Here is a 114813-nt window from a genome sequence, read left to right as displayed (position 1 = left end):
CCGTACTGCATGGTGTCGTCCGGCATCGGCTCCGGCGCGTACACCGGGGACTGCTGGGGCTGCGGGGGCGCGGCGGCGAACTCCTGGGCCTGTTCGGGTCCGTATCCCGCGTCGTACTCCAGGTCCGAGACCTCGAGGGTCGGGTCCTGGGCGGCGAGCCCCTTCGTCTTGCGGCGGCGGCTCGCGCCGGGGCTGCCGCCGATGGCCCAGCCCGTGGAGAAGCCCCGGCGGAACGAGAGCGTCACATAGGTCTGGCCGACGGCGAAGGTGGCCGCGCCGATCCCGATGACCCAGATCGACGGCAGCAGCACTCCGAGGACCACGCCGATGAATCCGACGAACGCGAGCAGCCGCCAGCGAAGCCGTGCCTTGTACTGCAGCAGGACCTCGCCGAGCAGCCACAGCGCGACGATTCCGAACGCGATGTAGAGGACCGTCCAGCCCATGTACGCCCCTCTCCTACGGCCCGCGCGCCCCGTTCGGGCACGGCCGCGGCCTGAGTGTCAGGCCTGCTGTAGGTCGTGCAGGCCCAGATTCTCGTAGATTTCCAGCGTCGCCGTGGAGTTGTTCATCGTAATGAAGTGCAGACCGGGCACTCCTTCGGACAGCAGCCGCGCGCTGAACTCCGTCGCGAACTCGATGCCAATGGAGCGTACAGCCGCCGGATCGTCTTTGGCTGTGAGGATCCGCTCTTTCACGTCCTGCGGGAAGGCGGCGTTGCTGAGCTCCGCGAACCGGGTCAGCTGCTTGACGCTGGTCAGCGGCATGACCTCGGGGATGACCGGGGTCTCGCAGCCGGCGGCCACGACCCGGTCGCGCAGGCGCAGATAGGCCTCCGGGTCGAAGAACATCTGCGTGATCGCGTAGTCGGCACCCGCGCGGCACTTGTCCACGAAGTACCGGATGTCGCTGTCCCAGTCGGCGGAGCGCGGATGCATCTCGGGGAACGCCGCGACGCCGACACAGAAGTCGCCGGACTCCTTGATCAGGCGGACCAGGTCGGCGGCGTAGGTCAGTCCCTGCGGGTGCGGGACCCACTCGCCCATGGGGTCGCCCGGCGGGTCACCGCGGACCGCGAGGATGTTCCGGATCCCGGCGTCGGCGTACTGGCCGATGATGTTGCGCAGTTCGGCGATGGAGTGGCTGACCGCGGTGAGGTGGGCGACGGGGGTGAGCGTCGTGTCGGCGACGACCCGCTGGGCCTCCTTCACCGTGCCCGCGCGGGTGGAGCCGCCCGCGCCGTAGGTGACGGAGATGAAGTCGGGCGCGACCGCCTCGATCCGGCGCAGCGAGTCCCACAGGCTCCGCTCGCCCTTCTCGGATTTCGGCGCGAAGAACTCGAATGAGAACGTGGTCTTGCCGGTCGCGAGCATGTCGCGCACGGTGCGTGCGCGATCCATCCTGGTGGAAGCAGTGCCTAGGGCCATACCCGCAGGTTAGTCAGCGGGGTGGTGGCACCCCAACCACGGCCGGGACATTTGCCCGCTATGACCGTTTGTTGTCCACCCTTCGGACACCCGTGCACCCCAAAGCAGTCACAACCTCGCTATTGCGCCGCTTCGATCAAGCCGCTTCTTGGCTGCGCCGCTTTTCGCTTCTCCGCTTTCGGTTACGCCGCTTCACGCAGGCGCTTGGCGAAGTACGCCGCCGCTGCTGCCGGATCGTCCGCTTCCGTGAGGGCGCGGACGACGACGACACGGCGCGCGCCCGCCTCGAGGACGTCGTCCAGGCGGTCCGCGTCGATCCCGCCGATCGCGAACCAGGGCCGGTCGGTGCCGAGTCCGGCGGTGTACCGCACCAGGTCGAGTCCGGGGGCGTGCCGGCCCGGCTTGGTGGGGGTGGGCCAGCAGGGGCCCGTGCAGAAGTAGTCCACGCCTTCCTGGACGGCGGCGGCCGCCGCCTCGGACTCGGCGTGGGTGGAGCGGCCGATGAGGACTTCACGGCCCAGAACGGCGCGGGCCGCGGGCACGGGCAGATCGCCCTGGCCGAGGTGGAGGACGTCGGCGCCGATGGCGTGGGCGACATCCGCCCGGTCGTTCACCGCGAGCAGCTTGCCGTGCCGCTTGCAGGCGTCGGCGAACACCTCGAGGTGCTCCAGCTCCTCACCGGCCTCCATGCCCTTGTCGCGCAGCTGCACGATGTCGACGCCGCCCGCGAGCACCGCGTCGAGAAACTCGGGCAGGTCGCCCTGGCGCTTGCGCGCGTCGGTGCACAGATAGAGCCGGGCGTCGGCCAGCAGGGCGCGCGGTGCGCGGTCCGTCGCAGGCATGGAGCGATCCCCCCGTTTGTCGGTGGCGTACGGGCCGGGGCTTGCGGGGCCCCGGTCCGTACGCCGTCGGTTGTCGGCCGGACGACGGGCGTCCGGTGTCAGGTCAGACGGCGAGCGCCTGGGCTCGGCGCTTCACTTCCGTGCCGCGATTCTCGCTCAGGGCCTGCGCCGGGGTGCCGGGCAGGGTCGGGTCGGAGGTGAAGAGCCACTCGAGCATCTCTTCGTCGGAGAAGCCGTCGTCCCGCAGGAGCGTCAAGGTGCCGCTGAGGCCCTTGACGATCTTCTCGCCGTCGATGAAGGCGGCGGGCACATGCAGCGCCCTGTTCTCACCGCGGCGCACGGCGATCAGCTGGCCTTCCTTGACGAGCTGTCGCACGCGCGTCACCTCGACGCCGAACCGTTCGGCGATCTCGGGGAGGTTGAGCCAGGCGGGGACGAGAGCATCGATCTTTGCGTCAATCTCGGTCACAAGGACAAGCGTGCCATCCCGGACTGACAGTCGGTACCCGGCGCTCCCCCGCCGCGGGGTGACATACCCGGCAGAATGCGACGATCGCGCACGTCAGGGCGTGATTCGGCGGTACGGAGGGCGGTGCTGTCGGCGGTACGGAACGCAGTGACGTGCACCTGCCGTCAGCGGTACGGGCCCGCCGTCGGGCCTTCGCGGCCTCGGCGCTTTCCCGCCGTCAGCTCCTCGCCGCAGCTCCTCGCCGCCGCCAGCTCCCCGCCGACTTCAGGCCCTCGCCCCCGTCAGGTCTTCGCCGACTTCAGCGGGACCGCCGGGTCCGCCACCCGCTCGGGGTCGAGCCGCGTCGCGGACTCGATCAGCCGCCGTCCCTGCGCGAGGTCCCGCGGCCGCCCCACCGCGAGCAGCGCCACCAGTGCGCCGTCCCGGAGCCAGCACACCGACCAGGCGGGGGTGGCCGGGTCGCCGCGCCAGATCACGGTGTCCGCGGCCGAGTGGTGGCCGGCGTACTGCACGAAGCGCCCGAACTGCTCGGACCAGAAGTAGGGCACGGGGTCGTACGCCGTCGGCTCCTCGCCGATGATGTTGGCCGCCACCGCGCGGGGCCCCTGCAGGGCGTTGTCCCAGTGGTGGACGAGAAGGCGCTGCCCATAGCGCTCCGAGGGGAAGGAGGCGCAGTCGCCGACCGCGTAGACGTCGGGCGCAGAGGTGCGCAGGCTCCGGTCCGCGACGACAGCGCCGTCCGGGCCCGTCTCGATGCCCGAGCCGTCGAGCCAGCGCGTCGCGGGGCGGGCGCCGATACCGACCACGACGGCGCCCGCGGGCAGCCGGGTGCCGTCGTCGAGCACCACGGCACCGGGTTCGATCCGCTGCACGCGCGCGTGGGTACGGAGTTCCGCCCCCGAGTCCGCGTACCACTGCGCCATGGGTGCGGCGACCTCGGCGGGCAGTGCCCCGGCGAGAGGCCGACCCGCGGCCTCCACGACGGTGACCGCACAGCCCGCCTCGCGCGCGGCGGTGGCGAACTCGGCGCCGATCCAGCCGGCCCCGACGACCACGATGTCGTGCTGTTCGGCGAGCACGGGCCGCAGGCGTTCCGCGTCGTCCAGGGTGCGCAGCAGGTGCACGCCGGGGACCCCTTCGGCACCCGGCAGGTGCAGGGGTTCGGCGCCGGTGGCGAGCACCAGGACGTCGTAGCCGACCGGCCCCCGCGCGATGTCGAGTTCATGCGCTTCCGGGCGCAGCCCCGTGACCTCTTCGCCCAGGCGCAGGTGTACGCCGAGCTGCTCGAAGTCGACGTCGAACGCGGACCCTTCGGCCTTGCCGAGCAGCACGGCCTTGGACAGCGGCGGCCTGTCGTAGGGCTGGTGCGGTTCGGCGCCGATGAGGGTGACCGCGCCCGTGAAGCCCTGCTCCCGCAGCGCCACGGCGGTCTGCACCCCGGCCATTCCCGCGCCGACGATGACGACGCGCTGCTCTTGCTGCCTCTGCTCGCTCACCCGGTCACCATAAGCACGTGACGATCTGTCAGGTACTGGTCCTGGTGAAGATCGCGTAGTGATGTGCTGCACAGTGCCGTCGGCGTCCGGCACGTGAGCGCGGTCCGTACGCCGGACAGGGCACCCCGGCGGCTCCCTTCAAGTGATCAGGGGCCAAGGGCTAGGGTGGCCGACGTAGACCACTCGCGGGAGCCCGGAAGCACCGGGCTGAGAGGGAGGCTCAGCGCCTCCGACCGTACGAACCTGATCCGGGTCATGCCGGCGAAGGGAGGGGCTGGAAGCCCATGCATCCACGCACACCACCGAGGTCCGACGCGGGCGCACCGGTCGTCGCGAGCACACCGGACATCGCGAGCACACCGGACGTCGCGGGCGCACCGGACGTACTCGTGCTCGGCGGCGGCATCATCGGCCTGGTCACGGCCTGGCGGGCGGCGCAGCGCGGCCTGTCCACCGCGGTCGTCGACCCCGAGCCGGGCGGCGGCGCCGCGCAGGTCGCCGCGGGCATGCTCGCCGCCGTCACCGAACTGCACTACGGCGAGCAGGGCCTGCTCGCCCTCAACCTCGCCTCCGCGCGGCGTTATCCGGAGTTCGCCGCTGAGCTCGAAGAGGCGACCGGCCAGGAACTCGGCTACCGCGCGTGCGGCACCCTGGCCGTCGCCCTGGACGCCGACGACCGCGCCCACCTTCGTGAACTGCACGCCCTGCAAAGCCAGTCGGGGCTCGCGTCCGAGTGGCTGTCCGGGCGCGAGTGCCGCCGCCTGGAGCCGATGCTCGCCCCCGGCGTACGCGGCGGCCTGCGCGTCGACGGCGACCACCAGGTCGACCCGCGGCGCCTGGCCAGGGCCCTGGTGACGGCGTGCGAGCGGGCCGGCGTGGTCTTCCACCGGACCTGGGCCGACCGCCTCAGGGTGGCGCGTGACCGGGCCCGCGGCGCCGTGCTGCGCGACGGCACCGAGCTCAGCGCCGGGCAGGTCGTTCTGGCCGCCGGCAGCCTCAGCGGCGAGCTCGCCGGGGTCCCCGCCGACGTCATACCGCCGGTGCGCCCCGTCAAGGGCCAGGTCCTGCGCCTGACCGTGCCGAAGGCGTACGCGCCGTTCCTGAGCCGGACCGTGCGGGCCGTGGTCCGCGGCAGCCATGTGTACCTGGTGCCGCGCGAGAACGGCGAGCTGGTCGTCGGGGCCACCAGCGAGGAGCTCGGCTGGGACACCACGGTCACCGCGGGCGGCGTCTACGAGCTGCTGCGGGACGCCCATGAGCTGGTGCCCGGGATCACCGAACTTCCGCTCACCGAGACCCGGGCGGGTCTGCGCCCCGGCTCCCCCGACAACGCCCCCCTGCTCGGGCCGACCAGGCTGCCGGGCCTGCATCTGGCCACCGGCCACTACCGCAACGGCGTGCTGCTCACCCCGATCACCGGCGACGCGATGGCGCACGCCCTGACCAGCGGTGAACTCCCGGAGGACGCCCGCCCGTTCACGCCGAAGCGCTTCAGCGTCCTCGAGGAGCAGCCCGTATGAGCACCGCAGCCACCGCTTCCGTGTCCCTGTCCGTCAACGGCGAGCCCCGCTCCCTCGCGGCCGGCACCACACTCGACGCTCTAGTGGCGGGTTTCAGTACCGCCCCCTCTGGAGTGGCCGCCGCCGTCAACGAAACCGTCGTCCCGCGCGGTGAGTGGCCGCGCACAGCGCTGCGTGACGGGGACCGTGTCGAGATCCTCACCGCCGTCCAAGGAGGCTGACCCCATGGCAGACGACCCTCTGGTCATCGGCGGTACGTCCTACTCGTCCCGCCTGATCATGGGCACCGGAGGCGCACCCAGCCTCGATGTCCTGGAGCGCTCCCTTGCCACGTCCGGCACCGAGCTCACCACGGTCGCGATGCGCCGGCTCGACCCGGGTGTGAAGGGCTCGGTGCTCTCCGTCCTGAGCAAGCTCGGCATCGAGGTGCTGCCCAACACCGCGGGCTGCTTCACCGCGGGCGAGGCCGTACTGACCGCCCGCCTCGCGCGCGAAGCGCTGGGTACCGACCTGATCAAGGTGGAGGTCATCGCCGACGAGCGCACCCTCCTGCCCGATCCGATCGAGACCCTGGAGGCCGCCGAGACGCTGGTCGACGACGGTTTCACGGTCCTTCCGTACACCAATGACGACCCGGTGCTCGCGCGGAAGCTGGAGGACGCGGGCTGTGCGGCGATCATGCCGCTCGGCTCCCCCATCGGCTCGGGCCTCGGCATCCGCAATCCGCACAACTTCCAGCTGATCGTGGAGCACGCGCGCGTGCCGGTGATTCTGGACGCGGGTGCGGGCACGGCGTCCGATGTGTCGCTCGCCATGGAGCTGGGGTGCTCGGCGGTGATGCTGGCCTCGGCGGTGACGCGGGCGCAGGAGCCGGTGCTCATGGCGGAGGCGATGCGGCACGCGGTCGAGGCGGGCCGTCTCGCCCACCGGGCGGGACGCATCCCGCGCCGGCACTTCGCGGAGGCGTCCTCGCCCACCGAGGGCATGGCACGGCTCGACCCGGAGCGCCCGGCCTTCTGACCGGGCGGCCGGGCGGTTGGGCGGCCGGGCGGTTGGGCGGGACCACAACCAACGAGCAGCCGCACGCCCGCCCCGCACCGGCCACAAGAACCCATACCGACCGGCGGAACCCGGGGTCACAGCTCTGCTGCAGTCCGGCCCCGGATTCCCCCGGACGGTAAGGGCTGTCCGTGGTCGCTCGTAGACTCTCCGCGTGGACACGACCCTTCAGGACCCGCTCGTCGGGCAGGTGCTCGACGGCCGCTATCGCATCGACGCACGCGTAGCGGTCGGCGGGATGGCCACGGTCTACCGGGCCGTGGACACCCGCCTCGACCGCGTGCTCGCGCTCAAGGTGATGCACCCGACGCTGGCGGCGGACGTCTCGTTCGTGGAGCGCTTCATCCGCGAGGCCAAGTCGGTCGCCCGCCTCTCGCACCCCAATGTGGTCGGGGTCTACGACCAGGGTGCCGACGGCGCGTATGTCTATCTCGCGATGGAGTACGTCGCGGGGTGCACCCTGCGCGACGTTCTGAGAGAGCGCGGGGCGCTGCAGCCGCGGGCCGCACTCGACATCCTGGAGCCGGTCCTGGCCGCGCTCGGCGCCGCCCACCGCGCGGGATTCGTGCACCGCGACATGAAGCCGGAGAACGTCCTCATAGGGGACGACGGCCGGGTCAAGGTCGCCGACTTCGGTCTCGTACGCGCGGTGGACACCGTCACCAACACCACGGGCGCCGTCCTCGGCACCGTCTCCTACCTGGCGCCCGAGCAGATCGAGCACGGCACGGCGGACCCCCGGGTCGACGTGTACGCGTGCGGTGTCGTCCTGTACGAGATGCTGACCGGCGCCAAGCCGCACACCGGCGAGTCCCCCGCGCAGGTCCTCTACCGCCATCTGCACGAGGACGTACCGCCGCCGTCGGCCCTGGTCCCCGGCCTGCCCGTGGACCTCGACGAGCTGACCGCCGCCGCCACCGCCCGCACCCCCGAGGTGCGCCCGCACGACGCGGTGGCGCTGCTGTCCCAGACCCGCCAGGCCCGTGCCGCCCTGACCGACGAGCAGCTGGACGCCGTACCACCGGGAGCCAGGGCCCAGGAACACGACAACGGCAACGACCGCACCAGCGTCATACCGCGGGCGTCGGGCAGCGTGCCGCACCCGCTCCCCGCCGAGCAGCTGGAGCTGCCCGGGACCGCCGCCGCGGACGAGCAGCAGCTCAACCGCACCAGCCGTCTGGAGATGCCGCCGCAGGCGCCCACGCAGTCATCCGTCGGGGGCCCGGGGAACCGGCGCCGGCCGAGCCGAGGCGTGCTGGCGCTGATCGTCGCGCTGCTCACCCTCTGTGTGGGCGTGGGCGTCTGGTACATCAACTCCGGCCAGTTCACCCAGGTACCACCGCTGCTCACCAAGACGGAGGCGGAGGCCCGCAAGTCACTGTCCGACGCCGGCCTCGACGTACGCGACGTCAAGCGGGAGTACAGCACCTCCGACAAGCGCGGCACCGTCATGGGCAGCACCCCGAAGTCGGGCAGCCGCATCCGGGACAACGGCAAGGTGAGGCTCATCATCTCGCTCGGCCCGCGCATCGTCGCCGTACCCGACCTGAAGAACACCCCGCTGGAGAAGGCCAAGAACGACCTGCGCGAGCGCAGTCTCGAACCGGGCATGGTGACAAGGCAGTTCAGCGAAGAGGTGCCGAAGAACTCGGTGATCAGCACTGAGCCGCCGGTCGGCAGCAAGCTCAAGCCCGGCTCGGCGATAGCGCTCACGGTCAGCAAGGGCAGCCCGGTGGAACTCCCGGACGTGGTCGGCGATTCGGTCGACGACGCCCGCTCCGAGCTCCAGGAGGCGGGTCTGCAGGTCGAGATCGCACCCGAGCGGGTCTTCTCCGAGGAGGACAAGGGCACCGTCGCCGTGCAGCGGCCGGGCGAGGGCGCCCAGCTGGCCGAGGGCGACAAGGTCACGCTGACGGTCTCCAAGGGCCAGGACATGGTCGAAGTCCCGGACGTCGAGGGCCTCAAGACGGCCGAGGCCAAGGAGAAGCTGCAGGCCAAGGGGTTCAAGGTCAGTGTGCAGAAGTGGTTCCTCGGCGACACGGTCTGGGACCAGTCGGTGAGCGGCGGCGACGAGGCCCCCAGGGGCAGCGAGATCACGATCCGGGTGCGCTGACCCTCCGCCCGGCGTCGGGCGACGGCCACGGGCCACGGACACCGGCCACGGTCCACCGGCAACAGATACCGGCCACGGGTACGGACGAGGCGGGCGGACCGCCGTCCGGGCCGCGTCCGGCGCATGAAACCCTGGACGGGTGAGCAGCAAGAGAACCCGCAACCCCGTCGGCGGCCATGTCCCCGTGGCCGGCGGTCTGGCCTCCGTCGGTCTGTCCTACGCACGTGAGATGGGCGCCGAGACCGTCCAGGTCTTCGTCGCCAACCCGCGCGGCTGGGCCACGCCCGTCGGCAACCCGAAGCAGGACGAGGCGTTCCGCGCGGCCTGCGCCGACGAGGGCATCCCGGCGTACATCCACGCCCCGTATCTGATCAACTTCGGCTCCCACACCGAGGCGACCGTGGAGAAGTCGGTCGTCTCGCTGCGCCACTCGCTGCGCCGGGGCCGGGAGATCGGCGCGCTCGGCGTGGTGGTGCACACCGGGTCCGCGACCGGCGGCCGGGACCGGTCGGTCGCCCTGAAGCAGGTACGCGAGTACATGCTGCCGCTGCTCGAAGAGCTGACGCACGAGGACGACCCGTATCTGCTCCTGGAGTCGACAGCCGGGCAGGGCTCCTCGCTCTGCTCGCGCACCTGGGACTTCGGCCCGTACTTCGAGGCCCTGGACGCCCACCCCAAGCTGGGTGTCTGCCTGGACACCTGCCATATCTTCGCGGCGGGCCACGATCTGGGCGGGCCCGGCGGCATGAAGCAGACGCTCGATCTGCTCGTGGACACCGTCGGCGAGGGCCGGCTCAAGCTGATCCATGCCAATGACTCGAAGGATGTGGTGGGCGCCCACAAGGACCGGCACGCCAACATCGGCGCCGGCCATATCGGCGAGGCCCCCTTCGGCGAGCTCTTCACCCACCCCGCGACCGAGGGCGTCCCCCTGGTGATCGAGACACCGGGCGGCAAGGAGGGCCACGCCGCGGATGTGGCCCGGCTGCAGAGGCTCAGGGACACCGGGTCCCTCTGAGGGACCTCCAGGGGACCTTCAGGAGACTTCAGCGAGTTCACAGAGAGGGAACGGGGTCGCGCAGAGCGCTTGAGGAATACCCCCTGGGGGTATACGGTTCTTGTCATCGGCAGGAGCCGTTACCGGACTTTGGGGGTCACTCATGGAGCACGGCACGCACACCGGGCACGGACAGCACACCGAGCACGGGAACCACGAGCACCACCAGCATCACGGCCACGAAGGCCATGAGAACCACCAAGAACACGCAGGCCACTCGAACCACACAGACCACAAGGAACACGCAGGCCACGGCCACCACCACAATCACGGAGGCGGCGGCAAGGTCAGCTGGCGCATGGCGGCACAGGCCACGCTGCACTGCCTCACCGGGTGCGCCATCGGCGAGGTCCTGGGCATGGTGATCGGCACGGCCCTCGGCTGGGGAAACGTCCAGACGATGGCGCTCGCGATCCTGCTCGCGTTCTTCTTCGGCTACGCCCTGACGCTGCGCGGCATCCTCAAGGCAGGCGTCGACTTCAAGACCGCGTTCCGGGTCGCCCTGGCCGCCGACACCCTGTCGATCGCCGTGATGGAGCTGATCGACAACGGCGTGATCGCGCTGTGGCCCGGCGGCATGGACGCACATCTCTCGGACCCGAAGTTCTGGTGGATCCTTGCGATCGCACTCTTCGCCGCCTTCCTGATCACCACCCCGGTCAACAAGTGGATGATCGGCCGCGGCAAGGGCCACGCGGTGGTGCACCAGTACCACTGACACCGGCCCGCGGGACGGGCGTCACGACCATGGCCCGGAGGCTGCTACAGCTCCGGGCCGTCGCCCGGCTCCTCCTGGTAGGAATAGCGCTGCTCACGCCAGGGGTCGCCGATGTTGTGATAGCCGCGCTCCTCCCAGAAGCCACGGCGGTCGGCGGTCATGTACTCGATGCCGCGGACCCACTTGGGGCCCTTCCAGGCGTACAGATGAGGCACCACGAGCCGTAGCGGGAAGCCGTGTTCGGCGGTGAGCGGTTCGGCGTCCCGGTGCGTCGCGAAGATCGCCTTCTCGGAGGCGAAGTCGTCGAGCCGCAGATTCGAGCTGAAGCCGTACTCGGCCCAGACCATCACGTGCGTGACATCGTCCGCGGGCGGCGCGAGCTCGAGGAGGGTGCGGGCGAGCACCCCGCCCCATTCGGCGCCGAGCATCGAGAATTTGGTGACGCAGTGCAGATCGGCGACGACCGTGGCGTAGGGAAGTGCCGCGAACTCCTCGTGCGTCCAGCAGTGCTTGTCGCCGTCGGCGGTGGCGCCGAAAACCCTGAACTCCCAGCGTTCCGGGCGGAACTTGGGGACCGGGCCGTAATGGGTGACGGGCCAGCCCCGCTGCAGCCGCTGTCCCGGAGGAAGCTCCGACTGCTCCATTTCGCGGCTTTCCGGCTGACCCATGCCTCCATGATGACAGCCCGCGACGTGTGGACGTGACCAGGTCTGCACCGATTCGGGCAACTCCTACTAAGCGTGCACTTACTGGACGCTCTTCTGGCACCGGTGCAAGGATGCGCGCACCTGCCCCCGATACATACTTGGAAGGAGCCTCTGCGATGCAGGGCGACCCCGAGGTCATCGAATTCCTCAATGAGCAGCTGACCGCCGAGCTCACGGCGATCAACCAGTACTTCCTGCACGCGAAGATGCAGGAGAACTTCGGCTGGCCCAAGCTCGCCAAGTACACGCGGTCCGAGTCGATCGACGAGATGAAGCACGCGGAAGTGCTCACCGACCGCATCCTCTTCCTCGAAGGGCTGCCCAACTACCAGCGCCTGTTCCATGTACGGGTCGGGCAGACGGTCACCGAGATGTTCCAGGCCGACCGGCAGATCGAGGTCGAGGCGATCGACCGGCTCAAGCGCGGGGTGGAGGTCATGCGCGCCAAGGGCGACATCACCTCGGCCAATATCTTCGAGTCGATCCTCGAGGACGAAGAGCACCACATCGACTATCTCGACACCCAGCTCGAGCTGATCGAGAAGCTCGGTGAGCCGCTCTACATCGCCCAGCTGATCGAGCAGCCGGAAAGTTAGACCGGGCAGTCAGGCCAGCAGTCGGACCGCGCCGTTCAGGCGGCTTCGCCCAGGTCGGCTTCGTTCAGCTCTGCGAGTTCCGCCGCCGACGCGAGGGCGGGCTCACCCTGGTCGATCAGCTCACGGCGGGGGCAGGAGCCCCGGCCGAGCAGGGCCTGGATACGGCGTACGCACGAGCCGCAGTCGGTGCCGGCCTTGCAGGCGGACGCTATCTGGCGGGGGGTGCAGGCACCGTCCGCCGCGTGCTTCTTGACCTGCTCTTCGGTGACTCCGAAGCAGTTGCAGACGAACACGCGGCTCACCTCCCCGGTGGATTCGCTGTCGGGATCGATAGATGGCGCCGTCCCGATTAATCGGTGAGGCTAACCTAACCTTACCCGCCGAGGTGCGCACACAAAAGAAGCGTGGGGCGCGGATCAGATGTGATCCGCGCCCCACGCTGCTGTGTCAAAAGGGACAGAATTACTGGTCCCGGTACATCTCCGCCACCAGGAACGCCAGGTCGAGCGACTGGCTGCGGTTGAGGCGCGGGTCGCAGGCCGTCTCGTAGCGCTGGTGCAGATCGTCGACGAAGATCTCGTCGCCGCCGCCCACGCACTCGGTGACATCGTCACCGGTGAGCTCGACGTGGATACCGCCCGGGTGCGTGCCGAGCGCCTTGTGCACCTCGAAGAAGCCCTTGACCTCGTCGAGCACATCGTCGAAGCGCCGGGTCTTGTGGCCCGACGCGGCCTCGTAGGTGTTGCCGTGCATCGGGTCGGTGATCCAGGCGACCTGGGCGCCGGACGCGGTGACCTTCTCGACCAGGGTCGGCAGCTTGTCGCGGATCTTGTCCGCGCCCATCCGCACGATGAAGGTCAGCCGGCCGGGCTCACGGTCCGGGTCGAGGCGCTCGATGTACTGCAGCGCCTCCTCCGGGGTGGTCGTCGGGCCCAGCTTGATGCCGATCGGGTTGCGGATCTGCGAGGCGAACTCGATGTGCGCGTGGTCGAGCTGACGGGTGCGCTCACCGATCCAGACCATGTGGCCCGAGACGTCGTACAGATTGCCGGTGCGCGAGTCGGTGCGGGTCAGCGCCGTCTCGTAGTCGAGAAGCAGCGCCTCGTGGGAGGCGTAGAACTCGACGGTCCGGAACTCGGCCGGGTCCGTGCCGCAGGCGCGCATGAACTTCAGCGCGTTGTCGATCTCGCGGGCGAGCTGTTCGTAGCGCTGGCCCGACGGGGACGACTTCACGAAGTCCTGGTTCCAGGCGTGCACCTGGTGCAGGTCGGCGTAACCACCGGTGGTGAAGGCGCGCACCAGGTTCAGCGTCGAGGCGGAGGCCTGGTACATCCGCTTCAGGCGCTCGGGGTCCGGGATCCGGGCCTCTTCGGTGAACTCGAAGCCGTTCACGGAGTCGCCGCGATAGGTCGGCAGCGTGACGCCGTCACGGGTCTCGGTGGGCTTGGAGCGCGGCTTGGAGTACTGGCCCGCGATCCGGCCGACCTTCACGACCGGCACCGAGGCGGCGTACGTGAGCACGGCGCCCATCTGGAGCAGGGTCTTGAGCTTGTTGCGGATGTGGTCGGCCGATACGCCGTCGAAGGCCTCGGCGCAGTCGCCGCCCTGGAGCAGGAACGCCTCTCCCTTGGCGACGGACGCAAGGCGGGCGCGCAGCTGGTCGCACTCGCCTGCGAAGACGAGCGGCGGATACGACTCGAGGTCCGCGATCACATCGCGCAGAGCCTCGGCATCGGGGTACTCGGGCTGCTGCGCCGCGGGCAGGTCTCGCCAGGTGTTGCCACCGTCAGCGGTGGTCTTAGCGTTCACGGTCACCTCGACAACATTACGGGGTCATGCCGACTGCCCATCCCCCGGCCCACTACGTGAGACGGCCGTCCCGGCGTCCCTGGCGCGCTCCCCGGCGCTCGGTGCGGCCAGTGCCAGGCGGCGGTGGGTGCGGCGCAGCATGGTGCGGGCCATGAAGGGATGCGCCCTGCGGACCACGCCCCAATAAGGGCGGCTGCGCAGGGTCGCGGCCGCCACGGCGGTGCTGAGTGTGAGGTATCGCTCGTCGACGAGGATCGAGGCGCGGGCGGTCAGGCCCGCCGTGTTCACGTCCAGGAGCAGCTCCCCGTCCTCGCGGGCGAGCACGGGAAAGGCGTCGCGCAGGATCCCGGTCCAGGCCGCCGGGTCGCGCGGCAGGCCCGGCTGCAGCTCCATGCGGTACGCGTCCGTGTAGCCGGGGCGGTCGACGGCCGCGCGCAGCAGCCGGGCCCGCTCCGGGACGGCGACCGTCTCCGGTCTGGCCCACAGCAGGCGGCGGAGCAGCCGCACCCGGGCCGACCGGCGCACCGGCCTGGCGGGGCCGCCGGTCGTCACACGCTCGATGTTGTCGAACAGCTCCTCGATGATCGTGTCGTGCACGGGCCGCACGACAAGCAGCCATGTGAGACGGCCGCCGGCCCCGAACTCCCTCTCCAGGACGTGCCGGACACGGCACCGGTCCGCGCCCAGCGGCTCGACCGTCAGTTCGTGGAAGCCGTCCCAGGGCGGGGCGCCGTCGAAGCGGACGCGGCGGCCTTCGCCAACCGCGCGGCACTGATCGAGGCGGCCCTCGACCGCTGGGCCGAGGTGCGCACGGAAGGCACCATCGCCGAGGTCGAGGCGGAGCCCGACCCCGAGGCCCGGATCCGGCGGCTCCTGACGGTGGCCTTCGCGTCCGCCGCGTCCGACCCCCTGGAGGTCTCGCTGCTCGCCACCGCCGGCCACCCCCCAGGTCGCGGCGGCCCTGCGGCGCGTGACCGGGCGCCGGGTGGCCTATCTGGCCCGGCTCTTCGCCGCGGCCGGCTTCCCCGACGAGGAGGCGCACCGGCGCGGACTGCTCGCGTACACCGTCTGCTTGGGGCACAGTCAGCTCGCGCACGCGGTGCCGTCGGCGCTGCCCGATGAGGCGGAGCGCGGCCACTATCCGGACAGAACGCTGGACGCACTCCTCATGCGCTAGGGTCACGGCATGTTCGCGCACACGACCCGTAACTGGTGGTGGACCGCTCACCCGGCGGCCCACTGACTGCGCGTACACCGATTCGCGAAGGCCGCCCGAGGGGCGGCCTTCAGTGTTTTCCGGGCCGTTCCCTCCTCTCGCCAGGAAGGAACCTCCGATGCCCGCACAGTCCGCGAAGCCCGCACAGCAGTTGATCCGTCGGCTCCTCGACTCCGACACCCCCTTCGCCCTGCTCCGCCGCCGTACGCCCGGTCATGACGAGAACACCGTCGAGGTGCTGCTCGGACCGGTGCAGGAGGCCGAGCGGCTCCGCGATATCCCGGACCGGGAGCTTCCGGTCCTGGCCCTCGTACCGTTCCGGCAGATCAGGGAGCGGGGCTTCGACGTCCGCGACGACGGCACCCCGCTGTCGGTCCTGGCCGCCGATGAGGTCTGCACACTGCCCCTCGACGAGGTCATGGAAGCGCTGCCCGCGCATCAAGTGGCCGTCCAGGACGGGGCTTTCGACATCGACGACGAGGCGTACGCGGACATCGTCGAGCGGGTGATCCGGGACGAGATCGGGCAGGGCGAGGGCGCCAACTTCGTGATCCGGCGGAACTTCGAGGGCACGGTCCCGGGGTTCTCACGGGCGGACGCGCTCGCCCTGTTCCGCCGGCTGCTCGCGGGTGAGCGGGGCGCGTACTGGACGTATGTCGTGCACACCGGGGAGCGCACACTCGTCGGGGCCAGTCCTGAAGTGCATGTGCGCATGAACGGCGGGACGGTCGTGATGAACCCGATCAGCGGGACCTACCGCTACCCCGCCGAAGGCCCCACGCCCGAGCACCTCCTCGACTTCCTCGCGGACGGCAAGGAGATCTCCGAGCTCTCCATGGTGGTCGACGAGGAGCTCAAGATGATGTGCACCGTCGGTGACATGGGCGGTGTCGTGGTCGGCCCGCGCCTGAAGGAGATGTCCCATCTCGCCCACACCGAGTACGAGTTGCGCGGCAAGTCTTCCCTCGATGTGCGCGAGGTCCTGAAGGAGACCATGTTCGCGGCGACGGTCACCGGCTCCCCCGTGCAGAACGCCTGCCGGGTCATCGAGCGGTACGAGCCGGGCGGGCGCGGCTACTACGCGGGCGCCCTCGCCCTCATCGGCCCGGCCGCCGGTGACGGTGGCCGGGAAGGAGCCGTCGGCGCCCGGACCCTGGACTCGCCGATCCTGATCCGTACCGCCGACATCGACGCCGCAGGCCGGCTGCGGGTATCGGTCGGCGCGACCCTGGTGCGCGACTCGGACCCGGTGAGCGAGGTCGCCGAGACCCATGCCAAGGCCGCCGGGGTGCTGGCCGCCCTGGGGGTGCGTCCGGGACGGCCGCGCGGGCAGGACGTACGGCCGAAGCTGGCGGACGATCCGCGGGTGCGTGAGGCGCTGGACTCGCGGCGCGCCTCGCTTGCGCCGTTCTGGCTGCGGATGCAGGAGCGGTCACAGACGCTGTCCGGGCACGCCCTGGTGATCGACGGCGAGGACACCTTCACGGCGATGCTCGCGCATCTGCTGCGGTCATCGGGCCTGGAGGTGAGCGTGCGGCGCTACGACGAGCCGGGGCTGCGGGAAGCGGCCCTGCGCCACGAGGGCCCGATCGTCCTCGGCCCCGGCCCCGGCGACCCGTCGGACACCGCCGACCCCAAGATGCGGACGCTGCGCTCGCTCGCCGCCGCCCTCGTACGCGAGCACCGGCACGGCCTGCTCGGAGTCTGTCTGGGGCATGAACTCCTCGCCGTCGAGCTGGGGTTGGAGACCGTACGGAAGCAGATTCCGTACCAGGGCGCACAGACCCGGATCGAGCTGTTCGGGCGGCCCGAGGTGGTGGGCTTCTACAACAGCTTCGTGGCGCACTGCGACGACGAGGCGGAGGCGGAGCTCGCGGCGCACTCGGTGGAGGTCTCCCGCGACGCGGCGACGGGCGAAGTGCATGCGCTGCGCGGGCCCGGGTTCGCGGGGGTGCAGTTCCACCCGGAGTCGGTGCTCACGCTGCGCGGCACCCGGATCGTCGCGGAACTCCTGGGTCAGCTGACCTTGGGCTCCGCGGGGACGAGGACGTTCTCGCTGCGGCGGCCCTCCGTGTAGTCCTGGACGTTCTTGACGGTCGTCTCGATGATCTGGCCCACCGCGTCCACCGTGTAGTACGCCTGGTGGGAGGTGACCAGGACGTTCGGGAAGGTCATCAGGCGGGCCAGGGTGTCGTCCTGGACGCCCTGGATCGACTTGTCGAGGAAGAAGAGCCCGGCCTCGGCCTCGTAGACATCGAGGCCGACGCCGGCGAATCTGCCCCGGCGGAGCTCGCCGACCAGGGCCTCCGTGTCGATCAGGGCGCCCCGGCTGGAGTTCACCAGGATCGCCTCGTCCTTCATGACCGCAAGCGCCTCGGCGTTGATGATGTGCTTCGTCTCGGGGAACAGCGGGACGTGCAGGCTGACCAGGTCGGATTCGGCGAAGAGCTGGTCCTTCTCGACGTACTTCATGCCGAGCTCCACGCACGCGGGGTTCTGCGCCACGTCCCAGCCGAGCAGGTTCATACCGAAGCCATGGGCGATCCGGGTGAACGCCTCACCGATCTTGCCGGTGCCCAGGACGCCCACGGTGCGGCCGCGCATGTCCCGGCCCATCAGCCCGTCGAGGCGGAAGTCGAAGTCCCGGGTCCGGTTGGAGGCGCGCACGATCCGGCGGTTGACCGCCATCGCGAGGGTCCAGGCGAACTCGGCCACCGAGTAGGGCGAGTAGTACGAGACCCGGGCCACGGTGAGGCCGAGGCGCTCGGCGACCAGCAGGTCGATGTTGTTGAAGCCGGTGGAGCGCTGCGCGATCATCTGCGTCCCGCCCGCGGCGAGAGTCTGCAGGACGCGATTGTCCAGGCTGGCGTTGACGCTGGTGGAGATGATCTCGTAGCCCGCCGCGATGGGGGCGGTGTCCTCGGTCAGGAACACATCGAGACAGCGGACGTCGTGGAGTCCCGCGAAGGCCTTCTCGATCAGCGGCTTCTCGTCGGCCTGCACACCGAATGCCAGGATTTCCACGACTTCTCCCGTTCCGCTGGTCAAGGGGCCGAGCAAAGAGCTCTGGGCCGCATTTCGCGCAAACACGAACATCGCGAATATACGACCCAGAGCCCGGGGCTGCCGCTCGGCGGACGGGCCGACGGACGGTCCGGCGGACGGGTGCGGCGGACCGCTGCCCGCGGCTCAGCCGAAGAAGACGCCGACCTCCTCGTACAGCTTCGGATCGACCGTCTTCAGCTTCGCCGTGGCCTCGCCGATCGGGACCCGCACGATGTCGGTGCCGCGCAGGGCGACCATCTTGCCGAAGTCGCCGTCGCGTACCGCCTCGATCGCGTGCAGTCCGAAGCGGGTGGCCAGCCAGCGGTCGAAGGCGGAGGGAGTGCCGCCGCGCTGGACGTGGCCGAGGACCGTGGTGCGGGCCTCCTTGCCGGTGCGCTGCTCGATCTCCTTGGCCAGCCACTCGCCGACGCCCGAAAGACGCACATGCCCGAAGGAGTCCAGGGAGCCGTCCTTGAGGATCATCTCGCCGTCCTTGGGCATCGCCCCCTCGGAGACGACCACGATCGGCGCGTACGAGGCCTTGAAGCGCGAGGTCACCCAGGCGCAGACCTGGTCGACGTCGAAGCGCTGCTCGGGAATCAGGATGACGTTGGCGCCGCCCGCGAGGCCCGAGTGCAGGGCGATCCAGCCGGCGTGCCGGCCCATGACCTCGACGACGAGCACCCGCATATGGGACTCGGCGGTGGTGTGCAGACGGTCGATGGCCTCGGTGGCGATCCCCACGGCGGTGTCGAAGCCGAAGGTGTAGTCGGTGGCCGAGAGGTCGTTGTCGATGGTCTTGGGCACGCCGACGCAGGGGATGCCGTACTCGTCGGACATCCGCGCCGCGACGCCGAGGGTGTCCTCGCCGCCGATCGCGATCAGCGCCTCGATGTCGTGCTTGGCGAGGTTCTCCTTGATCCGCCGGACGCCGTTCTCCTCCTTGAAGGGGTTGGTGCGCGAGGAGCCGAGAATGGTCCCCCCGCGGGGCAGGATGCCGCGCACCGCCGGGATGTCGAGCTGGACGGTGTCGCCCTCGATGGGACCGCGCCAGCCGTCCCGGAAGCCCAGGAAGTCATACGCGTACTCCTGGACGCCCTTGCGGACGATGCCCCGGATGACCGCATTGAGCCCGGGGCAGTCGCCGCCTCCGGTCAGTACTCCGACCCGCATGGAATGTGTCCCTTCGCCTCAGTGACCTGATGCGGGTCACGCTAATGGTGATCCAGGTCACTTCGGGACGGGGTGAAGCGTCAATTCCGGTGAAATCAAGGGGAGTTGATCATGCGCGTTCACTCATTCGAGGGCTTTGCCGCCGACCGCACGCACCGGTCACTCCTCGTCGAGGCCCCGCTCGATCGCGTACCGCACCAGCTCCACGCGGTTGTGCAGCTGCAGCTTGCCCAGGGTGTTCTGGACATGGTTCTGCACGGTGCGGTGCGAGATCACCAGGCGCTCGGCGATCTGCTTGTAGCTCAGGCCTTTGGCGACCAGGCGCAGGACCTCCGTCTCACGGTCGGTGAGCTGCGGGGCCTTGGGCTCGTCCGGCTCGGTGGGCAGCGGCTCCGACGCCAGGCGGCGGTACTCACCGAGGACGAGGCCGGCGAGGCCGGGCGTGAACACCGGGTCACCGACGGCGGTACGGCGCACGGCGTCGAGCAGCTCCTCCGTGGACGCCGACTTCAGGAGATAGCCGGTGGCGCCGGACTTGACCGCCTCCAGCACATCGGCGTGCTCACCGCTCGCCGACAGGACCAGGACCCGCAGCTTCGGGTTGGCGCCGACCAGTTCCTTGCATACCTGCACGCCGGGCTTGGCCGGGAGATTGAGGTCCAGGACCAGGACGTCGGGACCCGCGGCCTTGGCGCGGCGCACCGCCTGCTCGCCGTCACCGGCGGTGGCGACCACGTCGAGACCCGCCTCGGTGAGGTCGCGGGCGACGGCGTCCCGCCACATCGGGTGGTCGTCGACGACCATCACCTTGATCGGACCGCCGTTCTCCCCGGCCCCGGCCTGCTCCGCCCCCTCGGCCTTCCCGGCGTTCCCGGTCTTCCCGGTCTTCCCGGTCTTCTGGTCCTTCTCCGTGTGCCGCTCGCTCATCGACTCGCCTTCCCCCGTGGGACTTTCAGCTCTACTTCCGTGCCCTGCCCTGGGACCGAGATCAGCTCGGCTGTGCCCCCGATGTCCCGCAGCCGGCCGCGGATCGACAGGGCCACCCCGAGGCGCCCTTCCCCCTCGGCCTGCGCGAGCCTGCCCTCCGGGATGCCCGGGCCGTCGTCCCTGACCGTCACGATCACCTCGTCCGGCCAGTCCTCGACCAGGATCCAGGCCCGGGCGTCGTCTCCCGCATGCCGCCGCACATTGTCCAGGGCGGCACTGACAGCGGCGGCCAGTTCCTTCGCCGCCGGGGCCGGGAGCATGACCGGGGCGCCGGGTTCCGAGAACGTCACGCGGGCGCCGGCGTGCAGCGCGAGCAGCGCCCGAAGATCCTGCGGGCCGGGCGTGCCGGGCTCGTCCGGCTCCTCGACCTCGCGGACCACGGCGCCCTGCGCGACGTCCTCCGATGCGCGGGACGCCGGCACCAGGCCGCCCGCCACCAGGGTGCGCAGGGCGACCTCCTGCTCGCCCGCGAGACGGCCGAGGTCCGCGGCCTCGCCGCCGAGCGCGGTGCCGCGCCGCTGCACCATCGCGAGCACCTGGAGCACGCTGTCGTGGATGTCACGGGCCAGGCGCTCGCGCTCACGCGTCGCCGCCTCGATCTCCAGGGCGCGGGCCAGGGTGCGCTCCGAGGCACGGGCGACCTCGACGACGTATCCGATGGCGATGGAGGCGACCCAGACGAGCAGGACGTTGTGCAGGGTGTCCGTGCTGGGGGTCTGGCGCTGGATGATGTTGGCGACGGCCACCAGGGACGAGGCCACCGCGGCCCAGCGCCAGCCGCCCTTGAGCGCGAAGGCGAGCACGGCGCCGGCGGCCCATATGCTCGGCAGCGTCGGGCCGTCGCCGTGATCGGGGTCGGAGAGCGGGGTCAGCAGGATGCCCGTGAGCGCGACGGTCAGGTCGGCGGTGAGGAAGCGCTTGGTACAGCTCTCGGCGTTGGAGACGCGGGAGAGCGTGACCACGGTCCACACGGCGAGGAAGCCGAGGTAGGCGACGGCGATCCAGGCACGGTCGTAGTCCTCCCGCGCGTGCACGAAACGCGCCACCGCGTAGACCATCGTCAGGACGCGGTATCCGGCCAGAGCGCGCCACAGGGGCAGTTCGACCGACATCCGCATGACACGCTCGCGCTTGGCCATGTCCTCCCCCACCCTCGCGTACGGGCCCGCCCCGGCCCCGGCCCCCTGCCCCCTGCCCCGCACACGGCGTGACCGGGCCGGGCGAAGTCCTGGCGGCGCGCCCCGGAATCTACGCCTAGGCGGCCTTGTCCCGCCCGGTCTTCCCCCGCGGGGCCCCCTGCCCGGCCTTCTCCTGCTCCGCCTTCTTCTTTTCCTGCTCGGCCTTCTTCTCCTGCTCGGCCTTCTTCTCCAGCTCGGCCTTCTTCTTCGCCGCGTCCGCGATCTGCCGCTTCGCCGCGGTCGCGTAGATGTCGACGTACTCCTGGCCGGAGAGCTTCATGATTTCGTACATGACCTCGTCGGTCACCGAACGCAGGATGAAGCGGTCGCCCTCCATGCCCTGGTAGCGGCTGAAGTCCAGCGGCTTGCCGATCCGGATGCCGGGGCGCATCAGCTTCGGCACGACCTTGCCGGGCGGCTGGATCTTCTCCGTGTCGATCATCGCGACCGGGATCACCGGGGCGCCGGTGGCGAGCGCCACGCGCGCGAGGCCGCCGGGCTTGCCGCGGTAGAGACGGCCGTCGGGCGAACGGGTGCCCTCCGGGTAGATACCGAAGAGCTCACCGCGCTCGATGACGTCGATACCGCTCTTGATGGCGGCCTCACCCGCGCCGCGGGCACCCGAGCGGTCAACGGGCAGCTGCCCGACGCCCTTGAAGAAGGCCGCCGTCAGCTTGCCCTTCACCCCCGGAGAGGTGAAGTACTCGGCCTTGGCGATGAAGGTGACCTTCCGGTCCAGGACCGCGGGCAGGAAGAAGGAGTCCGAGAAGGACAGATGATTGCTCGCGAGGATCGCCGGCCCCTCGTCGGGAATGTTCTCGAGGCCCTCCACCCAGGGCCTGAACACGGTCTTCAGACTCCCGCCGACGGTGAGCTTCATTACGCCGTAGATCAACGCGTACGCCTTTCGTTTCTGTCGAACAGACCTTAACCCGTCACCGGCCGGCCCTCCTTCCGGGACGGCCCTGGTCGGTGCCCGTCCGGTCGCGTACCGTGAACGCATCCTCCCGTTCGATCCCCATGGCCCCCATGAACCATGGACCTCATGAAGGAGACCGAAGGTGCCGGTCCTCCCCGGAGCCGAGCCGTTCCGCCACGAGGGCGGAGAGGTCGGCGTCCTGCTCTGCCACGGTTTCACCGGATCCCCGCAGTCGCTGCGCCCCTGGGCGGAGTATCTGGCCAAGAACGGTCTGACGGTCTCCCTGCCCCTGCTGCCCGGACACGGCACCCGCTGGCAGGACATGGCCCTGACCGGCTGGCAGGACTGGTACGCGGAGGTGGACCGCGAGCTGCACGACCTGCGGGCGCGCTGCTCCCAGGTCTTTGTGTTCGGGCTCTCCATGGGCGGCGCGCTCACCCTGCGCCTCGCCGCCAAGCACGGCGACGCGATCGCGGGCCTGGTCCTGGTCAACCCGGCGAACAAGGTCCACGGCCTGGCCGCCCACGCCCTGCCCGTCGCCCGCCACTTCGTGCGCACCACCAAGGGCATCGCCAGTGATATCGCCATGGACGGCGGCGAGGAGATCGGGTACGACCGGGTGCCGCTGCACGCCGCGCACTCGCTGCGCCGGTTCTTCCGCCTGGTCGACGCCGAGCTGCCGCAGGTGACCCAGCCGATCGTGCTTCTGCACAGCCCTCAGGACCATGTCGTGCCGCCGGCCGACTCGGCCCGCATCCTCAGCCGCGTCTCGTCCACGGATGTCACGGAGATTCTGCTGGAACAGAGTTACCACGTGGCGACGTTGGACTATGACGCGGACCGGATCTTCGAGGAGAGCCTCGCCTTCCTCGGCCGGCTCGCCCCCAGTGTCGACGACAGCAAAGAGGGGACGGCCACCGGTGGCTGAGCACGGTGCGGAGCGCGACGGCAGTCGCGAGGAGGACGAGGGCCGCCCGCTCGACGAAGACGCGGCCTGGGCGGCGATCGTCGCCGGGTACGGCGAGGAGCCCGCGGATCCGCCGGGCGCCAAGCCGTTCAAGTCGGTCGAGGATCTCGCCGGCCTCGTGGCGGAGGCCAATCAGTCGGAGCCCGCCCCGAAGCAGGGGCCGGAGTCCTCGTCGTCCGGGACCGGCCGGGACGCCGGTTCGGACCCTGCCGGGGATTCGGGCGCGGACACGGGCTCGGACCCGGACGCGGGCTCCGGACCGGGCGCGGACTCCGGTGCCGGTGCCGGTAAAGCAGGCGGCTCCATCACCTTCGCGCCCGGCGTCGGCCCGCGGGACTACACACCGTCGGAGGCCTCCGACGCGGACGACGAGGGCCATTTCGTACCGCCGGAGCCGCCCCCGCTGCCCGAGGCCGATGCCACGGCCAAGTTCGCCTGGCTCGCGGTCATCGGCGGCCCCGTGCTGCTGCTGCTCGCCGTCCTGCTCGGCTGGGACATGACGTGGTGGCTGACCACCCTCGGCATCGGCGGCTTCATCGGCGGCTTCGCCACGCTCGTACTGCGGATGCGGGGCGATGACGAGGAGGACGACGACCCGGGGCGCGGCGCGGTCGTCTGACCACTGCGGGCCCCACACTCACATCAAGACACTCACATCAAGGTCAAGTCCCCCTATCCTGACCCGAGTTCCAGCAGCCGCAGAACCAACGGCCGCACTGGAGCGTCACATGTAATCAGTGACAACATCGTCATCTGTCAGCAGTGACACCATCGGGGCGAATGGGGGACGGGTCCGGCATGCACAGCTCTCACGACGACCGGGACGACGGGCTCGGCGGCAGGCTCGGCGGCGGGCTCGGCAACGGATTCGGCGGCATCGAGCCGCTGTCGCCCACCGATCCGCCCCGCGTGGGCCCCTACCAGCTACTCGGCCGCCTCGGCGCCGGCGGCATGGGCCGGGTCTATCTGGCCAGGTCCGAGGGCGGCCGGACGGTGGCCGTGAAGGTGGTGCACGAAGAGCACACCTCGGACCGGCAGTTCCGGGCCCGCTTCCGCCGCGAGGTCGAGGCGGCACGGAGCGTCGGCGGGCGGTTCACGGCACCCGTGCTCGACGCCGACCCGCAGGCCGAGCGGCCCTGGGTGGCCACCGGTTATGTGCCGGGGCCCTCGCTCGAACAGGTCGTCAGGGAGTACGGCCCGCTGCCCGCCGCCTCGGTGCACGCGCTCGCCGACGGAATGCTGCGGGCGCTGCAGGGCATCCACGGGGCCGGGATCGTGCACCGCGACCTCAAGCCGTCCAATGTGATGCTCACGGTCGAGGGGCCCAAGGTCATCGACTTCGGGATCGCGCGTGCCGTGCAGACCTCCATCGAGTCGCTGCTCACCAGCACGGGCATGGTGGTCGGCTCACCCGGTTTCATGGCGCCCGAGCAGATCCGGGGCGAGGAGACCGGCCCGAAAGCCGATGTCTTCGCGCTCGGCTGCATGCTCGTGTACGCGGCGACGGGGCGCCTGGCGTTCGGCCACGGGGCGAGCAACCAGCACGCGCTGATGTACCGGATCGTCGAGGACGAGCCCGACCTCGACCGGATCGAGGACACGGCGCTGCGCGCGCTGATCGCCCGCTGCCTGACGAAGGGCGTCACCGAACGCCCGGACGTGGACGCGCTGTTGGCGGACCCCGGGCGGCCGGCCACGGCGGCTCGGGGGTCATCGGCGTCCTGGCTGCCGGGCGAACTCGTGGCCCATCTCGCACAGCACACGGCACGGCTCCTCGACGCGGAGGCGCCTCTTGCGGCTGCGAGTACGGGAATGGGTACGGGTACGGGGACCCCGGAGCCGGGCGCCCCCGGCGAAGCCGAGGAGGATCCCCAGCCGGAGCCCGCACCCGACGCGGCAGCGGACACCGGAGCCGAAGCGGCAGGCCCAGAAGCAGACGCAGGCACAGACGCAGACGCAGACGAGGCCGCCCCCACCCCGTCCGACCCCGCCACCTTCCGCCTCCGCCGTGCGCCCTCCGCCTCCGAGGCACCGGCGCCGAAGCAGTCCGCGGCGACCGGCACCGACCGGCCCGGCACCGACCGGCGCGGCCATCGCCGTACCCCTTGGATCATCGCGGCAGCCGCGCTCGCCGTCCTGGCCACTTCCGGCACCGTGTATCTCTTCATCGAGCGCGACCGGGACACCCAGGGCGCCGACAGCAACCGCAGCGCGCCCCCCGCCTCGAGCAACTCCCCCTCGTCCCCGGCCCCTTCGAAGTCCGAGGACGCCGACGCGAAGGGCAAGGACGAGGACAAGGGCAAGGGCAAGGAAGACGGCAAGGGCAAGGACAGCGGCGGGGACAAGGGCGACGCGGCGGCGGCCGGCGCGGGCGGTGGTGACGGCGACCCCACCGGCGCGGCGGACGACCAGCCCGCCGAAGGCTCCGACGGCAGTCAGACCTCGGGCGGCGGCTCGGGTTCGGGCGGCGGCGACAGCGGAGGCAGTGGCGGCGGCGAGGCCCCGGCCAACAGCGTTCCCTCGTACTTCCTCGGCAGCTGGGCGAACGATTCGCCCTACGGCGGTCCGACCCGGATCACGGTGCAGCGGGCCACCGCGGGCCAGCAGGCCGTCACGTTCTACGGCACCACGGGCGCACCGGGCCAGAACTGTGTGAACGTGGCCAGGCTGATCTCCGTGCAGAACGGCGGCAGCCGCCTGAATCTCGACACCGCCACGGTGGACAAGTCCCGCTCCAACTCCGCGTGCGGGGAAATGAAGCCCTCCTACCTCGACACCGACGAGCCGTCCGGCATGAGGTTCTACAAGGACAAGGCCTTCACCCAGGAGAACCAGGCCTGGACGTTCCACCGCGCCTGACCGGATCCAACTGACCGAAAACAGCCATCAGTTGTACGACTAATCGCGCCGCCGCGTGGGCCGTACGAGGGATGGGTAGCGCTGGTCCGGAAGCGATCACTGCCGATCGCCGGACCGTTACCCGCACCTGCTCCTCGTACACGAAAGGCGCGCCGCGCATGGGACAGCCCTTCACCCTCCCCGACTTCTACGTTCCGTATCCGGCCCGGCTCAACGTCCATGTGGAGGCGGCCCGTTCGCACACCAAGCAGTGGGCGCGCCGGATGGGGATGCTGGAGGGGTCGGGGGTCTGGGAGGAGCGTGATCTCGACGCGCACGACTACGCACTGCTGTGCGCGTACACCCACCCCGACTGCGACGCCGAGGCGCTGTCCCTCGTCACCGACTGGTATGTGTGGGTCTTCTTCTTCGACGACCACTTCCTGGAGCTGTTCAAGCGCACCCAGGACCGCGAGGGCGCCAAGGCCTATCTGGACCGGCTCCCCGCCTTCATGCCGAGGGACCCGGCCGCGGGCTTCCCGGAACCGCGGACCCCGGTCGAGGCGGGTCTCGCCGATCTGTGGGCGCGCACGGTGCCGAGCATGTCGGAGGGCTGGCGGAGCCGGTTCGCGGAGGCCACCGAGAACCTTCTGAACGAGTCCCTGTGGGAGCTGTCCAACATCAACGAGGGGCGGATCGCCAACCCCGTCGAGTACATCGAGATGCGCCGCAAGGTCGGCGGCGCCCCCTGGTCGGCCGGCCTCGTCGAGTACGCCGCGCACGCCGAACTCCCGGAATCCGTGGCGGAGTCCAGGCCGCTGCGGGTCCTGCGCGACGCGTTCTCCGACGCCGTACATCTGCGCAACGACCTCTTCTCGTACCAGCGCGAGGTCGAGGACGAGGGCGAGAACAGCAATGGCGTGCTCGTCATGGAGAAGTTCCTCGGCTGTACGACACAGGAGGCGGCGGACTCCGTCAACGATCTGCTGACCTCCCGGCTGCAGCAGTTCGAGAACACCGCCCTGACCGAGGTCGGCCCGCTGTGCGCCGAGAAGGGGCTCGACGCGGCCGCGGCCGCCGCGGTCGCGGCATACGCGAAGGGACTGCAGGACTGGCAGTCCGGCGGCCACGAGTGGCATATGCGCTCCAGCCGCTATATGAACGAGGGCGCCACGGACGCTCAGCAGGTGGGCTTCTCGGCGAACGGCTTCTCGGTCCCCGAGGCGGGCATCCGGTTCACCCCGCGCGCCGAGGCCGCACGCCTTCGCAGCCATACGCACCGGCCGCACCAGCACGTCGGCCCGTCGCTGCTGCCGGACTTCGACATGCCGTTCCCGACGACACTGAGCCCGCATCTGCCGGGCGCCCGGCTGCGCTGCGTGGAGTGGGGCCGTCGGATGGGGATGCTCCAGGCACAGCCCGGTCAGCCGCTCTCCGACATCTGGGACGAACGGCGCCTGAAGGGCTTTGACTTCCCGCTGTGCGCGGCCGGCCTCGACCCGGACGCGACCCCGGACGAACTCGACCTCTCCTCGCAGTGGCTGACCTGGGGAACCTACGGGGACGATCTCTTCCCGGCGCTCTACGGCCGCGGCCGTGACCTCGCGGGGGCCCGGGCCGCCAACGACCGGCTCTCGCTCTTCATGCCCCTCGACGGCAGCTCGGCACCGGAGCCCGCCAATGCCCTGGAGCGCGGTCTCGGCGATCTGTGGACCCGCACGGCGGGCCCGATGACCGAGCGGAACCGGGCCGTCTTCCGCAAGGCCGTCGAGGACATGACCGCCAGCTGGCTGTGGGAGCTGGCCAACCAGACGCAGCACCGCATCCCCGACCCGGTCGACTACATCGAGATGCGCCGCCTCACCTTCGGCGCCGACATGACCCTGCGCCTGTGCCGCATCCGCAGCGGCGACAAGGTGCCCGACGAGGTCTACCGCAGCGGTCCGATCCGCTCCCTGGAGAACTCGGCGGTCGACTACGCGACGCTCCTCAACGACCTGTTCTCGTACCAGAAGGAGATCGAGTACGAGGGCGAGGTGCACAACGGCGTTCTCGTCGTGCAGAACTTCTTCGGCGTGGACTATCCGGCCGCGGTGGGCATCGTGGACGACCTGATGAGGTCCCGGATGCGGCAGTTCCAGCATGTCGTACGCCATGAACTGCCGGTGCTCTACGACGACTTGGGCCTCGACGACGCCACCCGCGCCGTACTCGGCGAGTACGTCCAGGAGCTGCGGGACTGGATGTCCGCCATCCTCACCTGGCACCGCGAGTGCCGGCGCTACCGCGAGGAGGACCTCACGGCGGGCACCGGCGGCGCGCCCTGGCGGCTGAGCGGCCCGACGGGCATCGGCACATCGGCGGCGCGCGTCACCCAGCTGCTCGCGGGCTGACGGGCACCCTGAGGGCGGCCAGGACGGGAAGGTGGTCCGTGGCCGCCCTCAGATCGGCCTCGCTCACACCCGCGTGCCCCAACGGGACGCCGCAGCCCAGGACTTCGATCCCGGAGGTGGCGAAGACCGCGTCGATGCGCTGATACGGGTTGTCCGGTACGGAGGTGTTCTCGCCGCCCCACGGCTTGGCCGCCCAGCAGTCGCGCAGCTCGGCGGCCAGACGCCGGAAGGTACGCCCCGTGGGCCGGTCGTTGAGGTCGCCGCCCGCGACGGCGTGCTCGGTGCCGAGGGCCGCGAGCCGGTCGAGGAGCATACCGCCCTGCTCGTAGCGCTCGTCGGCCTGCAGGCTCAGATGGCAGCTGAGGACGCCGAGCCGGGCGCCGCCGAAGCGGACGACCGCGGTCGCGAAGCCGCGCCGGTGCAGCCCGGGGGTCAGGGGAAGCAGGATGTCCTCGGTGCGTTCGACGGTGGCGCGCAGCGAGCACAGGAGCGCGGGCCCCGCCGCGCTGCCGCCACCGGAGAGGATCACCAGTCCTGAGGCGGCGGCGAGCCTGGCCAGCTTCTTGCGCCAGCGGAAGAAGCGCGGCGCCTCCTGGATCAGGACGAGATCGGGGGCGCAGGCGGCGATCACCCGGGCGAGGGCGTCGGTGTCGTCGCGCATGGAGCGGATGTTGTAGCTGAGGACCCGGATGACGGCCGAACCGTCCGGCTCTGTACGGGAGTTGGGAAGGGCGGTCATGGGGATCAAGGTACGGGAAACGCCCGCCGCTTCCGTGGAAGCGACGGGCGCCCGGTACGTCGGCCGTGGCCGCGGCCTGCTGCCGCTACATCACCGGGTCGGGCTGGCGCGCCAGGTCGGCGGCGCCGACAAGACCCGCCTTGTTGCCCAGCTGGGCGGCGATGACCTCGGCCACGGGCCGCCAGTTGCTGCCCACGAGCCAGCGCTTGTAGGACTTGCGGATCGGGTCGAGGACCAGCTCGCCCTCGTCCGAGAGGCCGCCGCCAATGATGAACGCCGACGGGTCGAAGAGCGACGCCAGGTCGGCGAGACCGGCACCGGCCCAGCGGGCCAGCTCGCGGTAGGAGTCCACGGCGACCGGGTCGCCCTGGCGCGCGGCCATCGAGATGTGCTTGCCCTCGATGCCGTCGGGGGTGCCGTCACCGAGGGAGAGCAGCAGCTCGGCGTTCTCCGGGGTGGCGTTGGCGCGCTGCTTGGCGTAGCGCACGAGGGCCCGCCCCGAGGCGTACTGCTCCCAGCAGCCCTGGCTGCCGCAGCCGCACAGGAGGCCGTCCGGGACCATCCGGATATGGCCGAACTCGGCGGCCACGCCGAAGTGTCCGCGGCGCAGCTTGTTGCCGATGATGATGCCGCCGCCGAGGCCGGTGCCGAGCGTGATGCAGATGACGTTGCGGTGGCCCTTGCCGCCGCCGAACCGGTACTCGCCCCAGGCGGCCGCGTTGGCGTCGTTCTCGACGACGACCGGCAGCTTGACCCGCTCCTCGACCTTGTCCTTCAACGGCTCCTGCCGCCAGTCGATGTTCGGTGCGAAGTACACCGTCGAGCGCTGCCGGTTGACGTATCCGGCGGCGCCGATGCCCACGCCGACGATCTCGTGTCCGGCCCGGGCGCCCTCGACGGCCGAGGCGATCGCGTCCACGATGGCCCCGGGCGTGCTGGGAGTCGGCACCTTGAAGGTGGAGAGGATATGCCCCTCTTCGTCGACCACGCCGGCCGCGATCTTCGTACCGCCGATGTCGACGCCGATGGTGAGTCCCATGTGTCCCTCAGTTTTCGGTTCGAGCCCCGCTAGGGGCCACCGTACCCGAGGGTGGCCTCAGTCCAGGTCGATGTGCTCGCCGCTGCCGGAACCCTCGTCCTTCGCACTGTCCGCGTCCTTGCTCCAGCGACGCTCGTGGCCCGCTACGGCGGAGCGGTAGGCGGCGAGCAGTTCGGAGCCGGCGGCCGCGAGGTGGTCGAACACCTCGGGGTTGCGCTCGATGACCGGCTCCACCGCGGCCTTGGCCTGGTTCACCAGTTGGTTCACGGCGCCCTGGGCGGCCATGCCGGCGATCGGGGCCTGCAGGGTGGAGAGCTTGTCGGCGACGGCGTCGACCAGTTTCCGCAGCTCTTCGGCGGCCGAGCCGGGCGGCGTCCCGTACTGGGCACGGCGTCGGGCCTGCTCGGCCGCGAGATCCTCGGCGCACGCCTGCTCCCAAGCGTCGGCGTCGGGTGAGGTGCGCTCGGTGTCGCTCATGGCGGGCTCCCGCGGCAGTTCTGGCAGTGCTGACGGTACGCAGCTTCGTACTGTCGACGTTACCCGAACGGCGGTATGCGGTTCACCGTGTGCGCGGCCACAGCTCGGGGTCGGGAGCGAAGCGGATCCGCAGCTCTCCTTCGGTCAGGCCCGCGCCCGCGACGGTGCAGCGCCGCAGCACGGACGGCAGCGCCACGATGCGCCGGAACGGGCCCGCGGTGACGACGAGTTCATCGCCGCGGCGGATCAGGCCGAGCCGGTCGCGGTCGGCGCCGGGCAGCGGGATGTGCCACACCAGGAAGCCGTCGTCGGCGAGCCGGTCCTCGACGGGCCAGGCGACCGGGCGGGCCTCCTCCGCGGGCGCGGGCAGGGCGAGGGCGGCCAGGTCGTCGGCGCCGCGCGGGTCACGCCCGAGGTGTGCGGCTTCGTGGACCCCGGGCACGCAGTCGTCGCGCCATTCGGCGAGCGTCTTCTGCTGCTGGGCGACGAGGGCGGCCGCCCAGGGGTCGGCGGTGTCCTGCGGCAACACCCGGTTCGCCACGAGCAGTTCGACGCCCAGGCCGTGCAGGGCCAGACCGGTGGTGGCGGTGCGCAGGGCGTCGGCGCCCGCGGGCCCCGGCTCGGCGACCAGGCGTACCGCGGTGGTGTCCGCCTCGATCACCGCTTGCACCGCGGCCAGGTGCTCGTCCCAGTGCGCGGCCGTCTCGAACAGCCACTGTGCGGGCATCGGCACGCCCGCGAGCTGCGCCAGCATGGGTCGCAGGGCGCGGGCCGCCTGCCGCTCGGGCGGCAGAAGGCGGCGCACATAGCGGCGCAGCTGGGCGGGGAGCGCGAGCAGATCGATGGCCTGCGGGGCCGGCGGCAGATCGACGACGAGCAGGTCGTACGCGCCGTGCGCGCCGCCAGCCGCGTCCCTGAGCGCCTTGAGCAGCGCCAGCTCGTCGGCCCCCGGCAGCGCGGTGAGCTCCTCGCCCTCCAGGCGCTGGGCACCGAAGAGGTCGAGGGCGGCGCCCGCGCGGTCCTGGAGGGCGAGCAGCTCGTGCCGGAAGTGGGCGGCGCCGTCCACGCGGTGCGTGGTCAGGCCGGGAAGGCCGGTGTCCCCGAGCACCGGGCTCAGGGTGTCCTCGCGGTCGGCGCTCAGCAGCAGTGTCCGCTGTCCCGCGCGGGCGGCGGTCAGCGCGGTGGCCGCGGCCGCGGTGGTCCGGCCGCAGCCGCCGGGGCCGGTGACGAGGAGGGTGCGCATGGGGTGCAACGGTACGTCAGGGACGTGGTGCACCCCGTGCGGGGGACGGCCCCGGGAGCCGGAACTCCGCAGACAGGGCGGCCTCAGGAGCCGGAACCCGGCAGGCCGGACGGCCTCAGGAGCCGGACTCCGCGCCCGCCGGAGCCGACAGCGGCCACCTGACCATCCTGTCCTCGCTCGCACGGCAGCTGATGGACGCCGAGCTCACGGGCGCACTGCGCGCGGTGGACGACAGGGAGCGGGCGGCGCCGCTGATCCCCGGGGGGGGGCGCGGAGTCCGGGGCGGAAGCGGAGTCCGGGGCGGCCTCAGGAGCCGGACTCGACCCGCTTCTTCAGACCCGCCAGCGCCCGGTCGGTGATGACCTTCTCCGCCTTGCGCTTGATCATCCCGAGCATGGGGATCTTGACGTCGACGGTCAGCTTGTACGTGACTTCGGTGCCCTTGCCCGCGGGGCGAAGGGTGTAGGAGCCGTCGAGTGCCCGCAGCATCTGGGACTTGACGAGGGTCCAGCTGACCTCGTTGTCGCCGGTCCAGGTGTACGCCAGGGTCTGGTCATCCTTGATCGCGCCCGCGTCCATGACCAGGCGGACCTGCTCGGCGCGCCCCTGTGCGTCGGTGGCCAGGACCTCGGCCTCCTTGACCTCACCGGTCCAGTCCGGGTAGCGGGCGAAGTCGGCGATCACCCCCATGACGTCGGCCGGCGCCGCCTCGATCTCAATGCTCGAGCTGGTGTGTTCCGCCATCGCCGTGGCTCCTCCAGTGCGGGTCCCGTCGGGGGGGGTGTTCACGGACGTACGCATGCGACATCCGCCGCCGTGAAGGCTACCGCGCCACCGGAGGTCACCACTCCAGGGCCCAAGGCCTGCCGCTGCCGGCAAAGTGCCCGACGTTCACGCACTCCGTGGCGCCGATCCGCATCCGCTGCACCAGCGGCTGGTGCACATGGCCGAAAAGGGCGTACCGGGGGCGGGTACGCCGGATCGCGTCCAGGAGGGCGCGGCTGCCGCGCTCGAAGCGGCGGGCCACGGTGTCGTAGACCAGCTCCGGGACCTCCGGCGGGATGTGGGTGCACAGGACGTCGACCTCGCCTATCGCCTCGATCTTTGCGGCGTACTCCTCGTCGCTGATTTCGTACGGGGTGTTCATCGGGGTCTTCAGGCCGCCGCCGACGAAGCCGAAGACCCGGCCGCCGATCTCCACCCGCTGGGCGTCGAGGACGGTGGTGCCGGGCCCCGCGTACTCCCCCCACAGGGTCGGCATGTCGACATTGCCGTAGGTGGCGTACGTCGGCGTGGGGAAGGCCGCGAAGAGCTCGGCGTACTGCTTGCGTACGGCCTGCTCGATCGCCGAGGCGCGGTCCAGGTCGAGTCCGGCCCACAGGCTCCTGCCGAAGTCGCGCGCCTCGTCGTAGCGCCGGGCGGTGCGCAGCTCGACCAGGCGCGAGGCGTTGTGCGCGCCGAAGAGGTCCGGGAAGATACCGCGCGAGTGGTCGGCGTAGTCGAGGAAGAGGATGAGGTCGCCCAGGCAGACCAGGGCGTCGGCGCCGTCTCCCGCTCGGGCGAGGTCCTCGACGTTGCCGTGCACGTCACTCACCACATGAACCCGCATACCTCGCATGTCGATCACCCTAGGACTCCGCGCGGCAAGTCGGTAGAGCCCGCTGGACCTGCGGTTACTTCCGAGTCGCCCAAAGCGTGGATTACTGTGCGGCAAGGAACGCCATGACGTGTGACGCAGCGAACATCTGGCCCGACCCCCCTATCGAAAAAGCAGTACCGGTGGGTAACGTCCGGGCAGTCCAGTCGTGCTCGACACAGCGACAATCAGCCATGACCGGCAGAAACGTCGAGCACCTGCCCGATCTTGGACCGCACCGTCGCATCACACGATGTCGTGGCGCCGGCGCCCTATGAGGAGCAGCAGTCTTGCGCGAGTTCAGCCTTCCGGCCCTGTACGAGGTCCCAGCGGACGGCAATCTGACCGACATCGTCCGCCGTAACGCCGCGCAGCATCCGGATGTGGCCGTCATCGGCCGCAAGGTGAACGGCACTTGGCAGGACGTCTCGGCCAAGGACTTCCTCGCCGAGGTGCACGCCGCCGCGAAGGGCCTGATCGCCTCCGGCGTCCGCCCCGGCGACCGGATCGGCCTGATGTCCCGCACCCGCTACGAGTGGACGCTCCTCGACTTCGCGATCTGGAGCGCCGGCGCGGTCACCGTCCCGGTGTACGAGACCAGCTCCCCCGAGCAGGTCCAGTGGATCCTCGGCGACTCGGGCGCGGTGGCCTGCCTGGTCGAGCTGGACGCCCACGCGGCGGCCGTCGACTCGGTGCGCGACCGGCTGCCGGCGCTCGAGAACGTCTGGCAGATCGAGGCGGGCGGCATCGAGGAGCTGCACCGCGCGGGCGCAGGCATCGACGACGAGACGGTCGAGGAGCGCAGCTCGCTCGCCAAGGCCGACGACCCGGCCACCATCGTCTACACCTCGGGCACCACGGGCCGCCCCAAGGGCTGTGTCCTGAGCCACCGGAGCTTCTTCGCGGAGTGCGGCAACATCGTGGAGCGCCTGCGCCCGCTGTTCCGCACCGGCGAGTGTTCGGTCCTGCTCTTCCTGCCGCTCGCCCATGTCTTCGGGCGTCTGGTGCAGGTCGCCCCGATGATGGCGCCGATCAAGCTGGGCCACGTACCGGACATCAAGAACCTCACCGATGAACTGGCCTCCTTCCGGCCGACGTTGATCCTCGGTGTGCCGCGGGTCTTCGAGAAGGTCTACAACTCCGCGCGGGCCAAGGCGCAGGCGGACGGCAAGGGCAAGATCTTCGACAAGGCCGCGGACACGGCGATCGCGTACAGCCGTGCGCTCGACAGCCCGTCGGGGCCCGGCCTCGGTCTGAAGCTCAAGTACAAGACGTTCGACAAGCTGGTCTACAGCAAGCTGCGTGCGGTGCTCGGCGGCCGCGGCGAGTACGCGATCTCCGGCGGCGCCCCGCTCGGCGAGCGGCTCGGGCACTTCTTCCGCGGCATCGGCTTCACGGTCCTCGAGGGCTACGGCCTGACCGAGTCCTGTGCGGCCACCGCGTTCAACCCCTGGGACCGCCAGAAGATCGGCACGGTCGGCCAGCCGCTGCCCGGCTCGGTCGTGCGGATCGCGGACGACGGCGAGGTGCTGCTGCACGGCGAGCACCTGTTCAAGGAGTACTGGAACAACCCGGGCGCCACCGAAGAGGCCCTGGCCGACGGCTGGTTCCACACCGGCGACATCGGCACCCTCGACGAGGACGGCTATCTCGCGATCACCGGCCGCAAGAAGGAGATCATCGTCACTGCCGGCGGCAAGAACGTCGCCCCCGCGGTGATCGAGGACCGTATCCGCTCACACGCTCTGGTCGCCGAGTGCATGGTCGTCGGCGACGGCCGGCCGTTCGTCGGCGCCCTGATCACCCTGGACGAGGAGTTCATCGGCCGCTGGGCCGAGGAGCACGGCAAGTCCGCGAAGACCGCGGCCGATCTGCGCGACGACCCGGAGCTGCTCGCGGCGATCCAGCGGGCGGTGGACGACGGGAACGCGGCCGTGTCCAAGGCCGAGTCGGTCCGCAAATTCCGCATCCTGGCCTCGCAGTTCACGGAGGAGTCGGGTCATCTGACGCCGTCCCTGAAGCTGAAGCGGAATGTCGTGGCGAAGGATTACGCGGACGAGGTCGAGGCGATCTACCGGGGTTAGGTTTCCCCTGCCGAGGGGCTGGGCCGGAACCCGCGCACCGCTTCAGGGCTCCGCCCCGGCCCTCTGCCCCGCTCCTCGACCTCCGGAGGAGCTGACGCCGGAGGAGCTGACGCCGGAGGGCTGACGCCGGAGGAGCTGACGTCAGGAAGGCTGATCTCGGCTACAGCAGCGCCTTCAGCTCCTCCGCCAGCAGATCCCACCGCCACTTCTCCTCGACCCACTCACGCCCCCGCTCCCCCATCCGCCGCCGCAGGGCGGGGTCCTGGAGGAGCGTGACGATGCGCTCGGCGGACTCCTCGGGGGCGCCGCCGCGTACGACCCAGCCGGTCTCACCGTCGAGGACGGCATCGGGCGCACCGCCCGAGTCCCCCGCCACCACGGGCAGTCCGGTCGCCGAGGCCTCCAGGTAGACGATGCCGAGGCCCTCCACGTCGAGGCCGCCGCGGCGCGTCCGGCAGGGCATGGCGAAGACATCGCCGGCGCCGTAGTGGGCGGGCAGTTCCTCCCAGGGCACGGAGCCGGTGAAACGCACCGAGTCGGCGACCCCGGTCTCGGCGGCGAGCTTGCGCAGATCGTTCTCGTACGGCCCGCCGCCCACAATCAGGAGCACCGCGTCCGGCACCTTCGCGAGGATCCGCGGCAACGCCAGGATCAGGGTGTCCTGGCCCTTGCGCGGCACGAGCCGTGAGACACAGACGACGACCGGCCGCTCGCTGAGCCCGAGCCGGGCGCGGACCCTGTCACCGCCCGAGCCCGGGTGGAAGGTCTTCTCGTCGACGCCGGGCGGGAGTTGGACCATCCGGGCGGCGGCCCCCGCGCTCAGGGCCCGTGCGATCCGCGAGCGGGTGTACTCGCCGAGATAGGTGATCGTGTCCGTGGACTCGCCGATCCTGCCCAGGAGTTGGCGGGCCGCGGGCAGCTGGGCCCAGCCCGCCTCGTGGCCGTGCGTGGTCGCGACCAGGCGCTGGGCTCCGGCCCTGCGCAGCGCGGGTGCCATCAGGCCGAGCGGCGCGGCCGCCCCGAACCACACCGACGTACAGCCGTGTTCGCGCAGCAGACCGGCCGCGCGGCGGGTGACGCGCGGGGTCGGCAGGAGCATGGTCGTGCGGTCGCGTACGACGGTGAAAGGCTGCTCGGCGTCGAAGGCCGCGGTGGCCTCTGCGCCCTCGCGGCCGCGCTTCCAGGTGGAGGCGTAGACGACAAGCCGGTCCGGGTCCAGGCGCAGCGCCATGTTGTGCAGGAAGGCCTGGATGCCGCCGGGGCGCGGCGGGAAGTCGTTGGTGACGATCAGGGTCTTGTCCATCGCCGCCGACAGTACCGAACGGCCGCGCCTCACGCCCCGGCCGATGCCCGCCCGGCATCATGACACCCCCAAGCGCGGACGAACACGTACGAGGTACACATGGCGGGCGCAAGCGCCACAAGGCTCCCCCTACGGCTCCCTGCCGACGCCCGGCTCCTGGGACTCTGGCTCCTCACCCGGACCTTGCTCCTGCTCTGTGTCTTCAAGGTGTTCACGGTGCCGGGGCCCGATGTCACCAGCGATGTCTCGGTGATCTACCAGGGCTGGTACGAGATTCTGCGCACAGGCACCTTCCCGCTCGACGACGTGACCTGGCAGTACCCGCCGGCGGCCGCGCTCGCCGTGCTCTCGCCCGGACTGCTGCCGTTCCTCGACTACCCGTCGGCGTTCTTCGTCCTGGCCTTCGGGTGCGACGCCGTGGTGGCCGCCCTGCTCCGGTACGCGGGCGGCCGTCCCGGCAAGCGGCGTACGGGCGCCTGGGTGTGGACCGTGGGCGTACCGCTGCTCGGGCCCACCGCCTATGCGCGCTACGACCTCCTTGTGACCGCTGTGGCGGTGGTGGCGCTGCTCGCGGGGGCGCGGCACGCGCGCGTGCTGGGCGTTCTCGCCGGGTTCGGGGCGCTGCTCAAGGTGTGGCCGGTGCTGCTGCTCATCGGTACGCCGCGCGGGCGTGCCACCCGGCGGGCCTGGACGGCGGCGGCCGGTACGGCGTTCGGGCTGCTGCTCGCCTTCGCGGCGGCGATGCCGGGGGCGCTCGCCTTCCTGGACTTCCAGCGCAACCGGGGCACGGAGGTCGAGTCGCTCGGCGCGCTCGTCTTCCATCTCGCCCGCCCCTTCGGCTGGCAGGGCTGGATGCAGCTCAACTACGGCTCGGTGGAGTTCCTCGGCCCGTATGTGCCGCTGGTGAGCACGGTCTCGCAGGCCCTGACGGCGCTGGCCTTCGGCTGGCTCCTGGTGTGGCGGCTGCGGGCGCGTGCGTGGGCACCGAGCACACCGGGCGATGCGGCGTTCGCCGCAGTGCTGCTCTTCACCACCACGAGCCGGGTGATCAGCCCGCAGTATCTGCTGTGGCTCGTGGGGCTCGCGGCGGTGTGCCTGACGTACCGGACGGGGCGGATGCACCGGCCCGCGCGCCTCGTCCTGATCGCCACGGGAGTCACCTTCCTCGAGTTCCCCCTCTGGTTCTCGCACGTGGCGGCGAGCGACCCGCTCGGCGTGACCCTGCTGCTCGTCCGCAACGGCCTCCTGGTCGCCGCGACCCTGACCGCCTGCCGCACCCTGTGGCGGCAGACGGTGACCGAGCCACGTCTGCGCGAACACCCGGTCCCGATTCAGCCGGCCCGCGACAGGGAGCTGCTGGGCTCCTGAACGCCCGGGACGCTCCGCTTCATCAGCAGCCCGACGACCCCGCACTGCACCCCCATGGCGAGAGCCATCGCCAGACAGATCCCAGGCAGCCCGAGCCCCGACAGGCCGAGGGCGAGCGGCAGTTGGAGCAGGACGCCGAGCACCGTGACCCGCAGCAGCACCCGTGCCCCGCCGCTGCCCTCGAAGACCCCGCCGAGCGCGATACAGCACGCCATCAGGAGCAGATACGGCCCGGTGCAGCGCAGGAAGAGCGCCCCGTCGGCGGCCACCGCGGGCCCGGCTCCGAAGGCCCGCATGATCCACTCGGCGCCCGCCGCGAGCACCGCAACGGCCACCGCCCCCGCCGCGGCCGCCACGAACACGGCCTGCCGGCCGATGGACCGCCGCGCGTCGTGCCCGGCCCCCATGGTGTGCGCGGTGTGGATCGCGGCGGCCTGGCGCACCGCGTAGAAGGCCATGGTGGCGACGTACATGGCCTTGGTGGCGATGGCGTACGCGGCGACGGAGCTGGTCCCGAGCCGCGCCACGACCCCGACGAGGGCCAGCGAACCCGCCATCCGCACGGTGAAGTCGGCGGACATCGGAAGGCCGGTGACGAAGGCCCGCCGCAGCGCACACGGCGTCCCATGCGACCCGCCACGCGACGTCCCGGGCGCGCCCCCGCCTCCGTACAGCCCTGCCCGGCGCAGCGCCATGAACCCGCAGGCGAGGGCCACCGACCGGCCGGCCACGGTGGCGACGGCGGCGCCGCGTACCCCGTAGGCCTCGATCAGCAGCGGGTCGAGAACCAGGATCAGCCCGTTGGCCAGGAACGCGAGGCGCATGGGTGTACGGGTGTCGCCCGCGCCCTTGAGTACGCCGTCGAGCTGCACCTGGGCGAAGAAGACGGCGATACCCGGCAGCGAGATCGCGAAGTAGCCCGCGGCCAGCATGACTTCGGGCCCGGCGCCGCCGAGCACCAGGCGGGCGAGCGGCTCCCGCAGCAGGAAGCCGCCGACGGCGACCATGGGAGCGATCACTGCGTAGAGCGCCCAGCCGCCGCGTATCGCGGCCCGCACGGCCCCCGCGTCGCCCGCACCGCGCGCCCGGGCGACCAGGATGGTCGTCCCCGAGCCGGCGATGAGCGCGACGCCGAGAAGCAGGTTCTCGACGTTGCCCGCGACGGCGACCGCGGCCACGGCGGGCCCGCCGAGCCGGGCCACCCAGACCAAGTTGACGATCCCGGCCGCGACGGAGGCGAGCAGTTCACCGTAGACGGACCGGGCGAGCGTGCAGATCCGTCTGCGGTGGCCGTCACTTGCCTGCACGGATTCTCTTCCCCTCATCATCCCCACCCTCGATTCGAGGTACCTCGATGAGAGGTAACATGCAGTACGACACCGGCTCTGCGCAAGGCCGGGCCGACCGCGAACGGAGACGCATGCTGGAGCTGCCGATCCTGGGATTCCTCTGCGAAGAGCCGTTGCACGGCTATGAGTTGAAGGAGCGCATCAAGGCACTGAGCGGCCACGTCCGGCCGGTCAGCGACGGCGCCCTCTATCCCGCCATCACCCGCCTGGTGAACGCGGGCAAGCTGGAACAGCGCAGCGAACCCGGCGCGGGGGCCGCCCAGCGCCGGGTCCTCTCGCTCACCGACGCGGGCCGGGCCGCGCTCCTGGAGCGTCTGCGCCACCCCAAGGACGTGGAGATCACCGACCAGCAGCGGTTCAACACGGTGCTCGCGTTCCTGCGCCATCTCCCCGACGCCGCAGACCGGGCAGCCGTGCTCCGGCGCCGCCTGGACTTCCTCACCACGCCTGCCGGGTTCTTCTACCGCGACGGCCGCCCCGTGCGCGCCGAGGACGAGGACGATCCGTTCCGGCGCGGCATGCTGCTCGTGGCCAGGGCCACGGCGACGGCCGAGAAGAAGTGGCTGGCGGAAACAATCGCGTCCCTGGAGGCCCGGCCCGGCACGCCCTCCGAGTAACCCAGCCCCTCAGCCCAACTCCGCCCGCACATACTCCCGCCACTGCCGCGTGAAGTCGTCCGGGGTCGTGTGGAGGATGTTGTTCAGGGCGTCCGCCTCGGCGCCGGGGCGCTTTTTGTGGGCGCCCACCGATTTGTAGAAGTCGATCAGCTTGGCCTCGCCCCAGGTTTCGGCGATCATCCGGCAGGCCAGCCAGCCGCCTTCGTAGGCCTGGGCGAGGCGGCTCGCGTCGCCGGCGAAGCCGAAGGCCTTGTCGTCCGGCAGGGCGGCGGGCAGCCGGCCGTCGAGTACCGCGCGGCTCAGTTCGGGGGCGGCCTGCGCGGCGGTGCGGCCGGTGCCGCGGTAGCCGACCCAGTCCGCGAAGCCCTCCGAGAGCCACAGCGGGGTCGCCGCCGAGGTGTGGGCGCGGGTCGCGACATGGGTGGCTTCGTGGGTGAGGACGACCTGCTTGCCGAAGTCGCCGAGCACGTCGTACGCCTCCGGGTTGATGATGATCCGGTCCGCCGGGGCCTTCTCGGCGCCGCCCGCCTCCCCCGTGGTGACCGCCGCGATCCCCTGGTACGCGGAGGCCGAAGCCCCGAGCAGTCCCGCCATGCCGTCCGTCGAGTCCGGCACCAGGACCACCACGCGCCCCGACCAGTCGCTCCCCCAGGCGTCCCGCACCGCGGGTACCGCGCGGTCCGCGAGGTCGGCGTACCGGCGCAGCTGCTCCTCGTCACGGCCCACGCCGAGGACGAGGCTGCGTGCGCCGCGCGCCGCCGTCACCTCGCCCTGTTCCCAGAGCTGCTCGGGCGCCTTGGCGGCGGGCCGTTCGGCCGCCACGTACCAGCCGTCACCGCGCTTCTTCAGGTCCAGGGTGCGGGAGACGGTGATCGGAGCGGTGTCATAGCCGGAGACGCGGTAGCGCAGCTCCGTGGTGGCGGTGGCGCCCGCCTTGGTGCGGTCGAGGCGGGTCAGCCGGTACTCCCAGGAGCGCAGCGGCACCTGTGCGAGGTTGTCGAACTCGTCGTCGTCGGGGTGCCCGGTGGCCGCGTAGGCCTCCTCGTCACGGTCGAGCACGGCCGCCGCGCGCCGGTCGAGAAGCTGCTCGACATCGGTGGCCGCGGAGTCCCGGGGCGCCGGACCGGCGCAGGAAGTACCGACGAGGAGGGCGGCGAGGAGAACCCCTGCCGCCCTCATACGTCTGCGCCTTCGACCCGCCACCTTTCCGATCGTACGAGGTCGGCGCGCGGTTCAGACCCGGGTGACGGACGAGACGGGCATCATGCCGACCGGGTCGTAGCGCACCGGCGCGCCCGGATACGGCGCATGCACGACCTGGCCGTTGCCCATGTACATCCCGATATGGCTGGCGTCGTCGCGGTAGGTCACCAGATCCCCGGGCTGCGCCTGCTCCAGGGAGACTTGCTGGCCCGCGTACCGCTGCGCCTGCGAGGTGCGCGGCAGGCCGACGCCCGCCTGCGAGTACGCCCACTGCGTCAGGCCCGAGCAGTCGAAGCCGTGCGGGCCGCTCGCGCCCCAGATGTAGGGGCGGCCGACGGCCTGCCGGGCCGCGGCGATGGCGCTCGCGGCCCGGGCCGACGACGGGGCACCGGCGACGGCGGGCAGCTCGGTACGTGCCGCGGAGCGCGAGGACCGGTCGTAGGCCGCCCTGGCCTCCGACGACAGCGAGTTGAGCAGCCGCTGGGCGGTGGCGAGCTTGCGCTCGACGGTGCGCTTCTGGCGCGAGACCGTGGCGCGCGACTTCTCGAGCTCGGCGAGCTTGCGGGTGGCCTCGGCGCGCTCCTGGCCGAGTTCGCGCTGCGCCCGCTGCAGATCGGCGAGGTCCCCGGCGTGCCGGGCGCTGATCCGGTCGAGGGCCGAGGCCTTGTCGAGGTAGCTGTCCGGGTTCTCGGAGAGCATCAGGGCGAGCGTGGGGTCGATACCGCCCGAGCGGTACTGGGCCCCGGCGAGCGAACCGAGCGCACCCCGCATGGTGTTGATGCGCTCCTGCCCGCGGGCCACGGAGTCCTTGGCCTGGTCGACCTCACGGCGCAGCCGGTCGGCCCGCTCATCTGCCTTGTTGTACGCCTCTGTTGCGCGCTCCGCCTGCTCGTAGAGGCGGTCCACCTTGGCCCGGGTCTCGCTCGCGGTGCCCTGCGGGTCCGCGCTCGCCGTTGGGGCGGTGAAGGCCGCCGCGGCGGTGGCTGCCGCGGCGGACAGGACGGTGACACGGGCGCTCCGGTCGAAGCCGGAGGTGCCGGACTGCGAAGAACGGCGATGGGACGCCACGGGCAGCCGCTCCTTCCGCTGACAGGTCCCCCGAAACGTCTCGGGAGAATCAGCGGCCGACAGTAGCCGCACGGATACACGCCGACCAACGACCGCGGCGCGCACACAACCCGACGCCCCGCCGTCGACGCAGGTCGCCAGCGGGGCGTGGGGTCAGCACACGATCCGTGAATTCGCCCGTTCGGAGGGCATGTTGAGGTGTTTCGCGGGTCGTCCGGCCGTTGGCCTTGACCGGCGGGGCCCGCCCTCGGACGTCAGAGGGACGTCAGATGCGGACGCCGAACTGGTACGGCATGTTGTTGATCGACTCGTAGCGCACGCTGGCACCGGGCTTGGGGGCGTGCAGGATCTGGCCGCCGCCCGCGTAGAAGCCGACGTGGTGCAGGTCGCCGTAGAAGATCACCAGGTCACCGGGCTTGAGGTCGCTCTGCGACTGTATGCGCGTACCGGCGTTGGCCTGGTCCTGCGAGATCCGGGGTATGGAGACGCCCGCCTGGCTGTACGCCCACGACGTCAGACCCGAGCAGTCGAAGGAGCTGGGGCCCGTGGCGCCGTACACATACGGCGTACCGATCTTGCTCTTGGCGGCGGCGAGGGCCGCGGCGCCGCGCTGCGAGGCGGGCACGGCGTTGCCCAGGTCGGCACGGTCGCCGGCGTCGCGGCTCGCCCGCTCCTCGGCGGCGGCGAGCGCGGCGCGCTCCTTGGCCGTCAGGGAGTTGAGCAGCTTCTGCGCCTCGGCGAGCTTGCCCTGGACTTCCTTCTTCTTGTCGCCGAGCTCCTTGCGGGTGTCCTCGAGGTCCTTGAGCTTGTCGGCGGCCTCGGAACGCTGCTGGGCGAGGGTGCGCTGCTTCGACTGGATCTTCTTGAGCGCCTCGGCCTGCTTGCTCGTCAACTGGTCGAGCGAGGAGGCCTTGTCGAGGTACGAGTCCGGGTCGGAGGAGAGGAAGAGCTGCACGGAGGGGTCGATGCCGCCCGAGCGGTACTGGGCGCTGGCCAGCGAACCGATGCCGTCCCGCAGGTCGTTGAGCTCGTCCTGACCGCGGGCGACCTTGTCCTGCAGGTCGTCGATCTGGTCGCCGAGCTTCTCCTGCTGCTCCTTGGCCCCGTTGTACTTCTCGGTGGCCTGCTCCGCCTCTTCGTAGAGCTTGTCGACCTTCGCCTTGACTTCCTTCTTGCTCGGCTTCGGTTCGGCCTGTGCGGCCTGCGAAGTGAGCGCCACGGCTGCGGCGGCGGTCGCGGTGAGCACGGTCACGCGCGTGCGGCTCGGCTGCTTGGGTCGACGGTGGGACGCCACGGGGGCGGCTCCTTCTTCCTCCAGCCGCCTACCGATCGCGGTGGGCGGGACCCCCACCGTCACCCCTAATGGGTGATCAACCGAGCGGAGGTTCGAGCCCAGACACTAAGTGACCCAGTTGTGATCCTTCAAATCCTGGCGGTGAAAAACTCGTCCGCGAACGGGATTCTTTACCCACAACGCACAAGCAGTGATGGCGCTTTGACGCTACGTCGCGAGCAGGTCCCGCCAAAACGGGCATTCGGAGCAGCAGTTGACCAGTTTCACGAAAGCCGCTTCAAGGAGTGATCGGCTCCACTCGGGCGGCTTCGGAACCTGACCGGGCGCCTCCGGGATCCGGTCGTGCGGCTCCCGTATCCGAATCGTGTGGCTTCCGTACCCGAACGGCACCGGGTGCCCTCCCGGGTCCGGTGCCCACGGCGGACCTAACCCCGCGACAGCCGCTTCAGGAGCACCGCCGACGCCACCGGACGCGCACCGGCCCGGGCGATCCCGTCGGCCACCTCGCGGTCGGTCGACACCACGGTGACGGGCCTTCCCGGCGGCTCGGCGCGCACCAGCTGGCGGATCAGCTCGTCCGCCGTCACGCCCGGCTTGGAGAACAGCACCCGCACCCCGCGCGGCGGCGCGAGCAGCACCGGCGCGGCCAGTTCGGCGCCGTCGAAGACACAGGTCACCTCGGCCCCGGTCTGCGCGGCGAGCGCGGAGAGCGAGCCGAGCAGCCGCAGCCGCTGCTTCTCGAGGGGCATCGTGGGATAGCCGGTCTTGGTGACGTTGTAGCCGTCCACCACCAGATGGGCCTGGGGCAGGGCGAGCAGCTGGTCGAGGATGGCCGGATCGTCCTCGGACAGGGCGCGGGCCGCGATGTCCTTGGGCGTCATCCGGCCCGGCTCGACCGCGTCGACGGTCTCGGCGGGGCGTACCGACACGGGCGGCAGGGCGAGTTCACGGCGCAGCCCCTGGGCCGACTCCAGCAGGGTGTCGAGCAGCAGGCGTACCCGCATGTCCTCTATCGAGCGGCCTTCGCGCACGGCCTTGCGGCTGGCTTCGAGCGCCGACTCGGCCTCTGCCAGACGGGTCTTGAGACGGCGCGCCTCGCTGTCGGCGGCGGACAGCTGGGTCTGGCTCTCGGTGCGCAGGGCCTCGGTCTCGGCGGCGGCCTTGCGCAGGGCGGCCTCGCCACGCTTGACGTCGCTGAGGGCGGCACGCAGCTTGCGCTGAAGCGATTCGGCTTCCTTCTTCGCCGACTCCAGGTCGGTGCGCAGCCGTTCCGTCTCGGTCCTGGACTTGTCCCGCGCCTCGGCCAGTTCCCGGCGCAGCCGCTCGAGCTCCGCCTTCGTCTCCTCGCCGACCCGCTCGGCGTCGGCGCGCTGCGCCTCCTCGCCTGCGGCGGTCACGAGCTTGACCCAGCCGGTGGGGCGCAGCACATAGGCGGCGGCCGCCACGTCCAGCGGGTCGGCGGCCGGCGGCGGGGTGCCGGAGTCGAGGGCGCAGGCGAGCTCGGCCTGGGACTCACGGAACCGCTCGCCGATGCGCTGGCGGAACAGCGGGTCGCTCTCCAGGGCCGCCGCCATGGCGTTGCCGGCGAACTTCAGGCGCCGGGTCGGGGTGAAGCGTGCGTACTGCCGCAGCTGCGCGGGCAGTTCGGAGACCGTCAGGCCGCCGAAGCCGTCCGAGACGATGGCGACGACCCGCCGGCGTACCCCTTCAGGCAGCGGGCGGTCGAGCATCTCGGCGGAGCCGTCGGCCGCATCGGCCGGCTCGGCGCCGCTTCCTGCCTCCACAATCCGTCACCCCACTACCTGTGCGGCGGGCCTCCTCAGGAGTCCGCGCCCGGCCTGTCCACGAGTTCGATCTGGTCCACCGCGTTGCACCACCGGCAGCGCACCGACTCGATGGTCTCACTGACCACCTCGCGTTCCTCGACCTTGGGCTCACCGGCCAGGTCGAGATGTACGTACTCCACAACCTTCGACGAGCGCGTGACGTCGAAACGTGTGAGATTGCCGCACAGCGTGCAGCGCCAACGGGTGGAGGCGGTCGGCAGGGGAACCGTCATCGCGGCTGTGCGCCTTTCCTCGGTTGTGCTCGGCTGTAACACTCCCTGTAACCCTACGGCCTGGCGGAGGGCCGCGCGGACGGCGAGGCGGTCTATGCGGTTCACTCCCGTTACGTCAGGATCTGTTCATGATCCACAATCGGGGTGCGGCCGACGACCCGGCCAAGAAGGCGGCGGCGGACACGGTCAAGCGGCTGCTCCTGGGCCGCGGCCCGGTGGTGACCTACACGGTCATCGCGGCGTGCTGCGCCGTCTTCGTCCTCTCCCCCGCGTCCGGCCTCAACCCGGTCTACGGCACCGGCGACGACCTGATCGCCGCCCAGCGCGCGTACTTCCAGCGCTGGGGCGTCATCCCGGCCGAGCTGCTCGCCGGATCACCGCGGGCCGCCCTGACCCCCATCACGGCACTCTTCGTGCACGGCAGCTGGCTGCATCTGCTCGGCAACATGCTCTTCCTCTATGTCTTCGGGGCGATGGTCGAAGAGGGCATGGGGCATGTGCAGTTCGCGCTCTTCTACCTCGGCTGCGGCGCCCTCGCGCTGTTCGCGTACGCCGTCGCCAACGCCGGGTCCGAACAGACCCTGGTGGGGGCGTCCGGCGCGATCTCCGCGGTGCTCGGGGCCTTTCTTCATCTCTTCCCGAAGGCACGGGTCACCAGCCTCTTCCCTTTTCTCTTCTTTCTGCCGCTGCGCTTTCCCGCCTGGCTGGTGCTGCCGTTCTGGGTGGCCCTGCAGTGGCTGGCGGCGCAGCGCGAGAGCAGCGGTCCCGGAGTGGCGTATCTGGCGCATCTCGTGGGCTTCTCGCTCGGCTTCCTGTACGCGTGGGGCCGTTATCTGCGTACGGCTAGAGTGAAAGCCACAGCGACGGCCACCGAGGGAGACAGCCAGCCGTGATCACCGCGATCGTGCTCATCAAGACCAGCGTGGACCGGATCCCGGAGATCGCCGAGTCGATCGCCGCGCTCGACAGCGTCAGCGAGGTCTTCTCGGTCACCGGTACCTACGACCTGATCGCCATGGTGCGCGTGGCCCGCCACGACGACCTGGCGGATGTCATCCCGGGCCGGATCAGCAAGATCCAGGGCGTCGAGGGGACGGACACGCACGTGGCGTTCCGCACGTATTCACAGCACGACCTGGAGGCCGCGTTCTCCATCGGGCTCGACTCGTAGCGCCCCGCTCGGCAGGGTTCCGGTACGGCACGGCCCCCTACGGCATGGTCCGATACGGCATGACCGGATGAGGATTCCTTCATCCGCGGCTCATCCTGGCGCCGCCCTGTCTCCCGCACGCTCGACGCATGGCCTTCTCCCACCGCATGGCGGCACTCGCCGCCGTCGTCGCGATACCCCTCGGCATCGCGGCGACCAGCTATGCCCTCACCGACAGCCCCGAGGCCCCGAAGGTGCCGCCCAAGGTCGAGCTGGACAGCGGCTCGCCGACTCCGTCGGGTTCCGGCTCCGGCTCGGCGAAGCCCGAGCCGGCACCGAGCGACGAAGTGGTGTCCCGGCCCCCGGTGAGCGACGACCCCTCGGACGACGACGATGACGATGACGACAGGGGCACACCGGGACGCGGCGCGGGAGACGGCGCGGGAGACAGTGACGACGGCTGAGGCCCGGCCCGCGCGGTGGATCTCCGCGCGGGTCCGGATCCTGCTGTGGCTGCTCGGCGTGATGGCCGTGGCGCTCGCCGCGGTCGCCATGACCACCCGCTCCATCCTGGTACGGGACGTGGACCACCGCATCGAGCGGCTGCTCGCCCAGGAGTCCAGCGAGTTCGTCAACTTCCGCAATCAGGGCCTCGATCCGGAGACCGGCCGCGCGTTCACCGACCCCGGCCGGCTGCTCCGGGTGTTCCTGGAGCGGCAGTACGCCGACACCGACGAGGAACTGCTCGGTCTCGTACGCCGGGACCACGACCCCGACCCCGCCATGCTCGTACAGCCCAGGGAGATCCCCACCGAGCGCCCCCTGCACAAGGACCCGGCGGCCCGGCGTGCCATCTTCGCCGCCCCCGAGGCCACCGGCACCCTGGAGCGCCCCGCGGGCGAGGTCCGCTGGGCCAAGGTGACGGTCGCCCGGCACGGCGGCGAACCGGAGGCCGCGTTCGTGGTCGCCTTCCACCCGGAGCGCGAACTGGCCGGAGCGGACGAGGTGTTCCGGATCCTGCTCGCCATCTCCGGGGTCGCCCTGGTGATGACCACCGGCATCGGCTGGGTGGTCGCCGGCCGTATCCTGCGGCCCGTACGCCTGGTCCGCGGCGCCGCCGCCCAGCTCACCGAGCAGGATCTGACCCGGCGTATCCCGGTGCAGGGCCGTGACGACGTGGCCCTGCTCGCCGAGACGTTCAACGCGATGCTGGACCGTCTGGAGCGGGCCTTCGCCGCGCAGCGCCAGTTCGTGGACGACGCGGGCCACGAACTGCGCACGCCCATCACCATCGTCCGCGGCCACTTGGAGCTCATGGGTGACGACCCGGCGGAGCGTGAGGAGACGGTCCGCCTGGTCACCGACGAGCTGGACCGGATGAGCCGGATCGTCGAGGACCTGCTGCTGCTCGCCAAGGCGGAGCGGCCCGACTTCGTCACGCCCGAACCCGTCCAGCTCGCGGAGCTGACCGCCGATGTCTTCGTCAAGGCCCGCACCCTGGGCGAGCGCGACTGGCAGCTGGCCGAAGTCGCCGACCGCGAGGCCAGGTTGGACCCGCAGCGGATCACCCAGGCGATGGTCCAGCTCGCCCAGAACGCCGTCCAGCACACCGTCCCCGGCCAGGCGATACGTATCGGCTCCCGGCTCGAAGGCGCGCGCATCGAGCTGTACGTCGCCGACTCGGGGCCCGGCGTCCAGCCGCAGGACGCCGAGGTGATCTTCGAGCGGTTCCGGCGCGGCACCGCCAGGCGCGGGGCCCGCACCAGCGGCGCCGGGCTCGGCCTCGCCATCGTGCGGGCCATCGCCGAGGGCCACCGGGGCGGCGTACGCCTGGAACCGACGGTCGGCGGCGGCGCCACCTTCGTACTGACACTGACCGAGGAGGAGGACCGGTGAACCGGATACTCATCGTCGAGGACGAGGAACGTATCGCCTCCTTCGTCGAGAAGGGCCTGCGCGCCAACGGCTTCACGACCACCGTCGTGGGGGACGGCGACGCGGCCTACGACTACGCCCTCACCGGCGGCTTCGACCTGGTGATCCTGGACATCGGCCTGCCCGGCCGGGACGGCTTCACGGTCCTCAGGCAGCTGCGCGAGGCCCGGGTGACGGTCCCCGTGATCGTCCTCACGGCCCGCGACTCCGTGCGGGACACCGTCGCCGGGCTCGAAGGCGGCGCCGACGACTGGATGACCAAGCCGTTCCGCTTCGAGGAGCTGCTTGCCCGGGTGCGCCTCAGGCTGCGCACGGCGGCCCGCGCACCGGAGGTGACGGTGCTGCGCAGCGGCGAGCTGAGCCTCGACCTGCGGACGCGCAGGGCGCGTTCGGGCGAGCGGACGGTGGATCTCACGGCCCGGGAGTTCGTCCTGCTCGAACTCTTTCTGCGCCACCCAGGGCAGGTGCTCGCGCGGGAGCAGATCCTCTCCCATGTGTGGGGATACGACTTCGACCCCGGCTCCAACATCGTGGACGTCTATGTGCGGGCGCTGCGCAAGAAGCTGGGGGCGGAGCGGGTGGAGACGGTACGCGGGATGGGGTACCGGCTGCCCGGCAGCTGAGCGGGGAGCGGGGGCGACGGAGCGCGGCGGGAGGGCGTCTTGGTGCTGCGTGGGGGCGTCTGGGCGCGGCATGGTGACGCCTGGGCGCGCCGCCGGGTGAACTTCCTTTCATTTACGGCTCATAGAGGGCTCACCGCCACTCGACAGGCTGCCGTACGTGACCCTGAACCTCCGCCAGTCGGTGACCCTGTGCGTGGCGCTCTCGCTGTGCGCCCTGCTCCTGGTACCCGGCAACTTCCCCGGCCTGAGCGGCGACGCCCGCCTCACCCTCGCCGTCTTCGCGCTCGCGACCTGTGCCTGGATCGGCACGCCGATCGACGACACCTACATAGCGCTCGGCGCCGGTCTCGCCCTCACCGCGACCGGAGTGATCAGCAGCGACACCCTCTTCGGCACCCTCGGCGACGAGACGGTGTGGCTGCTCATCTGCGCCTTCGTGCTCGCCGCCGCCGTGGCCCGCACGGGCCTCGCGGGGCGGGCGGCGGCCTTCCTGGTCAGCGGGGCGCGCAGCGTACGGCAGTTGACGCATCTGACCACCGCTGCGCTGGTCGTCACGGCCTTCGCGGTGCCCGCCACATCGGGGCGCGCGGCCCTCGCCCTGCCCGTGTTCCTGGCCCTGGCCAAAGTCCTTTCGGACCGCAGGCGACTGGTCGTGATGCTGGCGCTGCTCTTTCCGACCGTGATCCTGCTGTCGGCGGTGGCGACCCTGATCGGTGCGGGGGCGCATCTGATCACCGTGTCGGTCCTGTGGGAGGCCACCGGCGACCGCATCGGTTTCACCCAGTGGCTGCTGCTCGGTCTTCCGCTCGCCGTCGTCTCCTCCCATCTGGCCGCCGAGGTCGTGCTGTTGACGACGACCCGGCGCGCCGACCGGAGCGGTCCTGTGCGCATCACCGCCGAACAGATCCAGGACCACAGCGAGCAGCCGGTCACCGGTCCGCTGTCCGCCGCCGAGGCCCGCTGCGCGCTGCTCCTGGCCACCGTCGTGGCCCTGTGGTGCAGTGAGCCGCTGCACCAAGTGCCGCCCGCCGTGGTCGCGTTGATCGGCGCGATCGTCGCGGCATCCCCCGCACTCGGCACCGTACGCCTCAAGGACGCCCTCAAGACCGTGCCCTGGTCGCTGCTGCTCTTCATGGCCGCGACGATGGCGATGGGGGTCGCGCTCGCCGACTCGGGCGCCGCGAAATGGCTGGTGTCGGGGCTGCCCGTGGCCCTGTCGCCCGGGGTGTTCCTCGCCGTGGTCGTCGCGATCAGCACGGCCGCCCACCTCGTCCTGCAGTCCCGTTCGGCGCGTTCGTCGGTCCTGGTCCCGCTGGTCGTGGCGGCCGCTGTCGGCGCGGGCGTCAACCCGGTCGCCGCCGCCCTCGCCTCCACCGCCGCCGCGGGCTTCTGCCACACCCTGCCCGCCTCCGCGAAGCCGGTGACGCTCTTCGCCGAGATACCCGGCACGCCCACCTACGCCCCGCGCGACCTGCTCCGCCTCTCCGCCGTCCTGGCCCCGCTGACGGCCGCGCTCGTCCTGCTCTTCGCCCTCGCCGTGTGGCCACTGCTCGGGGTGCCCGTGCTCAAGCCCTGACCACTCCCGGCCCTCGGTCCCCGTCCCTCAATACCTCAAGGAACCCATGATGCTCACCCGTATCGCCGTCGCCCCCAGCGGTTTCAAGGAGTCCCTGTCCGCCCGTGCCGCCGCCGAGGCCATCGCCGCCGGTGTCCGCCGGGTCGTGCCGCACGCCGAGGTCGACCTGATCCCCCTGGTCGACGGCGGCGAGGGCACGGCCGCCGCCCTGGCTTCGGCCACCGGCGGCCGACTGGTCGCCCTGCCCGCCACCGGCCCGGTGGGCGAGCCGGTGGGCACCCACTTCGCCCTCCTCGACGAGGACACGGCGGTGGTCGAGATGGCCGCCGTCGCCGGTCTGTCCCTGGTCCCCCGCACGCTGCGCGACCCCGGCGCGACCACGACCCACGGCGTGGGCGAGCTGATCCGCGCCGCCCTCGACACCGGGGTCCGCCGTATCCTCGTCGGCTGCGGAGACTCCGGTACGTCGGACGGCGGCGCCGGCGCGCTGCAGGCGCTCGGCGCCCGGCTGCTCACCGAGAGGGGCTATGAACTGCCGCGCGGCGGCCGTGAGCTGACCCGCCTCGACCGGATCGACCCGAGCGGTCTCGACCCACGGCTCAAGGACGTCGAGCTGCTCGTGGCCTGCAATCCGTTCAACGTCCTGTGCGGCGAGCGCGGCGTCGCCCGGGTCTTCGGCCCGCAGAAGGGCGCGACACCCGAGCAGGTCGAGCAGCTCTCGGCGGGTCTGGACCGCTGGGCATACGTCCTCGAACGCGACCTCGGCTGCGGCGATCTGCGCGAAGGCCCCGGCACCGGCGCGTCCGGCGGCCTCGGAGCGGGCCTGGCGGCGCTCGGCGCCCGCCTGCTCCCCCGCTTCGATGTCCTCCTCGACCATCTCGACCTGGACGCCCGCCTGGCCCGCGCCGACCTGGTCCTCACCGCCGAGGGCGCCCTCGACCACCAGACGCCGCGCGGCAAGGTCCCCGCCGAAGTGGCCAGGCGCGCCAAGCGGTTCGGCCGCCCGGTCCTCGCCCTCGCGGGCACGATCGGCGAGGGCGCACACGATGTGCGGGCCGTGGGCGTGGACGCCTACAGCTCGATCCTGCCCGCCCCGGTCTCACTGCCCGAGGCGCTCGGCCGCGGCGGCGAGTTCCTCACGGACGCCACGGAGCGGGCCCTGCGCATGATCCTCCTCGGCACCCGCCTGGCCGAACCCGGCCGGACAGCGCCGCTGGCCGCCTGAGCCGGACGGCCCGCCCGGCCGCCCGATCAGCCGGCCGAAGCGGTGTCCGGCACGCAACGCCCGTCCTCGGTGCGGTAGTTCCACTGCGCACCGTCACGGACCAGCTCACGCACGGCCCGCACGAAACGCTCCACGTGCTCGTCCGGCGTACCGGCCCCGAAGCTCACCCGGATCGCGTTCAGCGACTTCTCACCGGGTGCGGCCTCGGGGGCGCCGCACTCGCCCTGCTCCTGCGGGTCGCTGCCCAGCAGGGTGCGCACCAGCGGGTGGGCGCAGAACAGGCCGTCGCGTACGCCGATCCCGTACTCCGCGGACAGCGCGGCCGCGAAGTGCGAGCTGTTCCAGCCCTCGACGACGAACGAGAGGACGCCGACCCGCGGGGCGTCGTCCCCGAACAGCGAGAGCACCTTCACCTCGGGCACCTCGGCCAGACCCTCCCGCACCCGCGCGATCAGCTCCTGCTCGCGCGCCACCAGGGAGTCGAACCCGGCCTCGGTGAGCGCCTTGCAGGCGGAGGCGATGGAGTAGGCGCCGATCACGTTCGGCGAACCGGCCTCGTGGCGAGCGGCGGTGGAGTGCCACTCCACGTCCACTCCGCCGTCGGTGCGCCGGGCCACGGACTTGGACGCCCCGCCGCCCGCGAGATACGGCTCCGCCGCCTGCAGCCAGTCGGCCCGCCCGGCGAGCACACCGGAGCCGAACGGCGCGTACAGCTTGTGCCCGGAGAAGGCGACCCAGTCGACGTCCAACTCGCTTACGGAGACGGGGTGATGGGGCGCGAGCTGCGCGGCGTCGAGCACGATCCGGGCGCCGTGCGCATGCGCGGCAGCGGCCAGCTCCCGCACCGGCCACAGCTCGCCGGTGACGTTCGAGGCGCCGGTGACACACACCAGAGCCGGACCGTAAGGGTCGCGGTCGGCAAGCGCCCGCTCCAGGGTGGCGACGGCCTCGCCGGGCGTACGGGGAGCGTTCAGATACGTCACGCGCGCGTCCCGCCACGGCAGCAGCGAGGCGTGGTGCTCGGTCTCGAAGACGAACACCTGGCAGTCGGCGGGGAGCGCGGCGGCCAGCAGGTTGAGGGAGTCGGTGGTGGACCGGGTGAACACGACCTGGTCGCCGGGACGGCAGCCGAGGAACTCCTCGACGGTCCTGCGCGCGTTCTCGAAGAGGTCGGTCGACAGCTGGGACAGATAGCCGGCCCCCCGGTGCACGCTGCCGTAGTACGGGGCGTACGCAGCCACGTCGTCCCACACGCGCTGCAGGGCCGGCGCGCTGGCCGCGTAGTCGAGTGCCGCGTAGCTCACCTCGCCGCCGGTCACGAGCGGCACGGTGACATCCCGGCCGAGGACGGGCAGCGGGGCACAGCAGGACTCGTCGGAGGCGGTGGCGGTGGCGGTGGCGGTGGCGGTGGCGGCGACAGAGGTGGCGGCGACAGACATGGCGAACTCCCGTATCAGGCAGGCGAACTCACTGCGTCCGGATACGCGGATGGGTATCGACGGCGCAGGAGGAGAAGAGAAAAAGAGGTACGCGGAAGTGGGGCGTTACGCCCTATCGCATTCGCTTGCTCACGAGACTGCTCCCTTGAGGACCAGGACCCCAGGGTGTGCAGGGGTCCGCGCTTGCCGCAGACCTCGCTGCCTGCGACCTGGTCTTCACCCGGGGCACCCCGCCACGGACGGAGGGTTGCCGGACAGCGGGCCGGGGCCTCGATCGCTGTCACTCATGACCTGCGCAGCATCTTGCCAGAAGATCGTCTACGCGCAAGGCGCAGTCCAGAATCCGGACTGCGCCCTGCGTCACACTCGTCGTCTCGCTCGTCGTCCCGCCCGTTCGCCGTTCAGGCGGCGTTCAGGCGTTGCTGGCCGCGACCCATCGGTCGAGGGCCTGCTTCGCGGCCCCGGAGTCGATCGACTCGGCCGCCTTGGCCATACCCGCGCGAATCTGCTCGGTCAGCGGCACGTCCGCCGGCTCGAGGGCGACCAGGGCCGCCGCCGAGTTGAGCAGCACCGCCTCCCGCACGGGGCCGGGCTCGCCGAGCAGCAGCCGCCGTGCGACATCCGCGTTGTACGAGGCGTCCGCGCCGCGCAGCGCCTCCACGGGCACCAGGTCGAGGCCCACGTCCCGCGGGTCGAAGGCCTCCTCGCGCACGGCGCCGTCGCGCACCACCCACACCCGGGAGGTCGCCGTGGTGGTCAGCTCGTCGAGGCCGTCGTCGCCGCGGAAGACCAGGGCTGATGACCCGCGCTCGGCGAGCACGCCCGCGAGGATCGGCGCCATCCGTGCGTCCGCGACACCGGTGGCCTGCGCCTTCACCCGGGCCGGGTTGGTCAGCGGCCCGAGGAAGTTGAAGGTGGTGCGGATCCCGAGCTCCTTGCGCGCCGCGGCCACATGGCGCAGCGCGGGGTGGAACTTCACGGCGAAGCAGAAGGTGACGCCCGCCTCGTCCGCGACTTCGGCGACCCGTCGCGGGGTCAGCTCCAGATTGACCCCGAGCTTCTCCAGGACGTCGGAGGCGCCGCTCGCGCTGGACGCGGCCCGGTTGCCGTGCTTGACGACCTTGGCGCCGGTGCCGGCGACCACGATCGCGGACATGGTGGAGATGTTCACGGTCTTCGCGCCGTCGCCGCCGGTGCCGACGATGTCGACGCTGGGCCCTGGCACCTCGATGGTGTTGGCGTGCTCGTACATCGTGCGCACCAGACCGGAGATCTCCTGCACGGTCTCGCCCTTGGCCCGCAGCGCCACCGCGAACCCGGCGATCTGCGCGTCGGTCGCCTCGCCGCGCATGATGCGGTCCATCGCCCAGGCGGTGTCGTCCGCGCTCTGGTCGCGCCCGTCGAGCAGTCCGTTCAGTACGTCGGGCCAGGTACGGCCCGCCGCGGTGTCGCCTCCAGCGGGGGTCGCAGCGCTCATGGCAGCTCCTGGTCTCGTACGAAAAATAAGGATGCGGGGTTCAGCCTAGCCAAGCCCGCAGACGGCAAAGAGCCCCGTCCAGCGAATGGACGGGGCTCAGAGCCGTGGCGATCAGGTACTGCTAGCGGTGATCAGTGGTGGCCGTGGCCGCTGGTGATCTCCTTGTACTCGTCTGCCGTGGGCTTGGGGATCTGGTTGTCCTCCCCGTAGAAGCCCTTGGAGAGCTTGGACCGCAGCTTCTGCGAACGCGACACCTTGCGCTGTACGCCGTTCTCGTCGACCTCAGGGCCGAGTTCGAGCGGCTTGTACTGCTCGTGCGCGGTGAGCGTGTGCAGCTGGTCCTGGCTGAGCGGCTCGTGCACCTCGATGAACTCACCGTGCGGCAGCCGCTTGATGATGCCGGACTCGCGTCCGTGCAGCACCTTCTCCTTGTCGCGCCGCTGCAGACCCAGGCAGATCCGCTTGGTGGCGATGAACGCGAGGACCGGGCCGACGAAGAAGAAGATCCGTACGAACCAGGTGATCGAGTTGATCGACAGATGGAAGTGCGTCGCCCAGAGGTCGTTTCCACCACCGATGAGCATGATGAAGTACGCCGTCACCCAGGCCACACCGAACGCGGTACGCGTCGGGGCGTTGCGCGGGCGGTCCAGGATGTGGTGCTCGCGCTTGTCCCCGGTGACCCAGGACTCGATGAACGGGTAGACCGCGATGGCCGCGAGCACCAGCGGGAAGACGATCAGCGGGATGAACACACCCAGGACGAGCGTGTGGCCCCACAGGTTGATCTCCCAGCCGGGCATCACTCGGATCAGACCCTCGGCGAAGCCCATGTACCAGTCGGGCTGGGCGCCGGTGGACACCTGGTCCGGGCGATAGGGGCCGAGGGCCCAGATCGGGTTGATCGAGGCGATCGCCGCGACGGCCGCGATGACACCGAAGACCAGGAAGAAGAAGCCTCCGGCCTTGGCCATGTAGACCGGCAGCAGCGGCATGCCGACCACGTTCTTGTTGGTCTTGCCGGCACCCGCGAACTGCGTGTGCTTGTGGTAGAAGACCAGGATCAGGTGCGCCACGAGCAGGCCGAGCATGATGCCCGGCAGCAGCAGGATGTGCACCGAGTAGAACCGGGCCACGAAGTCGCCGCCGGGGAACTCGCCGCCGAACAGGAACATCGACAGATACGTGCCGATGACCGGGACGGACAGGATCGCGCCCTGCATGAAGCGGACACCGGTGCCGGAGAGCAGGTCGTCCGGGAGCGAGTAACCGGTGAAGCCGGTGAACATACCGAGGACGAACAGCAGGAAGCCGAACAGCCAGTTGATCTCACGCGGCTTGCGGAACGCGCCCGTGAAGAAGACGCGCATCATGTGCACGAACATGCCCGCGAGGAAGATCAGCGCGGCCCAGTGGTGGATCTGCCGGATGAGGAGGCCGCCGCGCACATCGAAGGAGATGTGCATGGTCGAGTTGAAGGCCTCGGACATCAGCTGGCCCTGCAGCGGGACGTAACTGCCGTGGTACTCCACCTCGTTCATCGACGGGTGGAAGAACAGCGTCAGATACACACCCGTGAGGATGATGATGATGAAGCTGTAGAGGCAGATCTCGCCCAGCATGAAGGACCAGTGGTCCGGGAAGATCTTCCGCATATTGGCCTTGGCCAGGGAGTAGATCCCGAGCCGGCCGTCGGCCCAGTCGGCGACGCGCTCGCCGGCCGGTGCTTGGCGCTTGTTCTCTGTGGTGCTCATCCGCGCTCCCAGAAGGCAGGACCGACAGGCTCTTCGAAGTCGCCGTGCGCCTCGAGGTAGCCCTCGTCATTCACACCGATCTTCAGCTGCGGCAGGGCGTGACCCGCCGGGCCGAAGATCACTCGGGCGCCGTCGGAGAGGTCGAAGGTGGACTGGTGGCACGGGCAGAGGACGTGGTGCGTCTGCTGCTCGTACAGGGAGATCGGGCAGCCCACGTGGGTGCAGATCTTCGAGTACGCCACGATGCCCTCGTGCGACCACTCGAGCTCGCGCTTGTCCTTGATGTCGTCCGGCTGAATCCGGACGATCATCAGGGCCGCCTTGGCGATCTCTGTCTGGAAGTCGTGGTCGTGCTCTTCCAGGCCCTCGGGCTTGCAGAAGGTCAGCGAACCGACGGAGACGTCCGCGGGGCGCAGCGGCTCGTTCGTGTTCATGTTCACGAGCAGCTTGCCCTTGGACCAGCGGGTGTGCCGCAGCTTGTCCTCGGGCAGCGGTCCCAGGTCACGCAGGAGGACGACACCGGAGAGCGGCACGAGGGCCATGGCGCCGAACATCGTGTTGCGGATCAGCTTGCGCCGTCCGAACCCGGACTCCTTGGCTCCCGCCGCGAAGTCCTCCATGACCTTGGCCTTGACCTCGGGCTCGGCCGCGATGGCGTGCCGCTCGTCGGCGATCTCCACGTCCGACATCAGCGTGCGGGCCCAGTGGACCGCGCCCGCGCCGATGCAGAACAGCGCGATGCCGAGGGTCATGCCCAGGGCGAAGTTCAGCGCGCTGATGTGGCCGATCGGCCACACGTAGACGACCTTGTCGACGGGGAACGCCACGAAGGAGGCGATGAACGCGACGGTGGCCAGCATCGAGATCGTGAACAGCAGGGCGATCGTGCGCTCGGACCGCTTGGCGGCCCGCTCGTCGATGTCCTGGATCCGGTGCTCGTGCGGCGGCAGGCCGGGGTCCGCGAACGGGTCGTCCGCGGGCTTCTCGAGGCTGTGCCCGGCAGGGTCCTGCTCGCTCGGCAGGTTCTCTTCTGGAATGTCTTGGCTACTCATGACTTCTTGGCCTTTGCGGTCCGAGCGGCTACCCAGACGGCGACTGCGATCAGCGCGCCGAGACCGAAGATCCAGGCGAACAGGCCCTCACTGACCGGGCCGAGGCCACCCAGCTTGAGCCCGCCCGGGCTTGGGGTCTTCTCACCATTGACCGCGTCAAGGTACGCGATGATGTCCTTCTTCTCCTTCTCCGGCATCGTCGTGTCGGGGAAGGACGGCATGTTCTGCGGGCCGGTCTCCATGGCCTCGTAGATGTGCTTCGGCGCGACATCCTCGAGACTCGGCGCGAACTTGCCGTTCGTCAGGGCGCCGCCCTCACCGGTGAAGTTGTGGCACTGCGCGCAGTTGCTGCGGAACAGCTCGCCGCCCTTGCCGATGTCGGCGCCCTCCGGGCTGTACTGCTTCTCGGTCGGTACGGCGGGGCCGGCACCGAGCGAGGCGACGTACGCCGCGAGCTGGTCGATCTGGTCCTGCGTGTAGATGTTCTTCTTCTTCGGCACCTGGGCGCCGGGCTGCTGCGCCGGCATCCGGCCGGTACCGACCTGGAAGTCGACGGCTGCGGCGCCGACACCGGCCAGGCTCGGGCCGTCGGTGGTTCCCTGACCGCCGGTGCCGTGGCAGCTGGCGCAGCCCACCGAGTAGAGCTTCTTGCCCTCGTCGATGGCGAGGGACTGGGCGGTTTCATCGGCCTGCGCCTTGTCCGCCGGCGCGAACGCGGCGTACAGCCCCCCGGTGGCCGCCAGCGCGAGGAGTAGGACGACGACCGCCGCCAGCGGATGGCGTCGTCGTGCGGAGAGCTTTTTCACGGATTACCCCGGTGTCAGGATCTTCTGCGTCGATGCTTCTGGAATGTTGGGCGGTGGGGTCGCGTAGCACCCCGGCCCGGTTACTTGATCATGTAGATCGTGGCGAAGAGGCCGATCCAGACGACATCGACGAAGTGCCAGTAGTAGGACACGACGATGGCGGAGGTTGCCTGCTCATGAGTGAACCTCTTGGCCGCGTACGTTCTGCCGAGAACCAGCAGGAACGCGATCAGGCCTCCCGTCACGTGCAGACCGTGGAAGCCGGTGGTCAGGTAGAACACCGAGCCGTACGGGTCGGACGAGAGGGAGAGCCCCTCGTGCTTGACCAGCTCGGTGTACTCGAAGACCTGACCGCCGATGAAGATCGCACCCATGATGAAGGTCAGGATGAACCAGGACCTGAGCTTCTTCACGTCCCCCCGCTCGGCGGCGAATACGCCGAGCTGGCAGGTGAGCGAGGAGAGCACCAGGATCGTGGTGTTCGTCGCCGAGAACGGGAAGTTCAGGGCCGAGGCCATTTCCTTCCAGTGTTCGGCACCCGTTACCGAACGCAGGGTGAAGTACATCGCGAAGAGGGCCGCGAAGAACATCAGCTCGGAACTCAGCCAGATGATGGTTCCGACGCTGGTGAGGTTCGGCCGATTGACCGACGGGTGCGCGTGCCCGGTATCTACTGTCGTTGCTGTCGCCACGACCGACATTATGTCGGTCGCTTATCCCGCCCTCACTCCGGGGGGTGCCGTTCGGAGTGTTCGCGCCCCATGTCCAGCCCGGATGGCCCATCGAAGGCCTGTCCGTACCGGTGTTGACAGGGTGTCGGACGGAGTAGCATCCGCGCATCGGTCCTGATCCGATCGACCGAGCCCTGCACCTCGACGAAGCGGAGCAACCATGCAGTCGACCGCCACGGTCCTGGTCTACAGCGACAACGCCAATACGCGTGAGCAAGTACGCCTTGCGACGGGACGCAGGCCGGCCGCGGATGTTCCCCAGGTCGAGTTCATCGAGTGTGCGACCTCCGCCGCCGTCCTGAAGGAACTGGACCGGGGCGGTATCGATGTCTGTGTCCTGGACGGCGAGGCCGTGCCCGCGGGCGGTATGGGCGTCTGCCGGCAGCTCAAGGACGAGATCTTCCAGGCCCCGCCCGTGCTGCTGCTCATCGGCCGCCCCCAGGACGCCTGGCTGGCCACCTGGAGCCGCGCCGAGGCGGCGGTGACGCTGCCGGTGGAGCCGGTGGAGTTCGCGGACGCACTGGCCGCCCTGCTGCGCAGCCGGCTCGCGGTCGAGGCCTGAGCCGAAGGCCCCGGCCCGGGGTGCATGGCCCAACTCCCTTGTCCCATACGGCGTTCGCGGCGTATGGGACAAGGCGTCGTCAGACCTGCGGGCGCAGCCGGGCGGAGTCGGCAGGTGACTGGTTCTCGCGCGTGTCGCCGTGCAGCACGCTGCCCTTGCGCCAGTCCGCCCAGTCCATGTTCCAGTCGCCGAAGCCGTTGCCGTACGCCGGCATGTCCTCGCCGTAGCTGTTCACGGTCCGGACCACGTCGCCCTGGCGCACGGTCTCGTAGAACCAGGCGGCGTTTCCTGTGCTCATCCCCACACAGCCGTGGCTGGTGTTGGCGTAGCCCTGCGAGCCCACGGACCAGGGCGCGGCGTGCACGTACTCGCCGGTGTCGGTGAGCCTGGTCGCGTAGTAGACCGTCTTGTCGTAGAAGTCCGAGGCCCCGATGCTGGCGCTGGTCATGCGGACGACGTACTCCTTGCCCAGGACCACCTTGGTGCCGTTGCGGGTCTCGTAGCCCGGCTTTCCGGTGGTGACCGGGATGGAGTTGATCTCCTCGCCGTTGCGGTAGACCGTCATGTGGTGCGAGCCCGCGTCCACCACGGCCTCCACGTGGTCGCCCGTCCTGAACTTCAGGGGCTTGGTGTCGGTGCCCCTGAGCTTGTCGCTGATCCTGATGCCCTCCAGGTGCGAGCGGACGTCGACGGTGGCGTTGGCGGGCCAGTAGTCCTTGGGCCGGTAGTGCAGCGTCTCGCTGTCCATCCAGTGCCAGGAGCCCTGGGTGGCGGGCGTCGAGCGCACCGTCAGGGAGCGTTCGACGATGGCCCGGGCCTCCTTGCCCTTCACGGGCTTGCTGAGCTTGGCCACAACGGGCTGTCCGACGCCGTACGTGCCCTCCTCCGGGCCGAACTCGACCTTCAGGACCTTCTGCTTGGGTACGTCGGTGTCGAAGCTGAGGAGCTTGCTTCCCGGGGCCCCCTCCCCGTCCTCCGTGCTGACCTTCACCGTGTAGTGGACGCCGGCCGCGAGGGGCGTGGTGGTGTGCCAGCGGGTGCCGTCCGCGGAGAGTTCGCCCGCGACGTAGCGGCCGAGGGAGTCGGTCGCGGTGACATCGGTGATCCGCCCGTCCTTGCCCTGGGCGGTCACTTCGAGGGGCTTCTCCGGATCCGCCTTCTGCGTCCCGGCAGGGCCGTTGAAGGCGATCTGGCCGGCCGCGTCGTACGGCTTCGCCGAGAGCGGGTGGCCGTCGGAGCTGCCGCAGGCGGTGGCGCCCGCGCCAAGGGCGGCCACCAGCAGGGTGCAGCTCAGAACCGTGCGGATTCGCGGTGAGTTGCTCATGAGCACACGTTATGAAGAGTTGTCAGCCGCGGCGCGCGGAGTGCTCCGTACGAGGGGTCGAGGTTGGTGCAAACGAGGGGCCCGGACTCTCCTTGACGGAGTGTCCGGGCCCCTCGGTGTGGTCCGACGTGCTATCGGCTCACTGGTTCTGGTTCTCGCCGCGGTAGTACTCGTACACCCAGCCCCACAGGCCTACGAGGAGGAGGGGCGCCGAGAAGTACAGCAGCCACCAGCCGAAGACGACGCCCATGAAGGCGAGCGCGCCACCGACGGCCAGGGACAGCGGCTGCCAGCTGTGCGGGCTGAAGAAGCCCACCTCGCCGGCCTCGTCCGCGACGTCGGCCTCCTTGTTGTCCTGCGCCATGGCGTCGACCCGCCGGGCCGTGAAGGCCAGGTAGTAGCCGATCATCACGCAGAGCCCGAAGGCCAGGAAGAGCGCCGTGGTACCGGCCGGCTCCTTCGACCACACGCCATAGACGATCGCCATGGCGAGGACGAAGACGCTCAGCCAGATGAACATCTTGCCCTGGATCTTCACTTGCCGGCCTCCTTGCCGCCCGCGAGCGCCTTGTCGCCGTGACCGTGGTTCTCGAGCTCGTCGAGGGCCGCGATCTCAGGGTGGTGCAGGTCGAAGGCCGGGGATTCGGAGCGGATCCGCGGCAGGGTGAGGAAGTTGTGCCGCGGGGGCGGGCAGGACGTCGCCCACTCCAGGGAACGGCCGTAGCCCCAGGGGTCGTCGACCTCGATCTTCTTGCCGTACTTGGCGGTCTTCCAGACGTTGTAGAAGAACGGCAGGACCGACAGGCCGAGCAGGAACGAGGAGATCGTCGAGATCGTGTTCAGAGCGGTGAAGCCGTCGGCCGCGAGGTAGTCCGCGTACCGACGCGGCATGCCCTCGGCGCCCAGCCAGTGCTGCACCAGGAACGTGCCGTGGAAGCCCACGAACAGCGTCCAGAACGTGATCTTGCCGAGCCGCTCGTCGAGCATCTTGCCGGTGAACTTCGGCCACCAGAAGTGGAATCCGGAGAACATCGCGAACACCACGGTGCCGAAGATGACGTAGTGGAAGTGCGCGACCACGAAGTACGAGTCGGAGACATGGAAGTCCATCGGCGGCGAGGCCAGGATGACGCCGGTCAGACCACCGAAGGTGAAGGTGATCAGGAAGCCGACGGCCCAGAGCATCGGTGTCTCGAAGGACAACGAGCCCTTCCACATCGTTCCGATCCAGTTGAAGAACTTCACGCCTGTTGGCACGGCGATCAGGAACGTCATGAAGGAGAAGAACGGCAGGAGTACGCCACCGGTGACGTACATGTGGTGCGCCCACACCGTCACGGACAGACCGGCGATCGCGATGGTCGCGCCGACCAGGCCCATGTAGCCGAACATCGGCTTGCGCGAGAAGACCGGGATGACCTCGGAAATGATTCCGAAGAATGGCAGGGCGATGATGTACACCTCTGGATGGCCGAAGAACCAGAAGAGGTGTTGCCATAGCAAGGCGCCGCCATTGGCCGCGTCGAAGATATGGGCCCCGAATTTACGGTCCGCCTCCAGGGCGAACAGCGCGGCCGCGAGCACCGGGAAGGCGAGCAGGACCAGCACACCGGTCAGCAGCACGTTCCAGGTGAAGATCGGCATCCGGAACATCGTCATGCCGGGCGCGCGCATGCAGATGATGGTCGTGATGAAGTTGACCGAACCGAGGATCGTGCCGAAGCCGGAGAAGGCCAGACCCATGATCCACATGTCCGCGCCGATGCCCGGCGAGCGGACCGCGTCGGACAGCGGCGAGTAGGCGAACCAGCCGAAGTCGGCCGCACCCTGCGGGGTGAGGAAGCCGCCCACCGCGATCAGCGAGCCGAACAGGTAGAGCCAGTAGGCGAACATGTTCAGCCGCGGGAACGCCACATCGGGCGCGCCGATCTGCAGCGGCATGATCCAGTTCGCGAAACCGGCGAACAGCGGCGTCGCGAACATCAGCAGCATGATCGTGCCGTGCATCGTGAACGCCTGGTTGAACTGCTCGTTCGACATGATCTGCGTGCCGGGACGGGCCAGTTCGGCGCGCATGAAGAGCGCCATCAGACCGCCGATGCAGAAGAACGCGAACGACGTGACCAGGTAAAGCGTGCCGATCGTCTTGTGGTCGGTGGTGGTCAGCCACTTCACGACGACATTGCCGGGCTGCCTGCGCCGAACCGGGAGCTCGTTCTCGTACGAGTCGTCAGCTGCGGCAGCACCCTGGGGTTCATTGAGGATGCTCACAGTTGGTTCTTCTCCGCATTCCTGGCCGGGTCCGTCTGCTCAATGCCCGACGGGACGTAGCCGGTCTGGCCCTTCTTCGCCAGCTCCTCGAGGTGCTGCTGGTAGCGCTCCGGGGAGACGACCTTGACGTTGAACAGCATCCGGGAGTGGTCGACGCCGCAGAGCTCGGCGCACTTGCCCATGAAGGTGCCCTCCTTGTTCGGAGTCACCTCGAAGGCGTTGGTGTGGCCCGGGATGACGTCCTGCTTCATGAGGAACGGCACCACCCAGAAGGAGTGGATGACGTCACGCGAAGTCAGGACGAAGCGGACCTTCTCACCCTTGGGCAGCCACAGCGTGGGGCCGGGGTTGCCGTTCTGCGGGTTGCGCTCGCCGGGCGTGCCGACCTCGTAGACACCGCCCGCGTTCTCCGGGAAGTCCTTCTTGAACTTGTCCGGGATCGCCGACAGGTCCTTGCTGGACTTGGCGTCGCCCTTGTCGGAGCCGGGCACGTCCTCGATGTAGTTGAAGCCCCAGCTCCACTGGAAGCCCACCACGTTGACGGTGTGCTTCGGCTTGTCGGAGAGCTCGAGGAGCTTCGATTCGTCCCGGGCCGTGAAGTAGAACAGGACCGAGACGATGATGAGCGGAACCACGGTGTACAGCGCCTCGATGGGCATGTTGTACCGGGTCTGCGGAGGTACCTCGACCTTGGTGCGGCTGCGCCGGTGGAAGAACGTGCTCCACAGGATCAGGCCCCACACGAGTACGCCCGTGGCGAGCGCCGCCGCCCACGAGCCCTGCCACAGAGAGAGGATCCGTGGAGCCTCTTCCGTGGTCGGAGTTGGCATACCAAGGCGGGGGAAGTCCTTGTATGTGCAACCGGTTGCGGTCGCCAGGATCAGGCCCGCAGTCAGCACCTGCGGCAGCTTCCGCCGCATCGGGCGCCGCGACGAGCGGTCGGAGCCGTTGGGACTCACGTAGCGCCTTCCCGAGAGTCTCGCCCGCTCGGCCGGGCTCGGCCGGTGATGCTGGTCGGGCTCCGGACCCTGTACGGGCAGGGGTTTGGATGTTTATGCGGACCAAACCCTACTGGACGCTATTTGGGGTCGCGCGGGGAGGGTGCCCAACGCGCCGTGGCTCGACCCGAAGGGGTGGCTGCGGCCCTCGGGAAGTGCCTTCTCAACCCCCGAAATCCGCGGTTGAGCTGGCAACTGACGGTCCCTTGAAAGATACCGACAGTAAGTCGGCGGCGGCTGCTCCAGCTCCCCGTGGCCGTCTGTTCGACGCCCGGTAGCGTGGCCGCGTGCCCTACTTCGACGCCGCGTCCTCCGCCCCTCTGCACCCCGTCGCCCGGCAGGCACTGATCGCCGCGCTCGACGAGGGATGGGCCGACCCGGCCCGCCTGTACCGGGAGGGACGACGGGCCCGCATGCTGCTCGACGCCGCGCGCGAGGCCGCGGCCGAGGCGGTGGGATGCCGCCCCGACGAGCTGGTGTTCACCTCTTCGGGGACGCGGGCGGTGCACTCCGGAGTGGCCGGCGCTCTCGCCGGACGACGGCGCACCGGCCGTCATCTGGTCGTGTCCGGCGTCGAACACTCCTCCGTGCTCCATTCGGCCGCCGCCCATGAGGAGCAGGGCGGCGCGGCGGAGCGGGTGCCCGTGGAGCGTACGGGCGCGGTCGACGCCGAGGTGTTCGCCGGCGCCCTGCGCGAGGACACGGCGCTCGCCTGTCTGCAGTCCGCCAACCACGAGGTGGGGACGGTGCAGCCGGTGGCGGCCGTCGCCGGGGCCTGCCGGGCGGCCGGGGTGCCGCTGCTCGTGGACGCGGCGCAGTCACTGCCGTGGGGGCCGGTCGGGGGCGACTGGTCACTGCTCACGGCGAGCTCGCACAAATGGGGCGGACCGGCCGGCGTGGGACTTCTCGTCGTACGCAAGGGGGTGCGGTTCGCCGCTCAAGGGCCGCTCGACGAGCGGGAGTCGGGGCGGGCCCCCGGCTTCGAGAACCTGCCCGCGATCGTGGCCGCGGCGGCCTCGCTGCGGGCGGTGCACGCGGAGGCGGCCCAAGAGGCGGCTCGGCTGCGCGAGTTGACGGCCCGGATCCGGGCCCGGGTGCCGGAGCTCGTACCGGATGCGGAAGTGGTGGGTGACGCGGAGCGGCGGCTGCCGCATCTGGTCACCTTCTCCTGTCTCTATGTCGATGGGGAGACCCTGCTGCACGAGCTGGACCAGGCGGGTTTCTCCGTCTCGTCCGGTTCCTCCTGCACCAGCTCCACGCTCGAGCCCAGCCATGTCCTGAAGGCGATGGGTGCGCTGAGCGAAGGCAATGTGCGGGTGTCGCTGCCGATGGGCGCGGCGGACGACGACGTGGAGCGGTTTCTCGCGGTGCTGCCGGGGGCCGTGGCCGCCGTACGGGAGAAGCTGGGGGCTCCGGTCGCGGCCGGGCGGGCCGCCGGGAGCGAGTCCCTGGTGCTCGATGTGCTCGGCAGGCAGTGCCCGGTCCCGGTGATCGAGCTGGGCAAGGTCATCGGCGATGTGCCGGTGGGCGGCACGGTGACGGTCCTGTCGGACGACGAGGTCGCGGCCCTGGACATCCGGGCGTGGTGCCACATGCGGAAGCAGGAGTTCGTGGGTGAGGAGCCGGCGGACCGGGGCACCGCCTACACGGTCCGCCGGGTCTCCTAGGTGCTCCTTGTTACGCGAGGTGTTCCTTGACCTCGGTCGCGGCCTCGTATCCGTAGGCCTTGGTGAAGCGGTCCATGAAGTGGGCGCGGCGCAGGGTGTACTCCTGGGTGCCCAGGGTCTCGATCACCAGGGTGGCCAGCATGCAGCCGATCTGTGCGGCGCGCTCCAGGCTGACGCCCCAGGAAAGGCCGGACAGGAAGCCCGCGCGGAAGGCGTCGCCGACACCGGTCGGGTCGACCTTCGCCTCCTCCTCCGGTACGCCGACCTCGATCGGGTCCTGGCCCGCCTGCTCGATACGGACGCCGCGGGCGCCGAGCGTGGTGACGCGGTGGCCGACGCGGCTGAGGATCTCCTCGTCGCTCCAGCCGGTCTTGGACTCGATGAGGCCCTTCTCGTACTCGTTGGAGAAGAGATACGTCGCCGAGTCGAGGAGGGTACGGATCTCGTCGCCGTCCATGCGCGCGATCTGCTGTGAGAAGTCGGCGGCGAACGGGATCCCGCGGGAGCGGCACTCCTCGGTGTGCCGGAGCATCCCCTCGGGGTCGTCGGCGCCGATCAGGACCAGGTCGAGGCCGCCGACGCGCTGGGCCACGGACTGCAGCTCGATGAGGCGGGCCTCGCTCATGGCGCCGGCGTAGAAGGAGCCGATCTGGTTGTGGTCGGCGTCCGTGGTGCACACGAAGCGGGCGGTGTGCAGGACTTCGGAGATGCGCACGGATTCGGTGTCGACTCCGTGCCGGTCGAGCCAGGCGCGGTACTCGTCGAAGTCGGCACCCGCGGCGCCGACGAGAATCGGCTTGGTGCCCAGTTGGCCCATGCCGAAACAGATGTTGGCGCCGACGCCTCCCCTGCGCACGTCGAGATTGTCGACCAGGAAGGACAGCGAGACCGTGTGCAGCTGATCCGCGACCAGTTGGTCGGCGAAACGGCCGGGGAAGGTCATGAGGTGGTCGGTGGCGATGGAGCCGGTGACTGCGATACGCACGGCGTATATCTCCTGCAGGGAAGAGGTCCGGGGAGATTGACACTTCACGCTACCGGGTCGCGGCCACTTCCCTGAACTGGCAAAACTACCCGATAGTAGACCTTTTTCCGGGGACTCCACCGTGCGTACGGTGCGAGTATGCCTAAGCACACGGTGGTGCCCGAGCCGGTTGATCTCACCCTGGAGCAGCTGCGGGGGGACTGCGCCCGGATGGCTCCGCACTGGGCCGCTGCTCGCGAGGCCGCGCAGGTGCCCGTCTCCCCCTCCCTCATCCACGGCGTGGTCGTGCCGGGCGCCTCGGCCCGGCTCATCGACGCGATGTCCGACTACGGCGACTGACGGGGCGCGGACGAGGGAACCGCACGCTCCCTTTCTCCGTCCCACCGGCGGTCACCCCTCAGGGGGAGTTGACTGGGCACAGGGCCGGCGGCGCGTCGGCGCATGGCCCCGCGGCGCGGACGAAGGAGCGATGCGGTGAGCAGCGAGGAGACGCGAGAGGGTGCGCGGCGAGCGGCACGGCGGCGCCCCGGACTGGCTGTCGCCTCGGTGGCGGCCGCCGTACTGATCGCCGGGGGCGGTGGCGCGTGCTTCGCGGCGAACGCCTCGGGCAGCGGCGGTACGACGGACTCCGGTGCGCCCTCGGGTGAGGGCACGCCTCCCCCGCTGGAGCTCGACGGCTCCACGTCGGGCGTGGCGCCGGGTGAGCCGGACCCCGGCGGGGCGCGGTACCGCGCGGACGGGGACCTTCCAAGGGGGCCGGAATCGGCTCCTGTGTACCGGGCGCGTGGCGTGGTCGGCTCGGCCCAAGTGGCCACTCTCGCCGAGGCACTTGGCGTATCCGGCACACCCCGCGCCGAGGGTGCGGGGTGGCGGGTCGGGCCGCCGCAGGGCGGTCCGCTGCTGCGGGTCGGCAAGGAGGCGCCGGGCACCTGGAGCTTCCAGGCGTACACCGGGGGCACGGACGACTGCGCCAAGGGCGAGCGGTGCGGCCCGATCGGTTCTTCCGGGCTCGCCGGGATGGGGCCGGGGCCGGTGAGCGAGCGGGCCGCCAAGGACGCCGCCGCCCCTGTGCTCAAGGCGCTCGGCCAGGGCGACGCCGGCCTTGACGCCACGCAGACCATGGGCGCCGTACGCGTGGTGAACGCCGACCCGAAGGTGGGCGGTCTGCCCACGTACGGCTGGTCGACCGGGATCCAGGTCGGCTCCGACGGTCAACTGGTCGCCGGCAGCGGTCAGTTGGCCAAGCCGGCCAAGGGAGCGACATATCCCGTGATCAGCGCCGATGAGGCGCTTGAGCAGCTGAACAAGGGCGCGTCCGGGGACGGCCGGGTGGGGATCGCCGGGTGCGCGCGGCCCGTGCCCCACGACGACGGCGGCGAAGGCGGCGACAGCAGGGCCGATGGCGGCGGCAGCGGTGGTATCGCGCCCGGTGAGCCGGACCCCGGCCGGCCGCAGCAGCCGTGTCCGCCGGACACCGGGACGGCCACGCCCGGTCCCGCGCCGGTGACCGTGGACGACGCGGTCTTCGGGCTCGCCGTCCACTTCGAGCGGGGGCAGCAGACGCTGGTCCCGTCCTGGCTGTTCCAGGTGCGGCCCGAGGGTGCGGAGCGGCACTTCACGATCACGCATCCGGCGGTGGACCCGAAGTTCCTGGCCGGGCCGAGCGCACCCGGGCCGAGCGCACCCGAGCCGAGTGCGCCCGTGCCGACCGCCACGACGGACCGGCCCGGCACCCCGCGCGCGGAGCCGCCCGCCTCGCCCAAGTCGCGGGATGTGCCCGTCGAGACGTACAGCTCGGACGGGCGGACGCTGACCCTGCGGTTCTGGGGCGGCGAGTGCAATGACTACACGGCCGCCGCGACCGAGAAGGGCCGGGACGTGACGGTCCGGGTGACCGAGGTGCCGATGAAGAAGGAGCAGGTCTGCATCGCGATCGCCAAGGAGCGCACCGAGAAGGTGACGCTTGACGCGCCGCTCGGCGACCGGACCGTGGTCGGCACCAACGGCGCCGCGGTGAAGCGTAAGTAGGGCCAAGCAGGGCAAGGAGCGCGAGCAGGGCGCGAGCAGGCCGTAAGCCGGGCTTGAGTGAAGGAAGCCGGGGCGCGACGGCGGCGCGAACGGAGGCGGCACCCCGCGTGGGGTGCCGCCTCCGTCGTACGTCCAGGACTCCTGTGAGCCGTAAGGGCTTAGCTGAAGGAGTCGCCGCAGGCGCAGGAGCCCGTGGCGTTGGGGTTGTCGATCGTGAAGCCCTGCTTCTCGATGGTGTCGACGAAGTCGATGGAGGCGCCGCCGAGGTACGGGGCGCTCATGCGGTCGGTGACGACCTTGACGCCGTCGAAGTCCTTCACGACATCACCGTCGAGCGAGCGCTCGTCGAAGAACAGCTGGTAACGCAGGCCGGAGCAGCCGCCGGGCTGAACGGCCACACGCAGGGCCAGGTCGTCACGGCCTTCCTGGTCGAGCAGAGCCTTGACCTTGGCCGCGGCGGCGTCGCTCAGGATGATGCCGTCGCTGACGGTGGTGGTCTCGTCCGATACGGACATCTACATCTCTCCCGGGTTGTTCGGACTGCTTGCCGACGGTTGCAACCGTCGGGGCCGCGGATTCATTCCGGGCCTGGCGCGCTTGTTTTGCCTGCCCCTTCATGCTCGCACACCCGGGCGGCGGGGGTCGTGGGCCCGTACTTCCCGGGAATGCGTCACATCGACACGATGGCCATCGTCAAACTGACGTGAAGCGGTTATGATAGATAACGTCAATTCGACGAAAAGCAGGCCCGGACGGCGGGTTCTGCCCGCCGGAAGAAGAAAGGGTGCGTGTCGTGTCCACCGCCCAATCCCCCGTAGACCTGGCTGTTGAGCCGACGCCGCTGGCCCTCCTGCTGCTCGGCCGAGAGGCCGACCCGAAGAGCGAGCGCGGCGTCGACTGCCCCGGCGATCTGCCCTCGCCGTCCGACCCGGACCTGGTGGCGCGCGCCCGAGCGGCGAAGGAAAAGCTCGGCGACAAGGTCTTCGTCCTCGGCCACCACTACCAGCGCGACGAGGTCATCCAGTTCGCCGACGTCACCGGCGACTCCTTCAAGCTGGCCAAGGACGCGGCCGCGCGGCCCGACGCCGAGTACATAGTGTTCTGCGGTGTGCACTTCATGGCCGAGTCGGCCGACATCCTGACCGGCGACGACCAGAAGGTGGTCCTGCCCGACCTCGCCGCCGGCTGCTCCATGGCCGACATGGCCACGGCCGAGCAGGTCGCCGAGTGCTGGGACGTGCTGACCGAGGCCGGCCTCGCCGAGCAGGTCGTGCCCGTCTCGTATATGAACTCCTCCGCCGACATCAAGGCCTTCACCGGCAAGCACGGCGGCACCATCTGCACCTCGTCCAACGCCAAGCGGGCCCTCGACTGGGCCTTCGAGCAGGGCGACAAGGTGCTGTTCCTGCCGGACCAGCACCTCGGCCGCAACACCGCCGTGCGCGACCTGGGCATGTCCCTGGACGACTGCGTCGTCTACAACCCGCACAAGCCGAACGGCGGCCTCACCGTCGAGCAGCTGCGCGCCGCCAAGATGATCCTGTGGCGCGGGCACTGCTCGGTGCACGGCCGGTTCTCGCTCGACTCCGTCAACGACGTCCGCGAGCGGATTCCCGGTGTGAACGTCCTGGTGCACCCCGAGTGCAAGCACGAGGTCGTGGCGGCCGCGGACTACGTCGGCTCGACGGAGTACATCATCAAGGCCCTGGAGGCGGCCCCGGCCGGCTCCAAGTGGGCCATCGGCACCGAGCTGAACCTGGTGCGCCGCCTGGCCAACCGCTTCGCGGACGAGGACAAGGAGATCGTCTTCCTCGACAAGACGGTCTGCTTCTGCTCGACCATGAACCGGATCGACCTGCCGCACCTGGTCTGGGCCCTGGAGTCCCTTGCCGAGGGCAATCTGGTCAACCGCATCCAGGTCGACCAGGAGACCGAGAGCTTCGCGAAGCTGGCGCTCGAGCGGATGCTGGCGCTGCCGTAAACCGGTGTCCCCGACTTCGGCGGTGCGCGTAGCTTGCGGCGCATGATCCTTCGCCAGCTACGGGACACCGCCGAAGACATCGAGGCCGTACGTCATGTCGCCACCGCGGCCTTCACCGTCCTGCACGCCGCCATGGGTGACCCGCCCGAGCCCGAACCGACGCCGGAGCAGCACGCCCGCGAGGACTCCCTGAACCGGCACTTCGTCCGCCACGACCAGCAGGGCTGCTGGATCGCGCACGACGCCGAGGGGCGGCCCGCCGGGGCCGCCCTCGCCTCGCGGCGCGAGGACACCTGGGGACTCTCGCTCCTCGTCGTGGCGCCCGGGGCGCAGGGCAAAGGGATCGGGCGGGCCCTGCTCGAACGGACCCTGGCGTACGGCGAGGGCTGCTCGCGCGGCATCATCTCGGGGTCGCGGGACCCGCGCGCCGCCCGGGCGTACTGGGCGGCCGGGTTCGCCCTGCACCCGGGGATGCGGCTGCAGGGCCAGGTCGACCCCAGCCGGCTCACCGGGCCCGACGGACCGGTCGTCGAGGGCGGGCCGCGGCACCGGGACCTCATGGACGGCGTGGACCGGCAGCTGCGCGGCGGCGCCCACGGGCCCGACCACGACGAACTCCTGCGCCACCACCGCCTGTTGACCGCCGACGACAGGGCGGGCCGCGGCTACTGCTATGTCGACATGTCCCCCGGCGGCATCCACCTCATGGGGCTCTCCGCGACCACCGAGGCGGTGGCGGGGCGGCTGCTCACCGCGGCGCTGCGGGACGTCCCCGCCGGTGCGACCGTCAAGATCCCGAACGTCACGGCGGAGCAGCGGTGGGCGGTCGACATCGCCCTGACCGCCGGCCTGGAGCCGGCACACGGGGGCTATCTGTGTCTGCGGGGCATGCGGCCGCCGGTGGGGTTCGTGCCCTCGGGGCAGTTCCTCTAGTCCTCTAGTTCCTCAACTCCCTCAAGTTCCTCAAATACGCGGCCAGTTCCCCTGGTACGCAGCCTTCCTGGTACGTGAACGGGGCGCCCCTCATGGCGAGGGGCGCCCCGTTCACGTACGACCGCCGGTCAGACCTGCACCGGCTCCTGGTCCGGCTCGCCCGCCTCCGACGAGGCCTCCGCCTGCGGCGGAACTCCCGCCTTCTTGGCGCGCTTTGCCGCCTTCTTCTTGGCGCGGCGCTCCTTGCGGAGCTCGATCATCGCGTAGAGCGTCGGCACCAGGAGGAGCGTGAGCAGCGTCGACGTGATCAGACCGCCGATCACCACGACCGCGAGCGGCTGGGCGATGAAGCCGCCCTCGCCGGTGACGCCGAGCGCCATCGGGGCGAGCGCGCAGATCGTCGCCAGGGCCGTCATGAGGATCGGGCGCAGCCGGTGGCGGCCGCCCTCGATGACCGCCTCGACCGTGCTGTAGCCCTTGGCGCGGTACTGGTTGATCAGGTCGATCAGAACGATCGCGTTGGTGACCACGATGCCGATCAGCATCAGCATGCCGATCATCGCCGGGACGCCCATCGGGGTGTCGGTGGCGATCAGCAGGCCGATCGCGCCGGTGGCCGCGAACGGGATCGAGACCAGCAGGATCAGCGGCTGGACCAGGGACCTGAAGGTCGCGACCAGGAGCATGAACACGATCGCGATGGCCGCGAGCATGGCCAGGCCGAGCGAGGCGAAGGCCTCGTCCTGGTCCTCGGAGACACCGCCGACGGACACCGTGGCGCCCTCGGGCAGCTCCTTCTCCAGCTGGTTCAGCTTGGTCTGCAGGGCCGCGCTGACCGCGCCGGTGTTGTCGCCGGTCGGCTTCGCCGTGATCGTGGCGGCCCGCGAGCCGTCGATCCGGGTCATCGAGACCGGTCCGTCGACCAGCTTCACGGTGGCGATATCGCCGAGCTTCACCGGTCCGAGCTTGAGGTCGCGCAGCTCGGCGAGGGTCTCGGCGGGCTTCTTCGCCTTCACGACGACATCGCGCTCGGTGTCGTCCAGAACCGCCTTGCCGCTCGGGGTGCCGCGCACCGCCTGGCCGACGGCCTGGCCGAGGGTGGTGTCGTTGAAGCCCGCTGCGGCGGCCTTCTCGTTGGCCTTGACCGAGATCCGCGGCACGGACTGCGACAGGTCGCTCTGTACGTCGGTGACGTCGTCGAGCTCGGCGACCTCGGCGCGTACCTGCTCGGACGCCTTCTTCAGTACGCCGGCGTCGGCGGCCTTGACGACCACGCTCAGGTCCTGGCTGCTGAAGCCGTCGCCCGCCGCGATCCGGGTGTCCCCGATGCCGTCGAGCCTGCCGAGCTCGCTGTCGATACGGTCGCTGGTCTTCTCGAAGTCCGCGTCGTCGGCGAGGGTCACCTGGTACGACGCCTGGTTGGTGTCGGTGCCGCCGCCGAAGGCCGCCATGAAACCGGACGAGCCGATGGTGACCTGGTAGTCCTTGACGTCGTCGATGCCGGCGAGCACCTTCTCGACCTTCTCGGCCGCCTTGTCGGTGGCCGCGAGGCTGGTGCCTGGCTTCAACTCCTGCTTGATGGACAGGACTTCCTGCTCGCCCTGGTCGAAGAAGTTGGTCTTCAGCATGGGGGCCATACCGAAGGTGCCGACAAGCACGACGACCGCGATCATCAGGCTGGTGAAGCGGCGCCGGGTGGCGAAGCGCAGGACGGGAACGTACAGGCGCTGCAGCCAGCTGCGCGCCTCCTTCTCCTCGGCCTTGCGCCGGGCCTCGTCCGGGTCGAGCCCCGCGGTGCCCTTGGGGGCGCGCAGGAACCAGTACGAGAGCACCGGCACGACCGTCAGGGACACGATCAGGGAGGCGAGCAGGGCCGCCGTCACCGTCAGCGAGAACGAGCCGAACAGCTCGCCCACCATGCCGCCGACCAGACCGATCGGCAGGAACACGGCGACCGTGGTGAGGGTCGACGAAGTGACCGCGCCCGAGACCTCCTTGACCGCGGTGAGGATCGCCTCGCGGCGCTCCTCGCCGTAGCCGAGGTGCCGCTTGATGTTCTCCAGGACCACGATCGAGTCGTCCACGACCCGGCCGATCGCGATGGTCAGCGCGCCGAGCGTGAGCATGTTGAGCGACAGGTCGCGGGTCCACAGCACGATCAGGGCGAGGACGACCGAGAGCGGGATGGAGACCGCGGTGACCAGGGTCGAGCGGATCGAGGTCAGGAAGACCAGGATGATGACGACCGCGAAGGCCAGGCCGAGCGCGCCCTCGGTGGTCAGGCTGGAGATCGACTTGGAGACCGCGGGGCCCTGGTCGGAGACCACGGTGAGGTCGGCCTTCGCGCCCAGGTCCTTGCGGAGCCCGGGCAGCTTGTCCTTGACCGCGTCGGAGATGGCGACGGCCGAGCCGTCCTGGTCCATGGTGACGACGACGGAGAGGCTGGGCTCACCGTTGGTGCGGGTCAGCGAGTCGGCCTTGGCCTCCTCCTGCCTGACGTCCGCGACCGCGCCGAGGCGCACCGGCTTGGCCTTCGTACGGCTGCCGGGCGCGGCCTCCGCCGTGACCATCAGGTCCTCGATCTGCTTCAGCGAGGTGAAGCCGCCGCCGACCTGGACGGTGCGGTTCTCGCCGTCCTCGTCGAAGGAGCCGGCCGGCACGGAGGCGCCGCCCGCCTGCAGCGCCTGGCCGATCGCGGCCGAAGTCAGTCCGGCCCTGGCCAGCTTGGCCTCGTCCGGGGTGACCGCCACCTGCAGATCGCGGACACCGTCGACGGTGACCTGGCCGACACCGTCGACGTCCTTGAGCACGGGGACGACGGAGCGCTCGAGCCGGTCGGCGAGCGCCTGCTGGTCGGAGCCGTCGGCGGAGGCGGCGAGGACGACGGTCGGGATGTCGTCCGTGGAGCCCGCGACGACCTGCGGGTCGACATCCTGCGGCAGCTGGGCGCGGGCCCGGTTGACGGCCTGCTGGACATCGGCGACGAGCTGCTTGGAGTCGCTGTCGCCGTAGTCGAACTGGGCCATGACCAGGGCGTTGCCCTCACTGGCCGTGGAGGTGATGCCGGTGATGCCGTCGACCGCCTCGATGGTCGACTCGAGCGGCTCCACGACCTGCTTCTCGACCACGTCGGGGGACGCGCCCTGATAGGGAGCGATGACGGACACCATCGGGAGTTCGATGGACGGCAGCAGCTGCTGCTTGAGCTGCGGGATGGCGATGGCGCCGAACACGATCGCGACGATCGAGATCAGACCTATCAGGGCCCGCTGGGCGAGGCTGAATCTGGACAGCCAGGACATGGGTGAGGGTCTCTCTTCTGTGGCGTTCGCGGCAGGAGGTCGGCAGGCGAAGGGACGGCCTGCGCCCGTCGACGGGCAGAGCACGCACCCTGCGTCCGTCTACTCCACCCTCAGCCATGCCGGGACCCCATCTCCTCGCTCCCAGGTCCCTTCCTTCGACCGCCGCATACTGCGCCCGCAGTACACCCCCTCCAGCGTCACTCCACCCGTGGACGTACCAGGCCCGATTCGTACGCAATGACCACGAGTTGTGCCCGGTCGCGGGCGCCCAGCTTGGCCATCGCGCGGTTCACATGGGTCTTGACGGTGAGCGGGCTGACGGTGAGGCGCTCGGCGATCTCGTCGTTGGAGAGACCGCCCGCGACCTGCACGAGAACCTCGCGCTCCCGGCCGGTGAGGGCGGCGAGCCGTTCGGAGTGCCCGCCGGGCCCGTCCTCTTCGTCCGAACTGCCGCTCTGGGCGAGGAACTTGGCGATCAGCCCTTTGGTCGCGACGGGTGAGAGGAGGGCCTCGCCCGCGGCGGCCACACGGATGGCGCTGAGCAGTTCGTCGGGCTCGGAGCCCTTGCCGAGAAATCCCGACGCACCGGCGCGCAGCGACTGCACCACGTATTCGTCCACCTCGAAGGTGGTGAGCATGACGACGCGTACGTGGGCGAGTTCCGGATCGGCGCTGATCTGCCGGGTGGCGGCGAGGCCGTCCGTGCCCGGCATGCGGATGTCCATGAGGACGACGTCGGCGCGCTCGGACCTGGCGAGGCGTACGGCCTCGGCGCCGTCCGAGGCCTCTCCGACGACCTCCATGTCCGGCTCGGAGTCCACCAGAACCTTGAAGGCGCTGCGCAACAGGGCCTGGTCGTCGGCGAGCAGAACCCTGATGGCGGTCATCCGGTGGTCTCCCCCGTGGCGGCCGTGCGGTTGTCGACGGGAAGGATCGCATGGACGCGGTAGCCGCCGCCGTAACGGGGCCCCGCCGTGAGGGAGCCGCCGAGGGCGGCCACGCGCTCGCGCATCCCGAGCAGACCGTGGCCCGAACCGTCCGGTTCACCGTCCTCTCCCGGCCCGTCGTCGAGCACGGTGACCTCGACGCGCGGCCCTACGCGGATGACGCTGACCTCGGCCTTCGCACCCGCACCCGCGTGCTTGCGGACATTGGTCAGGGCTTCCTGGATGACGCGGTACGCGGCCAGGTCCACGGCGGCCGGCAGGGTCGCGTTCTCGTCGGCGCGGGCCACGTCGACGGGCAGCCCGGCGTGCCGGAAGGTGTCGAGGAGTTCGTCGAGGCGGGCCAGGCCCGGGGCGGGTTCCGTGGGCGCCTCGGGGTCGCCGGTCTGCCGCAACAGGCCGACGGTGGCGCGGAGTTCATTGAGCGCGGAGCGGCTGGCCTCGCGCACATGCGCCAGGGCTTCCTTGGCCTGGTCGGGCCGTTTGTCCATGACGTGCGAGGCGACGCCCGCCTGGACGTTGACCAGGGCGATGTGGTGGGCGACGACGTCGTGCAGGTCACGGGCGATCCGCAGCCGCTCTTCGGCGACCCGGCGCCGGGCCTCTTCCTCCCTCGTACGCTCCGCGCGCTCGGCCCGCTCCCTTATGGCGTCCACGAAGGCCCGGCGGCTGCGCACCGCGTCGCCCGCGGCGGCGGCCATTCCGGTCCAGGCGAAGACCCCGAGGTTCTCCTGTGCGTACCAGGGCAGCGGCCCGGAGAGCATCGCCGTGCCGGTCAGCACGGTCATGGTGAGCAGGCCGACGCGCCAGGTCGTCGGGCGGTCGGTGCTCGCGGCGACGGTATAGAGGGCGATGACCGCGCACATCGCGACGGGCGCACGCGGCTCACCCGTGATCACCTCCACCAGGGAGACGGCACCGGTGGCGGCGAGCACGGCCAGCGGACGACGGCGCCGGAAGATCAGCGCCACCGACCCGAGCAGCATCAGGGCGACGCTCAGCGGGTCGGGGCTACGGCCGAAGTAGGGCCCGCGGGGCCCGTGCGGCTCGACGAAGGAACCGGCGATCATGCACGCGAGCACAGCCAGCGCCAGGGTGGCGTCAAGCGCCAGCGGATGTGCTCTGACCCGGACTCCGGCCCGCGCAAGGATGCTCACGGGATGCAACGGTACGTCGCGCCGCCGGCCCCCGGAATGCGTACCACCTGCGGCGGGCAGGGATCACGCCGGGCACCTGCGGGTGCGTCGTGGCTGGTCGCGCCCACGCGGCGGAGCCGCACATCGACACGGCCCCGCGCCCCTTCGGGGCACGGGGAGGGGCTCAGCCGGGGATCAGGCCGTCGTCGCTCAGCATCTCCCGGACTTCGTCCAGGGTCGCGTCCGGGGCCGGGAGGATCAGCTCCGACGGCTCCAGGGCGTCGTCCGGCAGGGGGGTGCCCAGCTCGCGGACCTTGTCCAGGAGCGCGTGCAGGGTGGTGCGGAAGCCGGCGCCGTCGCCGCTCTCCATCTCCTCGAGCAACTCGTCGTCCAGCTTGTTCAGTTCGGCGAAGTGGCTGTCCGCCAGCTTCACCTGCCCCTCCCCCATGATCCGTACGATCATGACGCTCTCCTCGCGTAGGGCCGCGGGACCGGCCTGCCGGGACTACTGGTGCGGAAGGACCTACTGCTTGTCGAAGCGCGGGGTGTCCTGCTGCGGCCGGCCCTGCGCCGCACCGTCACCGCCCTCGATGGCCTGCTTCGGCTCGCCGCTGCCGCCAGCCAACTCGGCCTTCATGCGCTGGAGTTCCAGCTCCACGTCGGTGCCGCCGGAGAGCCGGTCGAGCTCGGCCTGGATGTCGTCCTTCGTGGAGCCGGACTGGTCGTCGAGGGCGCCCGAGGCGAGCAGTTCGTCGATGGCGCCGGCCCGGGCCTGCAGCTGGGCCGTCTTGTCCTCGGCCCGCTGGATGGCCATGCCGACGTCGCCCATCTCCTCCGAGATACCGGAGAAGGCCTCGCCGATCCGGGTCTGGGCCTGGGCGGCGGTGTAGGTCGCCTTGATCGTCTCCTTCTTCGTACGGAAGGCGTCGACCTTGGCCTGCAGCCGCTGGGCCGCGAGGGTGAGCTTCTCCTCCTCGCCCTGCAGCGTCTGGTGCTGCGTCTCCAGGTCCGTGACCTGCTGCTGGAGCGCGGCACGGCGGGACAGGGCCTCACGGGCCAGATCCTCACGGCCGAGCGCCAGCGCCTTGCGGCCCTGGTCCTCCAGCTTGGCGGACTGGCCCTGGAGCTGGTTCAGCTGCAGCTCCAGGCGCTTGCGGGAGGTCGCCACATCGGCGACGCCGCGGCGCACCTTCTGCAGCAGCTCCAGCTGCTTCTGGTACGAGTAATCGAGGGTCTCGCGCGGGTCCTCGGCCCGGTCAAGGGCCTTGTTCGCCTTCGCGCGGAAGATCATCCCCATACGCTTCATGACACCGCTCATGGGCTTCGCGCGCCCCCTTCTGACGGACTCCGGCTGCAGCACTGCGACAGAACCCAGCGTACGGGCCCTGTCTCTATTACCGCACTGTTCGGGCTCTGATGCGCTCATCCCCAAGGACGACTGCGACCCTCGCAGCTCCGGCGTAGGGAGTAGGTGTCCCTCAGGGAAGGGCTGGTCGGAGAGGGCTTCCAGGACAGCGCGGCAAAAACCTGGAAGGTCCCTTTGATCCCCATGCGGCTGCCTGTAAGGACGTCTGCCGTTGCGGGATCGTTCCCCGCGGGGCTTCGGTCCACACCCCGCACCCCGTACCCTTGGGTTTTGTGTTCCGTAGCCGTTCAAAGGATGAGAAGGCCCCGGCCTCCAAGGCCCCGGTAGCCAACTCCAGTCAGCCCCGCGACCCGCAGGCACCCAAGGGTCGCCCCACCCCCAAGCGCAGCGCCGCCCAGACGCAGCGCCGCAGCGTGGCGAGTACGCCGACCAACCGCAAGGAGGCCTCGAAGCGGCAGCGCGAGGCCCGCCGCGCGGACATGGCGCGCCAGCGTGAAGCGCTGGCCAGCGGCGATGAGCGCTACCTGCCGGTACGCGACAAGGGCAAGGTGCGCCGCTTCGCACGCGACTTCGTCGACTCGCGGTTCTGCATCGCCGAGTACTTCCTGCCGATGGCGGTGATCATCCTCGTTCTGAGCATGCTGCAGAACCCGCAGCTGCAGAACATCGCGCTGCTGCTCTGGCTCTTCGTGATCGTGCTGATCATCGCGGACTCGGTCGGTATCGCGGTGCGCCTGAAGAAGCAGCTCAGGACGCGTTTCCCCGACGAGCCCAAGCGCGGCGCCGTCGCCTACGCCCTGATGCGCACCCTCCAGATGCGTCGTCTGCGGCTGCCCAAGCCGCAGGTCAAGCGCGGAGAGCGGCCCTGAGCACTCTGGGTTTCTCGGGGGGCGCGGCCGGCTGGCTGACCGGGCTCGGCGGGCTTCGTAACGTCGTACGCCAGGAGCTGGTCGCGCGGCAGCTGGACGAGCAGATCGTGGGCCGCTACCCGGTGGGTCAGCGGCTTCGCGTGCTCGACGTGGGGCTCGGCCAGGGCACTCAGGCGCTGCGCCTGGCCCGGGCCGGCCACAAGGTCACCGGTATCGAGTCGGACTCCCGGATGCTGGCCACCGCCCGCGAGGCCCTGGCCGCCGAGCCGGAGGGCATCCGCGCGCGGGTGCGGCTCGTCGAGGGCGACGGCCGTGACACCGGCGTGCACTTCCTGCCCGGCTCCTTCGACGTCGTGCTGTGCCACGGCGTGCTGATGTACGTCGACGAGCCGGACGCGCTGCTCGCCGGGCTCGCCCGGATGCTCGCGCCCGGCGGGCTGCTCTCCCTTCTCGTGCGCAACGCCGACGCGCTCGCCATGCGCCCCGGCCTGGCCGGCGACTGGTCCGGGGCGATCACCGCGTTCGACACGGACACGTACACCAATCGCATCGGCCTCGAAGCGCGCGCCGACCGCCTGGAGACCCTGGCGTCGACGCTCGCCGGGATCGGCGCCCCGCTGTCCACCTGGTACGGCGTGCGGGTCTTCACGGACACCGCTGCGAACGACGCCGAACTGCCCCCGGAGCCCGAGCTGTTGGCGCTGCTCGCGGCGGAGGAGAGGGCCGGCCGCACCGACCCTTACCGCAGCGTGGCGGCGCTCACGCACCTTTGCGGGGTACGGGGCGGCTGAGCGCCCCCCGCCCCCTTTCTCTGGCGCTGATCGCGCCGTGGTGTCAGGTACATCGCGCGCCCCCGCGTCCTTCTTGGCGTGACCACCACAGCCACCACAGATCCGGCCGCCGCGGCCACCGCCGCCACCACGGATCCGCAGAAGCTCTCCGCGAGGGAAACCTGGCAGGCCCTCTACCGGCACTTCCGGCCGCACCGTGGCGTCGTGGCACTCGGCACGCTGTGCACGCTGATCGGGGCCGCGACCGCACTGCTGCAGCCGCTGGCCGCGAAGTCGCTGGTCGAGCGGCTCGGCGGGGACGGTTCGATCGCCGGTCTGCTTCTGCTGCTCACCGCGCTCGTGGTGCTCGGGACCGCGATCGAGTCGGTGGGGGCGTACGTCCTGGAGCGCACCGCCGAGTCCGTGGTCCTCGCCGCCCGGCGGAGTCTGGTGGGGCGGCTGCTCCGGCTGCGCCTCGCGGAGGTGGAGCGTACGCAGCCGGGCGATCTGATGTCCCGGATCACCTCGGACACCACGCTGCTGCGGGCCGTGACCACACAGTCCGTGGTGTCGGCGATCTCCGGCGGCCTGTCGTTCCTCGCGACGCTCGCGATGATGGCGCTGCTCGATCCGGTGCTGCTCGGGGTGACCCTAGGGGTGATCGTGCTGATCGGCGGCTGTGTGGCCCTGGTGATGCCGAAGATCGCGCAGGCCACCCAGCGGGCGCAGGAGGCCGTCGGCACCGTGTCGACGGCACTTGAGCGGGCCTTCGGCGCGTTCCGTACGGTCAAGGCCTCGGGCGCGGAGCAGCGGGAGACCGAGGCCGTGGAGGCGGCGGCGCACGAGGCCTGGCGGCACGGGGTGCGGTCGGCCAAGTGGCAGGCGGTGGCGTGGAGTTCGGTGGGGCTCGCGGTGCAGGTGTCGTTCCTGGCGGTGCTCGGGATCGGCGGGTCCCGGGTCGCTTCGGGCGCCACATCCGTGGCCACGCTCGTGGCGTTCCTGCTCTATCTCTTCTATCTGATCGACCCGGTGTCGCGGCTCGTCGAGGCGGCCTCGCAGTACCAGGTGGGCTCGGCCGCCATCGCCCGGATCGTCCAGGCCGAGCGCCTGGAGACGGAGGACGCCGGTGAGCCGAGCCCGCCGCCCACCACCACGGCGCCCGCGCCCGCCTCCGTGGTCTTCGATGAGGTGACCTTCCGCTACCGCGACGACCTTCCGTATGTCCATCACGGGGTGAGCTTCGAGGTGCCGGGGCCCGGCATGACCGCGTTCGTGGGGCCGTCGGGCGCCGGCAAGACCACCGTGTTCGCCCTGATCGAGCGGTTCTACGAGGCGACGGGCGGCCGGATCCTGGTCGACGGCGAGGATGTCCGCGACCTGCCGCTCGCCCGGCTCCGGGGCGCCATCGGGTACGTGGAGCAGGACGCCCCGGTGCTCGCGGGCACCCTGCGCGAGAATCTGCTGTTCGCCGCGCCGGAAGCCACGGAGGCCGATATCCACGGCGTACTCGTACGCGCGAAGCTCGACGCCCTCGTCGAGCGGCTGCCCGACGGGCTCGACACGGTGGTCGGGCACCGCGGCTCCAAGCTGTCGGGCGGCGAACGGCAGCGCGTCGCGATAGCCCGTGCGCTGCTCAGGAAGCCACGCCTGCTGCTGCTCGACGAGGCGACCTCGCAGCTGGACGCGGTCAATGAACTGGCCCTGCGCGATGTGGTCACCGAGGTGTCGAGGGACGTGACGGTCCTGGTGGTCGCCCACCGCCTGTCGACCGTGACGCTCGCCGACCGGATCGTGGTGATGGACGCGGGGCGGGTACGGGCCGTGGGCACCCATACGGAACTCGTGGCGCGCGATCCGCTGTACGGAGAGCTGGCGGCGACCCAGTTCCTGGCCAGCGCGGACGGCGGGAACGGGGCAGGCGGGAACGGGGCGGCGACGCCTGCGGGAACTCCCCGGGGCACCCCCTGATCGGACCTCACCGCAGGCCGACCACGCCGGACAAAAGTGATACTCCGGGCATGGATCGTTCTCGCACCCGTCGCGCCCGTCGGACCCGCCCGAACCGTCAGGCCCGCCGCGCGGCCGCTCTGACCGCCGCCGTCTGCTCGGCCGCCGCCCTGCTCGCCGGCTGCTCGGGCCCTGGCTCGTCGGCGGAGTCGCCGGTCACCCAGCAGGCCGCGGCCGCGCGGGCCGACGCGAACGGCCTGCAGAGCGACTACCAGAAGGTGATCAAGGACGTACTGCCGTCGGTGGTGCAGATCAACGCCGCGGACAGCCTGGGCTCGGGCGTCGTCTACGACGACAAGGGCCATGTCGTCACCAACGCCCATGTCGTGGGCGAGGAGAAGACGTTCAAGGTCACCACGGCCAGCTCCGAGACACCGGTCACCGCCGAGCTGGTCTCCAGCTACCCGGAGCAGGACCTCGCCGTCATCAAGCTGGACGACCCGCCGGAGGGCCTGAAGCCGGCGGAGTTCGGCGACTCCTCGAAGGTCGAGGTCGGCCAGATCGTCCTGGCGATGGGTTCGCCGCTCGGCCTTTCCTCCAGCGTGACCCAGGGCATCGTCTCGGCGACCGGGCGGACCGTCAGCGAGGGCCGGGCGGGCGGCGGCACCGGCGCGACCATCGGCAACATGGTGCAGACCTCGGCCGCGATCAACCCGGGCAACAGCGGCGGCGCCCTCGTCGGTCTGGACGGCAAGGTCATCGGCATTCCGACGCTCGCCGCCACCGACCCGGAGATGGGCGACAGCGCGGCGCCCGGCATCGGCTTCGCCATCCCCGCCTCCATGGTGAAGACGGTGGCCGACCAGATCGTCGAGAACGGCAAGGTCACCGACTCCGGGCGGGCCGCACTCGGCATCACCGGCCGCACGGTGCTCGGCAGCGACTACAAGCCCGCCGGCGTCGCGGTCGTCGAGGCCGCGCAGGACGGGGCCGCCGCCAAGGCCGGTATCCGGGCGGGCGACATCATCACCAGGTTTGACGGCACCCCGCTCACCACGATCACCTCGCTCTCCGAGGCCCTGGCGGCGGACAAGCCGGGCCAGCGCGTCGAGGTGACGTACACGCGCGACGGCGCCGAGAAGAGCGCCGACGTCACTCTGGGCGAGATGTAGGCCCGGCGGTGACCTTCCTTCGTACGGCGATGACTCCCCTGCGTACGGCGATTGCCCTCCCTCGTACGACGATGACTCCCCTGCGTACGGTGTGCGCGGGCGCCCTCGCCGTGGTGGCCGCGCTGGTGTGCGGGTCCCCGCCCGCGCAGGCGGCGGACGGCCGTGGCGCGGACCCCGCCGACCTGTCGCCGCGGGTGGTCGCCGAGATCGCCGCCTCCGTGTTCGACGCGGACACCCCGCCGCCGGGCGCCAACGACTGGTCCTGCAAGCCGTCGGCGAAGCGTCCGCGCCCCGTCGTCCTGGTGCACGGCGCCACCGAGAACCCGCGGCAGAACTTCGCGGCGCTCTCGCCCGCCCTGAAGGCCGAGGGCTACTGCGTCTTCACCGTCATCTACGGGGAGGTGAAGAAGGGCGACCACCTCAAGGGCCTCGGGCCGGTGCCGAAGTCGGCCAAGGAGCTGGCCGCGTTCGTGGACAAGGTCCGCAAGGCCACCAAGGCCGCGAAGGTCGACCTGGTGGGGCATTCGCAGGGCGGCGGTCTGCTGCCGCGCTGGTATCTCAAGTACGAGGGCGGCGCCTCGAAGGTGCACCATCTGATCGGCATCGCGCCCACCAACCACGGCACGTCGATCGCCGGTATCGGAGCGCTCGCGCAGGGGCTGCGCCTTATGGGCCTGGCCAGCGTGATCACCGGCCAGTCCACGGCCGACATGGTGGTCGGCTCCGAGGTGAACAAGCAGCTGGACGCGGGCGGCGACACCGTGCCCGGGGTGCGCTACACCACCGTGAACACGATCAACGACGTGGTCAACCTGCCCTTCACCAACGGGTACTTGACCGGCAAGCCGGCCTCCCAGGTGACCAATCTGACCGTGCAGGACTTCTGTCCGTTCAGCTTCGTCGGGCACATCGGCGTCGTCTACGACCCGGCCGTGGAGCAGCTCGTGAAGTCCGCGCTCGACCCGAAGGACGACCGCCGCCCACGGTGCACGCCGGTCGTCCTGCCGTTCTAGAACCGTGCCCGCCGAAGCGCTGCCGGACGGGTCAGCCCTGTGCCGCGTCCTCGGCGTGCAGGCTCATCGGGCCATAGATCTTCGCGCTGTCCTCGAAGAGAGTGACCTGGTCCGCGCCGCCGTCGGCGAGCTCCTTCCACACCTCGCCGATCCACGACTCGGCATCGCCCTGGGTCGTGAACTCCTCGGGCTGCACCGCCGGCTGTACCTCAGTCCCGTCGGACTTCTCGAACCGCCACGTCCACGCCGTCATGTCCGCCTCCCAAGATCCGACTCGTGGTTGCAGCCTATCCGGACGCGCAAGAGCAGCGCCGACGCGGGAGGATCGACCTCGTGGAACTGACTCTGCTCGGCACCGGCGCCCCCGACGGGCTGCCCCGCCCCGACTGCCCCTGCGCCGCCTGCGCGAGCGCGCTCGGCGACCAGGCACGCGCCGCGACCGCGCTCCTGGTCGACGGCGTGCTGCTGCTCGATCTCACCCCGGGGGCCGCGTTCGCCGCCGCCCGTGCGGGGCAGACCCTCAGCGGCGTACGCCAGGTGCTGCTCTCGCATCCGCATGACGGCCCGGTCCTTGAGCACCCCGCGGGCCTGCCCGCCGCGGGCCGGGTGCCGGACGGGCGGGCCCTCGCGCTGCTCGACGGGCACCGGGTGCGGGCGGTGGCGATGGACGCCCCGGGCACCGGCTACGAAGTGACGGCTCCGGGCGGCGAGCGGCTGCTCTATCTGCCACCGGGCGGCGCTCCGGCCGGGCTCGAACCCGAGGCCAAGGACCCGTACGCCATGGTGCTCGGCGACTTCACCGGCCGCCCCGACGCCCTGGCCCGGCTGCGCGCCGCCGGCGCGGTGGGCGCCACCACCGATGTCGTCGCCGTCCACCTGGACCACGATGTGCCGCCGGGCCCCGAGCTGCACCGCCGCCTTGCCGCCGCGGGGGCCCGCGCGGTCCCCGACGGCACGACACTGGTGGTCGGCGAGTACCACGCCGTACCCGATCTGCCGCGCCGCACGCTCGTGCTCGGCGGCGCCCGCTCCGGCAAGTCCTTCGAGGCGGAGCGGCGCCTGGAGTCCTTCCCCGAGGTGCTGTACGTCGCCACCGGCGGCAGCCGCGAGGGCGACACGGAGTGGGCGGCACGCGTGGGCGCGCACCGGGAGCGCAGGCCGGCGTCCTGGCGTACCGAGGAGACCTGCGACCTGGTGCCGCTGCTCGACGCCGACGGGCCACCGCTCCTGATCGACTGTCTGTCCCTCTGGCTGACCGACGCCATGGACCAGGTCGAGGCGTGGGACGACGCCAAGTGGGCGGCGGGCGGCGAACGAGCGCTGCGGGAGCGCATGGCCCAGCTGGTGGAGGCGGTGCGCGGCACCCGGCGCAGTGTGGTGGCGGTGTCCAACGAGGTCGGCTCGGGGGTGGTGCCCGCGACCGCGGCGGGCCGCCGGTTCCGCGATGAACTGGGCCGCCTGAACACGGCGTTCGCGGGCGAGTGCGAGCATGTGCTGCTCGTGGTGGCCGGGCAGGCGCTGGCGCTGCGCGGCTGAGCCGGAGCGCCGCGGGGCACGGTCACGGCCGGGTCCACGCGCTGCGGCCGAGCCGGCCCACCACAGGCCACGGCGAGGTCTCGGCCTGCGGGGCGCGGAATGAGGGCTTGCGCTGCGCGGCTGACAGCTTGCCGCGGCCGCCGTGTCGGCTTGCCCGGCGTCCATGGGTGGCGTGGGCTGCCGTGCATGACGCTCACGGATGGCCCCGCCCTGACCGAAGAACGCGTACGGCCCGACCTCGACGGTGTGCCCGAGACCCTGCTGTGGACCCTGTGGAACCGGGCGTGCGAGGCGCGCAGGCCCGACTCCGTTCTGCGCGACCCCATGGCCGTACGTCTCGTGGAGGCCCTCGACTATCCCTTCGAGGAGCGGCTCGGGCGGCCGAGCCCGCTGTTCGCGCAGACCCAGGGGCTGCGGTCGCTGTGCTTCGACCGCTCGATCGCCAACTACGTGGCGCGCCGTCCCGCGGCCACCGTCGTGGCTCTCGGCGAGGGCCTGGAGACCAGCTTCTGGCGGGTCGACAACGGCCGTCTCAGCTGGCTCAGCGTGGACCTACCGGACGGCGCCGCGCTGCGCGAGCGGCTGCTGCCCGCCCATGAGCGCCACCGGGTCCTCGCCAGGTCGGCCACGGATCTGTCCTGGCTCGACGAGATCGAGGACCCGGGGCGCGGGGTGATCGTCACCGCGCAGGGCCTGATGATGTATCTGCGGCCTCCGGAGGTACGCGAGATCATCGCGGCCTGCGCGCAGCGGCTGCCGGGCGGTGTGCTCGTCCTGGACTCGATGCCGCGCTGGGTGACCCGGCTCAGCCGTCAGGGCCGGGTCAGGATCGGGCAGTTGGACATTCCGGCGATGCACTGGTCGATGGCGCCGGACGAGCGGCCCAAGCTGCACAGCGCGCACCCCGGTGTCGCCGAGGTGCGCGCCCTGACGATGCCGCCGGGACGCGGCCCGGTCGGACGGCTCATCCAGCACCAGCACCGCATCCCGGTGTACCGGTCGATCTCACCGGCGGTGACCCTGGTGCGGTTCAGGTGAGGTGGCCTGAACCGCCTTGGGGTGCCGTGCTCCGAAGGGGGTGTCGTAGCCGACGTCCCGCGGGGCGCTACTCGCGCCGGGCGATGACCCGGTAGGCGTTGGCGAAGCCGGTGCGGCGCACCAGCGGGGCGAGCAGTCGGTCCAGGGCGAAGAGCCCCATCAGGAAGGGCAGGGCCAGGGCGAAGAGCGCCTTGCGGAAACGCCGCACGAGCCGGTTCGGACGAGGGCCCCAGGCCCGGTCGGCGCCCGGGACATGGTGCTGCAGGAACAGCAGGAGGCTCATCATCAGGTCGACGGGCATGTGCGCTTCCTTGCGCTCCGCCGCGACCACCGTGTAGCCGAGCCCTTCGAGCTCCCTGCAGAGGTTGGCGGCAGGGATCAGATGCAGGTGCTGCGGCTGCATGTACGGGATCCACCACTTGCCGAGCAGCTTGCTGAAGCCGGACTCGGGGTTGGGCACCTCGATCATGAGGTGCCCTCCGGGCCGCAACACCGTGCGGGCGGCGGCGAGTTCCGCGCGCGGCTCGGTGCTGTGCTCCAGGTAGTGGAACATGCTGACCGCGTCGTAGCGCCCGGCCATACCGGGCGCGAGCTCGGGGAAGAGGCCGCGGTGGCCCTCGTCGATCCGCCCCTCGGCGGCGGCCCGCTCCACCCCGTCGGTCATGTCTAGGCCGTCGAAGGACGTCTGGGGCAGCACCTCCTTGGCCACCTGCGGGAAGTGCCCGTGCCCGGTGCCGACGTCGAGCCAGCGCTGCGGACGGGCCACGCGGGCGAGGGCGCGGGCGCTGGTGCGGTAGCGGTCCCGGTTGGGGCCGCTGCCGAAGCAGCCGCCCGCTTCGCCCTCGCCGAGGCCGTCGTAGAAGTCCTGGTAGTAGAAGTCCAGTCCGTCGACGTTCAGCCGTGGATTCTGGAACGAGTGGGAGCACTCCCCGCACTGGTCGACGGTGAACGTTCCCGGTTTGGACTGCACCACATCGGGGGTGCGCAGGCGTCTGGTGAGCCGTGGGCTCTCACACCAGGGGCACGTGGTGCGACGTGGTTCGAAGAACCGGTCGAGGCCTTTGGCGAGTTCGGCCTGGTAGCCGGATCTTCGCTCGGCGATCTGCTCGGCGGTGGGTCCCATGGTCCTCTCCTGGTGCGGTGACTGCGGAAGCCGCTCAGTCGCGGCGGGCGACGACGCGGTAGGCGTTGGTCTTCCCGGTGCGGCGCAGGAACGGTTCGATCAGCCGGTCCGCCACGATGCCGAGGACGAACAGCGGGATCGCGGCGTTGAACAGCAGCTTGCGCACCCTCGTCTGGAACTTGCGCGGCGACCGGGGCAGCCACGGCTCGTCCGCGTACGGCAGGTGCCGCAGCACCAGGAACATCAGCGCGCCGACGACATCGGACCTGATGTGCGCACCCGCGTGATCGGTGGCGACGACGCTGAACCCCGCCTCGCGCAACGCGGTACGAAGGTTGCCGAGCGGCACGAAGTGCAGGTGCTGGGGCTGGAACCAGGACAGCCAGTACCGGCCGAAGCGCCTGGCGAAGGGGGACTCCGGGTTCGGCACGTCGATCAGGAGATGGCCGCCGGGGCGCAGCACCCGGTGGGCCGCCGCCAGGTTCGCGCGCGGATCGGTGGTGTGCTCCAGGACGTGGTTCATGCTCACCACGTCGTACTGGCCCTCGAGCGACTCCGCGAGCTCCGGCAGGAACCCCTGGTGCGCGCGCTCGATACGGCCCGTCCGGCGCGCTTCCTCGACCCCGTCGCCGCAGTCGAGCCCGTCGAAGACCGTGTCGGGGAACACCTCTTTGGCCACGGCGCAGAAGTGCCCGTGCGCGGTGCCCACGTCCAGCCAGCGCCTGGGCTTGATGTGCGGCAGGAGCGACTCGGCCCCGGCCCGCAGGCGCGCGGTGCTGGGCCCCTCCGTGAACAGCTTGCCCACGGGGTGCGCCCCGTCACCGTCGTAGAAGTCCCGGTAGTAGAAGTCCAGGCCCTCCGGGGTGAGCCGGGGGTTCTGGAAGATATGGCGGCAGTCCAGGCACTCGTCGAGGACGAAGGTGCCCGGCTTGGACTGCATGACGTCGGTGGTCCTGATCAGCTCCCGCAGCCGGGAGGACTCGCACCAGGCGCAGGTCTGGCGTCGGGGCTCCCAGAACCGGTCTTCCCCGCGGCCGAGTTCGGCCTGGTAGGCCGGGCGCTGGGCGCTGACCCAGTCGGCGCGTGACACGACCGGTGCGGCCTTGGTGGTTGCCATCGTTACTGTCTCCCTTTGCGTACGGTCACTGGTCACGGTGCGGCGGTTCCACCGCGAACTTCTCGAGGTGTGCGGCGGCCGCGGCGGCGCCGCCCGCCGCACGGAAGGAGTCCCGGATGCGCCGGGCGGCGTCCCCGTGCTGCGGCTCGTCGAGTACGGCGTCGAGCGCGGCCCCGATCTGGCGGCGGCCGCTGCGCGCGAAGCGCACCCGCACGCCGGCGCCCGCGGCGGTGACCTGCGCGGCGATCAGCGGCTGGTCGTCCCTGATGGGGGCGACCACCAGCGGGACGCCGTGCCACAGGGACTCGGCGACGGTGTTGTGCCCGGCGTGGCTGACCACCGCCGAGGCCCGCTCCAGGAGCGGGAGTTGGGGGATGCGGGGCTGCACGAGGACCGCCGTGTCGGACTCGGCGTCGAGGACACCGCCGGGGTCGGCGATCACGGCCTGGATACGGTGGCCGCGCTCGCGTACGGCGGCCGCGCACTCGGTGAGGAAGCGCGCCCCCACATCGGTGTTGGCGGTGCCGAGGGAGACGACGACGGTGGCGCGGCGCTCGTCGAGCCACTCCCAGGGGAAGTCACCGGCGGGGCGGCGGCCGATGGCGGGGCCGACGAAGCGGACCTGCGGGGTGGCCGGGCAGTCCCCGGCGAGTTCGGGGGTGGTGAAGGCGAGCACCAGGTCGGGCGAGAAGCGCGGGTCATGGGCCAGGCGCGGGTCGCCGATGCGCCGCCTGAGGTCCTGGACGAGTCCGGTGATCCATTCGCCGATCTTGGGCATTCCGTCCAGGGCGTCGCTGAACTCGGCGGACGTGGTGGACGAGGTCACCCACGGGATGCCGAGCCGCTCCGCGACCAGGGCTCCGGCCAGGGTCTGCTGGTCGGCGACGAGTACATCGGGCCCGAACTCCTCGGCGGCGCGCCGCACTCCGGGCGCCATGGCCTCGGCGAGCGGCACGAAGAACTCCTGCCACAGGAACTGCAGCGCCCCGGCCCCGCGCAGCTTCGGCGGCCGCTCCAGGAGCCCCGGCACCTCGCACGGATACACCTCGGCGTCCGGGCCCGCCAACTCCTCGACGAAGCGCGGCAGTCCGGCCCAGGCGACCCGGTGGCCACGGGCGGTGAGTTCGGCGGCGACACTCACCGTGGGATTGACGTGCCCGACGAGCGGCGGCACGACGAACAGGAACCGGCTCATGACGGCACCGCCCGCGGGGCGCCGCCCACCAGTTCCTTGTGCCGGTGTCCGACCCAGTCCAGAAGCAGCGGGCCGACCGTCTCCGGGGTGCCGACCAGGACCGAGTGGCCGTGGCCCGAGACCTTCAGGGTGCGGCAGCGGGGCAGCAGCGACTCCAGCCAGGGCGCCATGTCGGCGAGGTCGGAGTTGGCGCCGTACAGGGCGAGCACCGGCACGTCGAGGCCGTGCCAGCGGTCCTCGGCCGGGATCCGGCTGGCCGCGATGTCCTCGGCGACGCTGGTGCCGTGCAGAAGACGCATCGCCCAGCGCACGAGGCGGGCCTCGTGGCGGCCGTAGGTCTCCTCGATCCAGGGCAGGGTGCGCTCGTCGTGCAGCTGGTACGCGGACCCGGCGAGGAGGCCGCTCATCTTCTTCGCCCAGGCGTCGGTGGGCGGCTCGGACTCGACCATGAGGACGCTGGCCACCCGCTCGGGGTGGTGCAGGGTGTAGTCGAGGGCGACGGTGCCGCCGAAGGAGTTGCCGACCAGGTGCACGGGCCGGTCGAGCCCCAACTCGTCGAGCAGCGCGCCGAGATCGCCGGAGAACCGCTCGATGCCGTAGCCGTGCGGGGGCCGTGCGCTGCGGCCGTGGCCGCGCTGGTCGTACATGACGACGTCGTAGCCCGCGGCCGCGAACTCCGGTGCCACGGTGAAGTAGTAGCTGGTCAGGTTGTCGGTGGCGATGCCGTGCACGAAGACGACGGTCTCGGCGCCGGCCGCGCCGCCGCCGAGCCGCTCGACGTTGAGCCGGGTGCCGCCCGCCTCCACGACGGTCACCGCGGGCGCCCCGCGATGTAGTGGACGAGCTGCCCCACCGTCAGACCGATGATCTCGGAGAGTTCCAGCGAGGCGAACCAGGCGGGGAAGTCGACCTGGTCGCCGTAGCGCTGCCGCAGCTCCGATGTGAGGGTGACCAGGTCGATGGACTCCAGGTCGAGGTCCTCCACGAACCGGGTGTCCATGGTGATCGGCGCGTCGTCGAGCTCGACGTCGTCGAGCACGCTGCGCAGGGCGTCGGTCACCTCGGCGAGTACCGCGGCCTCACCGGTGTTCTCGGCGGTGCTTGTACTGGTCATCGGGGGTTGTTCTCCTCGGTGTCGTCGTGGTCCCCGGTCCAGGCGACCACGTAGCTCCTGGCCGGCAGTGCGGGTGGGTTGGCGGTGGTGGTGTGGTGGACGCGCCGTACGCGGCCCGACGGCGCCCGGACGTCGAGGGCTTCGGCGCGCACGTCGACGACGGTGAAGTCCCGCGGCCGGCCCTGGATGCCGGTGCCCTCGGCCTTGGCCACGGCCTCCTTGGCGGCCCAGAACCGGGTCAGCCACTCCGGGCCGCCGCCGAGCTCGGTGAAGAGCCCGCGCTCGGCGGGGGCGAGCACCGCGTCGTAGGTCGCCTCCGGCCGCTCAGCGATCTCCTCGATGTCGATACCGACGCCGGTGCCGGTGCCGGTGCCGGTGCCGGTGCTGATGTCCGTGCCGGTGCCGGTGCTGATGTCCGTGCCGGTGCCGGTGCTGATGTCGGTGCCGGTGCTGATGTCCGTGCCCTTGCCCGTGCCGTCGGTGCCGTGCCGGCGTACGAGAGCGACCGCCGCCTCCTGGCAGTGCGCCAACGACAGCTCAAGCGGCGGCAGTTGACGTCCGTGTACGCCCTCGGGGTGCGGCCGGCCGCTGGCCTCGTTCCTGACCCGGACCTCGCCGGGGAACACCGGGCCCTCGCCGTGCGCCCACAGGTGGCGGCGCACCGCGTCCTTGGCGGCGATCCGGCCGAGCAGCCACTGCCGCTTGCCGCGCGGCGGGTGCGCCGCGTACTGGGTGCGCTCCTCGCCCGCGAGCTGGTTGCGCATGAACAGCTCCCGCGACGCGGGGTCGGGCCAGCGCTCGAAGACCAGGTGCCAGCCGCCGGGCTGCTCGTCGGAGAGGGTGTTCTCCTCCGGCCGCCGTTTGACCGCGTCGACCTCGGGCGGTGAGTCGAAGCGCCGGTCCTGCCAGCCGCGGATCTCGGCCCACAGCACCCCGTCCACGGTCAGCTGTACGTCCGCTTCGAGCACCGTCTCCGTCAGGGCCGTCACCTTGATGTGGCAGTCCAGGCCGGTGCCGGGCTCCGGGTGCGGGCCGCGGAAACGGATCTCCTCGACGCCGACCGGGAAGACCACCGTGCGGTCGGTGTGGGTGGCCATCAGCCAGTAGCCGAGCAGCTGGCCGACGTTGTCGAGGAGCGAGCCCGGCGCGGGCGGCGCGGTGAGCACGCCGCGCACATGCCGGTCGCCGATCGCGGTGACCTCGCTGACTCCACGGAACAGCGGCCCGTGGAACATCCAGCGCTCGTCGTACATCTCCTGGGCGGAGGTGGTGGGCCGGCGTTCGGGTGCGGTGACCGGCCAGGGCCCGCGGGCGCTCTTCTCGTACGCCGGTGCCGTCTCGACCGTGCCGCGCGCATACCGCCCGAACTCGACGGCGTGGGCGCCACCCTCCAGCGGCCGTGCCGTGACCGTCACATCGACGGGCGGCTCGGCCACGGCCCACTCCAGGAACCGGGCGTTGCGCACGGCGACCGCGACTCCGCCGCCCCCGCCGGTGCCGGTGCCGGTGACCGCGTCGATCATGTGCTGCATGACGGTGGTCGCGGGCACGACCGGCCAACGGTCGGCGATGTCGGGCCAGTTGGCGCGCTGCTGGAAGAAGCAGTGGTCGGTGAGGTACGGCATGGTGTCGAGGGAGATACGGAGGGGGGTGGCGACCGGGCCGGTCGTTGCGGGAGCCGCGGTGGTGGCCGGGCCGGTCGTTGCGGGGGCCGCGGTGGCGACCGGGCCGGTCGTTGCGGGAGCCGCGGTGGTGGCCGGGCCAGTGGTTGCGGCGGCCGCGGTGGTGGCCGGGCCATCGGGGATCTGGGGCGCGGGGGGCCGGTGGGCCGGGATGGCGGGAGCTCCGGGGGCCGGGGCTTCGCGTGCGGGGGCCTGCGGGGCGACCGAACCGGTGGGGGAACCCGCTGCACGAGGGGCGGCCGAACCGGCGCGGGAGCCCGCTGCACGAGGGGCGGCCGAACCGGCGCGGGAGCCCGCTGCACGAGTGCCCGCCGTCGCCGCCGCGAACAGCTCAGCCGCAGCTGCCGCCGTCTCCCCGAGCAGCTCCCGCAGTTCGCCGGCGACGGGGAACTCGGCGGCCACGGCGGCCAGTTGGTCATGCTCGGGCGGGGCGGCACTGCTGCGCAGGGCGACCCGCAGCCGGTCCCGGGTGGCCCGGTCGAGCGTGACCAGGTCCGCGCCGAGGTCGATCGGCACTGTCACCGAGGGGGCCCGACTCTTGGCGGGTGCTGCGGCGGCCATGGCAGTGGGCGTGACAGCAGGCGTGACGACGGGCTCGACGGCAGGCGCGACGACGGACGCGGCGGTGGGCGTGACGGCGGCTGCCGCCACCGCGCCGGTCGCCGCCCCCTCCCGCAGCGCCGCGAAGTCCGGCTCCGCGCCGTAGGCCCACAGCCCCGCCGCGACCCGCTTCAGCTGTGAAAGCCCGCTGTGGCGTGAGGAGTTGGCGGTCAGGGCCAGATGCTCGCGGCCGTCCAGGGTGTCGCCGACCAGGGCGGGCAGCTGGCCGGTGCCGAGCTGCACGAAGGCCCGGAACCCGGCGTCGTACAGCGCCTCCGTGAGCTGCCGGAACCGGACCGGCTCCAGGAGGTGGCGCAGGAACAGCTCCCGTACCGCCCGCTCGTCGGCCGGGAACGGCGCGGCCGTCGTGCCCGACCAGACGGGCACCTTGGGCCGGTGCAGGGTGAAGCCGAGCGCGGACTGCTCGATGGGGCCGAGGTACGGCGCCAGCATCGGCGTATGGAAACCGGACTCGAAGGGCAGCACCTGGCCGAGCACACCCTCGCCGCGCAGCCGCTCGGCGAGGGCCTCGACCTGCTCGCGCGGGCCGCAGGCGATCGACTGGCGCGGCGCGTTGTCGTGTGACAGCACGACGCCCGGGTGGGCTTCGAGCGCGGCCTCCACCTGCGTCGCGGGCGCCCCGAACGCGGCGAACGCGAGCCCGGGCACGCGAAGCGCCGTGGGGTCGAAGTCCCCCAGGAACGCGTCCACTTGGGCGTCGTCGTAGACTCCGCCGACGGCCATCGCGGTCCACTCCCCCACGCTGTGCCCGGCCACGGCGTCCGGGGTGATCCCGGTCAGCGCGAGGGCGTCGGCGAGGAGGCGGCCGAGGCCGAAGACGGCGGCGCCGTGCTCGCCGACATCGCCCACGCGCGCGTCCCGCCACTCGGGCGTCGCCAGGCCGAAGTGACGGGCGACGTCGTCGGCGTGCGGGCTGAACTCGGCCTCAAGGCCGGGGAACAAGAAGGCCGTCTTCCCGCCGCCGGAGCGCCCGAGCAGGGGCGCGGGCGCGCACCACACGTCACTGCGCCCGCCCCAGGCACGCGCGCGTGCGGCCGCTTTTCGGGCGAGGGCGAGGCGGCGCGGCGTGGGGTCGAGCACGGCGAGGCGCGCGGGCCCGCCCCCGGGCTCCCCACGCCCCGGCCCTTCCGCGGCGGCCGCGCGCAGCTCCGCGTCGTCGGCGTCGAGCAGCTCGGCGAGACGCTGCGGGGTCTCGGCGGCGAGGCGCAACAGGGCGTCGGGTTCGGCGACTTGGACGCGCGGACGGCCGGGAGTGTCGGTGTCGGTGTTGTTGGTGGTGGCAGTGCTGCCGGTGCTGCCGGTGGTGATGTGCACGGCAGGGGCAGGGGCAGGGGCAGGGGCAGGGGCAGGGGCAGGGGCAGGGGCAGGGGCAGCGGCAGACGGCGACGCGTACCCCTCAAGCACCACATGCGCGTTGATCCCGCCGAACCCGAACGCGTTGACCGCCGCCCGCCGTACGCCGCCGTTCTCCGGCAGCTCCCAGGGGCGGGCCTGTGCCACCGGGCGGAAGCGGGTCTCCAGGAGGGACGGGTGCGGGTCGTCGCAGTGCAGCGTGGGCAGCAGGACGCCGCGGTGCACGGCGAGGGCGGCCTTGACGAGGCCTGCCACGCCCGCCGCCGGCATGGTGTGGCCGATCATGGACTTGACCGAGCCGATCACCGCGTCGGTCGCGCCCGAGGTACCGAACACCTCGGCCAGCGTGGCCATTTCGGCGCCGTCCCCATTGGGGGTGCCCGTGCCGTGCGCCTCCAGGAGGCCGAGGGAACCGGGCTCGCGCGGGTCGAGGCCCGCGGCCGCCCAGGCGAGCCGTACCGCGCGGGCCTGGCCGCCCGGATCCGGGTTGACCAGGGACGCGGCCCGGCCGTCACCCGCGACGCCGACGCCGCGCACCACCCCGTAGATCCGGTCGCCGTCCCGTTCCGCGTCCGCGAGCCGCTTGAGTACGACGACGCCCGTGCCCTCGCCCATCAGGACGCCGTCAGCGTCCCGGTGGAAGGGCCGGATCCGCTGCGAGGGCGACAGGGCCCGCAGCCTGCTGAAGACGGACCACAGGGTGATGTCGTGGCAGTGGTGCACGCCGCCCGCCAGCATCACGTCACAGCGCCTCGCCGCCAGCTCGGCCACCGCCTGGTCGAGGGCCACGAGCGAGGAGGCGCAGGCCGCGTCGACCGTGTAGGCGGGGCCGCGCAGGTCGAGCCGGTTGGCGACCCGGGACGCGGCGAAGTTGGGTACCAGGCCGATCACCGACTCAGGGCTGTCCATGCCGCCGCCGACCGCGTCCGAGAAGGCCGTACGCACCTGGTCGAGCCGCTCGTCGGAGAGCTCGGGCAGCAACTCCCGCAGGGTGCGCACGAGTTGTCCCGACGTGCGGACCCGCTGGTCGAGCCGGGCGAGTCCCGCCGTCAGATAGCCGCCGCGGCCGAGCACCACCCCGACCCGGGACCGGTCGCCCGGCAGCGGGCCGCGGGCGTCGGCGAGCGCTGCGGCCGCCGTGCGCAGCGCGATCAGCTGGTCGGGTTCGGTCGCGGGCACGGAGCCCGGCATGACCCCGAAGGCGGTGGGGTCGAAGGCCGTGACCTCGTCGAGCCCGTCCACGAAGCCACCGCGCCTGCAGTAGACCGTGTCGGGGCGCCCGCCCTCCGGGTCGTAGTACGTGTCCGTGTCCCAGCGCGCCCGCGGCACCTCGGAGATGGCGTCCACGCCGGAGACGAGGTTGTGCCAGTACGTCTCCAGGTTCCCCGCGCCGGGCAGCGTGACCGCCATCCCGACGATGGCGACGGGCTCCTGCCGCCCGACCACCGGTTCCTGCGGCCCGGCCACCGGTTCCTGCGGCCCGGCTGCCGGTTCCAGCGGCCCGGCCACCGGCTCCTGCTGGCTCATGTCACCACCCCGAGGCGGTGTAGACGACCTCGTCGGCGTCGGCCTCGCCCCAGGCCAGCTCGCGCAGCAGCGCGAGGACGCCCTCCTCCGGGTCGATGAGTTCGATGCCGCGCCGCGCGTACTCGCGGCCGAGTTCGGGGCTGACCATCCCGCCGTGCGTACCCGTCGGCGCCCACGGGCCCCAGTGGACGGTGACGGTGCGGCTGCCGGTGGCGTTCTTCCAGCGGCGGCCGAGGCGGGCGAGTGCGTCGTTGGCGGCCGCGTAGTCGATCTGCCCGCGGTTGCCGTAGACCGCCGAGATGGAGCCGAACAGGGCGGTGAAGCGCGGCAGTTGGGGCAGTCGGTGCAGGGCGGCGAGCAGGGTGCGGGCGCCGTCCACCTTGGTGCCGTAGACCCGGGCGAAGGAGTCCGGGTCCTTGGCCTCGACAAGGCGGTCCTCGATCACCCCGGCGGCGTGCACGATCCCGTCGATCCGGCCGTAGGTCGCGTAGGTCTCCTTGACCGCCTGCTGTACGGCCTCCGGGTCCCGCAGGTCGACGGCCCGGTAACCGGCCTGGCCACCCACGTCGTGGATCTCGGCGAGCGTCGCGGCGACCTCGCGCCTGGCCAGGATGCGGTCGGCTTCGCGCTCGATCTCCGCGGGCCGCAGTCCGTCGCCGCAGGCGGCGAGCGCGGCGCGCAGGGCGGGCTTGTCGACGGCGTCGGCGTACGGGTCCGCTTCGTCGCTCAGCGGGGTCCTGCCGATCAGTTCGACCCGGCAGCGGGCGGCCGCGGCGAGCGCGACGGCGAACTTGGCGGTGATGCCGCGGGCCCCGCCCGCGAGCAGCACCACGGACTCGGGGCCGAGCCCCAGGACCGCGGCCTCGGCGACCCCCGTACCCGCCGGCCCTCCGCCCGAGGTGGCGAGCAGCCCGAGCGCCTCCTCCTGCGGCTCCACGCCGCGCCGGGTGCCGTCGGTGCGCAGCACCACGGGCTCGCGGTCGGGGGCGAGCAGCTCCTCGACCAGGGCCTCGGCCTGCTCGTCGGGCGAGCGCCCGGCGTCCAGTTCGACGGTGCGGGCCACGGTGTCGGGGTACTCGCGGGCGATGGTGCGGAAGAACCCGTCGAGGCCGCTGGTGTCACCGGCGTACCGGGCGCCGATCAGCCACCGCGGGCCGCGCCGCAGCACGGTCTTGAACACCGGGAAACCGCCCGGCAGTACGGGTTCCTGTCCGGCGAGGGCCCCGAGGTGCACCACGCCGTCGAGGGCGCCCTGGTGCCCTTCGATGCCCGCCAGGTCCTGACCGGTGCGGCCCGCGATGGCGCCGAGCACGGTGAGCCGGTTCACCAGGGCCTGAGCGACGGGCGTCCCGTCCCCGACGACCAGGAACCGCTTCCCGCGCAGCTCCTGCGCGGCCACGGCCCCGGGAGCGGGCGCCTCCGCGAGCGGCACGGTGCGCAGGGTGTAGCGCTTGGGCGCACGGCCGGTGATACGGAGCGCGGGCTCGGCGGCCGGCTGGGACGCGGGGGCGGGCTGGGTCGAGGGGGTGGGGGCGGGCTGAGCTGACTGGGCGGGCTCCGGCCGAACGGCCTCTGCCCGCACGGACTCCGGCTGTACGTGCTCCGCCCGCACGGGCTCCGGCCAGACGGCTGTCTCCGCCCGCACGGGCTCCGGCCGCAGGGATTCCGGCTGTACGAGGGGCTCTTCGCCGTGCGGTACGTGGGCGGGCCCCGGGCCCGCCACGGCCGCGACCGGAACGGGCTCACTCGCCTCAGCGACCGGCACCGGCCCCTGCTCCGACCCCTGCTCCGACCCCTGCCGCTGCTCCTGCCCCTGCCCCTGCGTCCCGCCGCCCGTACGCGCCGTGAGCCACTCCGTGATCCCGGCGGCGGTGCGCGCCCGGGTCAGCTCCTCCAGCTCGGCGTCCGGCAGCGACCGCAGATCGATCCCCGACCCGAGCAGCCGCCGCCCCAACTCCCCCGCGATCTCCGTCCGCTTGATCGAGTCGACACTCAGATCCGCCTCCAGATCCAAGTCCGGCTCGATCATCTCCACCGGATAACCCGTACGCTCAGCGATCACCCCGAGCACGGTCGCCAGCACATCCACCACGGGCGCCGGGGCAGGTTCCGCCGCAGGCACCGGGACGGACGGGACAGAGACCGGTTCGGCCTCCCCGGCTCTGGGCCGGAGCCAGTCGGCGATCCCGGCGGCGGTGCGCGCCCGGGTCAGCTCCTCCAGCTCGGCGTCCGGCAGCGACCGCAGATCGATCCCCGACCCGAGCAGCCGCCGCCCCAACTCCCCCGCGATCTCCGTCCGCTTGATCGAGTCGACACTCAGATCCGCCTCCAGATCCAGGTCCGGCTCGATCATCTCCACCGGATAACCCGTACGCTCAGCGATCACCCCGAGCACGGTCGCCAGCACATCCACCGCAGGCACCGGGGCGGCCACGGACTCGGCCTCGGCCTCCACGACGGGCTCGGCCCCGACGACGGCCTCGGCCTCGACGACCGGCAGCGCAGGCGTCACCGGCAGTGCAGGCGTCACCGGCAGCGCAGGTGTCACCGGCAGCGCAGGCGTCACCGGCAGCGCAGGTGTCACCGGCAGCGCCCCCGGTGGCGGCAACGGCGGCCGCGCGCCCTGCGTACCGCCGGAGCCGTAGTACGTCAGCAGGACATCGCGCTGGGCCGCCACCATCTCGCGGCTGTTGCGCAGGAATTCATGGAGGAGGGCGTCACGGTCCACCGGGCCCTCCGTTTCCGAACCGTTCACAGGCATCTCCGAAGTGCGCGAGAGGGTCGGGAGTGCGACCCGTCGTGCGGGTCGCAGGGCACCGGGCAGCGGGGCGCCGTCGGCGGTGCGGACGAGATGGCCGTCGACCGTCCAGGCGGGCCGCGCGGGTACGTTGTCGCGCTCTGCGAGCACGGCGTCGCGCCCGGCGAAGAGCCGTACGGCGGCCACCGGTACTCCGGCGGCGACCAGCCGGGCGAGGGCGTCGAGATGGCCGCGCAGACCCGCGTCGGGGCGGGGCTCGAAGGGCACGGCGGTGTGCGGGCGGTCGCCGAGGATCTGGCCGACGAGTCCGGTGAGCACCGTGCCGGGCCCGGCCTCGACGAAGACCCGCGCCCCGGCGTCGTACATCGCCTCGATCTGTTCGGCGAACCGCACCGGTGCGCCGATCTGCTCCGCGAGGTGGCCGCGCACCTCCGCGGGGTTCTCGGGGTAGCGGGTCCCGGTGAGGTTCGCCCAGACCGGGAACTCCGGCTTCCGTACGGCGTATCCGGACAGGGCGTCGGCGAAGCGCGGCACGGCTCCGGCGACGAGCGGGCTGTGGAAGGCGCAGGCCACGGGCAGGGCGCGGGCGGTGAACCCGGCTTCGCCCAAGGCGTCGACGGCCCGGCCGACCGCGGCCGTCGGGCCTGAGATGACGGTCTGGGCGGGCGCGTTGTGGTTGGCGGCGACCACCTGGTCGGCGAGGCCGGCCTCGGCGAGCACCCGCGCGACGTCCTCGGCCGAGCCGACGACGGCGGCCATGGTGCCGGGATCCGCGCGATCCGCCCCGCCCAGGGCCCCGTCCGGGCCGCCCGTCGCCGCGAGGATGGCCTCCGCCCGTTCCCGGCTGAGGTCGCACAGCTCGGCCGGGTCGAGGGCGCCCGCCGCGCACAGGGCGGTGAGTTCGCCGTAGGAGTGGCCTGCCGCCATGTCGGGGTGGACGCCGAGGCCGGTCAGGACGTCGTACGCGGCCAACGACACGGCCCCGAGGGCGGGTTGGGCGTTACGGGTGTCGGTGAGACGGTCGCGCTGCGCGGTGCGCTCGGCGTCGCTGAAGGCGGCGGGCGGGAAGATCGCCTCCGTGGGAGCGGCGCGCAGCTGGCGCTGTGTCTCGGGGAACGCGGCGAACAGCTCGGCCAGCATCCCGGGCCGCTGGCTGCCCTGGCCGGGGAAGAGGAAGGCCACCTTGCCTTCGCCCCGGTCCTGAGCGCCTTCACCTGCGGCCAACTCGGCGAGCCGGGCGGGGAGTTCGTCGAGTGACTCCACGACGACCGCTCCGTACAGCGGGCCCTGTCCGGTCTCCGCGCGGCGGGCGGCCGTGTACGCCAGGTCGCGCAGGCGCCAGGGCCGCCCCGAGCGGTCGTTGGTCTCGGCGAGCGCCCGCAGTTCCTCCACGGCGGCGGCGCTGCGGAAGACGAAGAGCTCCGCGGGCCAGACGTCATGGCCATGGCGGGGCGGCACCCCGTTCTCGTACGCCCGCATCACCACATGGAAGTTGGTGCCGCCGAACCCGAACGCGCTCACTCCGGCGACCCTGCGCTCCACGGGCCCGGCCCACGGCAGTGCCTCCTTGTGGAAGACGAAGGGGCTGGTGGCGGCGCCCGACCAGGCGGGATTGGGCTCCTTGACGTGCAGCGTGGGCGGGCGCACCCCGGTGTGCAGGGCGAGCGCCGTCTTGATGAGTCCGGCGAGTCCCGCGGCGCACTTGGTGTGCCCGATCTGCGACTTGACCGAGCCGACGACACACTGTCCGGGTGCGGCGCCCGCTTCCTCGAACACCTCGGAGAGCACGGTGAGTTCGGTGCGGTCGCCGACGACGGTGCCGGTGCCGTGCGCCTCGACGAGGCCCACTTCGGCCGGGGAGATCCGGGCCTGTGCGTACGCCCGCTCAAGGGCGGCGCGCTGCCCCTCGGGACGCGGCGCCGTCAGACCGAGGGAGCGGCCGTCGCTCGCGCTGCCGACGCCCTTGATCACGGCGTACACGCGGTCGCCGTCCCGCTCCGCGTCCGCGAGGCGTTTGAGTACGACGCAGGCCACGCCCTCGCCGAGCGCGATGCCGTCGGCATCGGCGGCGAAGGGGCGGCAGCGGCCGGTCTTGGACAGGGCGTGCACGGAGGAGAAGAGGAGGTAGTCGTTGATGCCGTTGTGCAGATCGGCGCCGCCGCACAGCGCGACGTCCGCACTTCCGCTCGTCAGTTCCTTGCAGGCCACGTCGACGGCGGTGAGCGAGGAGGCACAGGCCGCGTCGACGGTGTAGTTGGCGCCGCCGAGGTCGAGCCGGTTGGCGATCCGTCCGGCGATGACGTTGGCGAGCATGCCGGGGAAGGAGTCCTCGGTCAGCCGCGGCAGCTGCTCCTCGATCTCCTCGGGCAGCCGGCCGAGGTACGAGGGCAGGACCGTCCGCAGCGTCGACGCGCCCGAGGTGTCGCTGCCGGCCTCGGCGCCGAAAACGACGCAGGTGCGCTCGCGCGGGAAGTCCTTGCGGTCGAGCCCGGCGTCGGCGAGGGCCCGTGCGGCGGCTTCGAGGGCGAGCAGCTGGACGGGCTCGATGCTGGCGAGCGACGTCGGCGGAATGCCGTAGGCCAGCGGGTTGAAGGGGATCTCGGGCAGGAAGCCGCCCCACTTGGAGGCCGACACGTCGTGTGCGGTGGCGTCATCGCCGTAGTACAGGGCCGGGTCCCAGCGGCTGGGCGGCACTTCGGTGACGGCGTCGCCGGCGCCGAGCACCTGCGCCCAGTAGGCGGGCAGGTCGGCGGCGCGCGGGAACATCCCGGCCATGCCGACGACGGCGATGTCGAGCGGCTCGGGCGTCTTTGCCGGTACGTCGTCCACGTGCCCGGCGTGCGGGGCGAGTTCGGTGGCGCGGCGGGTGTAGAAGTCGGCGGCGCGGTCGGCGACCCCGTGATGCAGTTCGGCGACGGTGGTGACGTCGGAGCGCAGCACGGCCACTTCCCCGGCCATGAACATGCCCTCGTCGAGCTGGCGTCGCTCGTCGACGTCGATCAGTTCGTCGCCGACCCGCTCGATGCCCTTGCTGGCGATCCGCAGCCGGCCGACGTTGAGCCGCTCCAGCTCTTCCCAGGCCTGCCGCTCGGGCACGCCCTGCTCCCGCAGTTCGTCCTTGAGCTGCTGGTAGGTCTCGCTGAACGCGCTGGGCACACAGCGCGTCGCATGGCCGGGCGCGGTGTGCAGCAGCGCGGTGCTCTCGGCGGTGAGCACCGCTTTCTGGAACAGCGGCAGAATCGCGCCGCAGTCCACGGCCTCCTCGGTGAAGAGATACGCGGTGCCCATGAGGACGCCGACCGCCACGCCCCGCTCGGTGAGCCCGGCGGCGAGCGCGGCGACCATGGCGGCGGACCGCTCGTCGTGGATGCCGCCCGCGAAGAGCACCTGCACGTCCTGCGGGTCGACGGCGTCGGCCTCGGCCGCCAGGAAGTCCTCCAGGACGGCCAGTTGGGCCTCCCACAGCGGGAAGCTGTTGCGCGGGCCGATATGACCGCCGCACTCGGCGCCCTCGAAGACGAACCGCCGCGCCCCCGCCGCCAGGAACTGCCCGAGCAGTCCGGGCGAGGGCACATGCAGGAAGGTGCGGATGCCGTCGGCCTCCAGGTCGGCCGCCTGCGAGGGACGGCCGCCCGCGATGATCACGTGGGTGGGCCGCAGTTCACGGACCGCCTCCAGCTGGGCGGTGCGGACCTCTTCCGGCGCGAAGCCGAGGATGCCCACGCCCCAGGGGCGTTCGCCGAGGGCCGCGCGGGTCTGCTCCAGGACGGTGCGGGTCTGCTGCGCCCCGGCGAGTGCGAGCGCGATGAACGGCAGGCCGCCGCCGTCCGCGACCGCCGATGCGAACCGCGCCTGGTCGCTGACCCTGGTCATCGGCCCCTGCGCCACGGGCAGGGCGGTGCCGAGCGCCCGGCACATCGCGGAGCCGCCGCGCAGGGCGCCGCCGCCGTCACCGCGTACCGCCTGCTCGATACCGTCGCGCACGGCCGTGAGCGCGGCGGCCACGGTACCGTGGCGCTCGGCGAACCGGGCGGCGAGGAAGGCGTCCTGACCGAGCGGCAGCAGGTTCTCGCGCAGCTCGGCGGGGATGCCGGGGCGGCGCCGGTCGAGCACCCGGCGCTCCCCGACGACGACGGTCTCGGAGCCGTCGGCGGTACGCAGCAGCGCGCTGACGGCGGTGGGCAGCTCGGCCTCTTCGAGGAGCGCGAGCTGTACGTCGAGGACGACACCCGCGGCACCGGCGACCACGGCGGCCGCCGCGGTGTGCGGCCCGATGCCGCCGCAGGCCCACACCGGGACGTCGCCGGCCACGGCGAGGACGCGCTGCAGGAGCACGAAGGTGGAGAGCTCGCCGCACGGACCGCCGCACTCGCTGCCGCGTACGACGACACCGGCGGCCCCCTCGCGGACGGCCTCCTCGGCCTCCCGTGCGCTGCGCACCTCGGCGAGCACGGCCGGCACCGGCACCTGACCGATCCGCCAGGGCGCGTCGGGCGCGAGCAGCACGGTGTGCGGGCCTGTGCCGTCGGGCGCCACGAGCTCGTCGGGGTGCAGGGCACAGTCGGCGGGGACACGAACGGCGAAGGCTCCGGGCGCCCACTCGCGGGCGAGCGCCAGGGCGGCACGGGCGGTGCGCCCCGAGCTGCCGAGGTCGAGGACACCGAGTCCTCCGGCCCGGCCGACGGCTGCGACGAGCCTGGCGTTCGGCTCCCCGAACGGGCTGACGCCGATGACGGTGTGCGTCACGGGAGAGGGCTCCTCTGTGCGATCGGTGCGATCGGGCTGATCAGACGCGGTCCATGCGGTACGACAATCCGACACAAACGGGAACGTAAGCCATCGTCAGCCGCCGTGCAATCACGCTCCGGAGGCAATGCATCACATGGCGTAACTGACGATGCATCAGAACTGACGGTTCGTCAGAGATCTGCGCGGCATCGTGTTCGAACCGCCCCGGTACTCTTCGGCGAATGAGCTCGCTGAATCTCGATGACTTCTCCGACCTGATCGAGCGCCCCGACGGAGGGGTGCGCCGCGACGCGGAAGAGCGCAGGCAACGGCTCAGCGTGCCGCCCGGCGCCCTCGGCCGCCTCGACGAACTCGGCGAATGGCTCGCGGCCGCCCAGTCATCGGTACCGGTGAAGCCGATCCGGCACCCGCGCGTGGTGCTGTTCGCGGGCGATCACGGCGTGGCCGGGGCCGGCGTCTCCGCGCGGCCCGCGGGCAGCGCGCACACCCTGGTACGCGCGGTCCTCGCCGGAGAGAGCCCGGTCTCGGTGCTCGCCCGCGGCAGCGACGTGCCGGTCCGCGTCGTCGACGTGGCCCTGGACTGCGACCCGGACGAGCTGCCCGACGACGTCGTACGCCACCGGGTGCGGCGCGGCAGCGGCCGTATCGACATCGAGGACGCACTCGGCGCGGAGGAGGCGGAGCGGGCGTTCCGTGCGGGCATGGCGGTCGCCGACGAGGAGGCCGACGCCGGTACCGACCTCGTGGTGCTCGGCGACCTCAGCGTCGGCGGCACGACGGCAGCGGCCACGCTGATCGCGGCGCTCTGCGGGACCGACGCGTCCGTGGTCACCGGGCGCGGCGGCCGGCCCATCGACGACCTGGCGTGGATGCGCAAGTGCGCGGCCGTACGCGACGCGCTGCGCCGGGCCAGGCCGGTGCTCGGCGACCAGCTGCAGCTGCTGCAGACGGTCGGCGGCGCGGACCTCGCCGCCATCACGGGCTTTCTGCTGCAGAGCGCGGTGCGCCGCACCCCGGTGATCCTCGACGGGGTGGTGTCGGCGGCCTGCGCGCTCGTCGCGCAGCGGGTCGCGTTCCGTGCGCCCGACTGGTGGCTGGCCGGGCAGCGCAGCGGCGAGCCGGCCCAGGCGAAGGCACTCGACCGCCTCGCCGTCGACCCGCTGCTCGACCAGGGCGTCACCGCGGGCGAGGGCACGGGGGCGATGCTGGCGCTGCCACTGGTGCGCGCTGCGGCTTCGCTGGCCGCGGAGTTGCCGGTGGCCGTGGCGGAGTCGGTGCCGGACGACCCTGAGGGTGCGGCACCGGACGAGGAGTAGGGGCTGCGCCCCTGGCTTGCCGAGGAATGGGGCTGCGTCCCCGGCGCGCCGTGAGGTTGCGGGCGGTTCGGCACCGCCGGGACGGCTCGTCGGGCTTCTCGCCGTCGCGGCGGATTGAAAGGTGCCCCGGCACCTTTCGAACCAGCGGTCTCGTCGCGCCCCAAAGGGGCGCGGGGAACTGCGCGACCAGCCACGACGCGCCCGCAGATGTGTACCGGACTCGTGGCAGTCCGGCATATGGGCGATATGGCCCATATGATCCCGTTTCATGGGAGCGGAGCGCGAGGGTGACCGGAAGACGACCGAACCCGGCGGCGGCAGCGCCGCGTCCCGCGCCGCTGCCTTCACCGTCTGGTACTTGCGCGCCGTCACCTTCATCAACTTCCTCAGTGCCGTCTGGGTCTCCCTCGGCCAGGACCTGCGGCGGCACAACACCGAGAACTACTTCACGCCGTATCTGCTCACCGCCGGCTTCGCCTCCGGGCTCGTCACGCTGTTTCTGGCGATCACGATGCGGCGCCGCAAACGGGCCGCGTGGATTCTCAACTCCGTGCTCGGCGGGCTCTTCCTGCTGCTCTTCGCCTTCGCCATGCTCTTCCCCGAGATCCGCAGGCACGCCCAGAACTGGATCTCGCTGGCCCTGACCGCCGCCTTCGTCGCGGCGCTGCTGATCGGCCGCCGCGAGTTCTACGCCAAGGGCGACCGCTCCAACCCGAAGCTGGCCGCGGCCGTGGCGGTGGGCGGGCTCCTGGTCTGCTCGTTGTTCGCCGCGCTCCTGGTCACCGTCACCAACCAGGCGCACGACAGCCATCACTCGACCTTCCTCGACCGCTGGCGCTACGGCACGCTGCGGCTGGTCTCCCTGGCCGCCGACGACTCGCGCTTCCCCGGCATCACCACCCCGTCGTGGGCCAACGTCACCATCAACGTCATCAGCTTTCTGCTGCTGCTCGCCGTCCTGTTCGCGGCCTTCCGCTCCCGCAGGGCCGTGGACTCCCTCACCGAGGAGGACGAGCAGCGCCTTCGCGCCCTGCTCGACAAGCACGGCGAGCGGGACTCGCTCGGCTACTTCGCGCTGCGCCGCGAGAAGAGCGTGGTGTGGTCGCCGACCGGGAAGGCCGCCGTCGCCTACCGGGTGGTGGGCGGGGTGTCGTTGGCGTCCGGTGATCCGATCGGCGACCCGGAGGCCTGGCCGGGGGCCATCGAGCCCTGGCTCGCCGAGGCCCGCGAGCACGGCTGGGCGCCGGCCGTGATGGGCGCGAGCGAGGAGGCGGGCACCATCTACGCCCGGCACGGCATGGACGCGCTGGAGCTGGGCGACGAAGCCATCGTCGACACGGGCGAGTTCACCCTCGAAGGCCGCGCGATGCGCACCGTCCGGCAGGCCTACAACCGGGTCAAGCGCGCCGGTTACGAGGTCCGCATCCGGCGCCACGAGGACATCCCCGGCGACGAGTTGACGTATCTGCTGCAGCGCGCCGACGACTGGCGCGACGGCGCCACCGAACGCGGCTTCTCGATGGCGCTCGGGCGGCTCGGCGACCCGGCGGACGGGCGCTGCGTGATGCTCGAATGCACCGACGGAGAGGGCGGGTTGAAGGCGATTCTCAGCTTTGTCCCATGGGGACCGAAAGGTCTCTCCCTCGACCTGATGCGGCGTGACCGTGACGCCGAGAACGGCCTGATGGAGTTCATGGTCATCGAACTCCTGCAGCGCGCCGAGGAGATCGGGATCACTCAGGTGTCGCTCAACTTCGCCATGTTCAGGTCGGTCTTCGAACGTGGCTCGCGACTCGGCGCGGGCCCCGTACTCCGGCTTTGGCGCTCCCTGCTCAGCTTCTTCTCGCGCTGGTGGCAGATCGAGTCGCTGTATCGCGCCAACGCCAAGTACCGGCCCATCTGGGAGCCGCGGTTCCTGCTCTTCGAGAAGAGCGGGGACCTGCTGCGCATCGGAATCGCATCCGCCCGGGCCGAGGGCTTCCTTGAGGCCCCCGGCCTGCCGAAATGGCTGCACCGCAGACATCTGGAGTCACAGCGATGAGCACACCGGCCGACCTCGCCAGAGCGGAGTGGGGGCCGCTCTTCTCCACCGTCAGGCACGGGTTCGCCGCCAAGAAGTGGCGGGCGATCCCGATGACGATCGGCGCGGTCTGTCTGACCTCGCTCTTCCAGTACGTCCAGAACCAGGAGTGGGGCTACCAGTTCATCCAGAACATCGGCTCCGTACGCGCGGAGGAGCCGTTCTGGCTCGCCCTGGTGCGTACTCCCCTGTCGCTGTTCGTACCCGCCCTCGACCTGCCGGTGTGGGGCGCGCTCGCCCAGATCCTGATCGTCTTCGGGATCGCGGAGATCTGTATCGGCTGGTGGCGCACCCTCGTCATCGCCTACGTCGCGACCCTGGCCGGCACTCTCTACGCGCGCCTGGGCATCGCCCTCGGCCCCGGCCATCCGCTCGGTCTGCCCGCATCGGACGCCCAGGTCGTCGACACCGGCCCGTCCGCGGCGGTGGTCGGGATCGCGGTGTTCGTGTGCTGGCGCTACCGGGCCTGGTTCACGGCGGCCCTGGTGGTCGTCCTGATGGTCGTGGAGGTACTGATCAAGGACAATCTCGCGGGCCGCGAGCATCTCGCGGCGATCGGCGCGATCCTCGTCCTGTGCGCCGTGGCGGCACTGCGTCACCGGCGTTCGGAGAGGTCGTCCGGCTCACGCGCGGGCCCGGGGTCCGGGTCGGGCCTGCCTCCGATGACGTCCTGAAGTTTCCGGCGCGGACCCGACCAGCGGCGGTCGTGGTGGAAGGCCCGAAGGCCCGCCTTGGCGCGGGCCCGGGGGCGGTTCTTGTAGAAGAGCTTCGCCCAGGGTGAGGCGGGCCGCGCGAGCCGGATCGCGCCGAACATCGCGACGAACGGCACCAGCGTGCCGACCATGGCCACCCGCGGCTTGCCCTTGCCGAGCGCGACCAGGGCACAGAAGAAGTTCAGGGCCGTGTTCATCACCACGATGGTGCGGTTGTGCCGCTCCTGCGGAGTCAGCTCATTGACCCCGAACGGCACGAAGCCGCCGAGCACCAGGGCCACGAGCGCCGCCGTGAGCACCACGATCTCCACGCTCTTGCGGCCCGCCTCGCTCCAGTACACATCGTCCAGATGCAGGATCAGGGCGAACTCGTCGAGCACCAGGCCCGCACCGAGGCCGAAGATCACCGCCGAGACCATCGAGCCGAAACTGTGCCGCCCCGCGGCCACCGCCCCGAACCCGCCGATGATCGTCAGGACGATGCCGGGAACGACGTGGTGGATGTGCAGATCGCCGGTCTGCACATTGCGGAACGGGCCCTTGCCCGCTCTGATCATGCGCGTGATGATCCGGGTGACCAGGAACGACAGCACGAAGGAGACGAGCGCGAGAAGCAGCGGCAGCTTCCCCGGCTCGACGATGTTCCGGTACCACCAGTGACCCATCCACCCGCTCCCAATTGCGCGTTATGCGCAATTTAACGCGGAACGAGTCACTCGGCTCGGGGCGGCCGGAGGCCCGGCCTCAGCCGCCGAGCGCCAGCGCGACCAGGGTTCCGGTCGCCGCCGTCTCCGCCAGCGCGCCGAACACATCGCCCGTGACCCCGCCGAACCGCCGTACGCACCGGCGGAGCAGCAGCTCGGCCAGGCCCGCCGCCGCGAGCACCGCGAGACCGCAGCGGAGCGCCTCGTACGGCCCGAACAGGGCGCCGGCCAGGGCCGAAAGAGCCGCCGTGACCATGAGTACGAGCAGCGCGGCGCGGACCGTGACCGTCTCCGCGACCGCGGCGCCGAGGCCCTCGGGACGGGCGGCGGGCACACCGGCGCGGGAGGCGAGGGTGAGGGCGGCGCGGGCGGCAGCGGCCGAGACGACGGCCGCGAGCGCACCGTGCGGCAAGCCCTTCTCGTACCCCTGGAAGAGCACCGCCACTTGGGCGAGCAGCGCGAACAGGAGCGTCACGACACCGAAAGGGCCGATGTCGGAGCGCTTCATGATCTGCAGCGCGGCCTCGGCCGGCTTGCCGCTGCCGAGCCCGTCGGCGGTGTCGGCGAGGCCGTCGAGGTGCAGGCCGCGGGTGAGGGCGGCGGGCACCGTGGCGGTGGCGACGGCGGCGAGCAGGGGGCCCGCGCCCAGGACGAGCAGGACGGCGCCGAGTGCGGCCGCGCACAGGCCGACCACGAGGCCGGCGAGCGGGGCACAGAGCATTCCGGCGCGGGCGGCGCCCCGGTCCCAGCGCGTCACGCGCACCGGAAGGACCGTCAAGGTGCCGAAGGCGAACCGCAGTCCGTGCGCGGCGTCGTGGCGTATGCCGTCGGTTGAGATCACCGACGCAGGCTATCCGGCGTGCGGACCACGTCCTTCCGTACCGCCCGGACCTGTCCAGGTCGGGGCGGTACGGCACACCGCACCCGGCAATCGCCACGACCCCGCGTAGGCTCACAGATGGCGCTCCTCCGGCACGGCCCACGACACGGCCGGGCCCGGTCGACCCACCCCATCGGCCACACACTCAACGGAAGAGAGATTTCACCACCGTGACTGCTCTGACTCTTAAGCCCGCCGCCGCTGCCGGGCAGCGCGCCGACGCGATCGTCGTGGGTGTCGCGAAGGGCGCCAAGGGACCGGTCGTCGCACCGGGCGCCGAGATCGTGGACGAGGCGTTCGGCGGCAAGCTGGCCGCCGTCCTGGAGACGCTCGGGGCCTCGGGCGGCGAGGGCGAGACGACCAAGCTGCCCGTCACCTCCGGGCTCAAGGCGCCGGTCGTGCTCGCGGTCGGACTCGGCGCGGTCCCGGAGGACTCCGATGGGGGCGCGAAGAGCGCGGCCTACGGCCCGGACCAGCTGCGCCGCGCCGCGGGTGCCGCGGCCCGCGCCCTGACCGGCACGAAGAAGGCCGTCGTCGCCCTGCCCGCCGAGGACGCCGAGGCGGCCGAGGCCATCGCGGAGGGCATCGCCCTCGGCTCGTACTCCTTCGACGCGTACAAGGGAAGCGGCAAGAAGGACGGCGGCAAGGACGCCAAGGACGCGAAGGGCCCGCTCGGCGAGGCCGCGGTCCTCGTCGCCAAGCCGCGCGACAAGGCCTTCAAGGCCGCGATCGAGCGCGCCACCGCGGTCGCCGCCGAGGTCAACCGCTCCCGCGACCTGATCAACACTCCGCCGAACGACCTCACCCCCGAGGCCTTCGCCGCCGTCGCGTCGGCCGCGGCCAAGGAGCACGGCATCAAGGTGCAGGTCCTCGACGAGAAGGCCCTCACCAAGGGCGGGTACGGCGGCATCCTCGGCGTCGGCGCCGGCTCCGCGGCCGGACCGCGCCTGGTGAAGCTCTCGTACACCCACTCCAAGGCCAAGAAGCACCTCGCGTACGTCGGCAAGGGCATCACCTACGACTCTGGCGGCATCTCCCTGAAGCCCGCCGGGCACAACGAGACGATGAAGTGCGACATGAGCGGTGCCGCCGCCGTGTTCGCCGCCGTCGTCGCCGCCGCCCGGCTCGGCCTCGAAGTGAACGTCACCGGCTGGCTGGCCCTCGCCGAGAACATGCCGTCCGGTTCCGCCACCCGCCCCGGCGACGTGCTGCGGATGTACAGCGGCAAGACCGTCGAGGTCCTCAACACCGACGCCGAGGGCCGTCTCGTCCTGGCCGACGCGCTGTGGAAGGCCTCCGAGGACAAGCCGGACGCCATCGTGGACGTCGCGACCCTGACCGGCGCGATGGTGCTGGCGCTCGGCAAGCGCACCTTCGGTGTGATGGCCAACGACGACGCCTTCCGCACCTCGATCCACGAGATCGCGGAAGAGGTCGGCGAGCCGTCCTGGCCGATGCCGCTGCCCGCCGACCTCAAGAAGGGCATGGAGTCCCCGACCGCCGACATCGCCAACATGGGCGAGCGGATGGGCGGCGGCCTCGTGGCCGGCCTGTTCCTGCAGGAGTTCGTGGGCGAGGGCATCACCTGGGCCCACCTGGACATCGCGGGCCCGGCGTTCAACGAGGGCGGCCCGTTCGGCTACACCCCCAAGGGCGGGACCGGCTCCGCCGTGCGCACCCTGGTGCGGCTCGCCGAGCGGACCGCGTCGGGCGACCTGGGCTGAGTCATATCCGCGGCCCCGGGCGGACTCGCGCCGGGGCCGCGGATGCCTCGCGTGTCCGGGATTTCCGTATCGGCGTTCCGTGTCCGGATTCGGTGTCCGAAATCCGTGACCGATTTCGCTCGTGACGAAATCCGCGGGTTCGTACGCAGCAGTAACCCATAGAGACGGTGGAGCCACCGTCTCAGACAGCGGCCCGGCGTCCCGCCACCCGTCGACAAGTGCGAAGATGGGTTCTCGGCAGGACAGGGCCCCCACCACAGGGCCGAAGGAACAAGCGGCCGAACACCAGCCGACCGCGCGGTCACCCCCCGAATGGGAACAGGGGCCCGGCGCCCGGCGCACATGCATGGAGGACGTGACGTGGCGAACGACGCCAGCACCGTTTTCGACCTAGTGATCCTCGGCGGCGGTAGCGGCGGTTACGCCGCGGCCCTGCGCGGAGCGCAGCTGGGCCTGGACGTCGCCCTGATCGAGAAGAACAAGCTCGGCGGCACCTGCCTGCACAACGGCTGCATCCCCACGAAGGCCCTGCTGCACGCCGGCGAGATCGCCGACCAGGCGCGCGAGGCCGACCAGTTCGGTGTCAAGGCCACCTTCGAGGGCATCGACATCAACGCCGTCCACAAGTACAAGGACGACGTGATCTCCGGCCTCTACAAGGGCCTGCAGGGTCTCGTCGCCTCCCGCAAGGTGACGTACATCGAGGGCGAGGGCAAGCTCTCCTCCCCCACCTCTGTGGACGTGAACGGCCAGCGCATCCAGGGCCGCCACATCCTGCTCGCGACCGGCTCCGTGCCGAAGTCGCTGCCGGGCCTGGAGATCGACGGCAACCGCATCATCTCCTCGGACCACGCCCTGACCCTGGACCGCGTGCCGCAGTCCGCGGTCGTCCTGGGCGGCGGCGTCATCGGCGTCGAGTTCGCCTCGGCGTGGAAGTCCTTCGGGACCGACGTGACGGTCATCGAGGGCCTCAAGCACCTCGTCCCGGTCGAGGACGAGAACAGCTCCAAGCTTCTTGAGCGCGCTTTCCGCAAGCGCGGCATCAAGTTCAACCTCGGCACCTTCTTCGAGAAGGCCGAGTACACGCAGGACGGCGTCCGCGTGACCCTCGCCGACGGCAAGACCTTCGAAGCCGAGGTGCTCCTGGTCGCCATCGGCCGCGGCCCGGTCTCCCAGGGCCTGGGCTACGAGGAGCAGGGCGTCGCGATGGACCGCGGCTATGTCCTGGTCGACGAGTACATGCAGACCAACGTGCCGACCATCTCGGCCGTCGGTGACCTCGTCCCGACCCTCCAGCTCGCGCACGTCGGCTTCGCCGAGGGCATCCTGGTGGCAGAGCGTCTGGCCGGTATCAAGACCGTCCCGATCGACTACGACGGTGTGCCCCGGGTGACGTACTGCCACCCCGAGGTCGCCTCCGTGGGCATCACCGAGGCCAAGGCCAAGGAGATCTACGGCGCGGACAAGGTCGTCGCTCTGAAGTACAACCTCGCGGGCAACGGCAAGAGCAAGATCCTGAAGACCGCGGGCGAGATCAAGCTCGTCCAGGTCAAGGATGGCGCTGTCGTCGGTGTCCACATGGTCGGCGACCGCATGGGCGAGCAGGTCGGCGAGGCGCAGCTCGTCTACAACTGGGAGGCGCTCCCCGCCGAGGTCGCGCAGCTCATCCACGCGCACCCGACGCAGAACGAGGCGCTCGGCGAGGCCCACCTGGCCCTGGCGGGCAAGCCGTTGCACTCCCACGACTAGTCGTAGGACACGCACCCCCTATCCGTACGTAGTTCGTTAGGAGCAACCGAAACCATGTCGGTTTCCGTAACCCTGCCGGCGCTCGGCGAGAGCGTGTCCGAAGGCACTGTCACCCGTTGGCTGAAGGCCGAGGGCGAGCGCGTCGAGGCCGACGAGCCGCTGCTCGAGGTCTCGACCGACAAGGTCGACACCGAGATCCCGGCCCCCGCTTCGGGTGTCCTCGCGTCCATCAAGGTCGCCGAGGACGAGACCGTGGAGGTCGGCGCCGAGCTGGCCATCATCGACGACGGCTCCGGCGCCCCCGCCGAGTCCGCCGCCCCGGCTCAGGCCGAGGCTCCGGCCGCCGAGCCCGCCCCGGCCCCCGCGGCCGAGGCCCCCGCTGCCCCGGCACCCGCCGCCGAGGCCCCCGCCGCGCCTGCTTCCGGCGGCGCCTCCGGTACCGACGTGACGCTGCCCGCCCTGGGCGAGTCCGTCACCGAGGGCACCGTCACCCGCTGGCTGAAGGAGGTCGGCGAGGAGGTCGCGGAGGACGAGCCGCTGCTCGAGGTCTCCACCGACAAGGTCGACACCGAGATCCCGTCGCCCGCCGCCGGTGTGCTGCTCGAGATCGTGGTCGGCGAGGACGAGACCGCCGAGGTCGGCGCCAAGCTCGCCGTCATCGGCGCCGCTGGTGCTGCTCCGGCTGCCGCCCCGGCCGCCCCGGCCGCCCCCGCCGCCCCGGCCCCGGCCCCGGCACAGGAGGCCCCGGCCCCCGCGCCCGCCCCGGCTCAGCCCGCCGCTCCGGCTCCGG

The 114813-nt window shown here is 71.3% G+C and carries 97 protein-coding genes and 2 riboswitches (1 of these 99 only partly in view); of the genes, 43 read left to right on the top strand and 54 right to left on the bottom strand.

Translation table 11 applies throughout. The annotated features are described in order from the left end of the window. From ACFQVC_RS33580 to ACFQVC_RS33560, 5 genes are all read right to left on the bottom strand, one after another. On the bottom strand, positions 1-446 hold the 5' portion of the coding sequence (locus ACFQVC_RS33580; protein WP_381837750.1) for a hypothetical protein. The gene continues 412 nt to the left of window position 1, outside the view; the window shows 446 of its 858 coding nt (coding positions 1-446); it begins with the start codon at positions 444-446; the stop codon falls past the left edge of the window. A 57-nt stretch (positions 447-503) separates the two neighbouring features. Further along, positions 504-1427 carry a methylenetetrahydrofolate reductase [NAD(P)H] gene (gene metF / locus ACFQVC_RS33575; protein WP_381837749.1) on the bottom strand — a complete coding sequence of 308 codons (924 nt, stop codon included), beginning with the start codon at positions 1425-1427 and terminating at the stop codon, positions 504-506. Positions 1428-1609: 182 nt separating this feature from the next. Further along, complete coding sequence (thiE, locus tag ACFQVC_RS33570) at positions 1610-2269, bottom strand: thiamine phosphate synthase (RefSeq protein ID WP_381837747.1); 660 nt, start codon at positions 2267-2269, stop codon at positions 1610-1612. Between the two features lie 103 nt (positions 2270-2372). Next, entirely contained in the window at positions 2373-2738 is a 366-nt protein-coding gene (locus tag ACFQVC_RS33565; protein WP_381837745.1) for an Rv2175c family DNA-binding protein, read from the bottom strand. A gap of 281 nt (positions 2739-3019) precedes the next feature. Continuing rightward, the gene (locus ACFQVC_RS33560) at positions 3020-4234 is read right to left on the bottom strand and encodes an NAD(P)/FAD-dependent oxidoreductase (RefSeq protein WP_381837743.1); all 1215 of its coding nucleotides are present in this window, start codon (positions 4232-4234) and stop codon (positions 3020-3022) included. Between the two features lie 175 nt (positions 4235-4409). Continuing rightward, positions 4410-4521: riboswitch (TPP riboswitch) on the top strand. Between ACFQVC_RS33560 and thiO the strand changes: the two genes are divergently transcribed. The 6 genes from thiO (at position 4519) to ACFQVC_RS33530 (ending at position 10701) form a co-directional block, all read left to right on the top strand. Beyond that, a complete protein-coding gene (thiO, locus tag ACFQVC_RS33555; protein ID WP_381837741.1) occupies positions 4519-5754 on the top strand; it encodes a glycine oxidase ThiO in 1236 nt (411 codons plus the stop codon). Its footprint overlaps the riboswitch before it by 3 nt. Next, positions 5751-5975: a sulfur carrier protein ThiS gene (gene thiS, locus ACFQVC_RS33550; protein WP_381837739.1), complete on the top strand. Its 225-nt coding sequence runs from the start codon at positions 5751-5753 to the stop codon at positions 5973-5975. The genes thiO and thiS overlap by 4 nt, the downstream gene beginning before the upstream one ends. 4 nt (positions 5976-5979) lie before the next feature. Continuing rightward, positions 5980-6774, top strand: coding sequence for a thiazole synthase (locus tag ACFQVC_RS33545; RefSeq protein ID WP_381837737.1), 795 nt, complete (start codon positions 5980-5982; stop codon positions 6772-6774). 193 nt (positions 6775-6967) lie between these two features. Next, positions 6968-8926 carry a Stk1 family PASTA domain-containing Ser/Thr kinase gene (gene pknB, locus ACFQVC_RS33540; protein WP_381837735.1) on the top strand — a complete coding sequence of 653 codons (1959 nt, stop codon included), beginning with the start codon at positions 6968-6970 and terminating at the stop codon, positions 8924-8926. 139 nt (positions 8927-9065) lie between these two features. After that, the gene (locus ACFQVC_RS33535) at positions 9066-9944 is read left to right on the top strand and encodes a deoxyribonuclease IV (RefSeq protein WP_381837733.1); all 879 of its coding nucleotides are present in this window, start codon (positions 9066-9068) and stop codon (positions 9942-9944) included. 142 nt (positions 9945-10086) lie between these two features. Next, positions 10087-10701: a DUF4396 domain-containing protein gene (locus ACFQVC_RS33530; protein ID WP_381837731.1), complete on the top strand. Its 615-nt coding sequence runs from the start codon at positions 10087-10089 to the stop codon at positions 10699-10701. Positions 10702-10745: 44 nt separating this feature from the next. Here the strand turns inward: ACFQVC_RS33530 and ACFQVC_RS33525 are convergent, their stop codons facing one another. Further along, positions 10746-11369: a sulfite oxidase-like oxidoreductase gene (locus tag ACFQVC_RS33525; protein WP_381837729.1), complete on the bottom strand. Its 624-nt coding sequence runs from the start codon at positions 11367-11369 to the stop codon at positions 10746-10748. 155 nt (positions 11370-11524) lie between these two features. Between ACFQVC_RS33525 and bfr the strand changes: the two genes are divergently transcribed. Continuing rightward, positions 11525-12004 (top strand): bacterioferritin, encoded by a 480-nt coding sequence (gene bfr / locus ACFQVC_RS33520; protein WP_381837727.1) that lies wholly within the window; start codon positions 11525-11527, stop codon positions 12002-12004. A 35-nt stretch (positions 12005-12039) separates the two neighbouring features. On the opposite strand, the gene ACFQVC_RS33515 is transcribed toward bfr, so the two are convergent. The 3 genes from ACFQVC_RS33515 to ACFQVC_RS33505 all read right to left on the bottom strand — a co-directional run bounded on the left by ACFQVC_RS33515 (position 12040) and on the right by ACFQVC_RS33505 (position 14755). Beyond that, positions 12040-12306 carry a (2Fe-2S)-binding protein gene (locus ACFQVC_RS33515; RefSeq protein ID WP_381837725.1) on the bottom strand — a complete coding sequence of 89 codons (267 nt, stop codon included), beginning with the start codon at positions 12304-12306 and terminating at the stop codon, positions 12040-12042. Between the two features lie 160 nt (positions 12307-12466). Further along, entirely contained in the window at positions 12467-13819 is a 1353-nt protein-coding gene (locus ACFQVC_RS33510) for a class II 3-deoxy-7-phosphoheptulonate synthase (RefSeq protein ID WP_381837723.1), read from the bottom strand. An 18-nt stretch (positions 13820-13837) separates the two neighbouring features. Then, positions 13838-14755 carry a DUF2867 domain-containing protein gene (locus tag ACFQVC_RS33505; protein ID WP_381837721.1) on the bottom strand — a complete coding sequence of 306 codons (918 nt, stop codon included), beginning with the start codon at positions 14753-14755 and terminating at the stop codon, positions 13838-13840. A 28-nt stretch (positions 14756-14783) separates the two neighbouring features. Here ACFQVC_RS33505 and ACFQVC_RS33500 point away from each other — a divergent pair, with 28 nt between their 5' ends. The 3 genes from ACFQVC_RS33500 (at position 14784) to ACFQVC_RS33490 (ending at position 17106) form a co-directional block, all read left to right on the top strand. After that, the gene (locus tag ACFQVC_RS33500) at positions 14784-14990 is read left to right on the top strand and encodes a hypothetical protein (RefSeq protein WP_381837719.1); all 207 of its coding nucleotides are present in this window, start codon (positions 14784-14786) and stop codon (positions 14988-14990) included. A 9-nt stretch (positions 14991-14999) separates the two neighbouring features. Further along, positions 15000-15056, top strand: coding sequence for a trp operon leader peptide (locus ACFQVC_RS33495; RefSeq protein ID WP_351255831.1), 57 nt, complete (start codon positions 15000-15002; stop codon positions 15054-15056). Positions 15057-15147: 91 nt separating this feature from the next. After that, on the top strand, positions 15148-17106 hold the full coding sequence (locus ACFQVC_RS33490) for an anthranilate synthase family protein (protein WP_381837717.1): 1959 nt from the start codon (positions 15148-15150) through the stop codon (positions 17104-17106). Here the strand turns inward: ACFQVC_RS33490 and ACFQVC_RS33485 are convergent. The 5 genes from ACFQVC_RS33485 to ACFQVC_RS33465 form a co-directional block, all read right to left on the bottom strand. Next, positions 17046-18053: a 2-hydroxyacid dehydrogenase gene (locus tag ACFQVC_RS33485; RefSeq protein WP_381837715.1), complete on the bottom strand. Its 1008-nt coding sequence runs from the start codon at positions 18051-18053 to the stop codon at positions 17046-17048. The genes ACFQVC_RS33490 and ACFQVC_RS33485 overlap by 61 nt on opposite strands. Positions 18054-18218: 165 nt before the next feature. Next, complete coding sequence (locus ACFQVC_RS33480; protein WP_381837713.1) at positions 18219-19247, bottom strand: 6-phosphofructokinase; 1029 nt, start codon at positions 19245-19247, stop codon at positions 18219-18221. A gap of 159 nt (positions 19248-19406) precedes the next feature. Beyond that, positions 19407-20051, bottom strand: coding sequence for a response regulator (locus ACFQVC_RS33475; protein WP_381837896.1), 645 nt, complete (start codon positions 20049-20051; stop codon positions 19407-19409). Between the two features lie 119 nt (positions 20052-20170). After that, positions 20171-21373: a MacS family sensor histidine kinase gene (gene macS / locus ACFQVC_RS33470; RefSeq protein ID WP_381837711.1), complete on the bottom strand. Its 1203-nt coding sequence runs from the start codon at positions 21371-21373 to the stop codon at positions 20171-20173. A gap of 115 nt (positions 21374-21488) precedes the next feature. Then, complete coding sequence (locus tag ACFQVC_RS33465; RefSeq protein WP_381837894.1) at positions 21489-22292, bottom strand: lysophospholipid acyltransferase family protein; 804 nt, start codon at positions 22290-22292, stop codon at positions 21489-21491. A gap of 181 nt (positions 22293-22473) precedes the next feature. On the opposite strand from ACFQVC_RS33465, the gene ACFQVC_RS33460 reads away from it, so the two are divergent. From ACFQVC_RS33460 to ACFQVC_RS33445, 4 genes are all read left to right on the top strand, one after another. Beyond that, positions 22474-23259: an alpha/beta hydrolase gene (locus ACFQVC_RS33460; protein ID WP_381837709.1), complete on the top strand. Its 786-nt coding sequence runs from the start codon at positions 22474-22476 to the stop codon at positions 23257-23259. After that, entirely contained in the window at positions 23252-23917 is a 666-nt protein-coding gene (locus ACFQVC_RS33455; RefSeq protein WP_381837708.1) for a hypothetical protein, read from the top strand. Before ACFQVC_RS33460 ends, ACFQVC_RS33455 begins: the two co-directional genes overlap by 8 nt. Before the next feature lie 179 nt (positions 23918-24096). After that, the gene (locus tag ACFQVC_RS33450) at positions 24097-26157 is read left to right on the top strand and encodes a serine/threonine-protein kinase (protein WP_381837706.1); all 2061 of its coding nucleotides are present in this window, start codon (positions 24097-24099) and stop codon (positions 26155-26157) included. A 158-nt stretch (positions 26158-26315) separates the two neighbouring features. After that, positions 26316-28529, top strand: coding sequence for a terpene synthase family protein (locus ACFQVC_RS33445; RefSeq protein WP_381837704.1), 2214 nt, complete (start codon positions 26316-26318; stop codon positions 28527-28529). On the opposite strand, the gene ACFQVC_RS33440 is transcribed toward ACFQVC_RS33445, so the two are convergent. The 6 genes from ACFQVC_RS33440 to ACFQVC_RS33415 all read right to left on the bottom strand — a co-directional run bounded on the left by ACFQVC_RS33440 (position 28507) and on the right by ACFQVC_RS33415 (position 33645). Further along, positions 28507-29268, bottom strand: a complete 762-nt coding sequence (locus ACFQVC_RS33440) for an endonuclease/exonuclease/phosphatase family protein (RefSeq protein WP_381837702.1) — start codon at positions 29266-29268, stop codon at positions 28507-28509. The genes ACFQVC_RS33445 and ACFQVC_RS33440 overlap by 23 nt on opposite strands. 85 nt (positions 29269-29353) lie before the next feature. Then, complete coding sequence (locus ACFQVC_RS33435; RefSeq protein WP_381837700.1) at positions 29354-30307, bottom strand: ROK family glucokinase; 954 nt, start codon at positions 30305-30307, stop codon at positions 29354-29356. Between the two features lie 57 nt (positions 30308-30364). Further along, positions 30365-30784 carry a DUF5304 domain-containing protein gene (locus ACFQVC_RS33430; RefSeq protein WP_381837698.1) on the bottom strand — a complete coding sequence of 140 codons (420 nt, stop codon included), beginning with the start codon at positions 30782-30784 and terminating at the stop codon, positions 30365-30367. A gap of 82 nt (positions 30785-30866) precedes the next feature. Then, positions 30867-32027 carry an ArsA family ATPase gene (locus tag ACFQVC_RS33425; RefSeq protein WP_381837696.1) on the bottom strand — a complete coding sequence of 387 codons (1161 nt, stop codon included), beginning with the start codon at positions 32025-32027 and terminating at the stop codon, positions 30867-30869. 306 nt (positions 32028-32333) lie between these two features. Then, positions 32334-32771, bottom strand: a complete 438-nt coding sequence (locus tag ACFQVC_RS33420; RefSeq protein ID WP_381837694.1) for an SRPBCC family protein — start codon at positions 32769-32771, stop codon at positions 32334-32336. A 97-nt stretch (positions 32772-32868) separates the two neighbouring features. Further along, positions 32869-33645, bottom strand: coding sequence for a metallophosphoesterase family protein (locus tag ACFQVC_RS33415; RefSeq protein ID WP_381837692.1), 777 nt, complete (start codon positions 33643-33645; stop codon positions 32869-32871). A gap of 308 nt (positions 33646-33953) precedes the next feature. On the opposite strand from ACFQVC_RS33415, the gene ACFQVC_RS33410 reads away from it, so the two are divergent. Then, positions 33954-35747, top strand: coding sequence for an AMP-dependent synthetase/ligase (locus tag ACFQVC_RS33410; RefSeq protein ID WP_381837690.1), 1794 nt, complete (start codon positions 33954-33956; stop codon positions 35745-35747). A gap of 160 nt (positions 35748-35907) precedes the next feature. On the opposite strand, the gene ACFQVC_RS33405 is transcribed toward ACFQVC_RS33410, so the two are convergent. Then, entirely contained in the window at positions 35908-37050 is a 1143-nt protein-coding gene (locus ACFQVC_RS33405; RefSeq protein WP_381837688.1) for a glycosyltransferase family 4 protein, read from the bottom strand. A 99-nt stretch (positions 37051-37149) separates the two neighbouring features. Between ACFQVC_RS33405 and ACFQVC_RS33400 the strand changes: the two genes are divergently transcribed. After that, positions 37150-38418, top strand: a complete 1269-nt coding sequence (locus ACFQVC_RS33400; protein ID WP_381837686.1) for a glycosyltransferase 87 family protein — start codon at positions 37150-37152, stop codon at positions 38416-38418. Here ACFQVC_RS33400 and ACFQVC_RS33395 read toward each other — a convergent pair. Further along, a complete protein-coding gene (locus ACFQVC_RS33395; protein WP_381837684.1) occupies positions 38382-39725 on the bottom strand; it encodes an MATE family efflux transporter in 1344 nt (447 codons plus the stop codon). The genes ACFQVC_RS33400 and ACFQVC_RS33395 overlap by 37 nt on opposite strands. A 113-nt stretch (positions 39726-39838) precedes the next feature. Between ACFQVC_RS33395 and ACFQVC_RS33390 the strand changes: the two genes are divergently transcribed. After that, on the top strand, positions 39839-40384 hold the full coding sequence (locus ACFQVC_RS33390; RefSeq protein ID WP_381837682.1) for a PadR family transcriptional regulator: 546 nt from the start codon (positions 39839-39841) through the stop codon (positions 40382-40384). A gap of 9 nt (positions 40385-40393) precedes the next feature. Here the strand turns inward: ACFQVC_RS33390 and ACFQVC_RS33385 are convergent, their stop codons facing one another. The 5 genes from ACFQVC_RS33385 to ACFQVC_RS33365 form a co-directional block, all read right to left on the bottom strand. Further along, positions 40394-41563 (bottom strand): hypothetical protein, encoded by a 1170-nt coding sequence (locus tag ACFQVC_RS33385; RefSeq protein WP_381837680.1) that lies wholly within the window; start codon positions 41561-41563, stop codon positions 40394-40396. A 54-nt stretch (positions 41564-41617) separates the two neighbouring features. Beyond that, entirely contained in the window at positions 41618-42655 is a 1038-nt protein-coding gene (locus ACFQVC_RS33380; RefSeq protein WP_381837678.1) for a C40 family peptidase, read from the bottom strand. A gap of 265 nt (positions 42656-42920) precedes the next feature. Next, a complete protein-coding gene (locus ACFQVC_RS33375; RefSeq protein ID WP_381837676.1) occupies positions 42921-43949 on the bottom strand; it encodes a C40 family peptidase in 1029 nt (342 codons plus the stop codon). 425 nt (positions 43950-44374) lie between these two features. After that, complete coding sequence (locus tag ACFQVC_RS33370) at positions 44375-45679, bottom strand: NYN domain-containing protein (RefSeq protein ID WP_381837892.1); 1305 nt, start codon at positions 45677-45679, stop codon at positions 44375-44377. An 89-nt stretch (positions 45680-45768) separates the two neighbouring features. Beyond that, complete coding sequence (locus tag ACFQVC_RS33365) at positions 45769-46008, bottom strand: hypothetical protein (RefSeq protein WP_381837674.1); 240 nt, start codon at positions 46006-46008, stop codon at positions 45769-45771. A 128-nt stretch (positions 46009-46136) separates the two neighbouring features. Here ACFQVC_RS33365 and ACFQVC_RS33360 point away from each other — a divergent pair, with 128 nt between their 5' ends. From ACFQVC_RS33360 to ACFQVC_RS33330, 7 genes are all read left to right on the top strand, one after another. Further along, positions 46137-46901 carry a rhomboid family intramembrane serine protease gene (locus tag ACFQVC_RS33360; protein WP_381837672.1) on the top strand — a complete coding sequence of 255 codons (765 nt, stop codon included), beginning with the start codon at positions 46137-46139 and terminating at the stop codon, positions 46899-46901. After that, positions 46898-47179 (top strand): Lrp/AsnC family transcriptional regulator, encoded by a 282-nt coding sequence (locus tag ACFQVC_RS33355; RefSeq protein ID WP_381837670.1) that lies wholly within the window; start codon positions 46898-46900, stop codon positions 47177-47179. The genes ACFQVC_RS33360 and ACFQVC_RS33355 overlap by 4 nt, the downstream gene beginning before the upstream one ends. A 128-nt stretch (positions 47180-47307) precedes the next feature. Further along, on the top strand, positions 47308-47622 hold the full coding sequence (locus ACFQVC_RS33350) for a small secreted hydrophilic protein (RefSeq protein WP_381837668.1): 315 nt from the start codon (positions 47308-47310) through the stop codon (positions 47620-47622). After that, a complete protein-coding gene (locus ACFQVC_RS33345) occupies positions 47609-49054 on the top strand; it encodes a sensor histidine kinase (protein WP_381837666.1) in 1446 nt (481 codons plus the stop codon). The genes ACFQVC_RS33350 and ACFQVC_RS33345 overlap by 14 nt, the downstream gene beginning before the upstream one ends. Continuing rightward, positions 49051-49716, top strand: a complete 666-nt coding sequence (locus tag ACFQVC_RS33340) for a response regulator transcription factor (RefSeq protein WP_381837665.1) — start codon at positions 49051-49053, stop codon at positions 49714-49716. Before ACFQVC_RS33345 ends, ACFQVC_RS33340 begins: the two co-directional genes overlap by 4 nt. A gap of 157 nt (positions 49717-49873) precedes the next feature. Continuing rightward, a complete protein-coding gene (locus tag ACFQVC_RS33335; RefSeq protein ID WP_381837663.1) occupies positions 49874-51292 on the top strand; it encodes an SLC13 family permease in 1419 nt (472 codons plus the stop codon). Positions 51293-51341: 49 nt separating this feature from the next. Then, positions 51342-52517: a glycerate kinase family protein gene (locus ACFQVC_RS33330; protein WP_381837890.1), complete on the top strand. Its 1176-nt coding sequence runs from the start codon at positions 51342-51344 to the stop codon at positions 52515-52517. A gap of 26 nt (positions 52518-52543) precedes the next feature. Here ACFQVC_RS33330 and ACFQVC_RS33325 read toward each other — a convergent pair whose 3' ends face one another. From ACFQVC_RS33325 to ctaE, 6 genes are all read right to left on the bottom strand, one after another. Next, positions 52544-53956 (bottom strand): aminotransferase class V-fold PLP-dependent enzyme, encoded by a 1413-nt coding sequence (locus ACFQVC_RS33325; protein WP_381837661.1) that lies wholly within the window; start codon positions 53954-53956, stop codon positions 52544-52546. A 174-nt stretch (positions 53957-54130) separates the two neighbouring features. Further along, positions 54131-54248: riboswitch (SAM riboswitch) on the bottom strand. Positions 54249-54368: 120 nt separating this feature from the next. Then, on the bottom strand, positions 54369-55433 hold the full coding sequence (gene trpD / locus ACFQVC_RS33320; RefSeq protein ID WP_381837659.1) for an anthranilate phosphoribosyltransferase: 1065 nt from the start codon (positions 55431-55433) through the stop codon (positions 54369-54371). 131 nt (positions 55434-55564) lie between these two features. Beyond that, on the bottom strand, positions 55565-57187 hold the full coding sequence (qcrB, locus tag ACFQVC_RS33315; protein WP_381837657.1) for a cytochrome bc1 complex cytochrome b subunit: 1623 nt from the start codon (positions 57185-57187) through the stop codon (positions 55565-55567). Next, a complete protein-coding gene (qcrA, locus tag ACFQVC_RS33310; RefSeq protein ID WP_381837655.1) occupies positions 57184-58239 on the bottom strand; it encodes a cytochrome bc1 complex Rieske iron-sulfur subunit in 1056 nt (351 codons plus the stop codon). The genes qcrB and qcrA overlap by 4 nt, the downstream gene beginning before the upstream one ends. After that, positions 58236-59045, bottom strand: coding sequence for a cytochrome bc1 complex diheme cytochrome c subunit (gene qcrC / locus ACFQVC_RS33305; protein WP_381837653.1), 810 nt, complete (start codon positions 59043-59045; stop codon positions 58236-58238). Before qcrC ends, qcrA begins: the two co-directional genes overlap by 4 nt. A gap of 80 nt (positions 59046-59125) precedes the next feature. After that, a complete protein-coding gene (gene ctaE, locus ACFQVC_RS33300; RefSeq protein WP_381837651.1) occupies positions 59126-59746 on the bottom strand; it encodes an aa3-type cytochrome oxidase subunit III in 621 nt (206 codons plus the stop codon). A gap of 190 nt (positions 59747-59936) precedes the next feature. Between ctaE and ACFQVC_RS33295 the strand changes: the two genes are divergently transcribed. Continuing rightward, the gene (locus ACFQVC_RS33295; RefSeq protein WP_381837649.1) at positions 59937-60338 is read left to right on the top strand and encodes a DNA-binding transcriptional response regulator; all 402 of its coding nucleotides are present in this window, start codon (positions 59937-59939) and stop codon (positions 60336-60338) included. Positions 60339-60417: 79 nt separating this feature from the next. On the opposite strand, the gene ACFQVC_RS33290 is transcribed toward ACFQVC_RS33295, so the two are convergent. From ACFQVC_RS33290 to ctaC, 4 genes are all read right to left on the bottom strand, one after another. Next, positions 60418-61662, bottom strand: coding sequence for a L,D-transpeptidase (locus ACFQVC_RS33290; RefSeq protein WP_381837647.1), 1245 nt, complete (start codon positions 61660-61662; stop codon positions 60418-60420). A 139-nt stretch (positions 61663-61801) separates the two neighbouring features. Further along, positions 61802-62200: a cytochrome c oxidase subunit 4 gene (locus ACFQVC_RS33285; protein ID WP_381837645.1), complete on the bottom strand. Its 399-nt coding sequence runs from the start codon at positions 62198-62200 to the stop codon at positions 61802-61804. Then, on the bottom strand, positions 62197-63933 hold the full coding sequence (gene ctaD / locus ACFQVC_RS33280) for an aa3-type cytochrome oxidase subunit I (RefSeq protein WP_381837643.1): 1737 nt from the start codon (positions 63931-63933) through the stop codon (positions 62197-62199). Before ctaD ends, ACFQVC_RS33285 begins: the two co-directional genes overlap by 4 nt. Then, positions 63930-64892: an aa3-type cytochrome oxidase subunit II gene (gene ctaC, locus ACFQVC_RS33275; protein WP_381837641.1), complete on the bottom strand. Its 963-nt coding sequence runs from the start codon at positions 64890-64892 to the stop codon at positions 63930-63932. The genes ctaD and ctaC overlap by 4 nt, the downstream gene beginning before the upstream one ends. Before the next feature lie 326 nt (positions 64893-65218). Between ctaC and ACFQVC_RS33270 the strand changes: the two genes are divergently transcribed. After that, positions 65219-66598, top strand: coding sequence for a cysteine desulfurase/sulfurtransferase TusA family protein (locus ACFQVC_RS33270; RefSeq protein WP_381837639.1), 1380 nt, complete (start codon positions 65219-65221; stop codon positions 66596-66598). Between the two features lie 10 nt (positions 66599-66608). Here ACFQVC_RS33270 and ACFQVC_RS33265 read toward each other — a convergent pair whose 3' ends face one another. After that, positions 66609-67583 (bottom strand): carbohydrate kinase family protein, encoded by a 975-nt coding sequence (locus tag ACFQVC_RS33265; protein WP_381837637.1) that lies wholly within the window; start codon positions 67581-67583, stop codon positions 66609-66611. Positions 67584-67721: 138 nt separating this feature from the next. On the opposite strand from ACFQVC_RS33265, the gene ACFQVC_RS33260 reads away from it, so the two are divergent. Both ACFQVC_RS33260 and ACFQVC_RS33255 read left to right on the top strand, forming a co-directional pair. Beyond that, complete coding sequence (locus ACFQVC_RS33260; protein ID WP_381837635.1) at positions 67722-67922, top strand: hypothetical protein; 201 nt, start codon at positions 67722-67724, stop codon at positions 67920-67922. 102 nt (positions 67923-68024) lie between these two features. Continuing rightward, the gene (locus tag ACFQVC_RS33255) at positions 68025-69611 is read left to right on the top strand and encodes a hypothetical protein (RefSeq protein ID WP_381837633.1); all 1587 of its coding nucleotides are present in this window, start codon (positions 68025-68027) and stop codon (positions 69609-69611) included. 158 nt (positions 69612-69769) lie between these two features. On the opposite strand, the gene ACFQVC_RS33250 is transcribed toward ACFQVC_RS33255, so the two are convergent. Then, positions 69770-70126, bottom strand: coding sequence for a HesB/IscA family protein (locus tag ACFQVC_RS33250; RefSeq protein WP_282538608.1), 357 nt, complete (start codon positions 70124-70126; stop codon positions 69770-69772). 269 nt (positions 70127-70395) lie between these two features. On the opposite strand from ACFQVC_RS33250, the gene nadA reads away from it, so the two are divergent. Together nadA and ACFQVC_RS33240 are read left to right on the top strand one after the other, a co-directional pair. Continuing rightward, a complete protein-coding gene (nadA, locus tag ACFQVC_RS33245; RefSeq protein ID WP_381837631.1) occupies positions 70396-71592 on the top strand; it encodes a quinolinate synthase NadA in 1197 nt (398 codons plus the stop codon). A 42-nt stretch (positions 71593-71634) separates the two neighbouring features. Continuing rightward, positions 71635-72525, top strand: a complete 891-nt coding sequence (locus ACFQVC_RS33240; protein ID WP_381837629.1) for a GNAT family N-acetyltransferase — start codon at positions 71635-71637, stop codon at positions 72523-72525. Between the two features lie 128 nt (positions 72526-72653). On the opposite strand, the gene ACFQVC_RS33235 is transcribed toward ACFQVC_RS33240, so the two are convergent. The 5 genes from ACFQVC_RS33235 to ACFQVC_RS33215 form a co-directional block, all read right to left on the bottom strand. Continuing rightward, a complete protein-coding gene (locus ACFQVC_RS33235; protein ID WP_381837627.1) occupies positions 72654-75827 on the bottom strand; it encodes an efflux RND transporter permease subunit in 3174 nt (1057 codons plus the stop codon). 197 nt (positions 75828-76024) lie between these two features. Further along, positions 76025-76714, bottom strand: a complete 690-nt coding sequence (locus ACFQVC_RS33230) for a response regulator (RefSeq protein ID WP_381837625.1) — start codon at positions 76712-76714, stop codon at positions 76025-76027. Then, complete coding sequence (locus ACFQVC_RS33225) at positions 76711-77928, bottom strand: sensor histidine kinase (RefSeq protein ID WP_381837623.1); 1218 nt, start codon at positions 77926-77928, stop codon at positions 76711-76713. The genes ACFQVC_RS33230 and ACFQVC_RS33225 overlap by 4 nt, the downstream gene beginning before the upstream one ends. A 163-nt stretch (positions 77929-78091) precedes the next feature. Then, positions 78092-78370: a PspA-associated protein PspAA gene (pspAA, locus tag ACFQVC_RS33220; protein ID WP_381837621.1), complete on the bottom strand. Its 279-nt coding sequence runs from the start codon at positions 78368-78370 to the stop codon at positions 78092-78094. Positions 78371-78430: 60 nt separating this feature from the next. Then, entirely contained in the window at positions 78431-79225 is a 795-nt protein-coding gene (locus ACFQVC_RS33215; RefSeq protein ID WP_381837619.1) for a PspA/IM30 family protein, read from the bottom strand. A gap of 461 nt (positions 79226-79686) precedes the next feature. On the opposite strand from ACFQVC_RS33215, the gene ACFQVC_RS33210 reads away from it, so the two are divergent. From ACFQVC_RS33210 to ACFQVC_RS33190, 5 genes are all read left to right on the top strand, one after another. Next, positions 79687-80142, top strand: coding sequence for a DUF3043 domain-containing protein (locus tag ACFQVC_RS33210; RefSeq protein WP_381837617.1), 456 nt, complete (start codon positions 79687-79689; stop codon positions 80140-80142). Between the two features lie 35 nt (positions 80143-80177). Further along, on the top strand, positions 80178-80933 hold the full coding sequence (locus ACFQVC_RS33205; protein WP_381837889.1) for a class I SAM-dependent methyltransferase: 756 nt from the start codon (positions 80178-80180) through the stop codon (positions 80931-80933). A gap of 78 nt (positions 80934-81011) precedes the next feature. Next, positions 81012-82880 (top strand): ABC transporter ATP-binding protein, encoded by a 1869-nt coding sequence (locus ACFQVC_RS33200; RefSeq protein WP_381837615.1) that lies wholly within the window; start codon positions 81012-81014, stop codon positions 82878-82880. Positions 82881-82930: 50 nt separating this feature from the next. Further along, the gene (locus ACFQVC_RS33195; protein ID WP_381837613.1) at positions 82931-84031 is read left to right on the top strand and encodes a S1C family serine protease; all 1101 of its coding nucleotides are present in this window, start codon (positions 82931-82933) and stop codon (positions 84029-84031) included. 71 nt (positions 84032-84102) lie between these two features. Next, positions 84103-85044, top strand: coding sequence for an esterase/lipase family protein (locus ACFQVC_RS33190; protein WP_381837611.1), 942 nt, complete (start codon positions 84103-84105; stop codon positions 85042-85044). Positions 85045-85075: 31 nt separating this feature from the next. Here the strand turns inward: ACFQVC_RS33190 and ACFQVC_RS33185 are convergent, their stop codons facing one another. Continuing rightward, positions 85076-85297, bottom strand: a complete 222-nt coding sequence (locus tag ACFQVC_RS33185; RefSeq protein WP_381837610.1) for a hypothetical protein — start codon at positions 85295-85297, stop codon at positions 85076-85078. An 80-nt stretch (positions 85298-85377) separates the two neighbouring features. Here ACFQVC_RS33185 and ACFQVC_RS33180 point away from each other — a divergent pair, with 80 nt between their 5' ends. After that, on the top strand, positions 85378-86580 hold the full coding sequence (locus tag ACFQVC_RS33180; RefSeq protein ID WP_381837608.1) for a bifunctional adenosylcobinamide kinase/adenosylcobinamide-phosphate guanylyltransferase: 1203 nt from the start codon (positions 85378-85380) through the stop codon (positions 86578-86580). A 186-nt stretch (positions 86581-86766) separates the two neighbouring features. Further along, positions 86767-87618 carry a class I SAM-dependent methyltransferase gene (locus tag ACFQVC_RS33175; RefSeq protein WP_381837606.1) on the top strand — a complete coding sequence of 284 codons (852 nt, stop codon included), beginning with the start codon at positions 86767-86769 and terminating at the stop codon, positions 87616-87618. 67 nt (positions 87619-87685) lie between these two features. Here the strand turns inward: ACFQVC_RS33175 and ACFQVC_RS33170 are convergent, their stop codons facing one another. The 7 genes from ACFQVC_RS33170 to ACFQVC_RS33140 form a co-directional block, all read right to left on the bottom strand. Next, the gene (locus tag ACFQVC_RS33170; RefSeq protein WP_381837604.1) at positions 87686-88741 is read right to left on the bottom strand and encodes a class I SAM-dependent methyltransferase; all 1056 of its coding nucleotides are present in this window, start codon (positions 88739-88741) and stop codon (positions 87686-87688) included. A gap of 34 nt (positions 88742-88775) precedes the next feature. Next, the gene (locus ACFQVC_RS33165) at positions 88776-89858 is read right to left on the bottom strand and encodes a class I SAM-dependent methyltransferase (protein ID WP_381837602.1); all 1083 of its coding nucleotides are present in this window, start codon (positions 89856-89858) and stop codon (positions 88776-88778) included. Positions 89859-89883: 25 nt separating this feature from the next. After that, complete coding sequence (locus ACFQVC_RS33160; protein ID WP_381837600.1) at positions 89884-91053, bottom strand: glycosyltransferase; 1170 nt, start codon at positions 91051-91053, stop codon at positions 89884-89886. After that, on the bottom strand, positions 91050-91868 hold the full coding sequence (locus ACFQVC_RS33155) for an alpha/beta fold hydrolase (protein ID WP_381837598.1): 819 nt from the start codon (positions 91866-91868) through the stop codon (positions 91050-91052). The genes ACFQVC_RS33160 and ACFQVC_RS33155 overlap by 4 nt, the downstream gene beginning before the upstream one ends. Then, positions 91865-92167, bottom strand: coding sequence for an acyl carrier protein (locus ACFQVC_RS33150; protein ID WP_381837596.1), 303 nt, complete (start codon positions 92165-92167; stop codon positions 91865-91867). The genes ACFQVC_RS33155 and ACFQVC_RS33150 overlap by 4 nt, the downstream gene beginning before the upstream one ends. Further along, complete coding sequence (locus ACFQVC_RS33145; protein ID WP_381837887.1) at positions 92164-97233, bottom strand: beta-ketoacyl synthase N-terminal-like domain-containing protein; 5070 nt, start codon at positions 97231-97233, stop codon at positions 92164-92166. The genes ACFQVC_RS33150 and ACFQVC_RS33145 overlap by 4 nt, the downstream gene beginning before the upstream one ends. 118 nt (positions 97234-97351) lie before the next feature. Continuing rightward, on the bottom strand, positions 97352-104854 hold the full coding sequence (locus tag ACFQVC_RS33140; RefSeq protein ID WP_381837594.1) for an SDR family NAD(P)-dependent oxidoreductase: 7503 nt from the start codon (positions 104852-104854) through the stop codon (positions 97352-97354). Between the two features lie 224 nt (positions 104855-105078). Here ACFQVC_RS33140 and cobT point away from each other — a divergent pair, with 224 nt between their 5' ends. The 3 genes from cobT to ACFQVC_RS33125 all read left to right on the top strand — a co-directional run bounded on the left by cobT (position 105079) and on the right by ACFQVC_RS33125 (position 108927). Beyond that, positions 105079-106173: a nicotinate-nucleotide--dimethylbenzimidazole phosphoribosyltransferase gene (gene cobT / locus ACFQVC_RS33135; RefSeq protein WP_381837592.1), complete on the top strand. Its 1095-nt coding sequence runs from the start codon at positions 105079-105081 to the stop codon at positions 106171-106173. 268 nt (positions 106174-106441) lie between these two features. Continuing rightward, positions 106442-108214, top strand: a complete 1773-nt coding sequence (locus ACFQVC_RS33130; protein WP_381837590.1) for a phosphatidylglycerol lysyltransferase domain-containing protein — start codon at positions 106442-106444, stop codon at positions 108212-108214. After that, positions 108211-108927 carry a hypothetical protein gene (locus ACFQVC_RS33125; RefSeq protein ID WP_381837588.1) on the top strand — a complete coding sequence of 239 codons (717 nt, stop codon included), beginning with the start codon at positions 108211-108213 and terminating at the stop codon, positions 108925-108927. The genes ACFQVC_RS33130 and ACFQVC_RS33125 overlap by 4 nt, the downstream gene beginning before the upstream one ends. Here the strand turns inward: ACFQVC_RS33125 and ACFQVC_RS33120 are convergent. Together ACFQVC_RS33120 and ACFQVC_RS33115 are read right to left on the bottom strand one after the other, a co-directional pair. Then, entirely contained in the window at positions 108849-109631 is a 783-nt protein-coding gene (locus tag ACFQVC_RS33120) for a hypothetical protein (protein WP_381837587.1), read from the bottom strand. The genes ACFQVC_RS33125 and ACFQVC_RS33120 overlap by 79 nt on opposite strands. 79 nt (positions 109632-109710) lie before the next feature. Next, the gene (locus tag ACFQVC_RS33115; protein ID WP_381837885.1) at positions 109711-110508 is read right to left on the bottom strand and encodes an adenosylcobinamide-GDP ribazoletransferase; all 798 of its coding nucleotides are present in this window, start codon (positions 110506-110508) and stop codon (positions 109711-109713) included. A gap of 212 nt (positions 110509-110720) precedes the next feature. Here ACFQVC_RS33115 and ACFQVC_RS33110 point away from each other — a divergent pair, with 212 nt between their 5' ends. From ACFQVC_RS33110 to ACFQVC_RS33100, 3 genes are all read left to right on the top strand, one after another. Next, positions 110721-112274 carry a leucyl aminopeptidase gene (locus ACFQVC_RS33110; protein ID WP_381837585.1) on the top strand — a complete coding sequence of 518 codons (1554 nt, stop codon included), beginning with the start codon at positions 110721-110723 and terminating at the stop codon, positions 112272-112274. Positions 112275-112634: 360 nt separating this feature from the next. Continuing rightward, positions 112635-114023, top strand: a complete 1389-nt coding sequence (gene lpdA, locus ACFQVC_RS33105) for a dihydrolipoyl dehydrogenase (protein ID WP_381837583.1) — start codon at positions 112635-112637, stop codon at positions 114021-114023. Between the two features lie 54 nt (positions 114024-114077). Then, positions 114078-114813, top strand: a 736-nt coding sequence (locus ACFQVC_RS33100) for a biotin/lipoyl-containing protein (protein WP_381837581.1), incomplete at its 3' end; no start/stop codon positions are given.

The sequence above is a fragment of the Streptomyces monticola genome (assembly GCF_042665355.1).
Taxonomy (GTDB): domain Bacteria; phylum Actinomycetota; class Actinomycetes; order Streptomycetales; family Streptomycetaceae; genus Streptomyces; species Streptomyces monticola.
Note: the sequence above shows the minus strand (reverse complement) of the source record. Positions and strands in the feature narration are given on the sequence as shown.

Excerpts from the sequence above, each read along its gene's own strand:
- thiO (WP_381837741.1), top strand. The coding sequence starts at position 4,519 with ATGCATCCACGCACACCACCGAGGTCCGACGCGGGCGCACCGGTCGTC.
- ACFQVC_RS33440 (WP_381837702.1), bottom strand. The coding sequence starts at position 29,268 with ATGACCGCCCTTCCCAACTCCCGTACAGAGCCGGACGGTTCGGCCGTC.
- thiE (WP_381837747.1), bottom strand. The coding sequence starts at position 2,269 with ATGCCTGCGACGGACCGCGCACCGCGCGCCCTGCTGGCCGACGCCCGG.
- ACFQVC_RS33235 (WP_381837627.1), bottom strand. The coding sequence starts at position 75,827 with ATGTCCTGGCTGTCCAGATTCAGCCTCGCCCAGCGGGCCCTGATAGGT.
- ACFQVC_RS33130 (WP_381837590.1), top strand. The coding sequence starts at position 106,442 with ATGGGAGCGGAGCGCGAGGGTGACCGGAAGACGACCGAACCCGGCGGC.
- ACFQVC_RS33365 (WP_381837674.1), bottom strand. The coding sequence starts at position 46,008 with ATGACGGTTCCCCTGCCGACCGCCTCCACCCGTTGGCGCTGCACGCTG.
- ACFQVC_RS33425 (WP_381837696.1), bottom strand. The coding sequence starts at position 32,027 with ATGCGCACCCTCCTCGTCACCGGCCCCGGCGGCTGCGGCCGGACCACC.
- ACFQVC_RS33195 (WP_381837613.1), top strand. The coding sequence starts at position 82,931 with ATGGATCGTTCTCGCACCCGTCGCGCCCGTCGGACCCGCCCGAACCGT.
- ACFQVC_RS33430 (WP_381837698.1), bottom strand. The coding sequence starts at position 30,784 with ATGAGCGACACCGAGCGCACCTCACCCGACGCCGACGCTTGGGAGCAG.
- ACFQVC_RS33370 (WP_381837892.1), bottom strand. The coding sequence starts at position 45,679 with ATGCTCGACCGCCCGCTGCCTGAAGGGGTACGCCGGCGGGTCGTCGCC.
- ACFQVC_RS33240 (WP_381837629.1), top strand. The coding sequence starts at position 71,635 with ATGATCCTTCGCCAGCTACGGGACACCGCCGAAGACATCGAGGCCGTA.
- ACFQVC_RS33530 (WP_381837731.1), top strand. The coding sequence starts at position 10,087 with ATGGAGCACGGCACGCACACCGGGCACGGACAGCACACCGAGCACGGG.
- ACFQVC_RS33450 (WP_381837706.1), top strand. The coding sequence starts at position 24,097 with ATGCACAGCTCTCACGACGACCGGGACGACGGGCTCGGCGGCAGGCTC.
- ACFQVC_RS33435 (WP_381837700.1), bottom strand. The coding sequence starts at position 30,307 with ATGGGACTCACCATCGGCGTCGACATCGGCGGTACGAAGATCGCGGCC.
- ACFQVC_RS33250 (WP_282538608.1), bottom strand. The coding sequence starts at position 70,126 with ATGTCCGTATCGGACGAGACCACCACCGTCAGCGACGGCATCATCCTG.
- ACFQVC_RS33475 (WP_381837896.1), bottom strand. The coding sequence starts at position 20,051 with ATGGTCGTCGACGACCACCCGATGTGGCGGGACGCCGTCGCCCGCGAC.
- ACFQVC_RS33525 (WP_381837729.1), bottom strand. The coding sequence starts at position 11,369 with ATGGGTCAGCCGGAAAGCCGCGAAATGGAGCAGTCGGAGCTTCCTCCG.
- ACFQVC_RS33400 (WP_381837686.1), top strand. The coding sequence starts at position 37,150 with ATGGCGGGCGCAAGCGCCACAAGGCTCCCCCTACGGCTCCCTGCCGAC.
- macS (WP_381837711.1), bottom strand. The coding sequence starts at position 21,373 with ATGGCCAAGCGCGAGCGTGTCATGCGGATGTCGGTCGAACTGCCCCTG.
- trpD (WP_381837659.1), bottom strand. The coding sequence starts at position 55,433 with ATGAGCGCTGCGACCCCCGCTGGAGGCGACACCGCGGCGGGCCGTACC.
- ACFQVC_RS33290 (WP_381837647.1), bottom strand. The coding sequence starts at position 61,662 with ATGAGCAACTCACCGCGAATCCGCACGGTTCTGAGCTGCACCCTGCTG.
- ACFQVC_RS33295 (WP_381837649.1), top strand. The coding sequence starts at position 59,937 with ATGCAGTCGACCGCCACGGTCCTGGTCTACAGCGACAACGCCAATACG.
- metF (WP_381837749.1), bottom strand. The coding sequence starts at position 1,427 with ATGGCCCTAGGCACTGCTTCCACCAGGATGGATCGCGCACGCACCGTG.
- ACFQVC_RS33165 (WP_381837602.1), bottom strand. The coding sequence starts at position 89,858 with ATGGCAACCACCAAGGCCGCACCGGTCGTGTCACGCGCCGACTGGGTC.
- ACFQVC_RS33230 (WP_381837625.1), bottom strand. The coding sequence starts at position 76,714 with ATGACCGCCATCAGGGTTCTGCTCGCCGACGACCAGGCCCTGTTGCGC.
- ACFQVC_RS33120 (WP_381837587.1), bottom strand. The coding sequence starts at position 109,631 with ATGGGTCACTGGTGGTACCGGAACATCGTCGAGCCGGGGAAGCTGCCG.
- ACFQVC_RS33170 (WP_381837604.1), bottom strand. The coding sequence starts at position 88,741 with ATGGGACCCACCGCCGAGCAGATCGCCGAGCGAAGATCCGGCTACCAG.
- ACFQVC_RS33175 (WP_381837606.1), top strand. The coding sequence starts at position 86,767 with ATGACGCTCACGGATGGCCCCGCCCTGACCGAAGAACGCGTACGGCCC.
- ACFQVC_RS33150 (WP_381837596.1), bottom strand. The coding sequence starts at position 92,167 with ATGACCAGTACAAGCACCGCCGAGAACACCGGTGAGGCCGCGGTACTC.
- ACFQVC_RS33325 (WP_381837661.1), bottom strand. The coding sequence starts at position 53,956 with ATGTCTGTCGCCGCCACCTCTGTCGCCGCCACCGCCACCGCCACCGCC.
- ACFQVC_RS33145 (WP_381837887.1), bottom strand. The coding sequence starts at position 97,233 with ATGGCGGTCACGCTGCCCGGCGCGGGGAACCTGGAGACGTACTGGCAC.
- qcrB (WP_381837657.1), bottom strand. The coding sequence starts at position 57,187 with ATGAGCACCACAGAGAACAAGCGCCAAGCACCGGCCGGCGAGCGCGTC.
- ACFQVC_RS33415 (WP_381837692.1), bottom strand. The coding sequence starts at position 33,645 with ATGCGAGGTATGCGGGTTCATGTGGTGAGTGACGTGCACGGCAACGTC.
- ACFQVC_RS33330 (WP_381837890.1), top strand. The coding sequence starts at position 51,342 with ATGCTCACCCGTATCGCCGTCGCCCCCAGCGGTTTCAAGGAGTCCCTG.
- ACFQVC_RS33185 (WP_381837610.1), bottom strand. The coding sequence starts at position 85,297 with ATGACGGCGTGGACGTGGCGGTTCGAGAAGTCCGACGGGACTGAGGTA.
- ACFQVC_RS33390 (WP_381837682.1), top strand. The coding sequence starts at position 39,839 with ATGCTGGAGCTGCCGATCCTGGGATTCCTCTGCGAAGAGCCGTTGCAC.
- ACFQVC_RS33385 (WP_381837680.1), bottom strand. The coding sequence starts at position 41,563 with ATGAGGGCGGCAGGGGTTCTCCTCGCCGCCCTCCTCGTCGGTACTTCC.
- ACFQVC_RS33480 (WP_381837713.1), bottom strand. The coding sequence starts at position 19,247 with ATGCGGGTCGGAGTACTGACCGGAGGCGGCGACTGCCCCGGGCTCAAT.
- ACFQVC_RS33360 (WP_381837672.1), top strand. The coding sequence starts at position 46,137 with ATGATCCACAATCGGGGTGCGGCCGACGACCCGGCCAAGAAGGCGGCG.
- ACFQVC_RS33160 (WP_381837600.1), bottom strand. The coding sequence starts at position 91,053 with ATGAGCCGGTTCCTGTTCGTCGTGCCGCCGCTCGTCGGGCACGTCAAT.
- ACFQVC_RS33545 (WP_381837737.1), top strand. The coding sequence starts at position 5,980 with ATGGCAGACGACCCTCTGGTCATCGGCGGTACGTCCTACTCGTCCCGC.
- qcrA (WP_381837655.1), bottom strand. The coding sequence starts at position 58,239 with ATGAGTAGCCAAGACATTCCAGAAGAGAACCTGCCGAGCGAGCAGGAC.
- ctaE (WP_381837651.1), bottom strand. The coding sequence starts at position 59,746 with ATGTCGGTCGTGGCGACAGCAACGACAGTAGATACCGGGCACGCGCAC.
- ACFQVC_RS33125 (WP_381837588.1), top strand. The coding sequence starts at position 108,211 with ATGAGCACACCGGCCGACCTCGCCAGAGCGGAGTGGGGGCCGCTCTTC.
- cobT (WP_381837592.1), top strand. The coding sequence starts at position 105,079 with ATGAGCTCGCTGAATCTCGATGACTTCTCCGACCTGATCGAGCGCCCC.
- ACFQVC_RS33255 (WP_381837633.1), top strand. The coding sequence starts at position 68,025 with ATGGCCCCGCGGCGCGGACGAAGGAGCGATGCGGTGAGCAGCGAGGAG.
- ACFQVC_RS33465 (WP_381837894.1), bottom strand. The coding sequence starts at position 22,292 with ATGAAGCTCACCGTCGGCGGGAGTCTGAAGACCGTGTTCAGGCCCTGG.
- ACFQVC_RS33420 (WP_381837694.1), bottom strand. The coding sequence starts at position 32,771 with ATGGCGGAACACACCAGCTCGAGCATTGAGATCGAGGCGGCGCCGGCC.
- ACFQVC_RS33190 (WP_381837611.1), top strand. The coding sequence starts at position 84,103 with ATGACTCCCCTGCGTACGGTGTGCGCGGGCGCCCTCGCCGTGGTGGCC.
- pspAA (WP_381837621.1), bottom strand. The coding sequence starts at position 78,370 with ATGATCGTACGGATCATGGGGGAGGGGCAGGTGAAGCTGGCGGACAGC.
- ACFQVC_RS33445 (WP_381837704.1), top strand. The coding sequence starts at position 26,316 with ATGGGACAGCCCTTCACCCTCCCCGACTTCTACGTTCCGTATCCGGCC.
- ACFQVC_RS33405 (WP_381837688.1), bottom strand. The coding sequence starts at position 37,050 with ATGGACAAGACCCTGATCGTCACCAACGACTTCCCGCCGCGCCCCGGC.
- ACFQVC_RS33260 (WP_381837635.1), top strand. The coding sequence starts at position 67,722 with ATGCCTAAGCACACGGTGGTGCCCGAGCCGGTTGATCTCACCCTGGAG.
- ACFQVC_RS33490 (WP_381837717.1), top strand. The coding sequence starts at position 15,148 with ATGCCCGCACAGTCCGCGAAGCCCGCACAGCAGTTGATCCGTCGGCTC.
- thiS (WP_381837739.1), top strand. The coding sequence starts at position 5,751 with ATGAGCACCGCAGCCACCGCTTCCGTGTCCCTGTCCGTCAACGGCGAG.
- bfr (WP_381837727.1), top strand. The coding sequence starts at position 11,525 with ATGCAGGGCGACCCCGAGGTCATCGAATTCCTCAATGAGCAGCTGACC.
- ACFQVC_RS33350 (WP_381837668.1), top strand. The coding sequence starts at position 47,308 with ATGGCCTTCTCCCACCGCATGGCGGCACTCGCCGCCGTCGTCGCGATA.
- ACFQVC_RS33215 (WP_381837619.1), bottom strand. The coding sequence starts at position 79,225 with ATGAGCGGTGTCATGAAGCGTATGGGGATGATCTTCCGCGCGAAGGCG.